A 114,138-nucleotide genomic window follows, 5' to 3' on the forward strand; every position below is an offset into this window, starting at 1 on the left:
CGAGCCCGGACATGAGGGTCTCCAGGGAGATCGTCACGACGACCTTCGCCTTCGTCCCCGACCCCGGCACATCCCGATCGGCCTCCGTCGCCGCGGCGACCATGTCGAGCAGCGCGTCCGCGCGGCGGGCGCCGGTCGAGCGGGGGTCGAGGTTGCCGTGTTCGTCGGTGATCGGCGCGGACAGGGCGTTGATCGCCGCCGTGAAGACGGCTTCCGAGGCGGGGTCGAGCCGCAACGTCGCGACCAGCATCCCGTTGCGGTCGCGGTGGAACCCGGATAGTTCTCGCCGGTCCCGGAGGCGCTCGTGCTGGTCGTCGAGCCGGCCCGGGATCCCGTACTGCCCGATGAGCAGGTCCTCGATCGCCGCGAAGTCCTTCACGGGCGCGCCCTCGGCCGCGTGGTCGATGAGGATCTGCAGCAGCGCGTCCCAGTTCGGGTACTCGATGTCCCGCTTCAACCGGCGGAACGACTTCGCCACCACCCCCGGCCAGGTCGATGCCGACCCGCCCCTGCGTCACCGCGGCCCGCAACGCCTCGACGTCGTACCCGACGCACGTCTGCGCGACCTCGTGCAGGTTCCGAGCCTGGGCCTTCGCGACCGGCACCCCCGCGTCACGGCACGACTGCTCCACCCAGGCCCGCGTCCGGGGGTGATCGGACTCCGCGATCACCCCGCGCGTCGACGCCTCCAACACGATCGCCGCCTGCACCGCCGACGCTGTGGCCACCAGCTCAGCGGCCGACGCCGCGAGCCCCGCCAGCTCCGCATTCGCTACCGAGGACAAACCCCCGGAAATCCCGAGAATCGCGTCGATCTGCGCCCGCAACCCATCCCCGGCCGGCACGGCCGGCGACTCGGGAAAGGTGGTCGACGTCATGCCCCATTCTATCGAACACGCATCCGACAAACCGCTTGTCCACAGGTGGATCAGTAACTGCCGCAACGGGATTCGCCATGACTTGGCCGGGCCGGATTCGCCTGCGGGAGAGGGGGTCTCAGTACCTGCCCCATGTGTGATCTGCATCACAATTGCGGGTTGTGGTGGCGTCGTGGAGGTTCGGCTGAGGTCGGAGACTTGACGTAGCACGTCTGAGCCAGGTGTGCTGCCCCGCTCGCCCGCTCGCCCGCTCGCCCGCTCGCCCGCTCGCCCGCTCGCCCGCTCGCCCGCTCGCCCGCTCGCCGAGGTCGTCTGCACCCCGGCGTCGTCTGCTCATCGCGATGCTCGCCCGCTCGCCCCCACCGCGACGGCGGCCCTACCAGCGGATGTCGCCGACGTCGGTGAGCGGCTCCGGGACCGACTCGCGCACGTCCTCCGGCAGGCCGGTGCCGAGCGCGTCGGGGAAGAGGATGCCGGTGCGGTCGCTCAGGTCCGTGAGCGAGACCTGGTAGGTCCGGAACTCGTCGAGGTCGATGCTCTCGAGCCGGTCGAGACGCTGGGTGAGCAGGAAGGCGCGGGCGCGCAGCTCCTCTCCCTCGACGTATGCGATGACCTTCCAGTACTCCCGCGGCAGAGCCACGCCGCGGTAGACCGGGTCGTCGGCACCGAAGACCGGGCCGCCGAGGACGCTGATGCGCAGATCGGCCACCTCCACCTGCTCGTACACGGCGTCCTCGAGTCGGCCCCACACGCCCTCGCGGCGCGACTGGTTGAAGTCGTCCACCTGCGGGGCGATGTTCGTGAAGAAGAACGAGTCGGCGTTGGCGCGCTGGGCCTCGGCGGGTGCGCCCCACGTGAGGTCGGCGCGCCGGGCGAGGTGGCCGCGGTCGATGCGGTTGCCCGCGTACAGCTCGTCCCCGACCTGCGCGTCGGTGGGCACGCGCGGGTCGCGGCGGAACTTCTCGCGGGCGCGCGGCAGCTTGAGCAGGGCCGCGCCGTCGACGGTCCACGCCACCCACCGGGCGAAGCGCCGGCTCGCGCTCATCGTCAGCGAGAAGTGCGTGTACGGGACGACCGTCGAGCCGTCGACCTCGACGGCGTCGCTCTCGGCGGCCCGCTCCAGCGTGGGCAGGGGGATCTCGTGCGCGAGGAAGCCCGGGTCGTATCCGGCGGCGGCGGCCGCGTCGGCCCTGGCCTGCGCGGCCCCCTGTGCCGCCCGGGCCGCGGCGCCCGCGTCGAGGGTGACCCCGAGGCGGTCGAACACCGACCGCGGCAGGCACGCGAGCGCGTGTTCGCCCGAGTCGCCCGGCGTCTCCCCGCCGAAGTGCAGGCCGGCGAACACGGTCGACGTGCGGCCGTTGCGCGCCCGGAACACCCACGCGGACCCGGAGTCGCCGCCCGCGCTGATCTCGCCGGCCGTGGCGGGGTGACCCGCGTCGGGGCCGATCTCGAAGCCGCCGATCTCGCGCTGCCCGGCGGCCCCGTAGTCGAGCTTGCTCAGCACGTCGACGCGCGTGACGACGCCGTAGGTCACCCCGGTGGTGCGGCCGCTCTTGACGACCTTGTCGCCGAGCTCGGGGTCGCCGATCTCGTCCGGTGCGACCCCCAACTCGAGGATCTCGGGGTCGAGCCCGCGGCCCTCGACCGTCGCGATGGCGCAGTCCCCGGCCGCCCCCAGATGGGAGCGGACGAGGACGCCGAGCCGGTTCCGGCCGACGCGGTTGTCGTCGTGGGGCCCGGGCTGGAGGACCTCGTCGCCGATGCGGCCCTGGTCGCCCTGCAGGACGTGCCAGTTGCTCAGCACGTACGGGGTGCCGTCCTCGCGGTCGTGGACGACGAGCCCGATCGTGCCGGCCGAGACGGTCGGGTGGGCGACGCTGATGCCCGGGACGACGGGGTCGGCGCGGACCTTGCGCGCGTCGGAGTCCGCCTCGGGGACGACCGCGTACGCGGGAGCGAAGGTCCGCTCGACGACGTCGGTCGCCACCGCGTGCTCGCCCACCTCGACCTGTTCGGGCAGCAACGACGTCGGCAGCGCCGACAGCCGCTCCGCGGGGACTTTGACGCGGACCGTGAACTGCAGGCAGACCTCGTCGGTGACGCGGCCGGCGACCATCTTGTGTCCCACCCCGACGGAGGTGACGTTCGGGTCGGCGAGGAACGCCGACCCGTGGGCGCGGACGTACTCCCGCAACGCGTGAGCCTCGGGCAGCGATCCACGGGTAGCCATGAGCGGCAGTCTGTCTCACACCACTGACACGTTGGGGGAAACGAGATGGTCGGACGGTGACGCGCCTACGTCCGCGGCCGGCCCGAGCCCGGACGGGCCGGCCGTCGGACGGTGTCCCGACGCGGGCGGTCAGGACGGGACGGACTGCTTCGCCGTGCGGAAGTCGTAGCAGCGCCCGGAGGTGACGTCGTCCTCGAGGTCCTCCAGGCCGATCCCCCGGGTCTCGGGTACCTGGGTGATGACGAAGAAGAGGGCCGCCGCACCGACCGCGGCGAAGAGGAAGAACACCCCGGTGATGCCGATGGAATCGACGAGGGTGGGGAAGAAGAGGGCGAGGACGGCGTTCGTGGACCAGCCGAAGAAGACGGCGATACCGATGCCCAGACCGCGCATGAAGAGCGGGAAGACCTCGGCCAACCACACCCAGACCGCGACGTTGAGGAACGACTGCATCGAGAACACGAAGGCGACGACGAGGAAGAGCAGGACGTAGGGCCGCAGCGGGTTTCCGACGGGCAGCAGCATCGACGCGAAGCCGATGAGCACGTGGCACGTCGTCGTCAGCGACAGCCCGATGGCGAACGTCTTGCGCCGGTCGAGGCGGTCCATGTTGTACAGCGCGATGATGCCACCGATGACCGAGAAGACGCCCGCCGCGATGTTGGCGATGAGAGCGGCGCCCTCGGTGAAGCCGGCCTCGATGAGCACCCGCTGGCCGTAGTACATGATCGAGTTGATCCCGGTGAGCTGCTGCGCCATCGCGACCCCGATCCCGACGAGCAGGATCCGCACGAGCCACTTGTTGGCGAGGATCGCGCGCACCCCGACCTGCTTCTCCTCCTGCTCCTCCTCGGCGACGTGCTCGACCTGGGCCACCTCGGCGGCGGCCCGCTCGGGCGAGCGAACGGTCTTGAGCACGGCGAGGGCGTCCTCGTGGCGGCCCTTCTCCACGAGCCAGCGGGGGGACTCGGGCATCCGGAGCATTCCGACGAAGAGGGCGACCGCGGGGATCGCGCACATGGCGAACATGATCCGCCACACACCGTCGACGTGGCCGAACACGTTGCCCACGATGGCGTTGATGGTGAAGGCCAGGAGCTGGCCGGTGACGATGGCCAGTTCGTTACGGCCGGTGATCGACCCGCGAATCTCGAAGGGGGCGAGCTCGGCGAGATAGACGGGCACCACGGTCGAGGCGCCCCCCACGGCCAACCCCAGGCAGACGCGGCCGGCGACGAGGACGCCGTAGTTGGGGGAGAAGACCACGAGCAGGGTTCCGCAGAAGAACAGGACCGACAAGATGATGATCGTCGTTCGGCGGCCGATGATGTCCGACAGTTTTCCGCCGATGAGTGCGCCGACGGCGGCCGCGAAGATCAGGGAGCTGATGACGACGCCGAGTGCGAGATCGGTCAGTCCCAGCTCCAGTTGCATGGGCCGCTCGGCGCCGTTGCTGACGCCGGTGTCGTAACCGAAGAGGAGTCCCCCGAAGCAGGCGACGACCGAGACGAGGCCGATGCGCTTGAGGTGGGGTCCAGGAGTGAGCGGTGGAAGCGTATTCTCCTGCGCGCTTGTCGAATGGGTCATGACGGCCTGCCCTTCGTGAGTCTCTCTCATGACGGCGTTGTGATGAGGTACGCACGCTTCCGGCGGCGCGGGAGGACTCGGACACTGCCCGGCCAAGGACAGTGTGCGGTCACAGATTCGGACGATCTCCGGAACGAGTGGAGGATGGCCAGGGCGCCGGGCCCGGCGTCTGCACCGACCCTCTGCCGTCAGACCCTAACCGCCGGAGGGTGGCCGTGGACCGTTGAGCGGAGGCTGCCTTCGATTTCCCGGGAGGGCCCGGCCGAGTTGCACGCCAGGCTCACTCGGTCGTCGCCGGGCCCTCCGTTACGGCGATACGGGCGGCCGAGGCGACGAAGGAGCCGACCGCCAGGAACGCGAGGATCCCGGCGAGGACGGCGACGGTGGCCACGCCGGCGGAAGCCGCCACGGCGAGCAGCACGAGGGACAGGACGGCGAGGCCGACCGTCATCGGGGTGAAGGCGCCGTCCACGGCGCCGCGAAGACCGGTGGGGTTGCCCGCCACGTAGATGTTCAGCATGGTGCTCTCCTGTTCTGGCGTGCCAGGAGAGACGACGGCCCCTCCTGCACGGCCGTCGTGCGCCCCGTAGGGCGATCTGCTGTCGTCGAACCGATTCGATTCGCTGTCACCATGGTAAAGCGACGCACGCCGGCCGTTCATCCCCGTGTTTGGGCAAGACCTGCCCCCGGCCGGGTGTCGCCGCCCGCGCACCGGCCCCCGGCCGTCGGCCGGCTCGGCCCGGGCGGCACAGTGGAGGGATGACGACGACCACCCGCATCGTGCTCGCCCAGCGCCCCCACGGGGAGCCCACCGACGACGACCTCGTCGAGGAGCAGGCGACCCTGTCCGACCCCGAGCCGGGGCAGGCGCTCCTACAGACCCTGTACCTGTCGCTCGACCCGTACATGCGCGGCCGCATGAGCGACGCGAAGTCCTACGCCGAGCCGGTCGCCGTCGGCGACCCCATGGTCGGCGGCACGGTGTCGCGCGTGATCGACTGCCCGGGCGGGGAGTTCGCGGCCGGCGACATCGTCCTCGGCTACGGCGGGTGGCAGACGTACTCGCTCGAGGCCGTCTCGTACCTCCGCCGGCTCGACCCGGACGCCGCCCCCGTCTCGACGGCGCTCGGCGTCCTCGGCATGCCCGGCTTCACCGCCTACGCCGGGCTGCGCGAGATCGGGCGGCCCGAGCCGGGCGAGACCGTGGCGGTCGCCGCCGCCACCGGGCCCGTCGGCTCCGCGGTCGGGCAGATCGCGAAGGCGTGGGGCGCCCGGACCGTCGGCATCGCCGGCGGCGAGAAGAAAGTCGCCCACCTGCGCGAGCTCGGCTTCGACGAGGCGATCGACCACCGCGCCGACGACTTCGCCGACCGGCTCGCCGCCGCCACCCCCGACGGCATCGACGTCTACTTCGAGAACGTCGGCGGCAAGGTCTTCGAGGCCGTCCTGCCCCGGATGAACACCTACGGCCGCATCCCCGTCTGCGGCCTCGTGTCGGGGTACAACTCGACGTCGTTGCCGGAGGGCCCCGACCGCAGCGGCCTCCTCCTCGGCGCGATCCTCACGAGCAGCCTCACCCTGCGGGGGTTCATCCAGACCGAGTTCGTCGACACCGTCATGGACGACTTCGTGCGCGACATGACGGCCTGGGTCGCCCACGGCACCGTGCAGTACACCGAGGACGTCGTCGACGGGTTCGAGAACGTCCGCGACGCCTTCCGCGGCCTGCTCGTCGGGAAGAACTTCGGCAAGCTGGTCGTCAAGGTCGCCGACTGAGCACGACGCACCGACGCCGGAGGCGCTCAGCGTGAGTAGCACTTGTGTCACATGGGGGCGCTATGGTGGAGCGATGGACACCAGCGTCGGACTTCGTGAACTGCGTCAAGACGCGTCCGAACTCATACGTCGGGTCGAAAAGGGCGAACGCTTCGTCATCACGGTCGCGGGACGTGCGAGCGCCCGACTCGTCCCGACGCGCCCCGCCCAGTGGCGTGAGTGGTCCGACCTCGACGAACTCTTCCGTGGACCGGCCGACCCCGAGTGGGAAAGGGACCGCGACCTGGTCGACGACGGGCTCCGGGACCCGTGGAGCGAGAGATGACCGACCGGCCGGTCGACAGAGCGATCCTCGACACCAGCGTTCTCGTCGGCCCCGCAATGACACCCGCAGCCGGCCTCGTGGCGATCAGTAGCGCGAGCCTCGCGGAGTTGCACTTCGGGGTGTTGGCGGCGCAGGACGAGGGAATCCGCGGCGAGCGACTACGAAGGTTGAGCGTCATCCAGCGCCGCTTCGACGCGCTTCCGATCGACGACTCCGTCGCGGCCAGCTACGGCCGGCTCGCGTCGGCCGTGGTCGCCGCCGGACGTCAGCCCCGTCGACGCACGATGGATCTGCTCATCGCGGCGACCGCGCACGCGTATGACGCCACGCTGTACACGCGCAACCTGGACGACTTCATGGGCCTCGACGGCCTGGTGTCGGTGGTCGGCGTCTGAGTGCCCTCAGTGCATCGGTAACCGGGCTCGGACGTCGCCGAGGCCGCGGGCGACGAGCAACGTGCCGCCCCCGAGCGTCGTCCAGGCGCCGGCCCGGACGTCCCAGCGCCGCCACATCCGCGGGTCGCACGTGACCTCGACCGTCGCCGTGTCGCCGGCCGGCACGACCGCGTCCGCCCAGCCCACGAGCCGCGTCGGCTGGTCGGCCTCGCTCGGCTCCCAGTAGACCTGCACGACCTCGCGCGAGTCACGCTCGGAGGAGTTCGTCACCGGCACCCGGACCCGCGGACCCGCGACGCCGGCGTCACTCTCGCCACGACCCTCCGCGAGCTCCGCCTCGCCGTCGCTCCCTGCGAGCTTTGCCTCGCGATCACCCTCTGCGAGCTCAGCCTCGCCATGGCCCTCTGCGAGCTCAGCCTCGCCGTACTCCCAGGAGCCGTACCCCAACCCCTCCCCGAACCAGAACGCCGGCGGGTCGGCGCGGCCGGCGGCGTAGCCGCGGTAGCCGACGAACGGGCCCTCGGCGTAGACGAGGCGGCCGTCGGTGGGCTCGACGTCCCAGGCGGGGGAGGCGCCGTCGGCGGCGGGGAAGCTCGTCACCAGGCGCCCGGCCGGCTCGATCTCGCCGGTGAGGGCGGCCGCCACCGCGTCGCCGCCCTCCTGGCCGGGCAGCCCGGCGACGACGATCGCGTCGACCTCGTCGCGCCACGGCATGAGCACCGGGGTCGCCGCGTTGACGACGACCACCGTCCGCGCCGCGGCCGCGGCCACCTCGCGGACCAGCCGCCCCTGCTCACCCGGGAGCGCGAGGGTCGACTTGTCGGACCCCTCGGCCTCCTGCTCGGGCGTCAGGCCGACGACGACGACAGCGGTGCGGTCGCGCGCCGCCTCGGCCGCCTCCGCGACGATGTCGTCCACCAAACGTGGGCTCGGGGAGGCGACGAGCGCCTTGAGTCCGTTCCCGGCGTCGAGCAGGAAGTCGGTGCCCTCGGGGGCGTCACCCTCGCGCGGGGCGTAGTTGGGCGGCGTGAGCCACGCGCTCGCCTCGAGCAGCACGTCGGTGCCCGCCTCCACGTCCTCGGTCCACGACGGCGGGTTGAGCAGGGCCTCGCCGGGGTCGTCGCCGTCCACCCGCAGGACGACGTCGTGCAGGGGGCCACCCGCCCGGACGGTCCACGCGCCGGTCCCGATGACGCCGATCCGCAGGCGCCCCGACAACCGCACCCGGGCGGTGAGGACGATCCGGGCCGCCGGCCGGGGGAGCTCCTCGTCGAAGCCGACGACGTACTCGGTGCCGTCGAGATGACCGGCGAAGATCTCCTCCCCGTCGGCGTCCTCGAGCCGCACGTGCATGCCCGGCTCGCCCGTGTGCGGATCGTCGAGGACGCCCGCCGGCGCCGGTACGGGGCGCGCCCGGACGTCGACCCCGTCGGCCACGACGAGGTCGGCGACCCGGGACCGCAGCCCCTCGACGACGCTCACCTCGTGCGGCGGTTCGACGTGCGCGGAGCCGCCACCCATGCACACGGTCTCGGACGCGTGCCGCCCCACGAGCGTCACGGGCGCGTCGGCGGGCAGGGGGAGGACGCCGTCGTTGCGGAGCACCGTCATGCCGCCGGCGGCGAGGCGCCGCAACGCCTCCCGCCGCTGCGGGGCGTCCGGCGCAAGCTGGTCGGAGCGGTCGATGCCGGCCCGATCGCCGAGCGCACCGACCCGGTCGGCGAGCAGCAGCAGTCGCCGGACGTGGTCGTCGACGACCGACTCCTCGACCTCGCCGGCGCGGACCGCCGCGACGAGCCGCTCGCCCCACGGCCCCTCGGGGCCGGGCATGACGAGGTCCAGCCCGCCGTTGGCGGTGGGCGCCGTCGTCCTGGCCGCGAACCAGTCGCTCATGACGAGCCCGTCGAAGCCCCACTCCCCGCGGAGGACGTCGTTCTGCACCCACCCGTTCTCCGTCGACGGGGCGCCGTTGACGTCGTTGTACGCCGCCATCACGGTCCAGGCACCGCGCTCACCGAGCGCGATCTCGAACGGCAGGAGGTACACCTCGCGCAGCGTGGCCTCGTCGATGACCGAGTCGACGAAGTTGCGTTCGGTCTCGGACTCGTTCCCCACGAGGTGCTTGAGGCACGCGCCGACGCCTTCGCCCTGCAGCCCCTCGACGTACGCGGCCGCCAACCGACCGGTCAGCAGCGGGTCCTCCGAGTACGCCTCGAAGAGCCGGCCGCCCAGCGGCGTGCGGTGCAGGTTGATCGTCGGGCCGAGCACGACGTGGATGTGCCGGCGCATCGCCTCCGCCGCGAGGATGCGCCCGACCTCCCGGGCGACGTCCTCGCTCCAGTGCGCGGCGAGCAGGGTCGCGTTCGGGAGCAGGGCGGCCGCCCCGCCGCCGGAGAACTTCAACCCGCGCACGCCGGTCGGCCCGTCGGAGAAGGCCATCTCGGCCAGGCCGATCGACGGCTCGCCGTGCAGCGTGAACATGGACGCTCCGGTGAGCAGTCGGACCTTCGTGTCCAGGTCGAGACGGCCGACGAGGGAGTCGAGGTCCGGCTGGTGCGCGGGCGGCGCGGAAGTCATGAACTCACCTTCGTCGAGCTGGCGGGGTGGCTGAGGCCATCCTCGATATCGTCTCGCACCCCCGCAAGCCCCTGTCCGCCGGGGCGCCCGTCACGGCACCGTCACGGCACCGTCCGGGCGGCGCCCCGGCGCGCGGAATGGCGTCGACCCGCCGACCGCCGGGGTGTGAGGATGACCGTATGACCGACACGAACCTCAAGGCGACCCTGCAGCACGACCTCACCGAGGCGATCCGCGCGCGCGACCAGGTCCGCTCGGCCACGCTGCGCATGGCGCTCGCCGCGGTGATGAACGCCGAGGTCGCCGGCAAGCAGGCCGTCGTGCTGTCCGACGACGAGGTCTCCAAGGTGCTCGCCAAGGAGGCGAAGAAGCGCAAGGAGTCGGCGACGGCGTACACCGACGCCGGCCGCCCCGAGCTCGCCGAGCGCGAGACCGCCGAGCTCGCCGTGCTGGAGGAGTACCTGCCCGCACAGCTCGACGACGCCGAGCTCGAGGCCATCGTCGCCCGGGCGATCGCCGCGACCGGCGCCACGGGAATGCCCCAGATGGGGCAGGTCATGAAGGCGGCCCAGGCGGAGGTCGCCGGGCGCGCCGACGGAGGCCGCGTCGCCGCCGCCGTCAAGGCGGGGCTCGCGTCGTGAGGCTCAGGCGCTGCGGATGAGCAGCGCCACCCGCCGGCGCCGGCCCCGGGCGACGACCGTCTCGATCGCCATGAAGATCCGGAACTCCCACCCGTAGGCCGCGGCGACGGCCGACCCCACGCGCGCGACCGCGGCGGGGTCGTCGGCGACGGTCGCGACGCCCCCCACCGTGGGGGCGCCCGGCCGGATCCGGCCCCGCCGGTCGCACGGCGTCAGCGTCACGCGCGGGTCGTTGCGGAGACGTTGAGCTTGCCCGTCCCCTCCGGCGTGATGACGGCGAGGGCGTCGCCCTCGCGGGTGATCCACACCGGCGTGGCGACCGGCTCGCCGCTGCGGCGGAAGGTGACGAGCGAGACGAACGACTCGTCGGCCAGGGCGGCGAGGTCGGGGTCGAGGGTCATGGGTGCTCCTGGGTCGAGGGGGCGGGCCCGCGCCGCAGGAGCACGAGGACCTCGGCGTGGTCGGTCTGGGGGAACATGTCGAACAGGCGGGCCCGCACGGGGCGCAGCGACGGCATCGCGTCGAGGTCGCGGGCGAGCGTCACCGGGTTGCAGCTCGAGTACACGACGGTGGGGGCGTCCGCGGCCTCCAGCCACGCCGACAGCCTCGGGCCGAGGCCGCGCCGGGGCGGATTGACGACGACGAGGTCGGGCGCGCCCGGGGGCGCGTAGGTCGTCGCGTCGCCGACCTCGAACCGGGCGGGGATCGCCGCCTCGGCGGCGCTGCGTCGGGCGCTCGAGACCGCCTCGGGGGAGACCTCGACGCCCGTGACCGCCCGCCCGGGTGCGGCGGCGTGCAGCGCGAATCCGCCGATGCCGCAGTAAAGGTCGAGTACGTGGGCGGGGTCGGCCTCGTCGATCCACGCCCGGGCCTGGGCGTAGAGCCCGGCGGCGACGGCCGTGTTCGTCTGCACGAAGGCCCCCGGACCGGCGTGCAGGGTGACGTGCGGCAGCCGCAGCGGGAGGGTCGTGTGCTCGGTCAGGGGGATCTCGACGTCGCCCTCGACCGCCGCCTTGTGCTCGGGCAGCAGGTTGACGGTGACGACCCGCAGGTTCGGCAGCGCCTCGGTCAACGCGGGCAACCCCCGGCGGATCCGGCCGACCTGGCCCTCCGAGCGCAGCACGAAGCGGACCATGAGCTCGCCGTCGGGCGACTCGGTCACGTGGATCGCCTTGAGCTCCCCGGTGCGGCGCGGCACGTCGTAGGGCCGTAGCCCGACGTCGGCGACGAACGCGGCGAGGGTCGGCAGCGCCGCCGACGCGTGGGGGCCGATGATGCCGCAGGCGCGCAGGTCGACGCCCGTCCCGTCGGGGGCGAGGATGCCGAGGGTGGGCGCCTCGGTCGTCCCCGCGACGACCATCTTCGCCTTGGCCCGGAACGCCGACTCCGGCGACGCGAACGGCGGCGACCACGCCAGGCCCGGCCGATCGCCGACGATCTCGCGCACCCGTGCGTCGTTGGCCGCGAGCTGGGCGGCGTACGGATCGCCCATGAGGGTGCACGAACGGCACGCCCCCGCGTCGAAGTAGTCGCACTGCATCGGGTCAGTCTCGCGTACGGGCGGGGCGAGGTCCTCGCGACGTCGATCGGGGCGGCGGCTCCGGCCGGGCCGATGATGAGGGGATGACCGACGCCACCCCGCCGCCCGGACCCCACGACCCCGTCGCGGACTCGCCCACCCCCGCAGATGTGCCGCCCGTCGAGCTCGTGAGCGTGCCCGCCTGGGGCGGGTTCGCGGTCGCGGTCCACGCGGGGGCGGGGCCGCGCCCCCGGCCGCTGACCGCCGACGAACGCGCCGAGCGCGAGGCCGCGTTGACCGACGCCCTCCGCGCGGGGGAGCGGGAGCTCGCAGCCGGGGCCTCGGCGCAGGACGCCGTGGTGGCCGCCGTCGTCGTGCTCGAGGACTGCGCGTTCTTCAACGCCGGGCGCGGCGCCGCGCTGACGACCGAGGGGGTGGCCGAGCTCGACGCCGCCGTGATGCGGGGCGACCGGGCTGCGGGCGCCGTGGCGGCGGCCACCGGCGCGGCGAACCCCGTCCGCGCGGCGCGCGCCGTGCTCGCGCAGACCCCCCACGTGCTCATCGTCGACCCGAGCGCCGCGCAGCTCGCGGCGTGGGGCTGCGAGGCGGCGGACCAGGAGCGGTTCGTCGTCGAGCGCCAGCGCCGCGCCCTGGCCCGGCTGCTGGAGGAACGGGCCCACGGCACGCACGGCACGGTGGGCGCCGTGGCGCGGGACGCGCGTGGCCGGGTCGCGGCGGCGACGTCGACGGGCGGCATCACCGGCCAGTTGCCCGGCCGGGTCGGCGACACCCCGCTCGTGGGGGCGGGCACCTTCGCCGACGACGCGACCGTCGCCGTCTCCGGGACGGGCACGGGCGAGTTCTTCGTCCGCGGTGTCCTCGCCCACGACCTGCACGCTCGGATGCGCTACGCCGGTGCCGATCTCGCCGACGCGTGCACGCAGGTGCTCGACGAGCACCTCGGCGCGCGCGGCGCCGACGGCGGCGTCATCACCGTCGACCCCGCCGGGAACGTCGTGGTCGCCTGGAACTCGAGCGCCATGTACCGCGGCTGGCTCACCGCGGACGGCCCGGTCGCGCGCACCTGACGCAGGCCTCGCCGGCCCGGGTGCGGCGGGCTCGCGGATCGAAGAACCGTCCCGACGACATCGATGGCCCGCCTTCCGGGTCGAGACCGCATCGACGCAGGTCAGCGGGCCGCCGATCCGGTGCGTCCGGCCTCGATGTCGTCGGCACGGTTCTTCGATCCCGGAGACTCCGGTGGCGTCACCGTGGCGTCACCGTGGCGGCGGGCCGGTGCGGGGTGTCAGCGGGCGTCGAGGCCCGCGCGCAGGGCCGCGACGAGGTCGACCCCGACCCGGCAGCAGCCGCCCACGAGGGCGGCGCCGGAGCCCGCCCAGGAGCGGGCGGCCTCGGCGTCGAGGGTCGGCGTGCCCGTCCACCCCCGCGCGGCGGCGTCCCACGTCTCGCCGCTGTTCGGGTAGAACACGAGCGGCAGCCGGCCCCGCGCGGCGGCCAGGTGCGCGATATCGTCGGGGTCGCAGCAGTTGGCGCCGACGGCGACGACGTGGGGCGCCGACTCCGCGAGCGCGACGACGTCGGCGAACGGCTCCCCGCGGCGGGTGCGTCCGCCCGCGGTGGTCACGGACACCCAGACCGGCAGGCCGAGGTCGCTCGTCTCCTCCAGCACCGCCTCGACCTCGGCGAGTCGCGGCATCGTCTCGACGGCGAGGACGTCTGGCCCCGCGTCGGCGAGCGCCTCGAGCCGGGGCCGGTGCCAGGCCCGCAACTGCGCGGTCGTGAGGCCGTCGTCGCCCCGGTACTCCGAGCCGTCGGCGAGCGTGGCCCCGTAGGGCCCGACCGACGCCGCGACCCAACGATCCGACTCGCCCGCCGCGGCCTCCCGGGCCAGGGTGATGCTGCGGCGCAGGGCGGTCGTCGCGTCGGCCGGCTCGAGGCCGGCCCGGGCGAAGCCGGACGCGCTCACCTGGTACGACGCGGTCGTCGCGACCTGCGCCCCGGCCGCGAAGAAGTCGGCGTGGGCGGCGCGCACCTCGTCGGGGTCCGACAGGAGCAGCCGCGCCGACCACAGCGAGTCGGACAGGTCGTGCCCCCGGGCCTCCAGCCGGGTCGCCAGGCCTCCGTCGAGCTGGATCGGACCCCTCGTGACGGCGTCGGCGAACGTGCTCACGCCGAGGGCTCCGCGAACGTCTCGCCGATCTGGGCGCGGGCGGCGTCCATGATCGCGAGCGTCGCGATCGTCGCGTCGAGGGTGCGCAGCGGCGACGACGTCTCACCGGCCGCGATGCGGCGCGCCATCTCGCACGCCTGGAAGTGCAGGCCGCCGGTGTGGGCGACCTCCTCCTCGTCGTAGCGCAGGCGATGTCCCTCGTGGTCGGTGAGGGTGAAGCCGCCGGGCACGTAGAAGTCGCCGTCAATCTCGAGCAGGGCCGCGTCCCCGCAGATCGCGCCGGTCGTCGGGGTCCGGGACAGCACGCTGCTGTGCAGGAGGGCCTGCGCCTCGTCGGCCGTCGTGTACGTGATCGCCGTCTGACCCGTCACCCCCGAGGGAGCCCACGTCGTGCGTGCCACGACGTCGACGGGGTCGCCGATCACCCACTTCGCGAACGACGCCGGGTAGGTCATGAGGTCGAGCATCGGCCCGCCCGCGAGGGCGGGGTCCATGATGCGGTGGTCGGCGTCGAAGTGCTGGCCGTGGTCGGCGAGGACGGTCCGGATCCGGCCGAACACCCCCGACTCGATCAACTGGCGGATGACGTCGAACTTCGGCAGGAACAGCGTCCAGAGTGCCTCCATCGCGAAGAGGCCGCGCTCGTCCGCCTCCCGGGCGATCTCGCGGGCCTGGTCCGCGTCGACGGTCATCGGCTTCTCGACGAGCACGTGCTTGCCCGCGCGCAGCGCGAGCAGCGCGTCGCGGTGATGGTGGTTGTGCGGCGTGGCGACGTAGATCACGTCGACCTCCGGGTCCGCGACGAGGTCGGCGTAGGAGGCGTGGCGGCCCTCGACGCCGAACCGCTCGCCGAACCGGTCGGCCCCCTCCTGAGAGCGCGACCCGACGGCGGTGACGCGCTGCGTCGTATTCTGCTGCAAGGCCGTCGTGAACTGCTGCGCGATCCAGCCGGTCCCGAGGATGCCCCAGCGCAGCGGCGGCGCCTGGCGGGGGTCGGGGGTGCGAGGAGACGGGAGCGACGCGGGGAAGGTCATGCCCCCATCCTGGCAGCCGGGCGCGCAGAGGGGACCGATCAGTCCTCGCGCACGCTGATGGCCCCCGACGGACACATCGCGGCGGCGTCGCGCACCGCCGCCTCCTGCTCGGAGCCGGGGTCGCCCGCGCGCAGGACGGCGACGCCGTCGTCCTCCCGCTGGTCGAAGACCTCGGGAGCGGACATGACGCACTGACCGGCGCCGATGCAGGTGTCCTCGTGGATCTCGATGCGCATCAAGGGGATTCCTCCTCCGCCACGTCAGGCACGTGACTTAACGACAGCGTACGGTCGAGAGGACGACGCCGCACCCGAGGAGGACCCATGACGACGACCCCCGACGCCTGCCCCGCCCACGACGAGCGCCTCGCCTACCCCTTCGAGCACCCCACCGCGCTGGCGCCGCCGCGGGAGTGGGACCGGCTGCGCCGCGAGTGCCCGGTCGCGCAGGTCCGGGCCGCCAACGGCGTCGACGGCGTGCTTCTGACCCGGCACGCCGACGTCAAGGCGATGCTCGCCGACCCCCGCTTCCAGCGAGGCTCTCTCACCGGCGAACCCGGCGGTCTCGGCGACACCTCCGGCCCGGGCACGGGCGACGGGGGCGGCATGGTCGGCCTCGACTCGATGATGGCCGGCGAGGGCCACGTCCGGTGGCGGCGCCTGCTCGGGCGCACGTTCACCGTCCGCCGCGTGCGCGCCATGCAACCCGCGATGGAGCGGCTCGCGAACGGCCTCCTCGACGAGATGGTCGCCTCGGGCGCCCCGGCCGATCTGCGCGAGGCGTTCGGTTTCCCGCTGCCGGTCTTCGTCATCTGTGACCTGCTCGGAGTGCCCGCGCAGGACCGGGACCGCTTCTCGGCCTGGTCGGACCGCCTGCTCAACCTCACGACCTACACCCAGGAGGAGTCGCTCGAGGCGGGGATCGAGCTGTACACCTACATGCTCTCCCTCGTCCAGGGCAAGCGGGCGGAGCCGGGCGAGGACCTGCTCTCGGAGCTCACCGCCATCTCCGACGAGGACTCGACCCGGCTGACCGAGGAGGAGCTCGTCATGACGGGCATCGCCCTTCTCGTGGCCGGGCACGAGACGACGGCCAACATGATCGGCAAGATGGTCGCGATGCTCCTCGCGGATCGGGAGCGTTGGGAGGCGCTGCTCGCGGACCGATCGCTCGTGCGCACCGCCGTCGAGGAGTGCCTGCGCTTCGACGCCAACCTCGGCTTCGCGATGTCGCGCCACGTCGACGAGGACATCGAGGTGGCCGGGTCGACGATCCCCGCCGGGAGCACGGTGTGGTCGGCGATGGCGGCGGCGAACCGCGACGAGGCGGTGTTCGAGAAGGCGGGCGACATGGACCTGTCCCGTCACCCGAACCCGCACCTGACGTTCGGGGTGGGGGCGCACTCCTGCCTGGGGCAGACGCTCGCGCGGGTCGAGCTGCAGACGGCGCTGGAGGTGCTGCTCGGGCGGCTCCCGACCCTCGATCTCGCCGTGTCCGAGGGGGAGCTGCGCCGCCGCGAGGGGTTGCTCGTCGGCGGGTTGGAAGAGGTCCCGGTGCGGTGGTGAGCGTCGCGGCCGTCCGGGACACCCGGACGTTGCTGCTCGACACCGCGATGCGCCTGTACGCCGAGGGTGGCCTGTCGCTGGTCTCCAACCGGCAGGTGGCGCAGGCCGCCGGGCAGGCGAACAACTCGGCGGTCGCGTACCACGTGGGCACGAAGGCCGACCTCGTGGCGGCGATCTGTGAGCGCCTGGCGGAGCCGGTCCTCGCCCGGACGGCCGCGATGGTGGCGGACTGCCGCGGGTCGGTGCGGCCGCGGGACCACGTCGCGAGCCTCGTCGCGCCCTACGTCGGCCACCTCGCGACCCTAGGGCAGCCGAGCTGGGCCGCCCGGTTCGCGGCGCAGGTCAGCGCCGACCCGGTGTACGGCCCCGACCTGTTGTGGCGCGGCTCGACGGCGGCCCACGCCGAGGCGTTCGTCGCGATGTGGGCACAGGCCCCGGTCCTGCCCCCCGAGGTCGTCGAGCTCCGCCTGCAGATGATGCGCCTCGTCGTCGTCCACACGTGCGCGGAACGCGAGGCCACCGCGGCGCGGACCGGCCGACCCGCCGACTGGGCGGCCGTCGAGAGCGCCCTCGTCGACGCCGTGACCGGCCTGCTCACGGCTCCGATCGGCTGAGCGCGCCCGGCGCTCTCAGTCGGCCCGACCGCCGCCGGGATCGCGCAGGCCGCGCCCGGCGGCGCCGGAGTCGCGGGCGTCGAGGTAGGAGCCGACGACGGCGGCCCCGAGGTCGTCGAGGTCGGGGGCGACGACCCGACCGTCGACGCGGCGGGCGAGCTGGTCGACGAGCCGGGCGAGCCCGTAGTCGTCGCCGAGGCGGAAGATCGTCGTCTGCGCGCCGAGGCGGCCGACGTCGTCGAGGGCCCGGACGGTGAGCGCGAGGGTGACCGGGTGCGGGGGGTAGGCGAACTCGGCGCCGCCCGAGCGATCGAGGTGCGCGGTCGGCTCACCGTCGGTGACGACGAGCAGCACGGGCTGTGCGTTCGGGTGCTTGCGGAAGAAGCGGTGTGCGAGCTGCAGGGCGTGGTGGAGGTTCGTGCCCTGCTCGTACTGCGCCTCGAGCGCGGTGAGCTCCTCGATCCGGGTCGTGCGGGCGTGCCGGCCGAAGGCGATGAGCTGGAGGTCGTCGCCGCGGAAGCGGCTGGTCACGAGCTGGTGCAGGGCGAGGGCGGTGCGCTTCATCGCAACCCAGCGGCCCTCCATCGCCATGGAGAAGGACGTGTCGACGAGCAGGGCCACCGCCGCCTGCGTGCGGGCCTCGGTCCGGTCGACCTCGACGTCCTCCATGCTCAGGCGCAGCCCCGACCGGGCGTCGCCGCCCTCGGCCGCGACCCGCTGGACGGCGTTGGTCACGGTGCGGGTCACGTTCCACGGCTCGGTGTCGCCGAACTCCCACGGCCGCGTGGAGCCGTCGAGCTCCCCGGCGGCGCCGGCGCGGCGCAGGTCGCGCTGGCCCGTGCGGCCCGACAGCCGCTCGGCGATGTCGCGCAGCAGTGACTTCCCGAGCTGTCGCATGGCGGCGGGCGAGAGCCGGAGCGCGCCGTCGGCCCCCCGGTCCAGGTAGCCCGACTCGCGCAGGGCTCGCTCGAGCTCGGCGAGGGTGCGGGCGTCGACGGCGGCCTGGTCCCCGAGCTGCCGGGCGAGCGCGTCGAGGTCGACGTCGTCCATCTGCGCGCCCGAGTACTGCTGCGAGAGCTGGTCGGAGAGCTCGTCGAGCTGAGCGAGGTCCTGCAGGACGCCGGTGCCGTCGCCCAGGCCGAGACCCTGCTCCCCCTCGAACGACTCCGACCCGCCCCAGTCCTGGCCCGGGCGCAGCGCCTGGAGGTTGTCGTCGAGGCGGTCGAGCGCCTGCGCCAGCTCGGGCGACCCGAACGCCTGCTGCGACAGCTCCGCGAGCTCGGCCCGCTGCTCGGGGGTCATCGAGTTGAGCATCCGGCGGGCCGCCGCGGCCCGCTCGGCCAGGGCGTCGAGCAGCTCGTCGAGGTCCTGCGGATCGCCGGGGACGGAGTCGCCGTGCTTGTCCATGAACTCGGCGAAGTCCTCGGGGGTGTCCTCGCCGAGCCGGCGCTTCTCGAGCAGCTCGTTGAGGTCGGTCATCATCTCGCCGACGCGGGCGCGGTCCTGCTCGGTCGCGCCCTCGAGGGCCTGCTTCATGCCGGCGAACCGCTGGTCGAGCGCCTCCCGCCCGAGCAGGTCCTTGATCTGCTCGTACGACTCGCGCGCCTCGCTGCTGCGCCACGGGTAGTCGCCGAGCTCGCTGACGGCGGCCGCGGTGGAGGAGGGCAGGTTCACGATGCGCATCTCGGCGAAACGGGCGTCGTCGTCGAGGTCGCGGGCGAGCTGCTTGCGTTCGGCGAGCACCGCCTGGTCGAGGAGCTCGCGCACCTCGTCCAGGGTGCCGCCGAGGCTGTGCCGGGCGAGCAGGTCCCGCCGGCGCTGCGCCACCTGACCCGCCAGGTCGTCGAGGCCGCGCAGCTCGTTGCCGCCGCGGCGCAGGAACTCCTGCATCGCGCGCTGCGGGGACGTGCCGGCCATGACGTCCTCGCCGATCGCGGCGAGCGCCTCGCCGAGGTCGACCGGCGGGGCGAGCGGGTCGCCGCCGGTGTACCGGCCGTAGCGGGAGCGGCCGCGGCCGCGTCGGGTGCTCACGCCCGCCGCCGGGCGCGCGTCGACTCAGCCATAGATCGTCTCCCGGCCATCGGTGTCCTTGCTGATGCGGCGCGCGAGGAAGAGCCCCTCGAGGGCCAGTTCGGCGGCCCCGGCGCGGCCGGCGTCGTCGGTCGCGCCGAGCCGGGCGGCGAGGTCGTCGTACAGCGTGGACCCGGGCAGGTCGGGCAGCCCGTCGAGCACCTCCTGGGCGCTGACCTGCTCGCCCGTCGTCACCGAGGCGCCCGCCTCGATGGCGTCGACGAGCGGCGACAGGTCGAGGCCCGCGAGGCGGGCGCGGATGGCGCCGGCCGTGGCCGTGCGCAGCAGGTGGGTGAGGATCTCGTCCTCGCGCCCCTCCTGTCCGGTCTCGAACTCGACCTTGCCGCCGAGCACGTCGACCGCGGTGACGAGGTCGACGACCCGCGCCAGGGCGCGCGGCTCGCCCCGCCGGGTCGCCCGGTGCAGCGCGGCCGCCGCCATGGTCTCGGCGCCGGCGATGGCGAACCGCGCCGAGACGCCCGAGCGCTGGTCGACGGCCGGCGAGTCGCGCAGCTCGCGGGTGAACCGCGCGAGGATCTCGACGATGACGTCGGGCACCTCGGCCACGAGGTGCGCCTCCTGGCGCACGACCGCGACCTCGTCGGCCAGCTCCAGCGGGTAGTGGGTGCGGATCTCGGCGCCGAAGCGATCCTTGAGCGGCGTGATGATGCGCCCGCGGTTCGTGTAGTCCTCGGGGTTGGCGGACGCGACGACGAACACGTCGAGCGGGAGCCGCAGGACGTACCCGCGGATCTGGACGTCGCGCTCCTCCATGACGTTGAGCATGGCGACCTGGATGCGCTCGGCGAGGTCGGGCAGCTCGTTGACGGCGACGATGCCGCGGTGGCTGCGGGGGACGAGCCCGAAGTGGATCGTCTCGGGGTCGCCGAGGCTGCGGCCCTCCGCGACCTTGACGGGGTCGACGTCGCCGATGAGGTCGCCCACGCTCGTGTCGGGGGTGGCGAGCTTCTCGGCGTAGCGCTCGTCGCGGTGGCGCCACGCGACGGGCAGCGCGTCGCCGAGCTCGGCCGCGCGGCGCTGCGACGCGTGCGTGATCGGCCGGTAGGGGTGCTCCCCGAGCTCGGACCCCTCGATGACGGGGGTCCACTCGTCGAGCAGGCCGACGAGGGTGCGCAGCAGGCGCGTCTTGCCCTGGCCCCGCTCGCCGAGGAGCACGATGTCGTGGCCCGCCAGGATCGCCCGTTCCACCTGCGGGATGACCGTGTCCTGCAGGCCGTGCAGGCCCGGCCACGGGTCCTCGTGCGCGCCGAGCTTGGCCAACAGGTTGTCGCGCAGCTCGGTGCGCAGGTCCTTCTCGACGTGCCCCGACGCGCGCAGTTCGCCGACGGTACCGATGGTGGGGTGCTCGCTCACGAGACCAACGGTAGGACCGCCCACCGACAGGGTCGCGGGCGCACCCACCCCGACGCGGTCGCGCGGGCGCTTCTCCGGGCGCCGACCGGCCCCCCGCCGCTAGGGTGCAGCGATGGCGAGCGACACGGTCGAGGCCGACCCCCGCACCCTCATCGAGCTGTGGCGGGAGGCGGTCGAGCACACGTCCGCGTTCCTGCGGTCCCTCGATCCGGACGACTGGGACCGGCCCACCGACCTGCCCGGCTGGCGGGTCCGCGACGTCGTGGCCCACCTCGCCCATTTCGAGTCCGTCCTCGCCGGGCACCCGCAGGTGCAGGTCGAGGTCGGCGACGCGCCGCACGTGCACGGGGAGTTCGGCCGCTACATCGAGGCGGGGGTCCTGGCCCGGGCCGGGCGCCCGCCCGCCCAGCTCGTCGGCGAGTTCGTCGAGGCGGCCGACGCGCGCTACGGGCACCTCGTCCAGCACCCGATCGACGACCCGTCCGGGACGTCCGACGGGTTCGGCGCCCGCCTCGGCTGGACCTGGGTCACGCTGCTGCGCAACCGCGTCGTCGACGTGTGGACCCACGAGCAGGACGTCCGCCGCGCCGTCGGCCGCCCCGGCTCGCTCGACACCCCCGCCGCGCGGCACACCGCGGCGATGATGGCGACCTCGCTCCCGTTCGTCCTCGCCAAGCGGGCGCGGGCCGCGGCCGGGTCGTCGCTCGTCCTCGACGCCGTCGGTGAACCCGGCGGCCGCCACGTCGTCCTCGTCGGCGACGACGGGCGGGCCCGTCTCGTCGATCAGGCGCCCGACGATCCCACGCTCACCCTCCGGCTCGCCGCCGCCGACTGGCTCGCCCTCGCGGCCGGCCGCCGGGCCCCGCAGGACGTCGAGGTGCGGGTCGAGGGCGACGCCGATCTGGGGCGTCGCGTGCTGGCGGGCCTGAGCGTCATGCCCTGACCTCCCTCCGGGTGAGCGTCGCCGGCCCCCGGCGTAGCGTCGCGGACATGGACTTCCGATACCTCGGCAACAGCGGGCTCAAGATCTCCGAGATCACCTACGGCAACTGGCTCACGCACGGCTCCCAGGTGGAGAACGAGCAGGCGGTGCGCTGCGTGCGCGCCGCCCTCGACGCCGGCGTGAGCACCTTCGACACCGCCGACGTCTACGCGAACACCGCCGCGGAGACCGTCCTCGGCGGGGCGCTCGCGAGCGAGCGGCGGGAGTCGCTCGAGATCTTCACGAAGGTCTACTTCCCGACCGGCCCCAAGGGGCACAACGACACCGGCCTGTCCCGCAAGCACATCCGCGAGTCGATCGACGCGTCCCTGACGCGGCTGCGCACCGACTACGTCGACCTCTACCAGGCGCACCGCTACGACCACGAGACGCCGCTCGAGGAGACGATGCAGGCGTTCGCCGACGTGGTCCGCGCCGGCAAGGCCCTCTACATCGGCGTGAGCGAGTGGGACGCCGACCAGCTGCGCGCCGGGCACGCCCTCGCGACCGACCTCGGGATCCAGCTCATCTCCAACCAGCCGCAGTACTCGATGCTGTGGCGGGTCATCGAGGAGAAGGTCGTGCCGGCGAGCGAGGAGCTCGGCATCTCCCAGATCGTCTGGTCGCCGGTGGCGCAGGGCATCCTCACCGGCAAGTACAAGCCGGGTCAGCAGCCCCCGGAGGGCAGCCGCGCCACCGACGAGAAGGGGGGCGCCGACATGATCAAGCGGTTCATGAACGACGAGACCCTCACCGCCGTGGCGAAGCTCGAGCCGGTCGCGAAGGACCTCGGCCTGAGCATGGCGCAGCTCGCCATCGCGTGGGTCCTCGCCAACGACAACGTCGCCTCCGCGATCATCGGCGCCTCCCGCCCGGAGCAGGTCACCGACAACGTCAAGGCCGCCGGCGTGCGCCTCGACGCCGACGTCCTCGCGACCATCGACGACGCCCTCGGCGGCATCGTCGAGCGCGACCCCGGCAAGACCGTGTCTCCGGAGACGCGGATCGTCTGACCGGCGGCTCCGCGTCTCGCGCACCCCAAGACGCGTCTCGTCTGCTGGATCATGCCGTTCGCGCTCACCCATGCCGTCCTCGCGGCATGGGTGAGCGGCTTAGCGGTGAGGGCCGAACCTCACGTTCCTCACCGGTTGAGCGGCGGGCGGGGGTCCCAGGAGACGCCGCGGTCGTGCAGGAAGGTGGCCTCGGGGTCGGGGGTGAGCACGACGTCCTGGCCGGCGCCGACGAGGTGCAGCCCGTCGCCGGCGCGCGTGAAGGACAGGGTGAGGGTCTGGGCCGTCGCGCCCTTCGCGGACGACGGCTCGTCGCGGTGGAGCGGCGCGCCGCGGGTGATCTCGATGGTCCCGGGCTTCGGGATCCGGTAGCCGCCCAGGTAGAGGCGGCCGTCGGCGAGGCGGATGCTCACGGTGGCCCGACCCTGGAAGCCGTCCCGCGCGAAGGACACCTGCGACCACCGGGCGTCGCGGCTCAGTTGCGCGGACGGCCGGGCCGCGTCCTGCGTGACGCGGTACACGCCGGGGACGCCGTGCCCCATCGGCACCGGGGTGGTCACGGTGCCCACCACCCCGGCTCCCGCCAGGGCGACGAGGGCCAGGCCCGCGAGGGGTCCGGCGAACCGGGTGAACCGGCGGACCCGCGGGAACGGCACCGCCTCCGCCGACGGCCCGGCGGGCACCGGACCGCTGCCGAGCAGGGCGCGGGCGAAGCGCGTCGCGTACGGCGCCAGGACGAGCAGGCAGCCGACCGTCAGTGCGAGGGACAACTGTTTGACGGGCACGTCATAGGCGAGGTTGAGGACGAAGACGACACCCATGTCGGCGGCGCCGATGAGCGCGCCGAGGCCCGCCGTCCTCCGCCACACGAGCAGCACCGCGGCGAGCACCTCGGCCAGGCCCGCGAGGCACTGGACGAGCGGCGAGAATCCCATGAGGCGCCACAGCAGGCCCATCGGGCTCATCTCGCCGAACTGCACGAGCGCGTCGCCGACGTCGGCCCGGCCCATCTGCAGGAGGAACACCTTGCTCCAGCCGTAGACCGCGATGATCCCCGCCAGTCCGATGCGCAGGAGCCAGTGGCCCATCCACCCGGCCGCGACGAGGCGGGAGCGCCACGGCGCGTTGCGCGTCGCGGGCGCCGTCGCAGGGTCGACGCCCGGCGGGGGTGCGATGTCGGGCGTGGTGGAGGTCCTGGTCGGCATGGTCCGACCGTCCTTTCCGCTCGGGGACGTGCAACCTGACGACCTCCTGTCTACGAGTGAGGCGCCGCGGCGGGCGTCGAACCGTGGGACCGACCTGGTGCCCTCGCATCAGACCGAGGTCGTACGCGACCGAGCGGCCGGCCGCGTCGTCGGGCCGGAAGCTCGTCGAGGAGAACGACGCTCAGATGCGACGTGTCGATGGCGGCTCCGGAGACGCGGCGGCCCGCCGCCGGGCGTCGGGGCGGCACGACGACGGCCGCGGCCGCGGGATGCCCTCTCGGGTCCCGCGACCGCGGCCGCGATCGACGTGCGTGGCGCCGTTCTACAGCGGCGTCTCCAGCCGCAGGAACGCGAGGTGGCGCTCGTGCTGGTCGAGCACGTCGTGGATGATCTGCGCCTGCGTGTACCCCATGACGTCGTAGCCCTGGCCGCCGGCGTCCGTGTGCACCTCGAGGCGCGAGGTGGAGTCGCCCTGTCGGACCATGCGGCCGCCGAAGGCGGGCACGGGGATCTGGTCGATCTCGACGCGGTAGACGAACGGTGAGCCCTTCTCGGGGGCGCTGCGCAGCTCGGCCCAGGCGGGCAGCCCGCCGTCGAGGTGGGACACCTCGGCGGGCACCCCCATGGACTGCAGCTCGGTCGCGACCTCCACGAGGGCCGGCGCGACCACGCCGTTGAGGTGGCGCTGCGCGTCGGCCGTCGACACCGCCTGCACCTGACGCTGCAGGCGACTGCGCCACGTGCGGGCGAGGTGGCGGTCGCCGTCCGCCCCCAGCGTCGCCGCCGGGATGCGGTGGTGCGAGCTCTGCACCCGGTACTCCTCGGTGCGCAGCGCCCGCCACAGCCCGAACATGACGAGCGCCATGACGAACGCGAACGGCAACCCCATGATGACCGTCGCGTTCTGCAGAGCGGTGATCCCGCCGACGAGGAGCATCGCCACGGTGAGCAGGCCCGTCGCGGCGGCCCAGACGATGCGCAGCCACGGCTTGCCGTCGTCCTCCGGTGACGCGAGGCGGGACGAGAGGTTGGCCATGACGAGCGCACCGGAGTCGGCGGACGTCACGTAGAACAGGAGGCCCACGAAGGTCGCCAGCCCGATGAGCAGCCCGGCGCCCGGGTACTGCTGGAGCAGGGTGTAGAACCCCTCCTCCGGCTTGAGCTCGCCGAACGCGGTGTCCCCGTTCCGGATCCGTTCGATGGCGGAGTTCCCGAAGATCGACACCCACATGACGATGTAGCTGAACGGCAGGATCATCGTGCCCGCGACGAACTGCCGGATCGTGCGGCCCTGGCTGATCCGGGCGAGGAACAGCCCGACGAAGCTCGCCCACGCGATCCACCACGCCCAGAAGAACAGGGTCCACGCGGCCATCCAGTCGGTGGGCTGGTCGTACGCGAACGTCGACGCCGTCATCTGGGGGAACAGGCGCACGAAGTCGCCGATGTTCTGCACGAGCGCGTTGAGCAGGAACTGCGTGTTGCCCGTGAGCAGCACCCACAGGGCGATGCCGATGGCGAGCAGCACGTTGAGCTGCGACAGGAACCGGATGCCCTTGTCGACACCCGTCGTCGCCGACACGGCCGCCATGACGACGGCGATGACGACGAGCGCGATCTGAACGGTGATCGCCTGGTCCTCGGGGAAACCGAAGAGCATGTCGAGGCCCACCGACAGCGACACGACGCCGATGCCGAGCGACGTCGCGACGCCGAAGATCGTGCCGAGGATCGCGGCGATGTCGACGACGTACCCCAGCGGCCCGTCGAGGCGCTTGGCCCCGAAGACCGGCACGAGCGCCGACCGGACCGCGAGCGGCTGGTGGCGCCGGTAGGCGAAGTACGCGAGGGCCATCCCCATGAGCGAGTACATGGCCCACCCGCTGATGCCGTAGTGGAACAGCGTCCAGACGGGCGCCTCGTCGGCGGCCTGCAGCGACTGGGCCTGCACCCGCGGCGGGGTGAGGAACTGCGCGACGGGCTCGGCCACCGAGAAGAACATGAGGTCGGTGCCGATGCCGGCCGCGAAGAGCATCGCCGCCCACGAGAACGTCGTGTACTGCGGCGTGCTGTGGTCCGGCCCGAGCTTGACCTTGCCGTAGCGCGAGAACCCGAGACCGATGACGAAGATGACGACACACGTGGCCAGGAGGATGTAGAACCACCCGAACCACCCCGCCGTCCACCCGACGGCAAGTCCGAGAACGTTCTCGGCTTGCTTCGGAGCCACCATCGCCCACCCCGCCACGACGAGGATCCCGGCGAGCGAGCCGAGGAAGACGACGAGGTTGACCGGGTTCCGGCCCCGCTTCCGGTCCTGGATGCGGTCCGCCGGTGGCGTGCCGGGCCCGTCGGGTGCGGCGGTCGCGCTCACGCGGTCACGTCCCGGTCGAGCCCGGCGTCCCGGGCGCGCAGCCGCGCGGGCGAGAGCGTGGCGCCGGCGGCGCTCGGCGGGTCGGCGAGGGCGTCCCACGCGTCGTTGCGCGGGTCGCCGGGCGGGAACAGCGGCATCCCGGCGCCGTGCCGGTAGAACGGCACCTCGGTGAGGGGCGGCAGCGGGGTGTTGCCGGCGATGAGGTCGGCCGCCTTCTCGGCGACCATCATCACGGGCGCGTAGATGTTGCCGTTGGTCACGTACGGGAACACGGACGCGTCGACGACGCGCAGGCCCTCGACGCCGTGGACCTTCATCGAGGCCGGGTCGACGACGGAGGTCTCGTCGGTGCCCATCTTCGCCGTGCACGACGGGTGCAGCGCCGTCTCGGCGTCCTTCGCGACCCAGTCGAGGATCTCCTGGTCGGTCTCGACGGCCGACCCGGGAGAGATCTCGCCGCCGCTGAACGCCGCGAACGCCGGCTGCTCGAGGATGTTGCGGGCGGCGCGGATCATCTCGATCCACTCGCGCCGGTCGTTCTCGGTGGACAGGTAGTTGAACTGCACGGCCGGGTGGGCGAGCGGGTCGCGGCTCTTGAGCTTCACCGTGCCGCGGCAGTCGGAGTACATCGGGCCGATGTGCACCTGGTAGCCGTGCTCGCTCGCCGGCTTGCTGCCGTCGTAGCGGATGGCGATGGGCAGGAAGTGGAACATCTCGTTCGGGTAGGGCACCTCGTCGTTGCTGCGGATGAACCCGCCGCCCTCGAAGTGGTTGCTCGATCCCACGCCCGTGCGGCCGAAGAGCCACTGGGCGCCGATCATCGGCTTGTACTTGTGCGCGAGGTACGGCGCGATCGACACCGGCTGGGTGCACGCGTGCTGGATGTACACCTCGAGGTGGTCCTGGAGGTTGGCCCCGACGCCGGGCAGGTCGGCGACGACGTCGATGCCGAGGGCCCGCAGGTCGTCGGCCGCGCCGATCCCCGAGAGCTGCAGCAGCTGCGGGGAGTTGAACGCGCCGCCGCAGAGGATGACCTCACCGGCGCTGACCGTGTGCTGCTGCTTGCCGAACCGGACGTAGTCGACGCCGGTGACGCGCGTGCCCTGGGTGCGCAGGCCGGTGACCTGGGCGAGGGTCTCGACCTTGAGGTTCTTGCGGCTCATGACCGGGTGCAGGTAGGCGCGGGCGGCGGACAGGCGGCGGCCGCGGTACACGTTGCGGTCGAACGGCGCGAAGCCCTCCTGGCGGTACCCGTTGACGTCGTCCGTGAGGGGGTAGCCGGCCTGCTGGACGGCCTCGAAGAACGCGCCGAACAGCGGGCTCGTGGCCGGGCCGCGCTCGAGCTTGAGGGGACCGGACCCGCCGCGCCACGCGTCGGCGCCGGCGAGGCACGTCTCCATGCGCTTGAAGTAGGGCAGGCAGTGCGCGTAGTCCCACTCGGACATGCCCTGGTCGGCGGCCCACCGCTCGTAGTCGAGGGGGTTGCCGCGCTGGAAGATCATGCCGTTGATGGAGCTCGACCCGCCGAGGACCTTGCCGCGGGCGTGGTAGACGCGCCGCCCACCCATGAACGGCTCGGGCTCCGACTCGTACTTCCAGTCGTAGAACCGGGAGCCGATGGGGAACGGCAGCGCCGCGGGCATGTGGATGAACGGGTCGATGCGGAAGTCGCTGCGGCCGGCCTCGAGGAGAAGGACCGACGTGGACTCGTCGGCGCTGAGGCGGTTGGCGAGGGCCGAGCCTGCCGACCCCCCTCCGACGATGACGTAGTCGTAGCGTGTGGACTCGCTCATGGCACTCCTTGTCGAGGAAGACGCCGCCCGGGGTGGGCGCCGCCGTCGGGTGGGGCCGGGACCGCACCGTCCTTGAACGGGGACGCTATCGGAGGGGGCCGACGCCGCGCGAGGACCTGCCACCCCGGCGCCCCGACCGGGGCGAAAGGTCCCTTTCCCCACCCCCACATCGGTGATAAGTTTCGTCAGAACCGAATGACATGTAATTAAGTTCTGCCCGTCGGTGCCCGAGCGGCGCCGGTCGACGACGACGCGGCGGGGCGAGACGGCGGAGGAGTGCTCATGCGGAAGTCGATGGCGGGCATGGCGGCGGGGATCCTCGTGGTGTCGCTGGCGTCCTGCGGGGACGCGGGCGGGTCGGGGGGCTCCGGGGGCTCCACGGACGGGGGCGGCAAGAAGCTCACCGTATGGATCATGGAGGGCACCAACCCAGACGCGAGCGCGTACTTCGAGACGGTGACGTCGACCTTCAAGGCGAAGACGGGGGCCGACCTCGACGTGCAGATGGTCCCCTGGTCCGGGGCCAAGGACAAGTTCACGACCGCGATCGCCGGCGGCACCACGCCCGACGTCGCGGAGGTGGGCGCGACGTGGACGCCCGAGTTCGCGGAAGCGGGTGCGATCGCCGACCTCGGCGACAAGGTGAGCGCCGCCGGGCTCGACTCGGACCTCGTCGGCAGCCTCAAGGAGGCCGGCACCTACGACGGCCGCCTGTACGGGATGCCCTGGTACGCGGGCGTGCGCTCGATGCTCTACAACAAGGACGTGTTCGCGAAGGCCGGCATCACCACTCCGCCGAAGACGTGGGCCGAGCTCACGACCGCCGTCGAGAAGATCAAGAAGACCCAGCCGAAGGTCACGCCGTTCCCCGTGCCCGGCAGCAGCGAGTTCACGGCCACCCCGTTCGTCTGGGGCGGCGGGGGCGAGCTCGCGACGCAGTCGGGCGGCCGGTGGAAGAGCGGGCTGGCCGACCCCAAGGCCGTCGAGGGCATCACCTTCCTCACCGACCTCGCGCTCGAGCACGGCTCGAGCACGCCCGCGGCGGCCACGTGGACGGAGAAGGACGCGCTCACCGCGTACGCCAAGGGCGACGTGGGCATGGTGGTCGCCGGGTCGTGGACACCCGCGACGCTCGCGCAGGACGCCCCGGAGGTGGCGAAGAAGACGGGCGCCTTCGTCATGCCGGGCAAGAGCGGCATGGCGCCCTCGGCCGTCGGCGGGTCGCACCTGTCGGTGTTCGAGACGGCGAAGGACAAGGATCTCGCCTGGCAGTTCGTGCAGCTCATGACGACGGGCGACCTCGCGAAGAAGTGGGGCGAGGAGTCGAACTACTTCTCCGGGCAGAAGTCGGCGCTCGACGCGCAGCTCGCGTCCGCGAGCGACGCGCAGAAGGTGTTCGCGACGCAGATGACCCAGGGCGGCCGCACCGTCCCCGTCACGCCGCAGTGGGGCAAGGTGCAGGGCAAGAAGGTGATCCCGACGATGATGCAGTCCGTCCTCTCGAGCAAGGCCGACGCGAAGACCGCCACCGACCAGGCCGCGAAGGACATGGACGCCGCCTTCGCGGGAAACTGACCGCATGGGGTCCCACCGGATGCGCACGCTCCGGCCGTGGCTGCTGCTCGCGCCGACGCTCGCGCTCATGGCGGTGCTCCTCGCGTGGCCGCTCGGCCGGGTGGTGTGGCTGTCGTTGCAGAACTACGGCCTGCGAGAGCTCAACCGGGGCACGACGAACTTCGTCGGGTTCGACAACTACGTCTCCGTCCTCACCCAGCCCTACCTGTGGACGATCGTGCTGCCCAACACGATCGGCTTCGCCGTGGTCACCGTCGTCGGGACGGTCGCGCTCGGGACGCTCGTCGCGCTGTTCCTCGCGACGCTGCCCGTCGCGTGGCGCTACCTCGCCTCGAGCGCGGTCATGGTGGCGTGGGCGGTGCCGGCCATCACCGGCACCTACGTGTGGGTGTTCCTCTTCGACGCCGCCGACGGCCTCGTCACGCACGCCCTCGGCGGGCTCGGCGTCATCGAGACGGGCAGCGTCAACTGGTTCCTCGAGCGGTGGAGCTTCTTCGGCATCGCCGCGCTCAACGTCGTCCACCACGGGTTCCCGTTCGTCGCGGTGACGGTGCTGGCCGGCCTGCTCACGGTGCCGACGGAGCTGTACGAGGCGGCGGTCATCGACGGGGCGGGGGCGTGGCGGCGGTTCTGGAGCGTCACCGTTCCCGTGCTCAAGCCGATCTTCGCCGTCGTCACAATCCTGTCGACGATCTGGGACTTCAAGGTGTTCGCCCAGATCTTCCTCATGCCGGGCGGGTCGGGCACGAACCGCGAGGTGTTCAACCTGGGCGTGTGGAGCTACATCCAGAGCTTCGCCCAGGGCCGGTACGGGCTCGGCGCGGCCATCGCCGTGCTGCTCACCCTCCTGCTGCTCGGCATCACCGTCGTCTACCTGCGCACCCTGTTCGTCGAGGAGGACCTGTGAGCACCACGCCCGCCCCGGTGATCGCGCCGGTCGCGCCGGAGGAGTCGCGGGACGGCGCCGCCCCCCTGCGGGCCGACCGCACGTCGCTGCGCCCCTGGCAGGTCGCCACGCTCGTCGCCCTCCTCGGCTTCGCGCTGTTCCCCGCCTACTGGATGGTCTCGACCGCCCTCGACCCGCGGGCGTCCACCCGGGGCGGGTCGCTGCTGCCGTCGGGGCTGACGCCGCGGCACTTCTCGTTCGTCCTCGGCGACGGCGGGTTCGGCGCCTTTCTGCTCAACTCCGCGCTCGTCGCCGTCGTCACGGTGCTCATCTCCTCGGCGGTCGCCCTCCTCGCGGCCGTGGCGGTCGCGCGGTTCCGGTTCCCGCTGCGGCGCCAGATCCTCGTCATGATCCTCGTCGCGCAGATGGTGCCGCTCGAGGCGCTCGTCATTCCCTTGTTCCTGCAGGCCCGCACCCTGCACATGCTCAACAGCCTGCTCGGCCTGGCCGTCGTCTACCTCGCGTTCAGCCTGCCGTTCGCGGTGTGGCAGCTGCGCGGGTTCGTGGCCGCCGTGCCCGTGGAGGTCGAGGAGGCCGCGTACGTCGACGGGTGCGGCTGGGGGCAGATGTTCCTGCGGGTGCTCCTCCCGCTCGTGGCCCCCGGCCTCGTCGCGACGAGCGTCTTCAGTTTCATCACGGCGTGGAACGAGTTCATCTTCGCGCTGACGTTCCTCCAGGACGACGACAAGTACACGGTCGCGGTCGGGCTGCAGAAGTTCTTCGGCGAGCACACCGCCGACTGGGGTCCGATCATGGCGGCCTCGACGCTCATCACCGTGCCCGTCGTCGTGTTCTTCCTCCTCGTGCAGCGCAACCTCGTCTCGGGCCTCGCGGCGGGCGCGGTCAAGGGATGAGCGGGCGGCTCGCGGCCCGGGTCCTCCTCGCCGGGTTCCCGGGGTCGGCGGGCGTGCCGCCCTGGCTGGCCGACGCGATCGCGGACGGCCTCGGCGGCGTCGTCCTCTTCGCCGAGAACACGCCCGACGTCGCCTCCACCCGCGCCCTCGTCGACGCGCTGCGGGCCCGGCGCCCCGACGGCCCCGGCCTCGTCGTCGCCGTGGACGAGGAGGGCGGCGACGTCTCCCGGCTCGAGGCGGCCACGGGATCCTCCCTGCCCGGGGCGGCCGCGCTGGGCGCGGTGGACGACCCGGACCTCACGCGCGCGTGCGGCGCGGCCCTCGGCGCGGTGCTCGCCGCGGCCGGGGTCGACCTCGACCTCGCGCCGTGCCTCGACGTCGCCTCCGAGCCGCGCAATCCCGTCATCGGGGTGCGCGCGTTCGGCGCCGACCCCGGCCTCGTCGCGCGGCACGGCTCCGCCTTCGCCGCCGGCCTCGCGGCGGCGGGGATCGCCTCGTGCGCCAAGCACTTCCCCGGGCACGGCGACACGCGGGTGGACTCCCACGTGGACCTGCCGGTGCTCGGCGCGCCCCTGGCCACCGTGCTCGCCCGCGACGTCGCCCCCTTCGACGCCCTCGCGGGGGACGTCGACGCCGTGATGACCGCCCACGTCGTCGTGCCCGAGGCCGGGCCGGAGCCGGCCAGCCTGTCGCGGTGGGCCACGCGGCGCCTGCGGGAGGCGGGGTTCGCGGGTGCGATCGTCACCGACGCCCTCGGCATGCGCGCGGTCACCGGCGAGGCCGGCCTCGGCGAGACGTGCGTGCGGGCCCTGGAGGCCGGGGCCGACCTGTTGTGCCTCGACGCCCCCCACCAGCGCGATCCCCGGGCCGCGTACGACGAGGCGACCGCGGCGATCGAGGCCGCGCTCGCCACCGGCCGCCTCGACGCGGGGGAGCTCGAGGCCTCCGCCGCCCGCGTCGCCCGCCTCGTGCGGCGCGGCCCGGAGAAGGCCCGGGCCGGCTCCGGCGCCGAACGGGAGCGCCGCGGGACCGGCGGCGTGCTCCTCCCGTCGGGGTCTCGCGCGTCGCTCGAGGCGTTGCGGACGCTCGGCCGGGCGGCGGCGCGGCGGGCGCTGGGGGTCGCGGGCGACGTCCGCCTCCGCGGGGCGCCCCTGCTCGTCGACGTGCGAGGGGAGGCGTCGTACGCGGCGGGCCGGCACGGCGCCGCCTTCGCCGTGGCCCTCTCCGCGGCGGGCGCACCCGTCGAGGTGCTGCGGCCCGATTCGCCCGCGTCGGAGGTGATCGCGCGGGTCCGCGGAGCGGCGGAGGTCGTGTTCCTCACCCGCCGCGCGCTCGGCGAGCCCGCCGAGCGGGAGCTGCTCGACGCGTTCACGGCCGCCCGCCCCGACGCCGTCGTCGTGCACACCGGTACCGCCGACAGCGCCCCGGCCGCGGCCCGCCTCGTGCTCGCTCTCGGCAACGGCCGCGCCAACGCGGAGGCCGTGGCCGCCGCCCTGACCGGGGCGACGACGTGAGGGTCCTCGGCCTCATGTCGGGCACGTCGCTCGACGGGATCGACGCCGCGCTGGGCGAGTTCACGGCCGCCGGCGACACCCTCGAGCTCACCCCGCTCGGCCTGGTCTCGACGCCGTGGCCGCCCGACCTGCGCCGCGACCTGCTCGCCGCGCTGCCACCCGCGCAGACGGGCACCGAGCGATGGTGTCGGCTGCACGCGCAGGCCGGCCGGGCGTTCGGCGCGGCCGCCCGGCGCGCCCTCGACGCCCTCGGGCCCGCCGACCTCGTCGTGTCACGGCCAGACCCTGCACCACCTCGTGGAGGACGGCGTCGTCGTCGGCACGCTGCAGGTCGGCGACGCGGCCTTCGTCCACGCGGCCACCGGCCTGCCCGTCCTCGACCGGCTCCGGTCGGCGGACATCGCCGCCGGCGGCCAGGGCGCGCCGCTCGCGAGCACGCTCGACGCGCTGTGGCTCGCCGACGCGCCGACCGCGGCCCTCAACCTCGGTGGCATCGCCAACGTGACCATCGTCGGGACGCCCGGCGGCCTCGTCACCGGAGACACCGGCCCCGCGAACTGCCTTCTCGACGCGGCCGCGGCGCAGCTCGGGCGCGACCGCGACGACGACGGCGCCCTCTCCGCGGCGGGCCGCGTCGACGAGGCCGCGCTGGCGCGCCTGCTCGCCGACCCCTACCTGGCGCGTCCGCTGCCGAAGAGCACCGGACGGGAGCACTTCCACGCCGGGTACGTGGCCGAACGCCTCGCCGGCGAGGTCGGTGTGCCGACCGGCCCGGACCTGTTCGCGACGCTCGCGGAGTTCACGGCGCGCAGCGTGGCCGACGTCGTCGCGGCGCACGGCCCGGTCGACCGGCTCGTCGTCTCCGGCGGCGGGGTCGCCAATCCCGACCTGCTGCGGAGGATCGCCCGGGCCACCGGCGTGGACCCCGTGACCAGCGACGCCCTCGGCCTCCCGGCGCAGGCCAAGGAGGGTTACCTCATGGGGCTGCTCGGGTGGTTGTCGTGGCACGGCCTCCCGGGGGTGGCGTGCGCGCCGGGCGGGCCGGTGACGGGGGCGAGCCGGCCGGCCGTGCTCGGCTCCCTCACGCCGCCGGTGCCCGCCGGGGTCGGGGGTGGGATCGCCGGCGCGCCGGTGGCGCCGCGACGCCTGGTCGTCCTCCCCGTCCCGGGCTGAGGGCCGATCAGCGGGTCGAGGCGGTCGGCGGGTCGAGGAGCGCGGGGCGGGCCATCTCGACGCTGCGCCACGTGACGCCGCCCACCGGCCAGGTCAGCACCGTGCCGGTGGGGGTGAAGCCGAGCCGGTCGTAGTGGCGGCGGGCGGCCGCGTTGCCCTCGACGACGCCGAGGGTGAGGCGTTCGACACCGGGCCGGGCGGAAGCCCGTCCGACGATCCCGTCGACGAGCGCGTGCCCCAGCCCGCTCCCCCGACGCGCGGGGTCGAGCAGGATCCGGCCCACGCGGACGGTCGCGCCGTCGTCGACGACGGCGAGACCGGCGTGCCCGACGACCACACCCCGGGCGCCGGGCGTGAGCGCGACCCACGATGTCCGACCCAACGCCTCGCCCTCGGCGAGCATCGCCTCCAGCGCGGTGAGGCGGAGCGGCCAGGCCAACGTGGGCCCCGCCCACGTGGCGAGCGCCGCCTCGTCGGGGGTCCAGGCGAGCAGGTGCGGGAGGTCGGAGCGTCGGGCGGGGCGCCAGGTGAGGGCGGGCGGCCCGCCCGAGGTGCCGCGCGGGTCGGTCACCGGTCCGCGAACCACCCGGCGGGCGCGGGGCGCGTGTTGTGCCAGATGTGCTTGGTCTCGCGGTACTCCTCGAGGCCGGCGAGGCCGAGCTCGCGGCCGATGCCGGACTGCTTGTAGCCGCCCCACTCGGCGCCGGGCACGTACGGGTGGTAGTCGTTGATCCAGATCGTGCCGTGGCGCAGGCGGCCGGCGACGCGCTCGGCGCGGCCCGCGTGCTGGGTCCACACCGCGCCGGCCAGGCCGTAGATCGTGTCGTTCGCGATGGCGACCGCCGCGTCCTCCGCCTCGTCGGGCGTCGCGCCCGAGAACGTCTCGACGGTGAGCACCGGGCCGAACGACTCGTCGTGCACGCACCGCATCTCGCCGGTGCAGCCGTCGAGGATCGTCGGCGGGTAGAACCAGCCCCGCGCGAGGTCGCCGCCGGTCGGGATCGCCCCGCCGGTGAGCAGCCGGGCGCCGTCGGCCACGGCCTCGTCGACGTAGCGCTGCACCTTCTCGCGGTGCGCCTCGCTGATGAGGGGGCCGGTCTCGGCCTCCTCGTCGAAGGGCCCGCCGAGGCGGATGAGCTCCGCGCGGCGGACGAGCTCGGCGACGACCTCGTCGTGGATCGACTCCTCGACGACGAGGCGCGCGCCGCCGGAGCAGACCTGGCCGGAGTCGAGGAAGACCGCGGTGAGGGCGTTGTCGATGGCGGCAGACCGGTCGGCGTCGGCGAACACGACGTTCGGGTTCTTGCCGCCGAGCTCGAGCGCGACGCGCTTCACCGTCGGGGCCGCGGCCGCCATGATCCGCTTGCCCGTCTCGAGGCCGCCGGTGAACGAGACGAGGTCGACCTCGGGGGCCTCGGTCATCGCGGCGCCGACCGTCGCGCCCGGGCCGAGGACGAGGTTGGCCACGCCGGCCGGCAGGCCCAGCTCGTCGAGCGCCCGCGCGAGCCAGATCGACGTCGACGGGGTGAGCTCGCTCGGCTTGAGCACGAACGTGTTTCCCGCGGCGAGCGCCGGCGCGACCTTCCAGCTCGTCTGCAGCAGCGGGTAGTTCCACGGCGTGATGAGCGCGCAGACCCCGACGGGCTCGTGGACGACGCGGCTGCGCACGTCGGGCATCCCGGTGTCGACGACGCGGCCCGCGTCGGCGTTCGCGAGCCGGGCGAAGTGACGGAAGACGGCGATGATGTCGTCCATGTCGATGCGCGCCTCGACCATCCGTTTGCCCGTGTCGAGGGCCTCCAGGCGCGCGACCTGCTCCTTCTCGGCCTCGAGCTTGTCGGCGAGCCGGCCCAGGAGCGCCCCGCGCTCGGGGGAGGGCGTGTTCGGCCACTCACCGGAGTCGAAGGCCCGCCGGGCCGCGCGCACCGCCGCGACCGCGTCGTCCGCGCCCGCCTCCGAGACGACCGCGACCTCGCTGCCGTCGGCCGGGCAGGTGATGGTGCGGGTGCCGCCGGCGGCCGGGGCGACCCAGCTCCCGTCGATGAAGAGCTCGGGCATGGGGGTGGCCTCCTGGACGGGACGACGGCTGGTCGTTCAGCACGCTATCGACCCTGGCGAGCGAGCGTCCATTCGCGGCCCACGCCCCGAGGGCCCGTGAGAGACCTACGGGCCGTCGGGCGACCGGAGGACCCGCGCGACGAGCCTGTCGACGGTGGGCCGATCGCGATACGAGCCGCTCGCGTGCCAGGCGGTGGCGACGTCGTGGGCAGGGCCGCCCCATGTGGAGAGCGCGACTGTGGCACGCCGGTGGCGACCGTCGCGCCCGGGACTTTCCGCGCCTCGTCGACACCACGAGCTAACAGTGTTAGCCTGGCTCTGTTCGCAAGCTGACGGCGTTACCCGGAGGTTCCTCCATGCGACTCGTCCCGACTCTCACCCACGGCCCGTCCACCCTCGTCGCGGTGCTCCTCGGTCTGCTGGCCCTCGTGCCGCTCACCGGCCTCGCGGCCTACGCGTGGACCGCCACCCACCCGCACGTCATCACGACGACGACCCGGATCCGGGCCGCGCCCGCCCAGGTGTGGTCCGTCCTCGCCGACCGCGCGGCCTACCCGGAGTGGAACCCGTCGATCATCCTCAGCGAGGGCGACCTCGTCGTCGGGGGTCGGCTGCACAACGAGGTCCGCAGCGGGGACGGGACGATGACGTTCGACCCCGTCGTCCTCGCCGCCGACCCCGGTCGCGAGCTGCGCTGGATCGGTCGTCTGTGGGTGCCCGGCCTCGCCGACGGTGAGCACTCCTTCGTCATCCGCGATCTCGGTGACGGGAGCGTCGAGTTCACTCAGGAGGAGACGTTCGTCGGTGCGCTCGTCCCGTTCGCCGGGGCGACTCTCGACCTGCAGGACGACGTCGACGCCGTCAACGCCGCGCTCAAGGAGCGCGTCGAGGCCCGGGTAGCGTCGGCGCCGTGACCGATAGTGCCGCTCGCGCGAGCCGCGACGAACCGCCGCAAGGGCCCCCCGCCACGGCCCGCGTGCAGCAGATCGTCGCGGCCGCGCGCGTGCTGCTCGAGGAGCACGGGTGGGAGGCGATCAGCATGCGTACCGTGGCCGACCGCCTCGGCATCCGCGCGCCGTCGCTGTACAAGCACATCGCCGGCAAGGAGGAGCTGCAGGCCGCTCTCGTCGCCGACGGTCTGCGCGAGATGGGCGCCGCCCTCCACGGGTGCGTGGCCGACGCCGGCGTACTCGACAGCTCCGACGCGGCGGACCGGGCCGCCCGGGTGCGGGCGCTCCTCGGGACGTACCGGCGGCACGCGCTCGCCAACGGGGCGATGTACCGCCTGGCCACCTCGGGCCCCCTGCGGCGCGAGGTGCTGCCCGACGGCCTCGAGGAGTGGGCGGGTCGACCGTTCTGGCTCGTCACCGGTGACCCGATCCGGGCGCAGGCGCTGTGGGCGGCGACCCACGGCCTGGCCGTCCTCGAGCTCGACGGCCGCTTCCCACCGGGCTCGCCGGTGGACAAGGCGTGGGCGGCCACCGCGTGGGCCTTCGCCTGACCGAAGACGTCGTCGCTGTCCCGATCGCGGCCCGGGTCGGGCGGCCCCGAGTCCGACGGCCGCGGACGTGGGCTCAGCCCCGGTCGCGCTTGCGCCGCACGTAGAGCTGCTTGCGCACGCGGGCGACGAGGGTGCCGTCGGCGGCGCGCACCTCGGTCTCGCACCAGCGCAGCACCTTCGAGCCGTCGGCGGCGGCCTCGCGCAGCTCGTCGAGCAGCGCGTCGGTGACCTCGAAGTCGCAGTGCAGGGTCGACCGGCCGGGCGCGACGAACTCGATCTCCGCCGCCTTGTCCCACACGACGTAGTCGGGCCCGAGACCGTGCAGGACGAGGATCATCCAGAACGGATCGGTCATCGCGAAGATCGACCCCCCAACTGCGTCCCCACGTAGTTGCGGGTCAGGGGCCGGTACCGCAGCTCCACGCGGGCGCGGCGGAAGTCGGGCGACACGCTCGTGACGCGGATCCCGGCGAAGAGAAAAGGAGGCCACGCGTTCATCCCGTGGCGCAGGACCCGCGCGTCCCGCACGAGCGACTTCCACGAGGGCAGCGAGCGGGCAGTGGGCACGGGGACTCCTCGGGTCGGTCGGCGGCGGACGCCGCCGAGTTACTCGACGGTAACCCAAGGGAGTGCGGCGCGCTCACCTATGCCGCCCGGGTTCGCCTATGCCGACCCGGCGGCATAGGCGAGCCGGATCGGCATAGTCCACGATGCGGAAGCCTGCCCCATCCTGGACCACCGCCCCATGACAGCGACATCCCGTGCAACCGACCGGAGCGGCCGGGTGCACGGGATGTCGGGTGCGCAGTCAGCGGGGGCCGAGTTGCTCCAGGACGGCGGGGAGCACCTCGTGCATGTCGCCGACGACCGCGTAGTTCGCCTTGGTCACCATGGGCGCCTCGGCGTCGGTGTTGACCGCGATGATCGTCTTGCTCGAGCTCATGCCCGCCCAGTGCTGGATCGAGCCGCTGATCCCGCAGGCGATGTACACGTCGGGCGAGACCCGGCTGCCGGTCTGCCCCACCTGCTCGTGGTGCGGCCGCCAGCCGAGGCTGGTCACGACGCGTGAGACCCCGACCGCGCCGCCGAGGCGGGCGGCGAGGGCGTCGACGCTCTCGAAACCGTCGGGGCCGCCGGCCCCGCGGCCGGCGCCGACGATGATCCGGGCGCTCGTCAGCCCCGACGTGTCGCCGCCGTCGCGGGTCTGGGACCGCACGACGCGCGCGCGCAGGTCCTTCTCCTCGATCGGGGCGCTGAACGGCAGCACGGCCGCCCCGCCCGGGGTCGGCGCCGGCTCCGGGTCGACCGCGTGACCGGCCACCGAGACGACGGGCGTGCCCCCGGCGAGGAGGGTCCGCTCGATCGCCGACCCGCCGACGACCTGACGCTCCACCTCGAAGGGCTCCGAGCCGACGAGGCCCACGACGTTCGCGGCCATGGGCAGGTCGCGACGGGCCGCGAGGTGTGCGAGTACCTCGTTGCCGTGGGCCGTGCCGCCAGCGACGACCGCGGCCACGTCACCGGCCGCGTCGACCACCGCGCCGAGCGCGACGGCCCACGCCGCCCCGCTGTACGCGGACAGCTCCTCGTCGGGGCACTCGAAGATCGCGGCGACGCCCTGCTCGCGGCAGTCCTCCACGACCCCGGGCGAGGTCGGGCCGAGCACCAACGCGTAGACCGGGTCGCCCAGTCCCCGCGCGAACGTAAGGGCCTCGCGCGAGACGAGCGACACCCGCGAGGCGTCCCCGTCGTGCTCGATCTCGATCAGGACGACGACGGCGCTCATCGGCCGGCTCCCAACTGGGTCAGCACCTCGACGAGGCGCGGGGCGGCGGCCGGACCCTCGCCGAGGATCTCGACCTGGGTGGGCGGCGGCGGAGGCACCCGCAGGGCCTGGCGGCCGCTGCCCGCCGGGGCCGCGGACGGCTCGACCGTCTCCAGCGGCGCCTTCTTCGCCTTGATCTTGCCCGTGATCGACGGGTACCGGGGCGACACCCCGCCCTCGAGGACGGTGGCCACGGCGGGCAGGGCGACCTCGTAGATCTCGGTGCCCTCCGGGTTGTCGACCTGCATCGTCGCGGTGCCCTCGGACACCTCGAGGCGCTGCACGCCGGTGACGACGGGCCGGTCGAGGGCGTACGCGAGCCGGATGCCGACCTGGAAGTCGCCCGTGTCGGCGGCGTCGTTGCCGAGGAGCACGAGGTCGTAGTCCTTCCCGGCCCCGGCGCGGGTGGTGACGACGGCCGCGATCTCGCGGGCGACGTCGGCCGGCCCGTAGGCGTCGGCGTCGGCGTCGACCCGGACCGCCTCGGCCGCCCCGACGGACAACGCCGCGCGGAGCTGCTCGACGCTGTCCTCGTCGCCGAGGGTGAGGACGGTGACGGCGCCCCCGGTCGCCTCGGCGACCTTCACGCCGATCTCGACCGCGCACTCCTCGTGGGCGCTCATCGTGTAGCCGGCGTACCGCCCGTCGACGCGGGAGCCGTCGGGGGTGAGCACGACCTCACCCGACGCGTCGGGGACGCGCTTCACGCAGACGAGAACGTCCGTCATGTCGGGCCCCTCACTTTCCCTTGATGCGGTCGTTGTCGGGGTCGAACGGCGCGGTCGCGTCGGCGGACACGACGGTCACCGGGTAGAGCTCCTCCATGAAGGAGACGGCCAGCTCGGTGCCGACGCGGGCCTGCTCCGGCGGCAGGAACGCCATGAGCATGTGCTTGCCCAGGCTCGGGGCGGAGCCCGCGGACGTCACGTACGGGTGGTGGCCGTGCCCGTCGGTGAGCTGCGTGCCGTCGCGCGTGAACAGCGGCTCGCCGCCGAGCATGTACCGCTTCACGCCCGAGGCGGACGTGTGGTCGTCGACGGTGAGAGAGCACAGGACGGCCTTCGGCTCCTCGCCCTCCTGAGCGAGGATCGCGTCCTTGCCGATGAAGTCGGCGTCCTTGTACTTCTTGCGACGCATGCCCGTCTCCGACAGGGTGCGCTCGGCGTCGAGCTCGGCCCCGAAGGCGCGGTAGGCCTTCTCGATGCGGCCCGTCGTCGCGTACACGCCGATGCCGGCGGGGATGACGCCGTGCTCCTTGCCGGCCTTCAGCAGGCGCTCCCACAGGGCCGCGCCCGCCTCCATCGGCACGTACAGCTCCCAGCCGTACTCGCCGACGTAGGAGATGCGCGAGGCGAGGACGCCGAGGTCGCCGACCTCGATCTCGCGGCAGGTGCCGAACGGGAAGCCCTGCGGCGAGACGTCGGCGCGGGTCAGCGACTCGAGGACCGTGCGGGCCTTCGGGCCCCACAGGCCGATGGTCGTGTAGGCCGAGGTGACGTCGACGAGGGCCGCGCCCTGCGGCAGGTGGTCGGCGAACCACTTCTTGTCGACCATGCCGTGCGCGCCGCCGGTGACGACCCGGAACTGGTCGTGGGCCAGGCGCATGACCGTGAGGTCGGAGCGGAACCCGCCGCGGGAGTCGAGCACCGGGGTGTAGACGACGCGGCCGACCTTGACGTCCATCTGCGCGACGCAGATCTGCTGGACCGCCTCGAGGGCCTTCGGGCCGACGATGTCGAAGATCGCGAAAGCGGACAGGTCGATGACGGCGCCGGCCTCACGCATCTGCAGGTGCTCGGCGTTGATGATCGGGCTCCACCAGCGGGCGTCCCACTCGTGCTCGCGCCGCATGAGCTGGTCGTCGGAGAACTTCTCGAGGAGGTTCTCGTTCGAGGCGTACCAGTGCGGGCGCTCCCAGCCGGCGGCCTCGTAGAAGACGGCGCCGAGGTCGCGCTGCGACGCGTGCATCGGGGCGAGGCGGACGCCGCGCACCGACTCGGACTGCTCACCCGGGTGCACGATGCCGTACGTCTTGTTGAACGCCTCGCTCGTGCGGGCCCGGACGTGGTCGCGGGTGCGCTGGTGGGGGTAGAACCGGCAGATGTCGGAGTGGGAGATGTCGATGCTCGGGTTGCCGTGCGTCATCCACTCCGCGACGAGCTTGGCGGTCCCCGGGCCCTCCTTGATCCAGATGGCCGCGGCCGACCACAGGCCCTTGACCTCAGGGGTCTCGCCGAGGATCGGGAACCCGTCGGCCGTCTGCGAGAGCAGGCCGTTGATCGCGTAGCGGACCGTGCCGCGTTCGTCGCCGAGCAGCTCCGGCATGAGCTCGAGGGCCTGCTCGAGCTGGAGCTCGAAGTCCTCCTCGGTGAACGGCATCTCGGTGGGGGAGAGCTTGGCCTGCTCGTTGGAGGGGATCTCCTCCGGGTCGTGCAGGATCGGGCGGTGCGCGTAGGAGCCGACCTCCATGTCGGAGCCGTGCTGCCGCTCGTAGCAGAGGGTGTCCATGTCGCGGACGATCGGGAAGCTGATCTCGCCCGGCCGGTCGGCGAGGACCTCGTACGGGCCGGCGGAGATCATCTGGTGCACGGCGGGCGTGAGCGGGATGCGGGCGCCGGCCATGCGGGCGATCTTCGGGCTCCACACGCCGCAGCAGACGACGACGGTCTCGGCCTCGATGCGTCCCGCGTCGGTGACGACGGCGGCGATGCGCCCGTCGACCACCTCGAGGTCGGTGACCTCGACGTTCGAGACGACCGTGAGGGCGCCCTTCTCCTGGGCGCGCTCGCGCATGATCGTGCCGGCGCGCAGGGAGTCCACGACACCGACGCTGGGCGTCCAGAAGGCGCCGACGATGACGTCCTTGTCGAGGAAGGGCACCTTCTCGACGACGAAGTCGGGGTCGACGAGCTCGGCCTCGATGCCCCACGCCTTGGCCGACGACATGCGGCGGCGCAGCTCCTCCATCCGCTCCTCGGTGCGCGCGACCTCGAAGCCACCGGACTCGGTGAACACCCCGAGCTCCTTGTACTGGCGCATCGACTCGAGCGTGATGTCGGTCATCTCGCGGGAGTGGTCGACGGGGAAGATGAAGTTGCTCGCGTGGCCGGTCGAGCCGCCCGGGTTGGGCAGCGGGCCCTTGTCGAGCTGGACGATGTCCGTCCAGCCGAGCTCGGCGAGGTGGTAGGCGAGGGAGTTACCGACGATGCCGGCGCCGATGATGACGCAGCGGGCCTTCTCCGGGACGGAGGCCATGACCAAGTCCTTTCTGGTGCGCCAGGCGCAACGAGTAGCGCTATACGCAACTGACGCCGCCTAGCTTGCTCCGCACGACCGCTCGTGTCAACGCCCCGTCCGAGGGGTGGCGCAGTGGTGCGGACCGGGGAACGACGACGGGGCCCGACCCGCCGGGACGGCGGATCGGGCCCCGAGGCATCGGGTCGGGCCTACTGGTCGTCCTCGGGCCGTTCGGTGCCCCGGCGCCGGCGGTGCGGCAGCCCGGGCAGGCCACGGCCGCCGAAGTCGCGGTGCTCCGAGGCGATGGGGATCGAGCCGGTGTTGGCCTGTTCCACGACCTCCTCGATGTGCTGCGCCATGTGGCGGCGCAGCGTCGGCTGGAGGGTCGAGTTGAACGGCTCGCGGCGCAGCGACTTCCACAGCGAGACGCACATCGCGATGAGGATGAGCAGGAAGGGCGTCGCGATGATGATGACGCCCGTCTGCAGGGCCGACAGCCCGGCCGACGGCTTGTCGCCGCCCGAGAGCAGCAGCACCGCGGCGACGGCGCCGGTCGCGACACCCCAGAAGACGATGAGCCAGCGCTTGGGCTCCTCCTCGCCGTTCTGGCTGAGCATCCCCATGACGATCGAGGCCGAGTCGGCGCCGGTGATGAAGAAGATCGCGACGAGGAAGATCGCGAGCGCGACCGTGACCGTCGCGAGCGGGAAGTCGGAGAGCGTGTTGAACAGCGCCGCCTCGACCCCTTCCTCGAGCCGGCCGGCCATGTCGACGCCCTTGTTGAGCTGGAGGTCGAAGGCCGCGCCACCGAGGATCGAGAACCACACAAAGCTCACGAGGCTCGGGATGACGATGACGAAGACGACGAACTGCCGGATCGTGCGGCCCTTCGAGATGCGGGCGATGAACATGCCGACGAAGGGGGTCCAGCTGATCCACCAGGCCCAGTAGAAGATCGTCCACGCCGACAGCCAGTCGGCGCCGCCGAGCGAGCCGATGCGGAAGCTCATCGCCGGCAGGTGGGTGAGGTAGCCGCCCAGCGACTCCGTGAACAGGCCGAGGATGAACACGGTCGGGCCGACGACGAAGAGGAAGAGCACGAGCACCGCTGCCGCGATCGCGTTGGCGTTGGAGAGCCACTGGATGCCGCGCTCGATGCCGCTGACGGCCGAGAGGACGAAGCAGACGGTGAGCACCGCGATGACGAGGACCGCGAGCGTGGTGTTGCCGCCGGTGTCGATGCCGAAGACGTGGGCGAGGCCGCCCGTGATCTGCAGCGCGCCGAGGCCGAGGGAGGTCGCGGAGCCGAAGAGGGTCGCCAGCAGGGCGACCGTGTCGATCGTCTTGCCGGCCGGGCCCCTGGACGCCCGTCGGCCGATGAGCGGCACGAGGGTGCCGCTGATGAGGTTGCCGTTGCCCTTGCGGTAGGCGAAGTAGGCGATCGTCAGGCCGATGACGGCGTACATGGCCCAGGGGTGGAAGCCCCAGTGGAAGAACGTGTACTCCATGGCCGAGTGCGCGGCGGCCTCGGTCGCCGGCTGGGTCATGCCCATCGGCGGGGTGTTGAGGTGGGTCAGCGGCTCGGCGACGCCCCAGAACATGAGGCCGATGCCCATGCCGGTGGCGAACATCATCGAGACCCACGAGAAGGTCGAGAACTCCGGCTTGGAGTCGTCGAGGCCGAGCTTGATGTTGCCGTAGCGCGTGCAGGCCAGGACGGCCGAGAAGAGGACGAAGAAGGCGCTGGCCAGCACGAAGAGCCAGCTGAAGTTCGTCGTGATCCACGTGAGCGCGGCGGTGCCGGTCTTGTTGAACGACTCGGCCGCGACGGCCCCGTAGATGAGGACGGCGACCGAGACGACGGCGGCGACGCCGAAGACGACGGGGTCGATGGGTGCTTTACGAGTCGGTTCGAGCGCCGGGTCGTGGCGTTCCGCCACGTCCGCGGATTCGGTGCTGGCCATTCGGCCTCCTGGTGGAGAGAGTGGGTCGGTGCGGGGGCGTCGCACGCGGTCGGGTCTCGCATCGTTGCGTATCGCGTAACGCTCATCACATCGCGCACCTGTGATGGGCGTCACCCTGGCCCGCCCACGGGGTGATTGGCAAGCCCCCGGACCGACTCGTGACCGAATCGGGACGGGCCGGACGGGAGTGGCCGACGTTCGCGACGGCGGTCCGTCGGCCCTGGGTCAGTCCGCGCCGCGCCAGCCGAGCCGGGCCGACACGTCGTCGGCGGCGGCGCGCAGGAGGGGGACGATCTCGTTCCGCCGCTCCGGCCCGAATCGGAACGTCGGGCCCGAGACGCTGAGGGACGCGGCGATGTGGCCGTGGATGTCGCGCACCGGGGCCGCGAGCGCGGTGAGGCCGATGTCGAGCTCGTCGACGGCGAGGGCCCAGCCGTCGCGGCGGGCGGCGGCGAGCTCCTTTCCGAGGGTGGCGCGGTCGGTCACGGTGGCGGGCGTGTACCCCACGAGCTCCTCGACGAGGGCCGCGAGGTCGGGCTCGTCCAGCTCGGACAGCAGGATCTTGCCGTTCGACGTCGCGTGCAGGGGGATGCGCTGCCCGACCCAGTTGTAGCCCGACAGGTTGTGCCCGGCGCCCGCCTGGTCGACGTAGAGCGCGGCGCCGGCCGACAGTGTCGCCAGGTTGACGGTCTCGCCCGTCTCGGCCGCGAGGCGCCGGCACACGGGCCGGGCCGCCGTGACGAGGTCGAGGCGGGCGTCGGTCGCACCGGCCAACCGGACGATGCCGGGGCCGAGCCGGTACCCGCCCCGCTCCTCGACCTGCTCGACGAGACCGCGCTGCTCCAGGGCCGACACGAGCCGGCTCGCCGTGCTCTTGTGGACGTCGAGCTCGCGCGACAGGGCCGTCACCCCGAGGGTGCCGTCCCGCGCGAGGAGTTCGAGGATCGTCACGGCCCGGTCGACGGACTGGACCGTGGCCTCGGCGTTGTTCCGCATCACGCAACGATACGACGCATTCCCAACGGTGAGGGAGACGAGTACGCTGCGAGTGTTGCGTATCTCGCATGGTGTTGCTCATGTCGCACCGACTGGGCGCCCATCCCTGACGGGAGACCCCGATGACGATCCCCCCGGCCGGCCCGGCCCCCCTGTCCACCAGCACCGCGCCGCAGGAGTACGTGCTCATCCTTCGCTGCCCCGACGGCCCCGGCATCGTCGCGGCGGTGACGGCGATGCTCGCCGAGCACGGCGCGAACATCCTCGAGAGTCAGCAGTTCGACGACCGCCGCACCGACCGGTTCTTCATGCGGATCCGGTTCGTCGAGACGGGCTCGCCCGAGCCCGTCGACACGTGGATGGAGCGCATGGCCCCCATCGGGGACCGTCTCGAGATGCACTGGGAGCTCTTCTCGGCCACCGCGCCGTTCCGCACCGTCATCATGGTCAGCAAGTTCGGGCACTGCCTCAACGACCTGCTCTTCCGGTGGAAGAACGGGCAGCTCAACATGGACATTGCGGCGATCGTGTCGAACCACCCCGACCTCGAGCATCTCGCGCGTCTCTACGACATCCCGTTCCACCACATCCCCGTCACGCCGGCCACCAAGGCGGAGGCCGAGGAGCGCCTGCGTCAGGTCGTCGCCGACCTCGACGTCCACCTCGTCGTCCTCGCCCGGTACATGCAGGTGCTCTCCGACGCGATGTGCCGCGACTTCTCCGGGCGGATCATCAACATCCACCACTCGTTCCTGCCGAGCTTCAAGGGCGCGAAGCCCTACCACCAGGCGTTCGACCGCGGGGTCAAGCTCGTCGGCGCGACCGCGCACTACGTCACGGCCGACCTCGACGAGGGCCCGATCATCGAGCAGGACGTCACCCGCGTCGACCACCGCATGGCCGCCGCCGACCTAGTCCGCGCCGGCGAGGAGTGCGAGACCCGGGTCCTGTCCCGCGCCGTGAAGTGGCACTGCGAGTCCCGCGTCATCCTCGACTCCGACCGGACCGTCGTCTTCAGCTGAGGGGCGTCGTCGGGCGGCCGCCGGATCAGGCTCGAGATCGCCCTCGGTGGGCAGCGGGTCCCGGTCGGTGTCGAGGCGCCGGCCGGCGCGTCACAGCCGGCCCGTGACGACGAGCCCGACGAGCGCGACGTCCATCGTCACGATGAGCGCGGTCAGCGTGACGGCCGCGGCCCGCAGCGGGAGCCGGGGTCGCAGCGGCCCCATCACCCTCGCCGACAGGGCGAGGCGCAGGAGCGGCACGAGTGTGACGGGCAGGGCGAGCGCGAGCACCGCCTGACTCGCGACGAGGGCCGCCGTCGGGTCCACGCCGAGCGCCAGGAGGACCAGCGGCGGGACGACGGCGACGAGCCGACGGATCCACAGGCCGACCGGGCGGTGCAGGTACCCCTCCATGACGACCTGGCCGGTGAACACCCCGACCACCGTCGACGCCAGCCCGGAGGCGAGGAGCCCGATGCCGAGCAGCGTCGCGATCACGGGTCCGGCGTGCGCGGCGAGCGCCGCGTGGGCCGACTCGATGCCCGCCGGCACCCCGTCCGGAAGGTTCGCCCCGAGCAGGACCAGGGCGCTGTTCACGCTCCCGGCCACGACCATCGCGCCGACGACGGCCCACCCGAGTCGGCGGCGCGGGTCGCGCCCCCGCAGCCGGCCCCCCGAGACCGCCGCCACGCGCCCGCCCGCGTCCGCGCTCACGGCGGAGTGGAAGTGGAGCGCGTGCGGCATGACCGTCGCGCCGACGACGGCCGTGACGAGGAGCAGACCCGGGGCGTCGAGGGCGCCCGGGAGCAGTCCGTCCGCGACCCCGGGGCGGACCCCCCTGCTCGCGGTCACGGTCACGACGGCCACGGCGACGATCGCCAACAACCCCAACGTCACCCAGATCCACGCGGCACCCGCTCTGCGCCCCACCGCGAGGATCGCGATGCTCAGGGCGCCGACGATGCACGCGCCCACCGGCAACGGCACCCCGAACAGGAGGTACAGCCCGAGGGCGCCACCGATGAGCTCGGCGAGATCGGTCATGACGACGACGAGTTCCGCCTGCACGAGCGACAGGTGCCGCGCGATCGGGGACCGGCCCTCCGCGCCGAGCTTGGCCAGGGTGCCACCGGTCGCGAGGCCCAGCAGGGCCGCGAGGTACTGGATGACCGCGGCGGCCACGGACGCGAGCAGCACGACCCACAGGAGGCCGTAGCCGTGGGTCGAGCCGGCCTCGAGGTTGGTCCCGAAGTTGCCCGGGTCGACGTAGGCGACGGCCGTGAGCAGCGCGGGGACGAGGAACACCCGCCACCGCACGGGTCGCTGCTGGTACACGTTCCACCTCCGCACGCGGCCGCCGGGGCGCGGACAGGGGGAGAGCGGCCGCGCCTACCCCCACGTTAGGCGTCCGTGGGGCCGGCGCCGTCTCGTCCTGAGATGCCGGGGCGCGACCACGGCGGGTCGGCGCGCGCCGATAGCCTGCTGTGCGTGGCACGTCAGGACGGGAACGGACGCAGTGGGTCGGTCGAGCGGGAGGCCGGAGCGGACGTCGTGCTCGGCCCGGCCGAGGACGGCGCGTCGTCGTCCGCCCTCGACGTGCTGCGCCGGGTGTGGGGGTACGAGCACTTCCGCGGGGACCAGGCGCGCATCGTCGACACCCTCGTCGGCGGCGGCGACGCGCTCGTGCTCATGCCCACCGGCGGCGGCAAGTCGCTGTGCTACCAGGTGCCCTCGCTCGTGCGGGAGGGCACGGGCGTCGTCGTCTCACCGCTCATCGCGCTCATGGCCGACCAGGTCGACGCGCTCGAGGCCCTCGGCGTACGCGCGGGGTTCCTCAACTCCACCCAGAGCCCGGCGCAACGCCGCGAGACCGAGGCGGCCTACCTCTCGGGCGAGCTCGACCTGCTCTACCTGGCCCCCGAGCGGCTGAAGGTGCCCGACACCGCCCGCCTCCTCGACGGGGGGACGATCGCCCTCTTCGCCATCGACGAGGCGCACTGCGTCTCGCAGTGGGGCCACGACTTCCGGCCCGACTACCTCGCCCTGTCCGTGCTGTCGGAGCGGTGGCCGGGGGTGCCGCGCGTCGCGCTGACGGCCACGGCGACCGCCGAGACCCGCACGGAGATCGCGGACCGCCTGCAGCTGAACGAGGCCCTGCACGTCGTCGCCGACTTCGACCGGCCCAACATCACGTACCGGATCGTCGCCAAGGACAACCCGCGCGCCCAGCTCCTCGCGTTCCTGCGCGGCGAGCACGCCGGCGACGCCGGGATCGTCTACTGCCTGAGCCGGGCGAGCGTCGAGCAGACCGCCGCGTACCTCACCGACCAGGGCATCCCGGCGCTGCCGTACCACGCGGGCCTCGACCGCGAGGTGCGCGCGCGGAACCAGGCGCGGTTCCTGCGCGAGGACGGGCTCGTCATGGTCGCGACCATCGCCTTCGGCATGGGCATCGACAAGCCCGACGTTCGTTTCGTCGCCCACCTCGACCTGCCCAAGTCCATCGAGGGCTACTACCAGGAGACCGGCCGCGCCGGCCGCGACGGGCAACCGTCCACCGCGTGGCTCGCCTACGGCCTCGCCGACGTCGTCCAGCAGCGGCGCATGATCGAGTCCTCCGACGGCGACGCCGCCCACCGCCGCCGTGCGGCCCAGCACCTCGACGCGCTCCTCGCCCTCTGCGAGACCGTGACCTGCCGCCGCGAGCAGCTCCTCGCCTACTTCGGCCAGCCCGGCACGGGCGCCTGCGGCAACTGCGACACGTGCCTCGACCCTCCGGAGTCGTGGGACGGGACGGTCCCCGCGCAGAAGCTGCTGTCCACCCTCGTCCGCCTCGAACGGCGCGGGCAGCGCTACGGCGCCGGCCACCACATCGACATCCTGCGCGGCAACGCCTCCCAGCGCGTCACGCGGCTCGGGCACACCGACGTGAGCACCTTCGGCATCGGCACCGACCTGTCCGAGACCGAATGGCGGGGCGTGATCCGGCAACTCCTCGCCACCGGCCTGCTCACCGTGCAGGGCGAGTACGGCACCCTGTGCCTCACGGAGACCAGCGGTGAGGTGCTGCGCGGGGAACGAACGGTCCGGCTGCGGCGGGAGGCGCCCCGCGCGGCCCGGGCCGGGGGGCGCGGCGGGCGCGCCGCGAAGGCCCCCGCCGCCGAACTCCCCGCGCCCGCGGCCGACCTGTTCGAACGGCTCCGCGCGTGGCGGGCGGCCACCGCCAAGGAGGCCGGCGTGCCCGCCTACGTCGTCTTCCACGACGCGACCCTGCGCGCCGTCGCCCTCGCCTCCCCCACCACCACCGCGGACCTCGGCGGCATCAGCGGCGTCGGCGCCGCCAAGCTCGAGCGCTACGGCGACGGCATCCTCGCCGCCGTCGCCGCGCACTCGGGCTGACGGCCGGGACGTCCTCGCCGCCGACCGACCCTCGCGGGGACACCTGGTGAGATGGCACGTTGTGCCGTCGTCGGCGACCGAGGGACGGGCGAACGTGCCATCTCACGATGTGGCTCGGGGGCGCCCGGTGCGGGGCGCGCCCGCCGCGGGCGTCAGTCGCCCAGTTCCGCCCGGCGCCGGACCACGTACTCCTCCAGCTGCGCGCGGACGGCGTCGTCGAGCGGCGGCTGCTCGTACTCCTCGAGCTTCTTCTTCCAGATGTTGCTCGCGCGGGCGCTCGAGTCGAGGGCGCCGCCGCGCATCCAGCGCTCGTAGTTCTCGGAGCTCGACAGGAAGGGACGGTAGAAGCACGTGCGGAAGCGCTCCATCGTGTGCATCGCGCCGAGGAAGTGGCCGCCGTGGCCGACCTCGGCGTGGGCGTCGAACGCCATTGAGCCCTCGTCGATCTCGAGCGGCGTGAACTCGTGCTGGAGCATCTCGACGATCTGGGCGTCGACGACGAACTTCTCGAACGACGACACCAGGCCGCCCTCCAGCCAGCCGGCCGTGTGCATGACCCAGTTTGTGCCCGCGAGGAACGTCGGCATGAGCGTCATCAACGACTCGTAACCGGCCTGTGCGTCCGCGACCTGCGACGACGTGAGCCCGCCGCCCGCGCGGAACGGGAGACCGAAGTGGCGCGCGATCTGGCCCGTGCACAGCAGGCCGATGCCCGACTCGGGCGTGCCGAACGTGGGCGACCCGCTCTGCATGTCGATGTTGGACAGGAACGACCCGAAGATGACCGGGCAGCCGGGGCGGATGAGCTGCGCGAGCGCGATCCCCGACAGCGCCTCTGCCATCTGCTGGGTGAGCGCCGCGGGGATCGTCACCGGCGACATCGCGCCCATGAGGATGAACGGCGTGAGTACGACGGGCTGCGCCGCCGCGCAGTACTCGAAGAGGGCGTCGAGCATGCGGTCGTCCCAGCGCAGGGGCGAGTTGCAGTTGATGAGCGAGATCGAGACCGGCGTCGTCTCGATGGCCTCCCGGCCGCCGAAGAGGATCTCGCCCATCGCGATGGTGTCGCGGGCGTTCTCGCCGGAGACGACGTTGCCCATGTAGATCTTGTCGGTCAGCGTCATGAGCGCGAGGTTCATGTCGAGGTGCCGGCTGTCGAGCGGGGTGTCGTTCGGCTCGCAGATGACGCCACCGGCGGAGTCGAGCACCGAAAAGCTCTGCGCGAGCCGCAGGAAGTTGCGGTAGTCGTCGAACGAGCCGTCGCGGCGCACCGCGCCCTCGCGGACGAACGGCGGCCCGTAGACGGCGCCGAACGCCATCGAGTCGCCGCCGATGTGGACGGTGTTGGCGGGGTTGCGGGCCTGGACGTCGAACTCGCGCGGGGCCTTCTTCACCTGCTCGAGCACGAACTCGGAGTCGAGGAAGACGGTGTTGTCCTCGACGCGCTGGCCCGCCTCGCGAAAGAGGTCGAGCGCGCGCTCGGACATGAACTCGACGCCGATCTCGCTGACGAGGCGGCGCCACCCCTGGTCGAGGGTGGCGAGCGCCTGCTCCGACAGGATCTCGTAGCGGGGCATCCGGTTGACGAACATGCGACTCCTAAACCTGACGGAGGAGCTCGGGCGCCTCGTGGCCCGTGCGAGAGGTCGACGGGTGCGCAACGTGGGCGGCGGCGAGTCATTGACGAAGGTGTGATCCGGCTCATAGCCTCATCACGTGGAACTACAGTTCCACATGATGAGGTCACCTTTCCACCCCCGGGACCGCGCGTCCAGGGCCCGTCCGCCGCTCGGTCGGCGGCGCGGGGTCGGGAGGGCCGACCGCGAGGCATCGGAGGACGCGAGTGACCGCCCACGGCACCCAGTCGATCGACCGTGCGGCCGATCTGCTGGCGCGGGTGGTGCGGGCCGGCACGCCGCCCACCTTCACCGAGCTGTGCGCCGAGACCGGGTACGCCCGCTCGACGACGTCCCGCCTGCTCGCGGCCCTCGAACGCAACCACCTGCTCCGCCGCGACGCCGACGGCGCGTGGGAGCCGGGTGGGCTCTTCGAGCAGTACGCGGCCGGCGCCGACACCCAGGCGCAGCTCGCGCGCGCGGCCGAACCGGTGATGGCGCAGCTCGGCCGCCTGACCGGGGAGACGATCAACCTCGGTGTCGCCCTCGGCCGAGCGGTCGTGCAGATCGCCCAGGTCGACTCGGCCTACTTCCTCGGCAGCCGCGACTGGGTGGGGGTCGACCTCCCCGCCCACACGTCGGCGCTCGGCAAGGTGCTCTACGCCCACGCGGTGATCCCGCTCGGCGACGGCCCCCTCGAACGACGCACGCCCCACACCCTGCCCACCGTGGGCCGCCTGCGCGCCCAGTGCTCCGCCATCCGGGCGGACGGGTACGCCTCGACGGTCGACGAGCTCGAGGTCGGCCTCACCGGGGTCGCCGCGCCCGTCCTCCGCCACGGCTCCGTCGTGGCGGCCCTCGGGCTGTCCGGCCCGTCCACCCGCCTCGCCGACCGCGTCCCCGAGGTCGGCCGACTCGTCGCCCGCCAGGCGGCGATCCTCACGTCACGGCTCGGCCGTCTCCCCGAAGAAGGTGCTGCATGACTCCCGACGAGATCCTCAAGGGTCTGTACGACGAAACGCTCGCGGGCAACGGCCCGGCCGTCCTCAGCCTGACCAACCAGGCGCTCGAGATGAAGATGGAGCCCGGAACGCTCCTCTTCGAGGCGCTCATCCCCGCGCTCGAGGAGGTGGGCGCCCGCTTCGAGCGCGGCGACTACTTCGTCCCCGAGATGCTCATCGCCGGCAAGGCGATGGCGGGCTCGATGGAGGTGCTCCGCCCGCTGCTCGCCGACACCGGCGTCCAGACGATCGGGACCTTCCTCATGGGCACGGTCAAGGGCGACGTCCACGACATCGGCAAGAACCTCGTCAACATCATGTTGGAGGGGGCCGGCTTCGAGGTCATCGACCTCGGCGTCCAGGTCGCGCCCGAGAAGTTCGTCGCCGCGATCAACGAGCACCAGCCCGACATCGTCGGCTTCTCGGCGTTCCTCACGACGACGATGCCGATGTTCAAGGCCAACCTCAACGCCCTCGAGAAGGCCGGGATCCGCGACCAGGTCATCGTCATGGTCGGCGGCGCGCCCGTCACCCAGGAGTACGCCGACGTCGTCGGCGCCGACGGCTACGCGGCCGACGCCTCGGCCACGGTCAAGCGCGCCAAGGCCCTCCTCGCCGAGCGCCGGGCCACGGTGAACGCCTGATGTCCGAGCCCCGCGAACCCCTGCACACCGTTCTCCGGTCGCCCTCCAAGGAGGTCGTCATGGGGGCGGACAAGCCGTTCGTCGTCATCGGCGAGCGCATCAACCCCACCGGGCGCAGGATCTTCCAGCAGCAGCTGCGTGACGGCGACCTCTCGGCCATCGAGCGGGACGTCAAGGCGCAGGTCGAGGGCGGCGCCGACGTGCTCGACATCAACATGGGCGTCCCGTTGACTGACGAGCCCGAGCTGCTCGTCAAGGCGATCAAGCTCGCCCAGTCGCTCACCGACCTGCCGATCTGCATCGACTCCTCCGTCGTCGAGGCGCTCGAGGCGGGTCTGGAGGCGTACGAGGGGCGCGCGCTCGTCAACTCGATCACCGCCGAGGACGAGCGGATGGAGCAGGTGCTCCCCCTCGTCAAGAAGTACGACGCCGCGATCATCGCGCTGCCCAACGACGCCGACGAGATCCCGATGGAGGCCGACAAGCGCGTCGTCCTCACCGAGAAGATCGTCCGCGTCGCGACGCAGGAGTACGGCATCGCCATCGAGGACATCGTCATCGACCCGCTCGCGATGCCGATCGGCGCCGACCCCACGGTCGGGCGCACCGCGCTCGACACGATGCTCGCGATCTCGCAGCGGTGGGGTCTGAACATGACGTGCGGCGCGTCGAACGTGTCGTTCGGGATGCCCGGTCGCCACGCCATCAACGCGACGTGGCTGCCGATGGCCATGACGGTCGGCATGACGAGCGCCATCATGGACGCGCGCACGCCGCAGATCGTCGAGGCCGTCCGCGCGGCGGACCTCCTGCTCGGCAACGACGAGTGGGGCATGAACTGGATCGCGGCGCACCGGGCCAGGCAGGCGGCGGCCGCGGCCGCGGGGTCCACCACGTGACCGACGGAACCACCGGCCCCACGGGCGACGGGCGCGAGCCCGGCGACCTCCCGCCCGAGATGTCCACCCTGCACCGAGAGGGTCTGATGGCGACCCTCCCGGCGCAGGGCCCGCCCGACGTCGGCGGGCGGGTCAAGCTCGCGTTCGCCCCCTCGAACCGGGACGTCCGGGTGCCCACGGGAGTCAGCGTCTTCGACGCGGCGAGCTGGAACGGCATCGCGATCGACTCCACGTGCGGCGGCCACGGCACGTGCCGCAAGTGCAAGATCCGCATCACCGAGGGCGGCGCCCCCATCACCCGGCACGACGCGCGCACGTTCTCGGAGGCCGAGCTGGCCGACGGGTGGCGCCTCGCGTGCCTCGTGCGCACGAGCATGGACCTCGCGATCGACGTGCCCCCGCTGGTCACGCGCCCGAAGGCGTCCACGGTCGGGGTCGGTCGGCAGGTCATCCTGCGGCCGGGGGTGCAGAAGCGCTACCTCGAGCTGGAGGAGCCGAGCCTGGGTGACCAGCGCACGGACCTCGTGCGGGTCCTCGACGCCATCGAGGACCTCGAGCTCGTCGCCGACCTGCATGCGGTGCGCCGACTCGCGACCGTCCTGCGGCAGTCCGACTTCAAGGTCACCGCGGTGGTCGTCGACGAGACCCTCGTCGACGTCGAACCCGGCGACACCACGGAGCGCCGCTTCGGCATCGCGTTCGACCTCGGGACGACGACGGTCGTCGCGACCCTGCTCGACCTGGGCACCGGGACCCCGGTCGCGGTGGCCTCGATGCTCAACCGGCAGCAGCCGTTCGGCGGCGACGTCATCACCCGCATCAGCGCGACGATGATGGACCCCGAGGCCGCCGGCCGCCTCCGCGAGGCCGCGCAGGCGACGCTCGCGGAGCTGGCCGCCGAGGTGTGCGAGCAGGGCGAGGTCGCCCCGGGTGAGGTCTACGAGGTGGCCCTCGCCGGCAACGCGACGATGACGGCCCTCGTGCTCGGGGTCGACCCCGAGCCCCTCGGCGTCGCCCCGTTCGTCCAGTCGACCGCCGACTGGCCCGTGCTGCCCACCGCCGAACTCGGGCTGTCGCTGCACGCCGGCGCGCGTGCCTATGTGTTCCCGTCGCTCGGCGCGTACGTCGGCGGCGACATCGTCGCGGGCATGCTCGCGTCGGGGATGGACCGCGACAAGCGGGTGCGCCTCTTCATCGACGTGGGCACGAACTGCGAGATCGTCGCCTCCGACGGCGATCGCGTCGTCTCGACGGCCGCGCCCGCCGGGCCCGCGTTCGAGGGCGGCGCGATCCGGTGCGGCATGCGGGCGGCCGACGGCGCGATCGAGACCGTGCGGATCGACCCGACCGCCACCGACGGCGACGAGGCGGTGGTGCTCGGCGTCATCGGCGACACGACGCCCCGCGGGCTGTGCGGCTCGGGCCTCGTCGACGCGGTCGCCGAGCTCGCCCGGGTCGGTCTGCTCGACCCGAGCGGCCGGTTCATCCCCGACGAGACCGCCGCGGAGACGCTGCCCGGTCTCGCCGACCGGCTCACGGCCATCGAGAAGGAGCGCGTGTTCGTGCTCCACCGGCCGACCCCCGACACCGACGTGGCCGAGTGCGTCTACCTCTCCCAGCGCGACGTGCGCGAGCTGCAGTTCGCGAAGGCCGCGATCTCGACGGGCTGGACGCTGCTCCTGGAGGAGCTGGGCGTGGAGCCGGGCGACATCCAGCAGGTGCTGCTCGCGGGGTCGTTCGGCAGTTACCTCTCGCCGGCGGCCGCCGTGCGCATCGGCCTCGTGCCGAAGCTGCCGGTCCTGCGGATCGTCTCGGCCGGCAACGTCGCCGGCGAGGGCGCGAAGATGGTGCTGCTGAGTTCGCGCGAGCGCGCGGGCGCTGAGGCGTTGCTCCGGGAGGTGAGTTATGTCGAGCTTTCCGACCGGGCCGACTTCAACGACCGGTTCGTCGACCTCCTCGCCTTCCCCGTCTGAGCCGACCCTCGTGCCGTTTCCCGTGCCGAGCCCGGCGTCGGGCCCCGTGCCGAGCCCCGCGGCGCGGCCGGGGCGGATCGCCCTCGTCGCCTGCGGGGCGATCGCGAGACCGGCGGCGCAGGCGGCGGCGCGTCACGGATGGCCCATCGACGTCCACCCGCTGCCGCCGCTGCTGCACAACCACCCCGAGCGGATCGCCGGGGAGGCCGAGCACCTCCTCGACGAGCTCGCCGGGCGCTACGACCGGTTCGCGATCGGGTACGCCGACTGCGGCACGTACGGGGCGATCGACGAGCTGTGCGAGCGCCGCGGCGTGCGCCGCCTCGCGGGCCTGCACTGCTACGACCTCCTCGCGGGGGCGCCGCAGATGGAGGCGACCTTCGAGGCGGAGCCCGGCACGTACGTCTTCACGGACTTCCTCGTGGAGTCCTTCGAGCGCACGGTGGTGCGCGAGCTGGGCCTGGACCGCTACCCGGAGCTGCGCGACGACTACTTCGGGCACTACACGCGCGTCGTCTGGCTCGCCCAGGAACCGACGCCCGCCCGCCGCGAGGCCGCGCAGCGCGCCGCCGACCGCATGGGCCTGCCCCTGCAGGTCGTGGTCACGGGCACGAGCCGCCTGGACGAGGCCATGGCAGACCTCCTGGACCCCGACGACCCCCGACCCCCCGCCGCCGCATCGTGAGATGACACGAGGGACCGCCACTCCTCGAGCGGGGGCGGTACGACGTGACATCTCACGATGCGGGCCCGACCCGGGGGGTGGGGACGAGACCGTCCGTCAGGCGGCGGTCGCCTTCGCGATCGCGGCGATGTGGGCCGGGGAGGAGCCGCAGCAGGCGCCGACGACGTCGACGCCGCGTCCGTGCAGGTCGGCGGCGTGGGCGGCGAGCTCGTCGGGGCCGACGGTGTAGACGAAGTCGGCGCCCTCGAGCTCGGGCAGGCCCGCGTTGGACTGGGTGAGCACGAGGACCCCCTCGGGGCGCGCGGCGAGGAGCTGGTCGGCGATGGTCGACATCTCGTCGGGGCCGCGGCCGCAGTTGGCGCCCACGACGTCGGCGCCGGCCGCGGCGAGGCGGGTGGCCGCGGCCGCGGGGGTGACGCCCATCATCGTGCGGAGGTTCGTGTCGAAGCTCATCGTCGCGACGACGGGCAGCTCGGGGGCCACCGTCTGGGCGGCGCGGATCGCGGCGCAGGTCTCGTCGAGGTCGCTCATGGTCTCGATGAGCACGAGGTCGATCCCGCCGGCGACGAGGCCGCGCAGCTGGGCCTCGAACAGGTCCTGGGCGCCCTGCGGGGTGAGCGTGCCCATCGGCTCGAGCAGCTCGCCGCTCGGGCCGATGTCGCCGGCGACGAGGATGCCGTGCGCGTCGGCCACCCGTCGGGCGATCTGCGCCCCGGCGCGGTTGGCCTCCTCGACGCGGTCCTCGAGGCCGTGCATCGCCAGGCGGGGGGCGGTGCCGCCGAAGGTGTTCGTCGTCAGGACGGTCGCGCCGGCGGCCGCGTACTCCTCGTGCAGCGCGCCGATCTCGTCGGGCCGGTCGAGGTTCCAGCCCTCCGCGCAGTCGCCCGCCGGGAGCCCGCGCTCCTGCAGGAGCCAGCCGTAGCCCCCGTCGAAGACGGGCGGGCGGCCGTCGAGAAGGGTGGCGAAGCGGTTGGGGCGGGCGTCGGTCACGGGGGAGTCCTCAGGTCGTCAGGGTGGAGAGCTCGTCCAGCGTACGGCGCCGCCAGGACTCGACGACGTCGACCTGGTTGAAGGTGTAGAGGTGCAGCCCGGCGACGGCCAGGGAGTCGTTGGCCGAGAGGGCCGCCACGCGGGCCACGAACTTGTCGGTCGTGAAGCCGGGCGTCGCGATGCGGGCGAAGACCTTGCGCTGCTTCTTGAGGAAGCGGATCGATTCGCCGACGCCGATCTTCGTCGCCATGCCGAGCAGCTTCGTCGGCTCGACGGGGCCGGGCACGCCCACGAGGACGGGCAGGTTCATGCCGCGTCGGCGCATGCGCTCGATCCACAGGGCGACTGCCTCGGCGTCGAACGTCATGTTCGAGACGACGTGGGTGGCGTGGCGCCGCTTCTCCCACATCGCCTGGATGGTGACGTCGTCGTCGATCGTCGGGTGCGACTCGGGGTAGCCGGTGATCCCCACGTGCTCGAAGGGCCGGCCCATCGCCGTGAGCGCCTCGAGCAGGTCGATGGAGGCGTGGAACTCGCCCGCGGGCTCGGGGGCGTCGCCCGCCGGCACGAACACCTTGCGGATGCCCACCTCGCTCACCCGCGCGACGATGTCGCGCAGCTCGTCGGGCCCCGAGATCATCCGGGCCGCGAGGTGGGGCACGACGTCGTATCCCTCGCGCGCGAGCTGCTCGGCGAGGTCGAGGGTCCCGCTCAGTCCCTTCGCCGGCGAGGCGGTGACCGTGAGCGTGATGTCCTTCGGCACCGCGGCGTAGATCTTGTCGGCGATGGTCGCCGTGGGCAGCACCTCGTAGCGGGCACCTTCGAGGAGACGACGCGTGGCGGTCGTCGGCAGAGCGTTGCTCATCACGCAACTCGATTCACTATGCGCACCAGACCCGTTCAGCTTAGGGCCGGTGAAGCGGCGCGGACAAGGGGTCGAGGCCGCCGTGTTCGGCGCCGTCGCGACCCGCCGCAGCCCTGCGCCCGGCACCGCCCGGCGCGGGGCACGACGCACCCTCAGGCGCCCACCTCGACGCTGGGCCCGCCGGTGAGGGCGAGCAGCTCGTCGTGGGTCGTGTGGAACATCGCGTGCTTGACGCCGCCGCCGGCCCAGACCTTCGCATGGGCGGCGAGGTCGGCGTCGACGAGGGTGCGGATCGGCGCGGGATGGCCGACGGGCGCGCAGCCCCCGACGACCTGACCGGTCGCCGCAAGGACGAAGTCGGGGTCGGCTCGCGAGAGCTTCCGGACGCCGAGGTGAGCCGCCGCCGCGCGGACGTCGACCCGGTGCGCGCCGCTCGCAATGACGAGGACGGGCTCGTCACCGGCCCGGAAGACGAGGCTGTTGGCGATGGCGCCCACGTCGCAGCCCAGCTCGCGCGCCGCATCGGCGGCGGTGGGGACGTCGCCCGGCAACTCGACGAGGCGGTCGCACAGTCCGTGGGCGGCGAGGGCGGTGCGCACGCGGTCGAGGGCGTCGGGGAGGGGCTCACGCGTCATGCCGGAAGCCTCGGCGCCGTGACGTCGGACGTCAAGCATGCGAGAACATCTAGATATATCGTTGACATGTCGTCGATAGTCGACGATGCTGGAGTGGCAGCGAGGGGGCCGATCTCCCGGCCTCACCACGGAGGCGCCGGCGGACCCGGCGTCCCAGAGTCAGGAGAACGACATGACGTACGCAGCAGACATGAGTGGCTGGGACCGCGGACCTCGCGACGGCGGGCCCGGACCGGGGCGCGGCCGAGGGGTCGAGCGGGCCATCGAGGAGGTCCTCGACCAGGTCTTCGACCGGACCGGGGGGCGCGGCGCGGGCCGCGGGTGCGGTCCCAAGGGTGAGGCCGGGCGCGGCACGGCCCACGAGCGCGGCCGGGAGCACGGGCGCGGTCGGGGCCGGTGGGCCGACGAGACAGACCCGGCGGACGGTCGTGAGGGCCGTGAGGGCCACCGGGGTCACGGCGGTCGAGGTGGGCCGGGTGGCCACGGAGGGCGCGGCTTCGACGGCCCGTTCGGCCCGAACGGGGTGTTCGGTCCGAACGGCCCCTTCGGTCCCGGTGGACCGTTCGGACCCGAGGGTCCCTTCGGTCCGGGTGGGCCGTTCGGTGGGGGCCCGGGCCGGGGCCGGCGCGGTGGACGGGCCCGGCGCGGCGAGGTGCGCCTGGCGGCGCTCCACCTCATCGCGGAGGGGCCGATGAACGGCTATCAGATCATCCAGGCGCTCGACGAGCGCACCGGCGGGGCCTGGAAGCCGAGCCCCGGCGCCATCTACCCGGCCCTCGCGCAGCTCGAGGACGAGGGGCTCGTCGAGCCGGTCGAGGAGGGCGGTCGCAAGGCGTTCCGCCTCACCGACGCCGGCCGCGCGGAGGTCGAGGCCGCGACCGGCCCGAAGCCGTGGGAGTTCGAGGAGCAGGACACCGCCGACGACGGCCGCCGCGCCCCGGTCAAGGAGCTGTGGGGCGCCTTCGCCCAGGTGGCCACCGCGAACCAGGCCGTGACGCAGACCGGCGACCCGGAGCTCGTCCGCGCGGCGACCGAGCTGCTCGTCGAGACCCGGCGATCGCTCTATCGGCTGCTCGCCGACGGTGCCCCCGCCGAGCGCGGCGCGTCCGACGAGCCGCGCGGGGGCGGCGACGGCCCGCAGGACCGGGTCGACCCGCGGGCGGACGAGCGGGACGACCCGGACGGGGACGCCACCCGCTGACACCCCCGCACCACAACGCGCCCCGCGGTCGATCCGACCGCGGGGCGCGCGTGCGCGTGACCGCCGCCGACGAGGTCGACGACGCCGGGCCCCCGGGGCCGGGACGCGTCAGGGCACGAAGAGGCACAAGGGGTGGCCGGCGGGGTCGGCGACGACGTACACCGGCTCCTCCGGGTCGTCGCTGCGGTCGAGCAGGAGGCGGGCGCCGAGGGCCAGGGCGCGGTCGCGCTGGCGCTCGAGGGCCTCGACGTCCGGCACCGCGGCGTCGAGGTGGAATTGCTGCGGCACGTCACCCTCCGGCCACGTCGTGGCGCGTAGGTCCTCGTCGCGCTGGAACGCGAGCTGCGGGCCGTGCTCCGAGCGCAGGACGAGCCAGTCCTTCTCGCCGTGCTCGGGCTCGTCGCCGGGGCGGTAGGTCATCCCCAGCAGTTCGCGATAGAACTCGGCGAGCTCGCGCGGGTCGCGGGCGTCGAGCACGGTCTGGACCAGGGTGGGATGGGCTGTCACGAGTCGTCCCTTCGGTGCTGCTCTGCTCGGTGTCTTCTCGGCGGTGCATCCACGGTCGGTGGGCCCACGGCTGCGGCCGGGCGGGTGGCGCCCCGAGGCCGGGAAGTGTCAGCCGGTGACGCGTTCGCCGGCGGGGACCGGCCCGGGCGGGGTGCCGTCGCCGAAGGGTCGACCCCCGAGACGCTCGCGGCCGTGGGGGGTCTTCAGGCCCGCCAGGTCGGGGCCGTCGGGGACGATCCCGCGCGGGTTCAGCTCGTGGTGCACGACGTAGTAGTGCTCCTTGATCTGCGAGACGTCGGTCGTGTCGCCGAACCCGGGGGTCTGGTACAGGTCCCTGAGGTACCCCCACAGGGCCGGCATCTCGGAGAGCTTGCTCCGGTTGCACTTGAAGTGGCCGTGGTAGACGGGGTCGAACCGGACGAGGGTCGGGTACAGGCGCACGTCGGCCTCGGTGATCGTGTCGCCGACGAGGTAGCGGCGGTCGGTGAGCCGCTCCTCGAGCCGGTCCAGGGCGGCCCACAGCCGCTCGTACGCCGCGTCGTACGACTCCTGGTCCCCGGCGAAGCCGCACCGGTAGACCCCGTTGTTGATCTCGGTGTAGACCTCGCGGTTCACGGCGTCGATCTCCGCGCGCAGCGCCTCGGGGTAGAGGTCGGGGGCGCCGTCGCGGTGGAACTCGCGCCACTCGCTGCCGAGGTCGAGGGTGATCTGCGCGAAGTCGTTGGTGACGACCTGGCCCGTGGGCACGTCGACGATCGCGGGGACGGTGATGCCGCGCGGGTAGTCGGGCACGCGGGCGAAGTACGCCTGCTGCAGCCGCTCGATGCCCAGGACGGGGTCGGTGCCGCCGGGGTCGAGGCCGAAGTTCCACGAGCGCACGTCGTGGGTGGGGGCCGCGAGGCCGAGCGAGATCGCGTCCTCGAGGCCGAGGAGGCGCCGGACGATGACGGTGCGGTGCGCCCACGGACACGCCCGGGCGGCCACGAGGCGGTACCGGCCGGCCTCGACGGGCCACGTCATCTCGCCCACGCGCGGCCCGGTCGGGTCACCCGGGGCGGCGTCGGCCGTGATGCGGTCGGTGATGTAACGGGTGTCGCGCTCGAACGCCCCCTTGTCGGGTGCGTTGTGCGCCCTCTCGTCCGTGTCCCCGGGGGTCTTTTCTGACGTCGTCGGCATGCCCTCTCCTTTCCCGATCGGGTCGACCCTCATGCGCGGCCCGTACGAAGCCCGGATCCGTGTGATTGCGACCCGTTCCCAGCTGAGACCCAATCGATGCGGGGAGTGCGTCCAGTTTTGCGCGGCCATGGGGCAGGATGTGCCGACGAGGCGTGCACCCGAACGGCTCCGGCCGTACTCCGCACGGGACCTCGGAGTGCACGCGTGACGGACCACCCAGCCCAAAGGAGGGCCGATGGCAGCAAGAGAGACGGCGGCCGCATCACACGACCGTTCGACCCGAAGGCGGCGCCGCGCGCGTTGGGGGGTGGCCTGCGCCGTCTCGGCGGCGCTCGTCGGCGGCCTGTCCGCCTGCGCGTCCGGCCCCGAGGGAACAGTGATCAACCTCTACGGAGGGGCGAGTCAGTCCGGCTTCGAGAAGATCATCGCCGAGTGCAACGCGGCGGCCGGCGGCAAGTACACGATCGTCGGCAACCTCACGCCGAGCGACGCCGACGGGCAGCGAGAGCAGCTCGTACGCCGCCTCGCGGCGAAGGACGCCGGAATGGACCTCCTCGGCATGGACGTCACGTGGACCGCCGAGTTCGCCGAGGCGAAGTGGATCCGAGAGCTCGATCAGCAGCAGACCCAGGCGGCGACCGCCGGTGTCCTGAAGCCCGCCGTCGAGACGGCGATGTGGCAGGACAAGATGTACGCGATCCCGAAGCACACCAACGTGCAGCTTCTGTGGTACCGCAAGTCGCTCGTCCCCACGCCACCGAAGACGTGGGACGAGATGATCCAGATGGCGCAGAAGCTCAAGGCCGACGGTCAGAAGACCTACCAGATCGGCATCACCGGTGGTCAGTACGAGGGCTACGTCGTCAACATCAACAACTTCCTCAACATGTACGGCGCGACCGTCGTCAACGAGGACTCGACTCAGGCCACGGTCGGCGATAAGACGGTCGAGGCCCTGGCCATGATGAAGAAGGTCGCTTCGTCGGGCGTCACGAGCGCGTCGCTGTCGAACAACCAGGAGCCCGAGATCTTCGCCGAGCTGCAGAACGGGCAGTCGGCCTTCTCGGTCAACTGGCCGTACGTGTATGCGGCCATGGGTGAGGCCAGCCCGGAAGTGCAGAAGGACCTGGGCTTTGCGCCGATGCCGACCATCAAGGCGGGTGAAGAGCCCAAGGTCACCCTGGGTGGCATGAACTTCGCGATCAGTCAGTACAGCAAGCATCCGCAGGAGGCCTACGAGGCTGCCATGTGCATGCGAGACGAGAAGCACCAGCTCATGCATTCGACCGCGTCGGGTGAGCCGGCCGTGCTCGAGGCGCTCTACAAGACGCCGGAGATGCAGAAGGTGTACCCCATGGCCGACGAGATGCTCAAGGAGTTGCAGAACGCATCTCCGCGTCCCGTGACCCCGCTCTACCAGAACATCTCGACCATCATCTCCTCCACGCTGTCCCCGCCCGGGTCGATCAACCCGCAGGCCGACGCGCAGGAGCTGCAGGAGAAGATCCAGCAGGCCATCGACGGAAAGGGGATCCTGCCGTGAGCACCCAAGCGGATCTGAGCAGGCCCGCCGGCGGCGGGCACGACGCCGACGAAGAAGCGGTCGCCATCGCTCGCAAGCGGGCCAGCGAGGGCAAGAAAGCCGAGGCCAAGCTCGGCATGATGCTCTGCGCGCCGGCGGCCCTCGTCATGGTCGCCGTCATGGCCTACCCGATCGCCTACGCGTTCTGGCTGAGCCTGTTCCGGGCCGACCTGCGTACGCCGGACCAGAACGAGTTCGTCGGCCTGTCGAACTACGTCACCGTGCTGAGCAGCCCCATCTGGTGGACCGCCTTCGGGGTGACGGCCTTCATCACCGTCGTCAGCGTGATCCTCGAGCTGGTTCTCGGCATGCTCCTCGCGATCGTCATGCACCGCACGATCATCGGGCGCGGCCTCGTCCGGACGTCCGCGCTCGTGCCCTATGCCATCGTCACGGTGGTCGCAGCGTTCTCCTGGCGATTCGCCTGGTCGCAGGACCTGGGCTGGCTCGCCGGCAGTTCGGCCCCGTTGACGGATCGGTGGTCGTCGATCGCGATCATCATTCTCGCCGAGGTGTGGAAGACGGTGCCGTTCATGGCCCTGCTCCTCATGGCCGGCCTGGCCCTCGTCCCCGAGGATCTGCACAAGGCCGCCGCGATGGACGGCGGGTCGGCCTGGCAGCGGTTCTGGATGATCACCGTCCCGCTCGTCATGCCGTCGATCCTCGTCGCGGTTCTCTTCCGAACCCTCGACGCCTTCCGCGTCTTCGACAACATCTTCGTGCTCACGTCCGGGGCCAACGAGACGTCGTCGGTGTCGATGGTGGCGTACAACAACCTCATCCGAGGGCTCAACCTCGGGATCGGCTCGACGATGTCGGTGCTGATCTTCATCACCATCGCGATCATCGCGGTCGTGTTCACCAAGCTGTTCGGGGCTGCGGCGCCGGGGTCCGACGAGGGTGGAAGGCGGTAAGACATGCAGAACGAGACCGGCAAGTCCAAGTTGATGTGGTTGGTCATCGACCTCATCGTCCTGCTGTACGCCTTCATCCCCGTCTTCTGGATCATCTCGTTGTCACTCAAGGACTCCGCGACCCTCAACGACGGCAACTACTTCCCGCGGTCGATCACCTTCGAGTCGTACCAGCAGATCTTCGCGAACAACGACTTCACGCGGGCGCTCATCAACTCGATCGGCATCTGTCTCATCGCGACGTTCATCGCGCTCCTGCTCGGCACGTTCGCGGCCTACGCCGTGGCGCGGCTGCAGTTCCCGGGCAAGAAGATCATCGTCGGCATGTCGCTGATGGTGTCGATGTTCCCCCAGATCGCCCTCGTCACGCCGCTGTTCCGGATCGAGACGGCGGTCGGCATCTTCGACACGTGGCTCGGCCTCATCATCCCGTACATCACGTTCGCGATGCCGCTGGCCATCTACACCCTGTCGGCGTTCTTCCGCGAGATCCCGTGGGAGCTTGAGAAGGCGGCCAAGATGGACGGTGCCACCCCGTTCCAGGCGTTCCGTCAGGTCATCGCTCCGCTCGCGATGCCCGGCGTGTTCACGACGGCGATCCTCGTCTTCATCTCCTGCTGGAACGACTTCCTCTTCGCCCTGTCGCTCACGTCGACGTCGGCGGCCCGGACCGTGCCCGCGGCGATGTCGTACTTCCAGGGTGCGACGACGTTCGAGAAGCCGACCGGCCCCATCGCGGCGGCCGCGGTCGTCATCACCATCCCCATCGTCATCTTCGTGCTGCTCTTCCAGCGGCGCATCGTGGCCGGCCTCACGTCCGGCGCCGTCAAGGGCTGAGCCCACCACCACTGGATTTAGGAGCACACAATGGCCGAGATCGTTCTCGACAACGTGGTCAAGCGCTACCCCGACGGTGCCTTGGCCGTGGACAACTTCAACCTCGAGATCGCCGACGGCGAGTTCATCATCCTGGTGGGCCCGTCCGGTTGCGGTAAGTCGACGACCCTGAACATGGTCGCCGGGCTCGAGGACATCACGCAGGGCGAACTGCGCATCGACGGGCAGGTCGTCAACGACAAGGCGCCCAAGGACCGCGACATCGCGATGGTGTTCCAGTCCTACGCGCTGTACCCGCACATGACCGTCGGCGAGAACATGGGCTTCCCGCTCAAGCTCGCCAAGGTCGACAAGTCGACGATCCAGAAGAAGGTGCACGAGGCCGCAGAGATGCTGGAGCTCACCCAGCACCTCGACCGCAAGCCGAGCAACCTCTCGGGTGGGCAGCGTCAGCGGGTCGCCATGGGCCGTGCCATCGTGCGTCAGCCGAAGGCGTTCCTCATGGACGAGCCGCTGTCCAACCTCGACGCGAAGCTGCGGGTGCAGATGCGCACGCAGGTGTCCCGGATCCAGAAGACGCTGGGCACGACGACCCTGTACGTGACGCACGACCAGACCGAGGCCATGACGCTCGGCGACCGCGTCGTCGTCATGCGGGGCGGCATCGTCCAGCAGATCGGCTCGCCGCAGCACCTGTACGACCACCCTGCGAACCTGTTCGTGGCCGGGTTCATCGGCAGCCCGTCGATGAACTTCGTCCCGGGGCGCCTCGAGGGCGACGGCATCGTCAGCGCCCTCGGCGAGGCCCGCCTGCCCGACCGCATCCGGCAGGCCCTCGAGCGCGGCAACGGCTCTCGTGACGTCATCCTCGGCGTCCGTCCGGAGGACTTCGAGGACGCCCGGATCAACGGCGACAAGCCCGGCGGGCGGTTCAGCGCCCCGATCGACGTCGTCGAGTCGATGGGCTCGGATCTGTACGCCTACTTCACCCTCCGGGGCGACGTGGCGAGCTCCGCCGAGTTGGACGATCTCGCGAAGGACACGGGCAACGACCTGCACACCGACGGCACGGCCATGACGGCGCGCCTCGACCCCACCGCGCGGATTCGGCAGGGTGACAACGTCGAGCTCTGGTACAACACCGACAAGCTGCACATCTTCGACGCCGAGTCGGGCCGCAACCTCGTCGGCGGCGACTCCCAGAGCGCCGCGAACGCCGGCACGGGTCGCTGACCCTCCGGCCCCCTCGTCGCCCACGCGAACGGCCCGGCACCGTCCCCTCAGGGGTGGCGGTGCCGGGCCGTTCGGCGTCGGTCGGTGGTCGCTGGGCGGACAGGGCCGTGCGCGGCCGCGGGGCTGGGCGCCGGGCTCAGGCCCGGGGGCGCTCGATCGGCGTGGTCGAGGGCCGCGCGCGGTGGACCTCCTTGAGCTGGTCGAACACCTCGTCGGTCCAGATGTGCGCGCGGACGAGGGAGTAGCGGTCGTGGGCGATCCGCAGGTAGGCGTCGGCGGGCGTCTCGCCCGGCACGGCGAGGTCGGCGCCGAGGATCATCTCGGTGACGGGCGTGAACTCCTCCGCGTACCAGCGGGTCGAGGCCTCCGCGGCCGAGAGCGCGGCGCGGTCGCGGAACATGAGGCGGGCGGCCCACGCCTCGACCATCTCCGCCAGGGCGGGGTAGGTCCACGGGTCGGTGCACTCGACCTCGCGCTGGGCGAGCCGGTCGAGCGGGATGCGTTCGAGGAAGATGCGGCGCAGCTCGCGGGCCCGCAGGTCGGCGCGGTCGACGACGTCGCCGGGGTCGATCTTCGTGAGGATCTTCGTGACGTCGGCCTCGATGAGGGTGTCGCCGAGCGCCCGTTTCACCGACACGCGGTGGTGGCCGTCGCGGACGAAGTAGCGCTCGCCCACCTGGTAGACGTCGATCGGCGGCAGGTCGGCCCCGCGCCGCACGCCCTCCGCGAGGCGCTCCCATCGGCTGCGGCTGCGGCCCGAGGTGGGCAGGAAGTCGGGGTCGAAGTCGCGGGCCCGGTCCACGCTGCCGACGATCTTCTCGAGCGGGATCATCTGCAGGCCCAGCGAGCGCTCGCCGCGCGTGCCGACGGCGGCGATGACCTCGTCGAGGGCGAGCGTCTCGCGATCGCGCCCGCGCAGTCGACCGCCCAGCGTGGCGAGGCGCTGCTTGCGCCGGGCCCGCAGGAAGTCGGCCTCGGCGTCGGCGCGGGGTGACCCGGTGTCGGTGGGCATGTCGCGTCCTTCTCGTGCGGTCGTCGGTGTCGTCGTCCTCGTTCGTCGCGGGTGCGCTCGGGCGTCGTCGGTCGTCGTCCTTGCCTTCCAGGGTAGGTCGGCGGGACTCCGGGCCGGCCGAGCCCGTTGCGCGAGACGGGCCGGGCAGGACGTGCCCCCGACGAAGCGGGCCGAACGCCCGGGGCGCGTCATCGCGCCCGCCCGCTTCGATCGACCCTGACGGCAGCCGGCGATCGAAGAACCGTTCGGACGACATGGGGCGGAGGCCCCGATCCATCTGCGCAGGTCACCGCCTCGGGGGTGGCGGCGACGGCCCCTCGATGTCGTCCGTGCGGTTCTTCGTCCCGGGTGACGCTCGAGCAGGAGCCTCGCGAGGCCGGATCCGGGGACCTGATCGCGCTCAGACGTCGATGACCCGGTAGGGGATGACATTGCGGACGGTCGTCGTCCCGAGGGTCCGGTCGGGCATGGCCTGCCCGTACGGGTGGATGTGCCCGTGCAGGAGCAGGCGGGGGGACAGGGCGCCGGCGACGTCGTGCAGCGCCTCGATGCCCTCGTGGGGACGGTCGTCGCCGTCGCCGCAGCCCTTCGGCGGGGCGTGCGTGAGCAGGATGTCGATGCCTCCCGGGGCCTTCCGCGCCACCTGGCGTGCGCGGCGGACGAGCCTGCGGCCGCGCGCGGCGTACTCGCGCTGGCTGTACTGGTTCGGGCCGGGGCGATACCGCACGCAGCCGCCGAGGCCGGCGATCCGCAGACCGGCCGCCTCGACGACGTCGAGGTCGACGTTGCGGGCGCCGTGGGGGCGAGGGTCGGCGGTCGGGCGACCGTCGGAGGAGAGCCAGTCCCGCCACGACCGCTGCGCCGCCGGGACCTGCGGGTCGTGGTTGCCGGGCACGAAGAGGAACGGGGCGTCGACGCTGGAGGCAATGAACTCGAGGTACCCCCAGCTCAGGTCGCCCGCCCCGAGCACGACGTCGGGCCGGATCCGCTCGAGCCGGCGCCCGTAGAAGGACTGCTCCACCTCATCGGCGACGACGAGGACCCGGACCATCCCGCCAGGCTAGGTGCTGACGGGAACCGCGTGGGCAGGGGCGTCCGCGGCGGTCACCCGCCCGTCCACGAGTCGCACGACGCGGTCGAGACGGGGGAGGTGCTGGAGGTCGTGCGTGACGAGGATCGTCGCTGTCCGCAGCTCGCGGGTCAGGCGCACGACGAGGTCGACGACCTCCGCGCCACGCTCCGAGTCGAGGGCGCTGGTCGGCTCGTCGACGAGCAGGGCGCTCGGGTCGTTCATCAGCGCCCGCGCGACGCCCACGCGTTGCCGCTGCCCGCCCGACAGTTCGTGCGGGCGCCGGTGCCGCAGGTCGGCCAGTCCCACGGCGCCGAGCAGCTCGTCCGCCCGCGTGGGGGCCGCCGCCCGGGCCGAGCGGGAGGCGGGCCCGGCCAGTTCGGCCATGACCTGGAGCTGCTCGCGCGCGGTCAGGGACGGCAGGAGGTTGGCCTGCTGGAAGACGATGCCGATGCGCTCGCGGCGCAGGGCGGCCGCGTCGTCGGCCGACAGAGCGGTGGCGTCGACGCCGCCCACGACGACGCGCCCGGAGTCGGGCCGGACGAGGGTGGCGGCCAGCGCGAGCAGGCTCGACTTGCCGGACCCGCTCGGCCCGGTGACGCCGACGACGACGCCGGGCTCGACGGACAGCGACACGTGGTCGACGGCCGTGAGGCGTCGGTCGCCGTCGGGGTAGGTGAGGACGAGGTCGTGCAGGGTGATCATCGGTGGCTCCCGAGGGCGGTGAGGGGGTCGACGGTGGTGACGGTGCGGACGGCGGCGGCCGCGCCGCCCAGGCCGAGCAGCACGAGGAGCGCGCCCGGCAGGAGGGTCGTCGCGGGGGAGAGGACGAACGGCAACGCGGTGCCCGCGGCCGCGCCCGCGGCGACGACGACGAGCAGACCGAGGCCGACCCCGCCGAGCAGGACGACGCACGCCTGGCCGAGGGCGTCGCGCACGAGCGCCCGACGGGACGCCCCGAGGGCCGCGAGGACGGCGACGTCGCCGCGCCGCTGCATCGTCCACACGGTGAAGAACGCGCCGACGACGAGCGCGGACACCCCGAAGAGGAGCGCGACGATGAGCGCGAGTGAGCCGATCTCGGAGCGGAACGTGGGCAGGAAGCGCAGGCTGCCCAGCGGCGAGGCGGACGCTGTGCCGGCGGCGGCGTCGGCGGCGTCGGCGGCGGTGTCGCCGCGCACGAGCAGACCTGTCACGGCGTCGGGGGTGGGGGCGAGGGCGCGCCAGTCGGCGAGCGTGGCGCGCACGACCGGGGTGTGGCTGTACCAGGACGGTCCGGTGACGGCGTCGACGCGGAGGTCGCGGCCGGCGATCCGCACGGTCGCGCCGGCGGTGGCGCCCAACGCCGTCGCGGCGTCCTCGGACAGGGTGACCCGCCCGTCCCGGGCCGGCCCGTCGGGGTCGACACCGGGGTCGGTGGCGAGGACGGCGACGGCACTCGAGACGTCGCCGTGGGTCGCGCGGCCCTGGGTCAGCCCGAGCGGGTGCAGGGCGGTGACGCCGGCGGCGTCCCGCCAGACGCGGGTCTGGGCCGGTGTGAGCACCGACTCGCCGAACGTCGCGGCGCCCCCGCCGGTCGGCGGTGCCAGCACGACGCGGTCCGCGGGCAGCGCGAGTACCGCGGAGACGTTCTGGGCCGCGAGCCCGCCCGACAGGCCCGACAGGAACCCGACGAGCAGGGTGACGAGGGCGACGACGGCTGCCACGAGGGCGAACCGCCCTCGGGCGAAGCGCAGGTCGCGCCAGGCGACGAACATGATGATCCTTTCGTGGAACGGTCTTTCGGCGGGCGTCGAAGGGGTGTCGACGCCTCGGGAGGTCGGTGCGAGGGCCGTCCGACCCGCGCGCCCGACGGGTCCGCGGGAGCCCCGATTCCCCCGCGGACCCGCGCGTCGGGCGACGCGTCGGCCCACGCCGCGCGGCCGGTGACCCCCGGGCATTCGCCGAGGCCGGCCGGCTCCCTGTGAGCCCGCCACGGTGCCCGGTTCACACGAGAATGGGCCGGGCTCGACCCCCGTCCACCGTCTTGCGAGGTCCGCGCCGACACCGTCCACGATCCTGCGGACACCCCGGTCGCCGCGTCGTGCCGGGGAGTGAACCTCGCGGCACCTCCGACGCAACCGGCGTTGCGTCCTTCGATGGATCCCGTCGGCGGGCCCGGCCGCCTACCGTGGGGAATCGTGGCCCACTCCCCGCTCACCCCCGTCTTCACCGCCCTGCGGTGGGGGCTGCACGCGCTGCTCGTGGGCCTGCTGGCGCTCGTCGTCCGCGCCGCGCTGCAGGACGGCGACCGCGGGCTCGCCGTGGGAGCCCTCGCGCTCGCCTTCGCCGGGCTCTACGCCCAGGGCGGGCGGGTCGCCGCTCTTCCCGACCCGCGCCGTCGGCGCCGCGCCGCTGCCCTCTGGCTCGCGGGGCTCGTGCTCGGCTGGGTGGTCCTCACGCTCGCTCAGGCCGACGGGGTCTACCTCGTCTTCCCGCTGTTCTTCCTCGTGTTGCACCTGCTCCCCGGCGCGGGCGGGCCGGTGCTCGTCGCCGCGCTGACGGCGGTCGCCGTCGCGGCGATCGGCCTGCGGTCCGGATGGAGCACCGGCGGCGTCGTCGGCCCGGTCGTCGGAGCGAGCGTGGCCGTCCTCGTCGGGCTCGGCTACCGGGCGCTCGCGGTGGAGTCCGCCGAGCGCGAACGACTTCTTGCCGAACTCACCTCGACCCGGGACGCGCTCGTCGCCGCCGAGCGGGAGCAGGCGGTGCTCGCCGAGCGGTCGCGGCTCGCGCGCGACATCCACGACACGGTCGCGCAGTCCCTGTCGAGCATCCAACTCCTCCTCCACGCCGCCGAGCGGGCCGACCCGGCCCGCCCCGGCGTCGAGCACGTGCGCCTCGCCCGCGAGACGGCCGCCGCGAGCCTGCTCGACACCCGCGGCCTCATCCGCGAGCTCGCCCCGCCCGACCTCGCCGGGGAGCGGGGGCTCGCGGGGGCCCTCGATCGGCTGGCGCGGACCCAGTGGCGGCCCGCGGGCCTCGCGGTGACGATCGACGTGCCCGACCCGCTGGAGGAGACGATGGAGGTGAGCGCGGCGCTGCTGCGGATCGCGCAGGGGGCGATGAGCAACGTCGTACGGCACGCCGACGCCCGGGAGGCGTCCGTGATCGTCCGCCGCGGCCCCGACCGGCTGTCGCTCGTCGTCACCGACGACGGCCGCGGCTTCGACCCCCTCGACCCCGCCCCGGCCCCCGGCTCCTCGGCCCGCGAGTCGTTCGGGTTGCGGGCGATCCGCGAGCGTGCCGAGGGGCTCGGCGGCACGCTGACGGTCACCTCCGCCCCCGGGCAGGGCTGCGAACTGCGGGTCGACGTGGTCCGGTCGGTGCTCGGGCAGGCGCCCGAGCCCGGCGCTCCCGATCGTCGGCGCCGCCCGGGCCCCGCGGAGACGACGACGGCGCTCACCCCGGCCCGCCCGCCCGCCGTCACGAAAGAGGCGCCGTGATCCGGATCGTCGTCGCGGACGACCACCCCGTCGTCCGCGCGGGGCTCGTCGCGCTGCTCGCGGGCGAGGCCGACCTCGCGGTGGTCGGGCAGGCGTCGAGCGCGGAGGAAGCCGTGACCGCCGCCGCCGACCTCGCGCCCGACGTCGTCCTCATGGACCTGCAGTTCGGAGCGGGCCCGACCGGGGCGGAGGCGACGCGCCGCATCCGGGCGGAACCCGCCGCCCCCGCCGTGCTCGTCCTCACGAACTACGACACCGACGCCGACATCCTCGGCGCCGTCGAGGCCGGGGCCAGCGGGTACCTCCTCAAGGACGCGCCGCCGGAGGTGCTCGTGGCGGCCGTGCGCGCGGCCGCGGCCGGCGAGAGCGCGCTCGCCCCCGCGGTGGCCGCCCGACTGCTCGGCCGGATGCAGCGTCCGCAGGTGACGCTGACCCCCCGCGAGACGGAGGTCGTCGGTCTCGTCTCCGATGGGCTGTCGAACGCCGACATCGCGACGCGGCTGTTCCTCACCGAGGCCACCGTGAAGTCGCACCTCGTGCGGGTGTTCACGAAGCTCGACGTCACCTCGCGCACGCAGGCGGTGGCGGCGGCGCGGCGCCTCGGCCTCGTGCGCGACCGCAGCTGACCGGCGCGCTCAACGTCCGAGGGCCTCGAGGGCCTCGAGGGCGCGGCGGGCGGAATCCACCTCGGCCTGGGCGGCCTGCGCGGCCGCGCGGGCCTCGTCCAGCCGCGACTGCGCCTCGTCGGCCTCCGCCCGGGCCCGGTCGAGGAGCGCGGCGAGCTCGTCGACCCGCGTGCGCTGCCGGTCCGCGTCGCGCTCGGCCTCGGCGACGGCGAGCTGGGCCTGCGACGAGCCGCGGTCGGCGTCGGTGAGCGCCTGCTGGGCCGCGTCGATCCGGCGGCGGTCGGCGGCGTCGCGATCGGCGTTCCGCCGCGCCGCGGCGTCGAGGGCCTCGGAGTCGGCCTCGTCGGGAACGGGGGCCGTCTCGTCGTCGCCGACGGCCCGGATCCCGCGCCGGCGCAGCGGGCCGCGGTCCTCACCCCGACAACCCTCGTCCGGATCCGCGTCCGCGGCGCCTCGCTCGACGGCCTCGACGGGCTCGATGGCCACGGCCTCGGCGAGGTCGACCTCGCCGAACCCGGCGTAGGCGATGGCGCGGGTGAGGTGGCCGGACGCGACCGCGTCCTGGGCTGCGGCGTCGGCGAGGGAGGCGACGAGCGTGGCGCGGACCTCGTCGAGCGTCGCCGCCGACGCGGCCCGACCGCCGGCCCGCGCCGCCTGGGCGGCCGCGTCGAGCATGCGGGCGAACAGCTCGTCCCGGCGGGGCCGGAGCTGCGCCAACGACGCCGCCTCGAGGTTGGCCTGCGCCGTGCGCATCGCGTCGCCGAGGTCGGCGAGCTCTCCGACCAGGTCGGGATGCTCGCGCACGAGGCCGTTGACGAGCGCGGCGGACACGCTGGGCTTCGCCAGCTTACCGACCGCCGCGGCGAGGTCCTTGTGGCCGCCCTCCCGGGCACGGCGGGCGAGCGCGGTCCGGGTCGCCACGAACTCCGACGCCGGCGCGGCGTACAGCTCGTCGGCGCAGATCCGCAGGTCGCTGGGCTCCACCGGCCCATCGTCCCACCCGCCGGCCGGGCGGGCCCGCGCCCCGGACACGGCCGCGCCCGGCCCCGTCGTGGGAGGGGGCCGGGCCCGGGGCGGGGGAGTTTTCACGCGAACTGCACTGGCAATGGTGAGCCCGTTCGCGTCGATGCAGGTCAGAGGGTCGGGGTGCGCGGGCCGGGTCCATTGGCAGTGCAGTTGTCGTGAAAACTCACGCGGACCCCGCCGGCGTCACCCGGCGAGGGTCACGACAGCGAACCCGTCGCTCCCGCGCCGGCCGTCTCCTCCTCCGCGTGCCGCGGCGAGTCGGGCGACAGGCGGGAGTGCTTGCGCCCGTAGAAGAAGTACACCGCCAGGCCGAGGACGAGCCAGACGAGGAAGCGCAGCCACGTGTCCACGGCGAGGCTCGCCATGAGCGCGAGGCAGGCCGCGGTCGAGACGATGGGCAGTAGCGGCACCGACGGGGTGCGGAAGGGCCGCTTCATCTTCGGCTTGGTCCGGCGCAGGACGATGACGGCGACGGACACGACGACGAACGCGAACAGCGTGCCGATGCTCACCATCTCGGCCAGCGTGGCGAGCGGGACGAAGGCGGCGAGGACGCAGACCACGGCGGTCGTGCCGATGGTGATGCGCAGGGGCGTGTGGAAGCGGGGGCTGATGCGCCCGATCGACTCCGGCAGCAGCCCGTCCCGGCACAGCGCGAACCCGATCCGCCCCATCGCGACGATGTCGACGAGGATGACCGAGCTCAGCCCGGCGATGGCGGCGATGCCGATGAGGATCGACGCCCAGCCCAGCCCGACCTGCGCGAACGCGTCGGAGATGGGGGCGCCCTCCGAGAGGGCGGTGTACTTGACCATGCCGGTGAGGACGATGCAGACGCCGACGTACAGCACGGTGCAGACGACGAGGGTGCCGATGAGGCCGCGCGGCATGTCCTTGCCCGGGTTCTTCGTCTCCTCGCCGAGGTTGGCGACCGCCTCGAACCCGCTGTAGGCGAAGAAGACGACGCCCGCCGCGACGAGGACGCCGCTGATGCCGAACGCGGCCGGGTCGACGCCCGTGAGGAACTGCCACAGCGGCTGCGCCAGCGTGCTCGGCGTGTTCTCGGCCGCGATGGGCTGCGAGGGCGGGACGAAGGGGGCGAGGTTGGCGGCCTTGACGAAGAACGCGCCGACGGCGATGACGAAGAGGCAGATGCTCACCTTGATGACGACGAGCACGTTCGTCACCCACTTCGACTCCCGGATGCCGACGGCGGCGACGACACCGAGGACGGCGGCGATGGCGACGGCCCCGACGTTGACCGGGGCCTCCTCCCCGAAGAACTGGGTGGGCAGCCCGAACGCCTCCTGGAGATAGCCCGACCAGCCGCGGGCGACGACGGCGGCGCCGAGCGCGAACTCGAGCACGAGGTCCCAGGCGATGATCCAGGCGAAGATCTCGCCGATCGTCGTGTAGGCGTACGTGTAGGAGCTGCCGGCGGTGGGGACCGCGGCCGCGAGCTCGGCGTAGCAGAGTGCCGCGAGCATCGCCACGAGCCCGGCGAGCAGGAACGACACGACGATCGCCGGCCCGGCGTGGTTCTTGGCCTCCACGCCGGTGAGGGTGAAGATCCCGGTGCCGATGACGATGCCGATGCCGAACCCCATGAGGTCCGTGGCGGAGAGCCGTTTCGTGAGGCGGGGGCCGTGGCCCTCGTCGTTCTGGTGGATGACGGTGTCGACGTCCTTGGTCCGTGTGATGGAGTGGGAGCGCCCCGTTCGTACGGTCATCGCGGCAGGCTACGCCCGGAGGGGCCGCGGCCGGGCCCGACCGGACGCCACGTTCGCGCAACGGTTCCCGCGCAGAGAGGAGGCCGGGTGACGACGCCGAACTCGCACGTCCCGCGGGTGGTCGCGACAGATCTCGACGGCACCCTCCTCGACCCCGCCGGCGCGGTCACGCCCCGGACGCGCGCGGCCCTCGAGGCCGCGTGGGAGGCGGGGATCGTCACCGTCTTCGTCACGGCGCGCCCGCCGCGCTGGCTCGACGCCCTCGCCGACGTCGTCGGCGGCCACGGCGTCGCGATCTGCGCGAACGGCGCGTTCCGCTACGACGTCGCGGCGCGGCGGGTCACCCACGTCGACGGGTTCGCGCCGGGCGCGGTCGCGGCCCTGGCGCGCGACCTGCGGGCCGCGCTGCCGGGCGTCGGGTTCGCCGCCGAGCGGGCCGACGGCTTCCACGTCGAGCCGGGGTACGCCGAGGTCCACCCGCCTCCCGCCGACACCGTCCGCGCCCCGATCGCGCAGGTGGGGCCCGACGTCGGCAAGCTCCTCGCCCGGTGCCCGGAGGTCTCCGACGCGCGGTTCCTCGACCGGGTGACCCGCGTCGTCGGCGACCGCGGGATCGTCGCGTTCTCCGGCGCGATCGGGCTCGCCGAGATCGGCCCGCCCGGCGTGACCAAGGCCGCCACCCTCGCGCGGTGGTGCACCGAGCTCGGGGTCGAGCCGGGGGAGGTGTGGGCCTTCGGGGACATGCCCAACGACATCCCCATGCTGGCGTGGGCCGGCCGCTCCTTCGCCGTCGCGAACGCCCATCCGGAGGCGGTGGCCGCGGCCGACGCCCGCTGCGGCGGCAACGACGAGGACGGCGTGGCCCGAGTGCTCGAGGACCTCGTCGCGGGCCGGGCGACCGACGCCGGCGGGCCCGCATGAGCGCGCGGTTCGTGTTCCGGCACACGTGGGCCGTGGCGGCGCCGCCGGCGGCGGTGTTCGACGTCCTCGCCGACGTCGGCGGCTACCCGACGTGGTGGCCCCAGGTGCGCGCCGTGCACCCGGGGGCCGACCCCGAGCGGGTGGCGGTGACGATCCGCAGCGCCTTGCCGTACTCGCTGCGCCTCGTCCTGGTCCGGCAGGTCGAGCGCGCCCCGGCCGGCCGGCTGCGCGTGGGCCTGGAGGGCGACCTCGACGGGTTCGCCGAGTTCGAGGTGCAGGCCGGTGGGCCCGGGACGGTCGTGGACTACCGGCAGGAGGTGGAGCTGACGACGCCGCTCCTGCGGCGCCTCGCGCCCGTCGTGGGGCCGGCGTTACGGGCCAACCACGCCCACATGATGCGCGGCGGCGGGCGTGGCCTCGCCGCACACCCCGACCTGCGGTAGTGCCCCGCGTCAGCGGCGGGCGAGCCGGGCGAGGGCGAGCGCGAACACCGCGCCGTAGCCGAGGGTGACGCCGCCCATGCCCAGGCCCACGATCCCGCGCACGAGGGCCGGGTCGGTGCCGGCGGCGGCGAGCGCCAGCCCCGCGAGCGCGACGACGACGCCGATCGCCGTCATGACGAGGTGCAGGCGGGCGCCGTCGGCGCGGTAGAAGACGAAGAAGTGCAGGGCGACGACGAGCGCGACCGCCGGCATGACGAACTCGGGGCGGGTCCGCCCGAAGGCGACGACCACCGCGACGATGCCGGCCACCTCCAGGGCGCCGGCGAGCGCGAACGTCCGTCCGATCGAGGGGCGGCGATCGGTCGTCGTCGGGCCGCCCGCCGGGCCGGGGGTCGGCGCGGCGGGCGGCGAGGTCGCGAGCGCGGAGGCGATGCGACGCTCGCGGACCGCGACGAACGCGGCGCCGAGCAGGAGCGCGGCCCCGGCAAGGAGACCGAGACCGCCGAACGCCGACAGGAGCGCGTGCGGCGCGGCCGCCGCGTTCATCATCCACCCGAGCGTGAAGATTCCCATGAGGAGTAGGCCACCGCGCAGCGACGCGGGCAGCGGGGCCGGCGCGCGGTCGATGTGATGGGACGAGCGCCCGGTGTCGACCGACGCGGCTGTCTCGAGGGCGTCGGTGGCGATGGCCGTGATGCCGGGGATGGTGGAGGCGGCGGGAGCGCTGGTGGAGGTCATATCCACGACGTTACGAACGCCCAGGTGAGCGCGCCTGGGCCGCGTGTCACGTCAGCCCCCTGACATCCGTCACGGGTGCATGCCGCGGGCCGCGCCGACGGCGGGTCGGAAGCGCCCTTCTACCATCGACGTCATGTCGATCCGCAGCGCCGAAACCGTCCAGACCGCCCCCCTCGTCGTCGTGGGCCTCGTCGGTGGGTACGTCACCGCCCGGGAGACCGGGATCCGCCCGCTCGGGGGCGTCGTCCTCGCCGCCGCCGGGCTGTGGGCCGGGCGCACGTGGCTCGCGAAGAGCGGCCCCGGCGTCGCGGGCGCGCTCGGCGCGACGTACCTGCTCGGCTTCGGGGCGTCGCACCCGCTGGCGAAGAAGATCGGGGCGTGGCCGGCGGTGCTGTCCGTCGCCGCGCTGAGCGCGGGCGCGAGCTACGCGCTGTGCGACCGGGTCGAGCCCGGTCAGCGGCTCGGCGCCTGACCCGCGGCCCCCGCCCGTGGATCTGCGGCGCCACGTCGCCGACACGCGCCCGCTGTCGGAGCCGCACTTCCGGCGGCTGTGGATCGCGAACATCGTCACCGTCATCGGGGCGCAGCTGACGATCGTCGCCGTCCCGGCGCAGATCTACGCGGACACCGGTTCGTCGGCGTACGTGGGGCTGACGGGCGTGTTCGGGCTCGTGCCGCTCGTCGTGTTCGGGCTGTGGGGCGGATCGCTCGCCGACGCGATGGACCGGCGGCTCATCCTCGTCGCGACGACGGTCGGGCTCATCGTCACGAGCGCGCTGTTCTGGGTGCAGGCCGCGCTCGACCTGCGCAACGTGTGGCTCCTGCTCGGGCTGTTCGCCGTGCAGCAGGCGTTCTTCGCCGTCAACCAGCCGGTGCGCAGCGCGATCCTGCCGAAGCTCCTGCCCGCCGATCAGCTCCCCGCCGGCAACTCGCTCAACATGACGGTCATGCAGGCGGGCGGCATCGCCGGGCCGCTCGTCGCGGGCGCGCTCATCCCCGTCCTCGGCCTGTCGTGGCTCTACCTCGTCGACACGATCACGCTGCTCGCGACACTGTGGGCCGTGCTCGCCCTCCCGTCGCTGCCCGTCGAGGGGGCCACGTCGTCGCCGGGGCTGCGGTCCGTGGTCGACGGGCTCGCCTACCTGCGCGGCCACCCCGTGCTGCTCATGAGCTTCCTCGTCGACATCATCGCCATGGTCTTCGGGATGCCGCGGGCCCTGTTCCCGCAGATCGCGCACGAGAGCTTCGCGGGTCCGCCCGAGGGCGGCCTCGCCTTCGCGGTCCTCTTCGCCGCCATCCCGGCGGGCGCCGTCCTCGGCGGCGTCTTCTCGGGGTGGGTGTCGCGGGTGCAGCGGCAGGGGCTTGCGGTCATCGCGTCCATCGTCGTGTGGGGCGTCGCCATGATCGGCTTCGGTGTGGCGGTCGGGTTCGCCGCGGGGGCGGGGAGCGGGGCGATGACGGCGTGGCTCGTCGTCGCGGCCGCGATGCTCATGCTCGGCGGCGCCGCCGACATGGCCTCCGCCGCGTTCCGCGTGAGCATGCTGCAGACGGCGGCCACGGACGCGGTCCGCGGCCGGTTGCAAGGCGTGTTCATCGTCGTCGTCGCGGGCGGCCCGCGGATCGCGGACGTCGCACACGGGGCCGCGGCCGTCGCGGTCGGGACCGCCGCCGCCTCGGCCGGTGGCGGCGTCCTCGTCGTCGTCGGCACGCTGATCGCGGCCCTGGCGGTGCCGGCGTTCGTCCGGTACCGGATCACTCATGGGTGATCACTCAGAGCGATCACTCTGAGCGGTGAACGGAGGTGAGCGTGCGAGCCGGAGTGAACGCGACAGAGAGCTTTGAGCGGTGAACGGAGGTGAGCGTGCGAGCCGGAGTGAACGCGACGGACAGCTCATAGCGGTGAACGGAGGTGAGCGCGAGCCGCGGTGAACGCGCTCGTGGGCTCGCGTCGGGCGCCCTACCCTGACGGCGTGGCCCACCCGATCATGTTCGACGACGCCGACCCCGTGCTGGGCCGCCTGCGCGACATCGCGCTCGCCCTGCCCGGGGCGGCCGAGAAGATCAGCCACGGGCATCCGGCGTTCTTCACCGCGAAGGTGTTCGCCTATTACGGCGGGTCGATCAAGGTGGGCGGGGAGTACGAGCGTCACGACCGTTCCGTCGTGGTCAGGCCGGATCCCGCCGAGCGGCTCGCGCTCCTCGAGGACCCCCGGTGCTATGTCCCCGCCTACCTCGGCCCGAGCGGCTGGGTGGGGCTGGACCTGGGCGCTGTCGGTGTCGACGAGACCTGGCGCGAGGTCGCCGAGCTCGTCGAGGCGTCGTTCCGCGAGACCGCGGGGCGGCGGCTCGTCGCCCGTCTCGACGCGCGGGGCGGAGGCTGAGTCCGCCGGGGCCTCACGCGTCGGCGCGGAGCAGGGCGTCGATCCGATAGGGGATGACCTCGCGCAGGAACATCGACGTCGACGTGCGCAGGATGCCGGGGCAGAGGCGGATCTCCTCGCTCACGCGGTAGAGGTCCTCGGGGTCGCGGGCGACGACGCGGCACAGGAGGTCGGTCATGCCGGCCGGCGCGAAGCACTCGAGCACCTCGGGGATGCGCCGCACCCCGGCGATGGCCTCGTCGAGCAGGTGCTGGTCGAGCTCGGCGGCGACGCTGGCGGCGAGACCCCGGCCGAGCAGCGCCGGGGGGATGCGGGTGCTGGCGAGGCGGAGCATCCCGTTCGCGCGGTAACGCTCGAGCCGCGACTGGACCGTGCCGCGCGCGAGCCCCGTCTTCTGCGCCAGGAGAAGGACGGTGGCGCGGGGGTCGTCGTCGAGGGCGAGGAGCAGGGTGCGGTCGATGGCATCGAGGCGCAGATCACGATCGGGCATGGCCCGTCCTTTCACCGGAGGCGGTCGTCGTGACCATCCTCGCCTCCTCGGACCACTCTGCGTGGTCATTCCGACCAACGTCGCGGATGGTGATTGCGCACTCCGACGGTCGTGCTCTTCACTGGTGATCACACGGACGACGTTCCCGATCGGGGGCGTCGGACTGGGCCCGCCGCCCGCCCCTACCCGGGGTGGCCCGGCGGCCCGCCGCCCATCACCGCGGTCCTGCCCACCACGACGCGCGCCGCGCCACCCGGTCCTCGGGTCGCGCGGCGCGGTCGTAGGTTCGGGGGGTGGCGCGGGCCGGCGTCCGAGGCGGGTGCGCGGTCGCCGCCGATCAGGACCCGGGGATCGCGCTCGCCCCGCCGCGTCGGGGCGCGGTCCGCGCCGACTCCCGCCCCGGCTCCGCGGCACGCGTCTCGGACGCGTCGGCCGTCGCCGGGGTCCCCTGGGCGTGCGGGTCGACGCCGGCAGACGGCCCGGGGACGGTGGCCGGCGCGCCGAGCGGCATGTGGGCCGCCCGGACGGTCGCGTTGAGGAAGGCGACGAGCGGCACCGCGAAGAGGGCGCCCGCGATCCCGCCGATGGCGGTGCCGGCGAGCACGGAGATCGCGACGCCCAGCGGGTGCACCTCGACGTTGCGGGCCATGATGAGCGGCTGCAGCAGGTGCGCCTCGAGCTGGACGAGCACGACGATCGTGATGCCGACGACGAGGGCGGCGCCCGGGCCGTGCTCGATGAGGCTGACGACGATGCAGAAGGCGCCGGTCACCGTCATGCCGAGCAGCGGGACGTACGAGCCGACGAAGATGAGCACCGAGAGGGCGACCGCCATCGGCACGTCGAGCAGGAAGAGGACGACGAAGATCGTGCTCGCGTGCAGCGCCGCGATGATCGTCTGGCCGCGCATGTAGCCGCCGAGGGTGTGCCAGCCGTAGCGGCCGACCTGGTCGAGGCGGGCCCGCGATCGTGCCGGCAGCAGCGAGAGGATCCACCCCCAGATGACGTTGCCGTCGCGGAGCAGGAAGAACGTCGACAGCAGCAGGAGCAGGGCCCCCGCGATCGCGTGCGAGAGCGCCGAGAGCGTGGACAGCGCGCCGGTGACCAGCGACTCCTGGTTGCGGCTGATGGCGGCGGTGATCTCGTCGCCGTACGTCTTCACCTGCTCGTCGCTGACCTGCAGAGGCCCGTTGCGCAGCCAGTGGCTCGCCGTGTCGATGAACTGGATGAACCGGGTCGCCATCCGCGGCGCGTTCGCCGAGATCTGCGCGCCGACGAAGGTGCCGATGACCCCGATGACCGCCACGCCCACGAGGAGCGCGACGAACGCGGCGAGCGAGTGCGGGATGTGCACCGAGCGGTGCAGCCACTTCTGCACGGGCCCGAGCACGGCGGTGAGCAGGAGCGCGACGACGAACGGGACGGTGACGATCGGCACCGAGGCGAGGACGCGCACTGCGAGGTAGACCGTGGCCGCGATGAGCAGCAGCCGCCAGCACCAGGCCGCGGCTTCCTTGATGCCGCCCGGCACGGAACGGCCCGTCGGGTCCTCGGCGCGCAGGTCGAGGACGGGCAGGACGCCGTCCTGACCCTCCGCCGGGTCCCAGCGCTCGTGCCGCTCGTGGTCCTGGAGGCGCGCGCGGGCCTGCTGTGTCATCGACGAGAGGCGCGTCTTGGCGCGGCCGGCGATCCGGGCGGGCGCGAACCCTCCGTCGTGCGCGCCGGCGTGCGCGGCCTCCCCCTCGGGGGCGCCCGCCCGCCCCGACGTGGGACCGGGCGCGTCGGGCTGGTGCGACGGGGGGCCGTGACCGCTGCCGGGCGTCACGTCGTCGTGGTCGTCGTTCAGGGGAACGCTCCTTGCCGTGAGGTGAGCGGGGCGCTGCGCCTCGGGTGCCCGTCCATTCTGCCTGGCCCTGGCAACCCCCTGGCGGTCACGGTGTGCAACCGGGCGGGTCGGGTGGGGTCATCTCGGCGCGGACGCCGAGCAGACGGATCGGCCGGTCGGGCTCGATGCGGTCGTCGGCGAGGGCGCGGGCCACGGCGGCGAGGTCGTCGGGGCTCGCGAGCGGCGCGGGCAGGGTGCGGCTGCGGGTCACGGTGAAAAAGGGGGCGTACCGGATCTTGAGGAAGAGCCGGAAGCTGGGCCGACCCTCGGCCGCGTTGTCGGCGGCCACGGCCCGGGCGAGGGTCTCGACGGCGTCGAGGACCGCCGCGCGGTCGACGAGGTCCTCCTGGAAGGTCGTCTCGCGGGAATGCGCGCGGGGCACCCACGGGGTGGGGTCGACGACGTCGGGCCCGACACCGCGCCCGAGGGCGAGGTACCAGGCGCCGGTCTTGGGTCCGAACTCGCCCTGGAGGGTGGGCAGGTCGGTCGCCGCGAGCTCGGCCACCGTGTCGATCCCGAGGGCGGCGAGGCGCGCGCTGACGCGGGGTCCGACGCCCCACAGGTCGCGGGTGGGGCGGTGGCCCATGACCTCGAGCCACGTGTCGGCGGTGAGCGTGAAGACGCCGCGCGGCTTGCCGAAGCCGGTGGCGTTCTTGGCGCGCACCGTGCTGTCGCCGACGCCGATGGAGCAGTGCAGGTCGGTGGCGGCCAGGACCGCGACCTGGAGGCGGCGGGCGAACGCCCGGGCGCTGTCGGCGTCGGTGGGCTCGACGCCGACGAACGCCTCGTCCCACCCGAGCACCTGCACGGGCGCGTGCTCGGCCAGCGTCGCCATGACGCGCTCCGAGGCCGCGGTGTAGGCGGCGCCGTCGACGGGCAGCAGTACGGCCTCGGGGCACGTGCGGGCCGCGATCCGCAGGGGCATCCCGGAGCGGACCCCGAACGCGCGGGCCTCGTACGACGCGGTCGAGACGACGGCCCGCTGCGTCGGGTCGCCGCGCCCGCCCACGATGACGGGGCGCCCGGCGAGCTCGGGGCGGCGCAGCACCTCCACGGCGGCGACGAACTGGTCGAGGTCGACGTGCAGCACCCAGCGGTGCATCGACGGGCTCACCTCGCCAGTGTGCGCGCCGGCGCGCGGGCGGGACGTGTCGTGGGCGCAGGCCCGGCCCTCGGGCCGGGCCTGCGCCCGCGGCGTCGTCCGGTCAGCAGGCGGCGCCGGAGGTCGTCACGCGCTCGGCTGGCGACGACCAGCTCCCCGCTCGTGCGACGACGGTGTACGTCGCCTCGCCGGCACCGAGGGGGGCGGGGTCGCGCCAGGTGGTCGTCGTCCGACCGGTCACCGTGGACACGGCCGCCCCGTCACGCAGGATGGTGTAGCCCGTCACCCGGTCGGCGGCAGAGGGGGTCCACGTGAGGGTCGCGTAGGGCGTGCTGCGGATGAACAGCGACAGGCCCGAGTGCCGCCCGGTGACCGGCACCCCGGTCGCCCCGTCGGTCATCGTCGTCGACCTCGCCCCCGTCGGGCCGTCGGCCGTGACCTTCTGCTCGTGGGCGGCCATGGAGATCGCGTGTCGGAACGCCGTCTTCGCGACCTCCGTCATGCCGGTCGGCGTCGAGTACGTGGTGTCGTTGCGCTCGATGCCCCAGAAGGTGAGGAGCAGGCCGCCGACCTTGCCGTCGACCGACGGGGCGATCGCCGGTCCGGGGGCCGTCGGCCCCTCCACGACCCGGCCTGCGAGGCTGCTGTCGGAGACGACACCCCCGCGCGCGACAAGGAGCACGTCGGCATAGTCGGGTTCGTGCGGCATGAGGGTGCCCGCGTCGCCCGCAACGGCCGCCCGCCGGTACACGGCGTGGAAGCGTTCGGCCCCGCCGGTGGCGATCCCGAGCTGCGTCCAGCCGGCCGGAACCGGTGGGTCCTCGTGCGCCGAGGTGGTCGCATTCCACGGCCGTATCCCACCGCGCGACAGGATGAGGTGGTCGCCGACGCGTACGTCGTCGGGCAGGGCCGGCGCGGCCGTCGTGGGTCCCGCGGTCACCGCGTCGACGACGGCCGGCGTCGTCGTGCACCGCGCCGTGAGCGCACCGGCCGGGAGCACGGTGGTGGCCCCGAGGGTGCGCGCAGAGCTCGTCCGGGCCGACAGGGCGGACGCCGACGTGCCGGCACCCCCGACGAGGGCGACGACGAGGAGGGCGGCGAGGACCGCCACTGCTGGAGCGAGCAGAACGCCTCGCCCCGCCGGCGACACCGGCTCGGGGCGCTCGGCACTCACCGGCTCCGGTGACGAGACGCGCCCCCCCGGCTCCGAGGGCGCGGGTCCCGCAGGCGCCGACGGCTCGGGAGTCGTGGGCTTTACCGCCGCCTGCGCGGCGCGCCGGCGCGCGGCCAGCCACGGGTCGTACCGATCGAGCCAGCCGTACCGGGCCAGCGCGACGAGCGCCGCGAGTCCGGCTGCGGCGGCGGCCACCGCTCCGGCGTCGCGCTCGGCGACCCGGAGCGCGATCCACCCGGCTCCAGGGACCACGAGCCGCCCCACGCCCAGCACCTGCGCGGGGGCGACGCGCTCACCGTCGACGCTCTCGTTCGCGTCGCCCTTCGTGCGGTAGGTCCGGCCGTCGTCGTCGACCACGCGGTGCAGCAGCGGCAAGAGTCCCGGCCGATCGACCAGCACGACCGACGGCGGCCCCAGCATTCCGCGTTCGGTCGGCCACGCCTCGACGGCGACCGCGTCGCCGACGGCGAGCGCCGGGGCCATCGACCCTGAGGCGACGACCGTGGTCCGCCAGCCTGGCGTGATCTGCGGGAGGGCGGCGAGCAGGGCCAGACCGGTGCCCGCGACGAGCGCGGCGGAGGCGAGCAAGCCGAGCACGAAGCGGACGAGGTCGCCCGCCGCCGGCCGCGTCCTCGTGCCGTCCGCCGCGGACGCGCTCACCGGCTCGTACCGGGTCGGGTGCGGATCTCCCACGTGAACATCGGCTTCGCCGCCGTGCCCTGCGCCTCGTTCGGCGTCGACGAATCGAGAGTGACCGTGAAACGGAAGGGGCGCTTGGCGCCCGCCGCGGCCGGGGTCCAGCCCGTGTTCGCCGCCGTGCCGTACGTCGACTGCGCACCGAGGACGGCGTTCAGCTTGCCCGACATCGCCGTCGACCACGTCCCCGTGCTCGCGCACGTCGTACCGTCGGCGCCGGCCTCGACGACGAGGCCGAGGTACTGGCCGAGGGCGCCGCCCGAGGGGTCCGCGCCGTAGAGGCGGAGCGAGTCGAGCTGGTCGGCCGTGGCGGTGCCGTCGTACGTGACGTCGACGCAGCGGACGATCGTGTCGCCCGGCACGAGGTCGGAGACGTCGAGCGGCCGGTCCGCCTTCGACCCGAGCGAGACTCGGGCAGCCCCCACGCTGCCGGAATCCCCGTACGTCGTCGTCCCCGAGAACGCGCTCTGCGACCGCTGCAACGTCATCGCGCTCACGGCCAGCATGGCGAGGACGACGACCAGAACCCGGATCAGCGTCGCCGGACTGGTGGTGCGGATCCTCGTGATGTTCCTCATGTGACTCTCCCCAACTGCCATCGGACGTCCCCCGTCCGCGTCGGACCGTGTGTCCGTCGCCTCCCCTTACGGCTCGCCAGGGGCGGACCTGAGTCTTCTGGAAGAGCGTCTTGGTCGATCGTCAACAACGGGTGTTCGAGACGCGCGTCCTGTACGGCCGTCCCACCGCGAAAGTCTCGGCGCGTCAAGGCCGCTCTCCCCGGGCGTCAATGGGTGTGACGTCACCCACCTCGGGTGGAGCGGCCGCCCTCAGCCGAGGTGCCGCAGGGGCGGCCAGGCCGCGGCCCAGCCCCCGCGCGGGTCCCGGCAGACCGCGAGCGGGGCGCCGTTCTCCTCCCCGCCCGGCACCGGGTGGGCGAGCGTGCCGGCCGGTTCGCAGCGGGCGAACACGTCGCGGCGGACGTCGCCGACGACGACGGCGACGGTCCGCTCCGCCGGAGGCGGGCCGAGCTCGCCGAGGCCGTTGTGGCCGCTGTACGCGCGCGGGAGCCCGAGGGCGGGCCCGTACCGGTCGACGGCCCCCGCCTCCCCGTAGTTCGCGGTGAGCACGACTGCGCGGGCGCGGTCCTCCGGCGGCAGGGTGTCGTGGACGGCGGCGATCTGCCCCACGTACGCCGGCCAGCCGATGCTCTCGCGGGCCACGGGGTTGATCGCCGCGACGGGCACGACCCGCTGCCACGCCTCGGGCAGCACGGGTAGGCCCACGAGCGCGGCGGCGAGCGCGTTGACCCCGACCCACCCCGCCACCCACGCGCGGACCGGCCCGTCGAGGGCCACCCCGGGCAGCGTGCCCCGGCGTTCCGCGACCGGCACGCACCCGATCGCGTAGACGGCCGCGAGCAGCCCGAGCGGGTAGTAGAGCTGCGACCCCATCGCGAACACGAGGCCCAGGAGGATCGGGAGGGCGACGGCGATCCCGCGGATCGGCCGCCACGCCGGGCGGCGCAGCAGCTCGCGCAGGCCGGCCCACCAGACGATGACGAGCGGCGGCCCGAGCAGGACGAGGAGGAAGGGCCACATGAGGAGGCGCACGTGACCGGCGTTCCCCTCGGCGAGGCCGGCGCCGACGGCGAGCTGCGGCCAGCCGTTCGCCCACTGGTAGACGGCGTTCGGGGCGGCGATCGCGGCGGCGAGCAGCGCCCCCGCCCACAGCCACGGCGAGCGCAGCGGGCGGCGGGGTCCGATCAGGAGCAGACCCGCGAGCAGCGAGACCGCGAGGAGCGCGACGAGGAGCTTGAGCCACGTCGCGAGCCCGAGGAGGGCGCCCACCGCGAGCCACCAGCGCGGCTCGCGCCGCAGGAGCGCCCGCATCGCGCACAGGACGATCGCCGGCCACAGCGGCAGGTCGAACGCCGGCGTCACCGCGACGTGCCCGAACGACAGCGGCATGACCGCGAACCCGTACCCCCACGCCGCGAGCGACTGGGCCGCGCGTCCGCCCCCGGCCTCCCGGGTGATCGCCGCGACGACGATCACGGACAGCGCGGCGCACAGCGTGGCGGGGAGGCGGATCGCCCAGGTCTCGTCGGCGAGCAGCGTGAACGTGCGCACGAGGAACGGCGCCAGGGGCGGTTGGTCGACGTACCCCCAGGCGGGCGGCAGCATCCGGAAGTACAGCTCGTCGCGGTGGTAGCCGTACCCCGCGCTCAGGGCGGTGAGGAGCGCGGCCTGCGCGGCCGCCGCCCCGAGCACCGGCCCCCGCGCGAACGGCGGGCGGCGCACCGGCGGGGCGCTGGGCCCCGCGATGCTTGACACCCCTCGACGCTAGCCGACGACCGACGCCGGGGCGGGGGTCGGGCGGACGGCCGGGTCGTCGGCTCGGGTCGGTCGGGTCAGGAGATCAGGCGGGCACGCGCTCGCGCTCGGCCTCCTCGCGCAGCCGGCGCGTCGGCGCGATGGCCAGCGACAGGCCCGCGCCGACCGCGCACAGGGCGGCACCGCCGTACCAGGCGAGGTCGTAGGACGAGAAGACGTCGCGGACGAAGCCCGCGCCCCACGAGGCCGCCGCCGCGCCGAGCTGGTGCGACGCGAACACCCAGCCGAAGACGATGGGTCCGGCGAGGCCGAACCGCCCCCGGCAGATGGCGACGGTCGGGGGCACGGTCGCCACCCAGTCGAGGCCGTAGACGAGGATGAACGCCCACATGCTCGGCTCGACCCCGGGCGCGAGAAGGTGCGGCAGCAGGACGAGCGCCACCCCGCGGCCGGCGTAGTACAGCCCGAGCAGCAGGCGGGGGTCGAACCGGTCGGTGAGCCAGCCCGACGCGATCGTCCCGAGGACGTCGAAGATGCCGACGACGGCGAGGAGGCCGGCCGCGGTCGTCGCGGGCATGCCGTGGTCGTGAGCGGCGGGCACGAAGTGGGTGCCGATGAGCCCGTTCGTCGTCGCGCCGCAGATCGCGAACCCGCCCGCGAGCAGCCAGAACGTCCGCGTCCGGGCGGCGCCGGCGAGCGCGGCGAGGGCGCGGCCGGCGCTCGAGCCGCCGCCGCGCGCGCGGGCCGGCCCCGGGTCGTCGGCGGTCGCGCCGTAGGCGTGCAGGCCCAGGTCGTGGGGGTGGTCGCGCAGCAGGAGGAGGACGACGGGCACGGTCAGCAGCGACACCGCCGCGACGACGAGCGACGCCGTCCGCCACCCGTGGTGCCCGGCGAGCGCGGCGATGAGGGGGAGGAAGACGAGCTGGCCGGTCGCGTTGCCGGCGGTGAGGATGCCCGACACGAGGCCGCGGCGCCGCACGTACCAGCGGCTGCTCATCGTCGCGACGAACGTCATCGACATCGACCCCGTGCCGATGCCGACGACGGCGCCCCAGAGCGCCATGAGCTGCCACGGCTCGCGCATGAAGATCGTCAGCCCGGTGCCGGCCGCCACCAGCGTCAGCGCGATCGACACGACCCGCCGCACCCCGAACCGGTCCATGAGGGCCGCCGCGAACGGCGACATGAGGCCGAAGAGGACGAGGTTGACCGAGACGGCGGCCCCGATCGTGCCGTGGCTCCAGCCGAACTCCTCGTGCAGCGGCTGCATGAGCACGCCCGGGACCGACCGGAACCCGGCGGCGCCGATGAGGGTGACGAAGGAGACGACGCCGATGACGACCGCCCAGCGCCGGTGGCGCCGGTCCGTGGACGTCTGCAGGGGTGGGAGCGTGCTCATGCGGACCTCATGGTGACCACTGTGCGGCGCGGCCCGCGTCGTGCCAAGACGACGCACGCCGGCCCCGGTCCGCGCGGCGGATCCGGGGCCGGGTGCACGGCGACCGGCGGCTCAGAGCGCCGCCTCGTCGGACTGCTTGAGGCCGAGGAGGCAGATGGCGCCGATGAGCGAGCCGAGGCCCATCGCGATCGCGACCCCGAGGAGGCCGAGGCCGGCCTCGAAGAGGAAGCCCGCGACGACCGGGCCGAGGGCGGCGCCGCCGCGGCCGACGCCGATGACGAACCCGGTGCCGCCCGCGCGGACGGCGGAGGGGAACCCGTGGGCGATGAGCGCGTAGAGCCCGACGACGCCCGCGTTCGTGAAGAACCCGGCGAGGGCCGACATGAGGCTGAGCATCGTCAGGCCGTCGGCGCCGGTGCCGAAGATGATGACCGCGACCGTCGAGAGGACCATCGAGCCGAGCACGAGGGTCCGCGTGGGGATCCGCAGGCTGAGCAGGCTCAGCACGACCGAGCCGATGAGCCCGCCGACGTTGGCCCAGACGAGCACGCCGCCCGCGGCCGACGGGGCGTAGCCCATGTCGACGACGATCTTCGGCACCCACTTGAGGATGAAGTAGAACGTCATGATGTGCGCGAAGTAGGCGAGCGTCAGCAGGATCGTGATCCGCGCGAGGCGCCCGCTGAAGAGCTGCTTGACCGACGTCTTCGGCTCGTCCGCGGAGGCCGGGGGCAGGTTCGGCACCGTGCGGTGGCCGAGCTTGCGCATCGTGTCGTTGATCTTCTCGAGGGCGCCGTGCGGGCGGGCCTGCACGAGGTAGCCGACCGACTCCGGCAGGAGGAACCAGACGACCGGCAGCATGAGGGCGGAGGCGACGATGCCGAAGTAGAACACCGACCGCCAGTCGCCCGTCGAGGCGAGCAGCGCCGAGGCGATCGACCCGCCGACGATCGCGCCGACCGGGTACCCGGCCGCCATGATCGCCACCGACATGCTCTTGAGCCGCGCGTTCGAGAACTCGGCCACGACGGCGTTCGTCGCGGCGAGCATGCCGCCGATGCCGAGGCCGGTGAAGAGGCGGTAGATCGACAGGGTCGTCAGGTCCGTGGACAGCGTGGCGAGGAACATGCCGACGCCCATGACGACGAGGGCGCCGAGGATCGTCTTGCGGCGACCGATCCGGTCGGCCACGTTGCCGAGCACGACGGAGCCGACGGCCATGCCGATCAGCTCCATCGACAGGACGATGCCGAGCGCGCCGCGCCCGATGCCCCACTCCGCGGCGATGCCGGGGGAAGCGAAGCTGATCGAGAGGACGTCGAAGCCGTCGAGCGCGTTGAGGATCGTGCACAACGCGACCGCGAGGATCTGGCGCCCGCCCATCTTTCCGGCGGCGAGGATCGCGCGCGGATCCTCGTGGGTGGGGGCGGAACTGGGCACGTGGACCTCCGGACGACTTTGACAGGATTCCTGACACTGAGGACAGCAGGGTGACAGACCCACCGGTCCGTGGCAAGGGTCCGTCGCGGCTACTGCGACAGCGCGAGGGCGTGGCGGGCGCGACGGAGCAGGTCGCGGAAGACGTCGCGCTCGTCGGCGGTGAAGTCGGCGAGCATCTCCGCCTCCAGGTCGGCGACGAGCGGGTCGTACGTCGCGAGCAGGTCGCGGCCGGCGTCGGTGAGGTCGATGAGGAGCCGGCGGCGGTTCGCCGGATCGGGGGTCCGGGAGATGAGGCCCTGCCTCGCGAGGTTCGACACGAGGTCGGCCGTCGACTGGGCCCGCACGAACGAGAGGCGCGCGAGGTCGGCACTGCTCATCCGCGGCGACCGGGAGAGCACGGTGAGGGCCGTGTACTGCAGCGTCGTCACCCCGGTGGGGCGCAGGACGTCGTCGAGGCGGCCCCGGCTGATGAGCTCGAGCTGCTTGACGACGTACAGCAGCCGCGCAGGTGGGGCGTCGGAGTCGCTCGGGGTCACCGGTCCATTCAAGCAAAGCGCCACGTCCGCGACGTCGTCGCGCCCGATCGGCCCGCCCGATCGACCGCCGCGGTCGGGACCGTGGGGCGGCGGGTGAGGCCCCGGTCGGCGGGGCGGACCCTTGCGCGGCGCGGCCCCGATGCGCCAGTATCAGGATTCCTGACATGCGGGTGGTCGGCCCGGGGCGGGCGACGTGCGACCGTCCCGACCGACCGGCCCGCCGTTCTCGATGACGCGACGTGAGAGGTGTCGAATGACGACGACCGCCGAAGGGCTCGGGATCGACCTGCCGCCCTCGCTACGCGCCACCCGCCGGGGGGCCGTCGCGATCCTCACCCTCGATCGGCCGGAGAAGCGGAACGCGCTCGGCGACGCGAGCATCCTCGGCCTCGAGCGGTTCCTCGACGAGCTGCCGACCGACGTCCGCGCGATCGTCCTCGACGCCGCGGGCGACCACTTCTGCGCCGGGCTCGACCTCGCCGAGATGGCCGAGCGCGACACGATGGCCGGCATCGCGCACTCGCGCATGTGGCACCGCGTCTTCGACCGGCTCGAGAAGGGCTCGGTGCCGGTCGTCTCCGTGCTCAAGGGGGCCGTCGTCGGCGGCGGCCTCGAGCTCGCGACGGCCACGCACATCCGGGTCGCGGAGGCGTCGACGTTCTACGCGCTGCCCGAGGGGCAGCGCGGGCTGTTCGTCGGCGGCGGCGGCTCGGTGCGGGTGCCGCGGCTCGTCGGGGTCGCGAGGATGGCCGACATGATGCTCACCGGTCGCCGCTACGACGCCGCGGAGGGCCACGCCGTCGGGTTCAGCCAGTACGTCGTCGCCGACGGCGCCGGTCTGGAGACGGCGCTCGGCCTGGCGCAGAAGATCGCCGGCAACGCCGTCCAGACGAACTTCGCCGTCCTGCAGGCCCTCCCGCGCATCGCCGAGCTGGGCCCGAGCGAGGGCCTGTTCGTCGAGTCGCTCATGGCCGCCATCGCCCAGGGCACCGACGACGCGAAGGGTCGCATGGCCGACTTCCTCGCCGGCCGCGCGAAGAAGGCGACCGATGACTGAGCGCGGGGGCACCGCCGTGCAGCGCGGCGACGTCGTGTGGACGCCGCCCGCCGACGTGCTCGAGACGTCGCAGGTCGGGGCCTTCCTGCGCTGGGTCGCCGAGCACCGCGGGCGTCGGATGAGCACGCACGACGAGCTGTGGGAGTGGTCGGTCACCGACCTCGAGGGGTTCTGGTCGGCGGTCTGGGAGTTCTTCGGCGTCCGCGCCCACGCCCCGCACGAGGCCGTGCTGACCGACCGGCGCATGCCCGGCGCCACGTGGTTCCCCGGCGCCACGCTCAACTACGCCGAGCACGCCCTCGGCGACCTCGAGGGCGGGTCCGACGCCGACGAGCTCGCCGTGCTCGGCCGCTCGCAGACCCGCGCCGACGTCGACCTCACGTGGGGCGAGCTGCGCGAGCAGGTGGCGCGCGCCCGCCGCGTGCTGGCCGACCTCGGCGTGCGCCGCGGCGACCGGGTCGCCGGGTACGTGCCGAACGTGCCCGAGGCACTCGTCGCGTTCCTCGCGACGGCGAGCCTCGGCGCGACGTGGGCGAGCTGCGCTACCGAGTTCGGGCCCCGCAGCGTCATCGACCGCTTCGCCCAGATCGAGCCGACCGTGCTGTTCGTCGTCGGCGGCTACCGCTACGGCGCCAAGGACGTCGACCGCGGCGCCGAGGTGGCCGCGGTCCGGGCCGGGCTGCCCGGCGTGCGTCACGTCGTCGACCTCGCCTACGGGGACTTCGCCGTCGAGGACGCCCTGTCCTGGCCCGACCTGCTCGCGGCGGCCGACCCGCAGGCGGCGCCGCCCGTCGAGGCCGTGCCCTTCGACCACCCGCTCGTCGTCCTCTTCTCCTCGGGCACGACCGGGCAGCCGAAGGCGATCGTCCACGGCCACGGCGGCATCCTGCTCGAGCACCTGAAGAACCACGCCCTGTCCTGGGACATGCGCCCCGGCGACCGGATGCTCTGGTTCAGCACGACCGCCTGGATGATGTGGAACGCCCTCGTCTCCTCGCTGCTCGTGCGCGCCTCGATCGTCATGATCGACGGCAACCCCCTGTACCCCGACGTGGCCCGGCAGTGGGATCTGGCCGAGGCGACGGGCGCGACGATCATGGGCGCGAGCCCGGGCTGGATCATGGCGTGCCGCAAGGAGGGCGTCGACCTGCACGGGCGCGACCTGCGCATCCGCATCGTCGGGTCGGCCGGCTCGCCGCTGCCGCCCGAGGGGTACGCGTGGGTCGCGGAGCAGCTCGGCCCGCGCGTGCAGCTCAACGTCGGCTCCGGCGGCACCGACGTGTGCTCGGGCCTCGTGCAGAACAACCCCCTCGTGCCCGTGTGGGCCGGCGAGATCTCGGCCCGCTGCCTCGGCGCCGACGTCCACGCCGTCGACTCCGAGGGCCGCGAGGTGGTCGGTGAGCTGGGCGAGCTCGTCATCACCTCGCCGATGCCGTCGATGCCGGTGGGGTTCTGGGGCGACACCGACGGATCCCGGTACCGCGCGGCGTACTTCGACCACTTCCCGGGCGTGTGGCGGCACGGCGACTGGATCGTCTTCGCGCCGAACGGGAGCTGTCACGTGGCCGGCCGCTCCGACGCGACCCTCAACCGCGGCGGGGTGCGCCTCGGCACGGCCGAGTTCTACCGCGTCGTCGAGGAGATCCCCGGCGTGGCCGACTCCCTCGTCGTCCACCTCGAGGACCCGGCAGGCGGCAACGGCGAACTGCTGTGCTTCGTCGCGACCGAGCCGGGGCGCGCGCTCGACGACGACCTGCGCCGCGCGATCGGGACCGCCCTGCGCACGTCGCTGTCGCCCCGCCACATCCCCGACGAGATCGCCGAGCTGCCGGTCATCCCGCGCAACCTCACCGGCAAGAAGCTCGAGCTACCGGTCAAGCGGATCCTGCAGGGCACGCCGATCGAGCAGGTCGCCAGCCCCGACGCGCTCGCCGTGCCCACGAGCCTCGACGCGGTCGTCGACCTCGCGCGGACCCGGTCGGCCGGTGCGGCCGGTCCGGCACGGGAGGCGCGATGAGCACCGGATTCGTCGAACCGGCCGACCTCGCGACGATCGCCGTGGTCGGCACCGGGGCCCTCGGCGCGAGCTGGGTGAGCCTCGCGCTCGGCCGCGGCCACGACGTCGTCGCCGCCGACCCCGGGGAGGGGGCCGCGGAGCGCCTCACCGCGACGGTGCGGGCCCAGACCGGGGTGGCCCCGCCCGCGGACCGGTTCCGGTTCACCGCCGACGCGGGCGAGGCCGCGGCCGCCGCCGACCTCGTGCTCGAGGCCGGCCCCGAGCGCCTCGACGTCAAGCGCGAGCTCTTCGCCGTCCTCGACGCGGCGGCGCGCCCCGACGTCCTCCTCGCGAGCAGCACGTCGGGACTGCTGCCCAGCTCGTTCCAGGACGCGTGCGCGCACCACCCCGAGCGGATGCTCGTCGCGCACCCGTTCAACCCGCCGCACCTCATGCCGCTCGTCGAGATCGTCGGCGGAGCGGCCACCTCGGCGGAGGCGATCGCGGCCGCGATGGCGACGTTCACCCACCTCGGGAAGCGGCCGATCCACCTGCACCGCGAGCTGCCCGGCCACGTCGCCAACCGCCTCCAGGCGGCGCTGTGGCGCGAGGCGTACCACCTCGTGGGCGAGGGCGCGGTGAGCGCCGCCGACCTCGACACGGCGATCGCCGCCGGACCCGGTCTGCGGTGGGCCCTGCTCGGGCCGTTCGCCACCCAGCACCTCTCCGGCGGGCCGGGCGGGTTCGCGCACATCCTCGAGCACCTCGGTCCGCCCACGGAGAAGTGGTGGGACGACCTCGGCGACCCCCGGCTGACCCCGCAGCTCACCGCGGACCTCGTCGCCTCCGTCGACGCCGAGTTCGCCGGCGTCGACGAGGCCGACCTGCTCGCGCGGCGCGACGCCGCCCTCGCCGAGCTGCTCGCCCTCAAGGACCGCGCCGGGTTGACGGCCGGCGTCCGGGAGGACGCGACCCCCGAGCAGCCCCGCTGACCGCCTCGTCCGGCCGACCTCGACAGGGAGCACGACATGCACGACATGGGACTGGGGTCGTGGCCGACGCGCCGCGCCCGGATGACGCCCGACGCGGTGGCCCTGACCCAGCACGGGCAGGACTGGACCTTCCGCGAGGTGGAGGAGCGGGCCACGCGGCTGGCCCACGCGCTGCGCGACCGCGGCGTCGGGCCCGGCGACCGGGTCGCCTACCTCGGGCTCAACTCGGTCCACTTCGTCGCGGTGATGTTCGCGGTCGCCAAGCTCGGCGCGATCACCGTGCCCCTCAACACGCGCCTCGCGCCGCCGGAGACGGCGTTCATCCTGCGCGACGCCGGCCCCCGCATCCTCGTCTGGGACGCGCCGTTCGCCTCGGTCGTCGCCTCCGCCGACGTGGCCGACCTCGGCCTCGACCTCGTCGCGGTGCACGACGACGGGCCCGCGCCGCGCCTGGCGGAGCTGTACGCGGCGGGTTCGACGGAGCCCGTCGACGAGCCGGCCGGCCTCGACGACGTGTTCATGATCCAGTACACCTCCGGCACGAGCGGGCGCCCCAAGGGCGTGCTGCTCACGCACGGCAACATCCACTGGAACGTGTACAACCTGCTCGTCGACCTCGACCTGACCAGCGCGGAGGTCGCCCTCGTCACCGCGCCGCTGTTCCACACCGCGGCCCTCAACCAGCTCTTCTTCCCGACGTTCCTCAAGGGCGGGCGCTCCCTCGTCGAGGAGAAGTGGAACCCCGCGCGGGCCCTCGAGCTCATCGAGTCCGAGCGCGTGACCTTCCTGTTCGGGGTGACGTCGATGTACCTCTCGCTCATGCAGGCGCCCGGCTGGGCGGAGGCGGACCTCTCGTCGATCAACGTGACGATGAGCGGGGGCGCTCCGATCCCCGAGAGCCTGCTGCGCGCGTGGCTCGACCGGGGGCAGATGATCGTCCAGGGGTACGGTCTCACCGAGGCCTCGCCCGGGCTGACGATGCTGCGCAAGGCCGAGGGCGTCGCCAAGGTGGGCTCGGCCGGGACGCCGTGCTTCTTCGCCGACGTGCGGGTCGTCTCGCCGCTGCTCGAGGACGTCGGCGTCGGCGAGCCCGGCGAGGTGCTCGGCCAGGGACCCAACGTGTCGCCCGGGTACTGGCAGAACGAGTCGGCGACGGCGGCGGCGTTCGTCGAGCCGGGCTGGCTGCGCACCGGCGACCTCGCGCGCCTCGACGACGACGGGTTCCTCACCATCGTCGACCGGGTCAAGGACATGATCATCAGCGGCGGCGAGAACATCTATCCCGCCGAGGTCGAGGCGGCCATCCACACCCACCCCGCCGTCGCCGAGGCGGCCGTCATCGGGGTGCCCGACGTGCGCTGGGGCGAGGTGGGGCGCGCGATCGTCTCCGTCCGCGAGGGCGCCTCGCTCAGCGAGGCCGAGCTGCTGGCCCACCTCGACGGGCGCATCGCCCGGTACAAGATCCCCGCCTCCGTGATCGTCCTCGCCGAGCTGCCGCACAACGCCTCCGGCAAGCTCGTCAAGGGCCCCCTGCGGGCCGCGTACGGCACGACCCCGTCCGACGCCGGACCCTCGACCGGACCCTCCACCTCGAAGGAGCCGTCATGACCCGCTACGAGCCCGCCGTCGACCTCGACGCGATCGACGCCATCGACGTGCACGTCCACGTCGAGACCGACGAGCACGGGCACCTGTCCCTCGACGACGAGCTCATGGCCGCCTCGGCCGCCTACTTCGCCTCGAGCGACAACCGCACGCCGACCGTGGAGTTCCTCGCCCAGCGCTACCGCGACGCGCGGATGGCCGCCGTCGTCTTCACCATCGACGCGCGCACGAGCATGGGCCGCGACCCGATCTCGAGCGAGGACATCGCCACCCGTTGCGCCGACCACGCCGACGTGCTCATCCCGTTCGGCTCGGTCGACCCGTGGCGCGGCCGGGCGGCGATCGAGCAGGCGCGCTCGCTCGTCACCGAGTACGGCGTCCGCGGCTTCAAGTTCCACCCGAGCGTGCAGGCGTTCGCGCCGAACGAGGAGCGCTTCGAGCCGCTGTGGGCGGCGATCGAGGAGCTCGGGGTGCCGGCGCTGTTCCACACCGGCCAGAACGGCATCGGCGCGGGCCTGCCCGGCGGGCGCGGCATCAAGCTGCGCTACTCCGACCCGCTGCTGCTCGACGACGTCGCCGCCGACCATCCCGGGCTGACCGTCATCCTCGCCCACCCCTCGGTGCCGTGGCAGGCGCAGGCGATTTCGATGGCCACGCACAAGGCCAACGTGTTCATCGACCTGTCGGGCTGGTCGCCGAAGTACTTCCCGCCGGAGCTCGTCCGGGCCGCCGGCGGCCGGCTGCGCGACAAGGTGCTCTTCGGCTCCGACTACCCGCTCATCACCCCCGAGCGGTGGATGGCCGACTTCGCGACCCTCGGCATCACGGAGGACCGCGTGCCCGGGATCGTCAAGGGCAACGCCGCCCGCGTGCTCGGCCTGGGGAGCGGGAACGGGTCATGAGCCTCTTCCGGCTCGACGAGGACCACGAGGCGCTGCGCGGGCTCGCTCGCGAGGTCGCCGCGGGCCGGCTCGCGCCGCGCGCCGCCCAGGTCGACGAGCTGGGCGAGTTCCCCGAGGCCTCGCTTGCGGCGCTCACCGCGGTCGGGCTGCACGCCATCGGCATCCCGGAGACCTACGGCGGCCAGGGCGGCGACCTGCTCGCCTCCGTCGTCGTCGCCGAGGAGGTGGCCCGCGCCTGCATGACGACCCAGCAGGTCAGCGGCGGCAACGAGCTGTTCGCCTGGCCGTTGCTGCTCGCCGCCTCGCCCGAGCTCGCGCGGCGCTACCTGCCGCGCATCGCGAGCGGGCAGGCCCTCGGGGCCTTCGCGTTGTCCGAGCCCGAGGCCGGCAGCGACGTCGCGGCGATGACGACGCGGGCGACCCGGTGCGACGAGGGCTGGCGGCTCAAGGGCACGAAGCGATGGGTCACCAACGCCGGCCGCGCCGACCTCTACGTCGTCTTCGCGGTGACCGACCCCGACGCGGGCGGGCGCGGCATCTCGGCGTTCGTCGTCGAATCCGGTGACGCCGGGCTGTCCTTCGGCGCGCCGGAGAAGAAGATGGGGCTCAAGGGATCGCCGACCGCGGAGGTCTACCTCGAGGACGTGACGATCCCCGCCGACCGAATCATCGGGGAGCCGGGTCAGGGGCTCAAGCTCGCGCTGGGCACCCTCGACCGCACCCGCGCCGTCGTCGCCGGCCAGGCCGTCGGCGTCGCGCAGGCCGCGCTCGACCACGCCGTGGCCTACGCCAAGGAGCGGCGCCAGTTCGGCCGCCCGATCGCCGACTTCCAGGGCGTGCAGTTCATGCTCGCCGACATGGAGGTCAAGATCCGCGCGGCGCGGTTGCTCGCCTACGCGGCGGCGGAGGAGGCCGAGTCCGCCGGCCCCGACATGAGCCTGGCCGGAGCGGCGGCCAAGTGCTTCGCCTCCGACACGGCGATGGCCGTGACGACCGACGCCGTGCAGATCCTCGGCGGTGCCGGCTACACCCGGGACTTCCCCGTCGAGCGCCTCATGCGCGACGCCAAGATCACGCAGATCTACGAGGGCACGAACCAGATCCAGCGCGTGGTGATCGCGCGGGCGCTGCTGGCCCGCTGAGGCCCGATCCGCGTCAGACGAGGGCGTAGAACCGGATGAGCACCGCCGCGCGGTCGGGACGCAGCGAGGTGAGCGTGCCGACGAAGCGGCGCCGGTTGATCCAGTCGTGCGGGCCGGTGGGGGCGGTCATCTCGATGGTCGAGCGGGCGTAGCGATCCGGGCCGTCGCCGTGGATGAGCACGTTGTTCAGCACCGAGATGTAGGCGCCGTCGTCGGTGCGCAGTTCGTACTGCGCGGACAGGAGGCGCACGCCGTCGGCGCGGACGAGCTGGCGGTCGGCGCCGCCCGGGACGACGGTGCCGGCGATGCGCGGCCCCGCGAAGCGGCCGCCGAGGATCGGCACGATCCGACGTTCTCCGAGAGGGCCGACCCCCATCGACTCCGCCTCGGCGACGTCGACGACAGCCGCGAACGCGAACTCCACCGCCGGGGCCGCGGCGGGGTGGGTGCGGACGAGGGCGTCGAACTCGGCCGGCGTCGGCGCGGGCGGGTGCCGCCGCGCGGCGTCGGTGGCTCCGGAGGCCGGGCGCGCGGCGCCTGCGCGTCCCGCGCCGGTGGCGACGGTCCCGAGGGCGGCGACGGCGGCGAGGCCACCGGTGAGTGCGGTGCGACGTTCCATGCCGGTCTCCTTCGTCGGCCCGTCCCGCGGATCGCAGGATTCCTGAAACTACTGTGAGGGGGCCTGGCGCACAAGGGCTTCCCGCAGTCCGGGCGGCGTTTACACGGGTCGGGGCGGCGGCCAGGATAAGGATTCCTGTCATCACCCCCGCCCCGATCCACTCCGCCTCACCGTCGAGGAGACCCCATGGCCCCCGCGCTCCGCACCGCCGTCATCGGCGCCGCCGTCACCGCCCTCGTCGCGGCGACCGCCGCGCTGCCTGCCCACGCCGCGACGGGGGGTGGCGGCGATGTGCGTGCCGCCGCCGCCGGGGAGCCGCGCCACCTTCAGGGCCGGCTCGCGAACGGCGCGGCGTGGGCGATCGACGTCCCCGCGGACTGGAACGGCGACCTCGTCCTGTTCAGCCACGGGTACCGCGGCGGCCCGGACAACCCGGTGCGGGACGTGAACTTCACGCCGACCTCGCAGGCCATGCAGGACCGCGGCTACGCGGTCGCGCAGTCGTCCTACGCCCGGCTCGGGTGGGCGTTGGGGACCGCGGTCGAGGACCAGCTCGGCACCTTGGCCGCGTTCCGGGACGAGGTCGGCGCGCCGCGACGCACCATCGCCCTGGGCCGGTCCATGGGCGGGCTCGTGAGCAGCCTCATCGCGGAGCGGCCCGGGTCGGGGGTCGACGCCGCGGTCTCGACGTGCGGCCTGCTCGGCGGGGGGCTCAACCTCAACAACTACCAGCTCGACGGCGCCCAGGCGGTGGCGTCGCTGCTGCTCCCCGGTGAGGACGTCCGGCTGACCAAATTCTCCTCCACACAGGAGGCCGCGGCGAACGCCGACCGTCTCGTCGCCGCCGTGAAGCGGGCGCAGACCAGCCCGCAGGGGCGGGCCCGGATCTCGCTCGCCGCCGCCCTCATGAACATGCCGACGTGGTCGACCGACGTCTCGGCGAAGCCGCCCACCGACCCGGCGACGATCGAGCGCGCCGAGTACGACTACCTCGTGGGGACGCTCACGCTCGTCATGACCCGGCGGGTCGACATCCAGAACGTCGCGGGCGGAGACAGCAGTTGGAACGCGGGCGTCGACTGCGCCGCGATGTTCGCCCGCAGTGCCCGGCGCGACGACGTGGCGTCGCTGTACCGCGAGGCGGGCCTCGACCTGCGCGGCGACCTCGCCACCATCACCCGCGACGCCCGCGTCACCGCCGACCCGCAGGCGGTGGCCTGGCTGGCGCGCACCTCGCACCCCACGGGCGCCCTGCGCATCCCGGTGCTGACGATGCACACCCTCGCCGACCCGGCCGCCCCCGTGGAGTACGTCGCGAACTACCGGAACAAGGTGCGCGCCGCCGGCGCCGGTGCGCTGCTGCGCGAGGCGTACGTCGAGCGCACGGGCCACTGCACGTTCACGGTCGCCGAGAACATCGCCGCGCTCGGGGCCGTGCAGCACCGCCTCGACACGGGCCGCTGGGGCAAGGCCGCCCAGCCCCGCGTGCTCCGGCGGGCGGCCGAGCGCACCGGCCTCGGGGAGGCGGCCTTCGTCGCGCACCGCCCGGCCCCGTTCGTCAACGACCGCATCGACCGCCGCGCCCGCCCCGTCGTCCCCTGAGTGGGGTCATCCGGCAGCGGCCTACATACGCCGGCCTCCCCGTGCCGGCCCGGGACGGCGCGCCCACCGGGAAGGTCACCGGTCGGCCCGGGAGCCTCGCGATCTCGACGCGCGGCCAGGACGCTCGGCGATCGCGCTCACACGTCACTCGATGAGTTCGACGATGTCGTGTGCCGCGTGGCCCCGGCGCAACCGAGGGTGAGGCTCTGCCCGGTCGCCCACTCGGAGAGCCGCGGGCTCACGTCACCTCGATCGTCACCACGGCGGGCTCGGAGGGTGGGGTCGGCGGGGCGTCGACGTCGCCGATCCGCGGGGTGTCGGCGGCGACGGCGCGGGAGACGCAGGCGCACAGGCGGGAGTCCTGCGCCTTCTCGTCGGCGGAGAGGAAGACGTCCCGGTGGTCGAGGCGGCCGTCGAGGTCGAGCACCGCTACCTGGCACAGGCCGCACTCGCCCTTGCGGCAGTCGAACATCATCTCGACGCCGGCGGCCTCGAGGGCCTCGAGCATCGTCGAGTTCGCGTCGACGCGGGTCTGCACCCCCAGGCGCGGGATGCGCACGATGAAGTCCTGCGGGGCCCAGGCCCCCGAGTTGCCGAACGTCTCGAAGCGCAGGTTCGTCGCCGGCAGGCCACGGTTCTCCCAGCCGCGACGCACCGCGTCCATGAGGCGGATCGGCCCGCACAGGTACAGCTCGGTCGCCGCGGCCCGCGGGTCGGCGGCGATCGAGTCGAGCAGGGCGTCGACGTCGAGGCCGGTGCCCTCGTCGTCGACGTGCGCGCTCAGCCGGTCGCCGTGCGCGAGCGCGAGGGCGTCGAGGTAGGCCATCGCCGGACGGGTCCGGCCGACGTAGACGAGCTCGTAGTCGGCCCGCCGAGCGGCCAGGGTGCGTGCCATCCCCGCCACCGCGGTGATGCCGATGCCGCCCGCGAGCAGCACGTACCGCGCCGCGCCGACGCCGAGCGGGAAGTTCTGCAGCGGCTGGGTCGCCCGCAGGACCGCCCCCGGCGCGAGCGCGTGCATCGCGGCCGACCCGCCCCGGCTCGTCGCGGACAGGTGCACCGACAGGGCGAGCTCCCGCCCGTCGTCGGAGGCGTCGACCACGGAGTAGGAGCGGGTGAGCACCCCCTCGCCCGACGGGATCTCGACGTCGACGTGCGCGCCGGCCCGCGCCGGTTGCGGCGCGTCGTACCGCAGCACGACCCGGCGGATGCGGTCGGCGACGTCGCGGGTGTCGACGACGGTGACGTCCTGCCAGCGCGGGGTGTGGTCCGCCGCCATGTCAGGCGCGCCCCTCGGCCGCCATCATCCGCTCGAGGATGCGCCGGGCCCACATGCCGCCCATGTCGATGTTGAGGCTGTAGAACTCGTGCCCCGGGTTGGCGTCGATCGCCTCCTGCTGGGCGATGAGCATCTCCTCGTCCTCGCCGAAGACGCCGTGCACACCCTCGCGGAGCTGGGTCGTGATGAGCTGGGAATCGAGCCGGTAGTTGCGCATGAACGCCCAGAAGTAGTGGCTCGTGCGGTCGGTCTCCGGGGTCATCGTGTTCATGACGTACCCGTTGACACCCTGGCTGCGGTCGCCTTCCGGGGCGCCGGTGCCGGCCTTGGCGACGCCCACGTCGATGCAGATCGTCGACGGCGCCTCGAAGTGGATGATCTGCCAGCGGTCGACCTTGCCCGAGAAGCCGGGGAACTTGTCGCGCATGTTCTTCAGCCAGAACGGCGGCGGGTCGATGTCGCGCATCCACCGCGTGACGGTGACGGTGCGCTCGTCGTGGATCGTCTCGAAGCTCGCCTCGCTCAGCTCCTCCTGCCCGATGGAGCTGGAGTGGACGAACTCCTCGTGGGTCAGGTCCATGAGGTTGTCGATGATGAGCTGGTAGTTGCACCCGGCGTCGATCGTCCGGCCGTCGCCGGCCCACTCGGGGCTGCTCATCTGGTGCATGTCGGGGATCGTCGCGGGGTCGGCGAGGTCGGGGTCGCCGAGCCACACCCAGACGTAGCGGTACCGCTCGACGGCCGGGTAGGCCGGGACGGTCGCGCTCGGGTTGAGGGTCTGCTGCGCCGGCATGTGCGTGCATCGCCCGGCCGCGTTGTAGCGCATGCCGTGGTACGGGCACTGGATCTCCTCGTCGCCGACGAGCCGGCCCTTGCTCAGCGGCGCGAGGCGGTGCCAGCACGCGTCGGCGAGGGCGGCGATCCGGCCGTCGCCCGTGCGGTAGAGCGCGAGCGGCCGGTCGCAGACGCGGCGGGCGAGGATGCCCCGCGAGGTGACCTCGTGGTCCCAGGCCGCCACGTACCAGGCGTTGAGCGGGTAACCGAAGATCTTCGCGGTCGTGCGCGGGCCGGGAGCGGGCGCCGGGGCGCTCGCCTGTGCCGGGCGCGGTGCGGTCATCGTCATGGGGGACTCCTTCGTCGCCGGATGCCTGGACGCGGCGGGTCGCCTGCCGGCGTCGCCACTATCTATGGAGATAGGTATTTCGTCCTCCGTCAGACTAGCGACGCCCGCCCTGATCCGACAAGACCCGACAAGACCCACGAAGGAGGCGCCGATGAGCCTGCGGTACGCCCTCATCGCCCTGCTCACGGGGGCGCCGATGACGGGATACGAGGTCTCGAAGCGGTTCGGCGCGTCCGTCGGCCACGTCTGGCACGCCCCCGACAGCCAGATCTACCCGGAGCTGCGCCGGATGGAGGCCGACGGCCTCCTGCGGGGCACGCCCGTGCCGTGGGGGGCCAGCGGGACGAAGACCCGCTACGACGTGACCCCCGCCGGGACCGAGGCCTTCGCGGAGTGGATCGAGGCGCCGCACCGCCCGGCGCCGATCCGCGACCCCGCCTACCTGCGCGCGGCCTACCTCGACCGCGCCGCCCCGGAGGCGGCCCGGGCGCAGCTGCGCGAGCTGCGCGCCTTCCACGCCGAGCAGCTCGCCGTGCTCGAGGCGACGCGGGCCTCACTGCTCGACCTGACCCACCCCGTCCTCGCGGCGCGCCTGTCCCGCCTGCCGGAGGAGAGCTGGGGGCGCGTCGTCGCGTTCCGCGTCTACGCCTACGACGGGATGATCGCCCGCGAGCGCGCGATGCTCGACTGGGTCGAGGCGGGGTTCGACGTCGTCGCCGCCCACGACCCGGCCGCAGCGACGTAGCCGCCCCGGCTGCGCCGACGCTCACCGGGTGGCGTCGGCGGCGGTGAGGTCGCGGACGGCGGCCGCGATCGCCTCGGAGTACTCGCCGTTGACGGCGTGCGTGCCGTCGGGAAGGACGACGACGCGGGCCGCGGGCAGGACGCGCCGGGCCGTGGCCGACGCCTCCTGCGCATCGTGCATCGGTGAGCGCCCGCCGAGGACGACGAGGGCCGGCACGCGGATCGCGGCGAGGGCCGCCTCGTCGAGCCGCGCCGGCGGGGGCGTCGCGATCTGGTATCCCTGCATGCCGGCCTCGATCATCTGCGCGACGGGGTCGTCCTGTAACGGGGCGCCGCCCGCCGTCCACGAGGCGAAGTCGTCGCGCCACGCCTTGGGCAGCCACGGCACCGACGCGGGGATCGACCGCGCGATCACCTCGAGCCGGAGGTCCGCGAAGACGAGGACGGGCTCGAGCAGGGTGAGGCTCGCCACGCGGGCCGGGCGACGGGTCGTGAGGTTCGCCGCGGTCCATCCTCCGAACGACATGCCCACGAGGTGCACGCGCGGTGCGACGGCGGCGATGGCCTCGTCGAGCCACGCGGCCTGGTCGGCGGCGTCGCGGATCGGCCGGTCCTGGATCGACCGGCCCGGCTCGCCGAGCAGATCGAGGGTCCACACGTCGCGGTCCGCCAGGAACGACGGCACGTCGTCCCCCCAGACCGGCGACCCCGACGCGCTGCCCGGCAACAGGAGCAGGGGGACGCCGCCGGGACGCGCGCCGGCGTACCGGTACAGGCGGACGACGCCGTAGGCGGTGCGCACGTCGCGGATCTCGGCCGGATCGGGGAGCCGGGCCAGGGCGCGGTCGTAGGCCGCCAGGTACCGGTCGCGGCCCTGGGCCGACCGGAAGTGCCCGACCGGCGCCGCCGTCACGTGAGTGGCGGCGAGCCAGAGCGCCAACGCGCCGGCCAGGGCGGCGACGAGCGCGAGGCGTGGGCGGCGACGCAGAGGGTGCCGCGCCGCGGCGACCGCGCCGGCCCGGGGTGGCGACGGCGCAACGGCCGCGCCGGCGGGCCTCGAGTGCGTGGGCGGGCGTCGTCGCGGTGTTCGGGTCATTGTTCCTCCCTGCGTTGCAATACGATCGAACCGTAAACGCCTCCGCCGGGAAATGCAATGTCGTCGGGCCGCGCTCACTGCGGCTCGCGAGCTCGCCTCCGTTCGCCGCTCTGCGGTCGAATGGCAACATGGAGTGACGCGGAGGGCGGTGCGGCCGCCCAGGACGAGGGGAGCGCCGTGCCACGCCAGGTCGACCACGCGCAGCGCCGGAGCGAGATCAGCCACGCCGTCTGGGCCGTCGTGGCCCGCAACGGCCTCGACGCCGTCAGCCTGCGCACGGTCGCGGCGGAGGCGGGGATCTCCGCGGGGCGGGTCCAGCACTACTTCGCCACCAAGGACGAGATGGTCCTCGAGGCCGCCCGCGAGATGGCTCGTGCCGCCGAGCTCGCCGCCCGCGGGCGCACCGGGCACGGACTCGGCGCGGACGGGCATGTCGGCCGACAGGATCCCGGTGAACGGGGAATCGAGCCCCTGCCCGGTGCCGACGCGGATGCCGGCCGGCGGCGGGATGTCGCGGGGGCCGGGCGAGGCGATCGCGCCGCGTCCGAGGGGGTGCGGGCGGCCGTGCGACGCGTCCTCACCGTCGGCATCCCCTGCGACGACGGGTCGCGGCTCGGGGCGTCGGTGTGGTTCGCGTTCGTCGCGAAGGCGGCGGTGTGGCCGGAGCTGGCGCGCGTCGTGGCGGGCGAGGTGGCCGGTGGCCGGGACTGGCTGCGCGTGGCCCTCGCCGACGCCCGGGCGGCCGGGGAGCTGACCGCGAACGACGTCGACGCCGACGCCGAGGCCGAGGCGCTGGCCGCCCTCGCCGACGGGCTCGTCGGCCGCGTCCTCGTCGGCGCGATCACCCCCGAGCGGGCGTTCGCGCTCCTCGACGCCCGCCTCGACGCGCTCTTCGGGCCGGGCGCCCCCGGTGGCGTGGCCTGACCCGTGCGGCCGTGGGCGTCACTCCGGGCGTGGGTGGGGCGCCGCGCCCTCCGGGTGGCGGACGCCCGCCTCGGCACGCTCTTCGGGCCCGACCCCCCGGACGGCGACGCCTGATCCACCGGCGGGTGGCCGAGCGCCTCCCCACCGGTCCCCGCTGTCGAGCCCTGTCGGCCGGCCCCGCGATCGCCCTGAAGATCCCGTGGATCCGGCGTCTCGTGGCAACCGACGGGTCAGACGGCCAGCCCGAGGACGTCGAGCGTGTCGCGGTGGCGGCGCAGCCCCGCCTCGACCACCTGGGGGTGCTCGCCGTACCAGGCGAGTTGGGTCGCGGCGATCTCCGCCGCGGAGTGCGTGCGGCCCTCGTGGGTCCAGTCCTCACGCGGGGTGCCCGCGTAGTCGAGCGCGTCGAGGGTGGAGGCGGCCAGCGGGGCGGTCGTCGTCGCCAGGAGCACCCGGCCCGGGTCGGTCACCGCCGCCGGCACCCCGAGGCGCTCGAGTGCGAGCCGGGCCACCCCGATGAGGACGGGGTTGCCGGGGTGGTTGATCGTCCAGGCGCCCTCGCCCTGCGCGTCCTCGAAGAGCGGAAGGGCGTCGACCGTGCCGTGATGCTCCTGGCGGACGGCGAGTTGCTCCCGGGTGATGCGATGCACCTCGCGCACCGCCGACCGGCTCGGCTCGGACAGGTCGGCCTCGCGCTCACCGCGCGCGGCCGCGGCCAGGACGCGCAGGTCGTGGTAGGGCACCCCGGGCGGGTCGCCGACCCCCGCTGCGCGCACGATCGCGTGCGTCGGCATGAGCGCGGACCAACGCAGGACCGGCACCCGCGCCACGTGGGCCGAACCGGGCAGCAGCGCCTCGATCTGCGCGGTGCCGAGGGGTAGGTCCCGGTAGTCGTCGACGATCGGCTGCGTGACGAGGAACGACGTGCGCGCCACGAGGGCGTGGAAGGTGTCGACCTGCTCGGCCGTCAGCTCGAACACGGGCGGCACGCGGACGGAGCGCACCTGGTCACCGAGCGCGCCCTGGCACAGGACGCGCAACGACTCGGCCTGGCAGTTGCCGTGCACGAGGAGCAGGGGACGGTCGTCGGGGCGGGCCTCGCGGGTCGCGACCTGCTCCCACCGCTCCGGGTCGGGCAGGCCGTTGTCCTCGATGGCGGGCACCGACCCGTCCGGGGCCGTCTCGGGGGTCTCGCGTGTCGACGTCATCGCGCCTCCTCCTGGGTCGTCCACCAGTGTGTCGTCGCGGCGCCGCCGACGCCCGTCGGCGGCAGGGGGGAGCGGATCTTCCAGGTCACCGTCGGCCTCGGTCGCCAGGCCGTCAACGCCGAGACCTCAGGCCCCTAAAGGAGGCCCGGGCGAGCGGCCGGAGGCCGGGGTGATGGGGAGGTGACGCAGTTGCGACGATGCCGGGGGTGGGCCTGGCGGTGGCCCGACCTGCTGACCTGCGCGGATGCGAGAGACGCGGCCGGGTGACGCGCTCTGCTGGGCCGCGCTGCCGTCCCTCCGTGCACCGACCCGGCCGGCTGACCCCGATCCGGGCCCGGCCGACCCGGGAAGCAAGCGAGCCCCCCCGTGTGTTCATCGACTGTGCGCAACGCGCTGCCGCCGCGCGGCGCACCGGCCGACGAGAATGGTGGAGAGCCTTGTCGGCGGATTCGAGCCGTCCCGGACCGGGAGCGACCTTCTCCGCGACGACGACGACACCACCGGACGCCCGCGGCGTCCGCGCAGGCCGGGACCCGGCCGGAACCAGGAGCACCATGACCGAGCCCCGTGCCATGACCGCCCGCGACCGTACGACCATCCGCGTGCTCACCGCCGCGGCGTTCGTCGTCATCCTCAACGAGACGATCATGACGAACGCGATCCCCGTGCTCATCACGGTGCTCGACATCGACGCCCGGGCCGCGCAGTGGCTGTCCACCGGCTTCATGCTGACGATGGCCGTCGTCATCCCGACGACCGGCTGGCTGCTCGAGCGCCTCGGCGTGCGCCGCGCGTTCGCCCTCGCCATGGGTCTGTTCTGCGCGGGAACCCTGTTCGCGGCGCTCGCGCCGACCTTCCCGTTCCTGCTCGCGGCCCGCGTCGTCCAGGCGAGCGGCACGGCGATCATGATGCCGCTGCTCATGTCGACCGTCCTCACCCTCGTCCCGCCGAGCGAGCGCGGCCGCATGATGGGCAACGTGTCGCTGGCGATCTCGGTCGCGCCGGCCCTCGGCCCGGCGCTGTCGGGCGTCATCCTGCAGTTCGCCTCGTGGCGCTGGCTGTTCGGGATCGTCCTGCCGATCGCGGCGGGTATCGCGATCGTCGGCCTGCGCCTGCTCACCCTGAGCGAGCGCGGCCGGGTGGAGCGGCTCGACGCGATCTCGGTCGTGCTCACCGCCGTCGGCTTCGGCGGACTCGTCTACGGCCTCTCCCTGTTCGGTGAGGGCGCCGGCCACGGCCCCTCGCCGCTGCTCGTGTTCGGGATCGGCGTCGTGGGGGTCGCCCTGTTCGTCCTGCGTCAGCTGCGCCTCGTGCGGATCGGCGGCGACCCGCTGCTCGACCTGCGCGTGCTGCGCGACCGCGGGTACGTCGTCGCCGTCTCCCTCATGGCGGTCGCGTTCATGGCGCTCATGGGAGTCATGATCCTGCTGCCCATGTACCTGCAGGGCGTGCGCGGCGAGAGCACGCTGCAGGCCGGCCTCGTGCTCATGCCGGGTGCGCTGCTCATGGGCTTCCTCGGCCCGCGCGTGGGCCGTCTCTACGACCGGCTCGGCGCGCGTCGACTCGTGCTCCCCGGGGCGCTGGTCCTGTGCGCCGCCCTGTGGGGGATGACCGCGGCGACGATCGGGGCGCCCTGGTGGGCGTTCCTCGCGCTGCACGTCGTCGCGAGCGTGGGCCTGGCGTTCATCTTCACGCCCGTCTTCACCAGCGGCCTCGCGAGCCTGCCGTCGCACCTGTACGGCCACGGCTCGGCGCTGCTCGGCACGCTGCAGCAGGTGGCCGCCGGTGCCGGGACGGCCCTCGTCATCACCGTCATGTCCTCGCGCGCCGCGTCGCTCGAGGCCGCGGGTCAGGCGACCGTCCCCGCGCTCGCCGTGGGCGTGCAGTGGGGCTTCGCCGTGGGCGCGCTCCTCACCGTGATCGTCGTCGCGCTCGCCCCGTTCATGCGCACGCCCGCGGTCTCCGAGACGCGGGAGCCCATCGCGGTCCACTGACCCCTCCGGCCCGCTCGGCGGCGGCCCCGTGCCCACCCGGGCCGGGGCAGTCCGGCATGTGGACATCCACCGGTGTTGTGGCGGGCGCCGGTTCGGTTCCCCGGTGGACGACCGTGCAGGTGACCGGCGGGTAGCGGGTAGTTTTCCGGCGTGGGGGACGAACGGGAGGAACGGGTGGGTGGCGCGCGCGTCATCGCGTTCCCGAGCGGGCGGCGGCGCGGCGCATCGGCCGGCGTCGCGACACCCGTCGGCGCCGGGGAGCGTCGCCGGGCGGCACGCGGGGGACGCGGGGGCGCCGTGCACGAGCTCGACGCGCATCGAGATGAGCGGGCCGCGGCGCGCTCGGAGGACCACCGGGCCGGGGCATCGGAACCGGATCCGACGACGCCGGCGCAGGCCTCCACCGCCGGCGGGCCGGCACCGGCCCCCCGCGAGCCGGTGCCCGTGCCCTTCGACCGACGGGCCGAGGCCGCCACGTACCGGCTCCACGTCGCGCTGATGGGGTCCGACCCCGAGATCTGGCGCACCCTCGACGTCGCCCACGACCTCACGCTCGGCCCCGTCTTCGAGGCCACCCGCACGGCCATGGGCTGGAGCGGTTTCCTCCTGCACTTCTTCCGCGTCGAGGGTCGGGTGCGTGACGCGGTGCGCGGGCCGGCGGAACGGACGGAACTGACGTACTCGCCCGCCTACGGCACGTGGCAGCGCGCCGGCCTCGACGAGAGCGGCGTGCGCCTCGACGAGGTGCTCGGGCGCGTCGGCGATCGCATCCGGCTCGCCGTCGTCGACGACTTCGGCGACGAGTGGTGGCACGAGCTGCGGCTCGACGCCGTCCTGCCCGCCGACCCGACGCGCCGTGCCCGCTGCGTCGCGGGGGCCCGCGCGTGCCCGCCGGGCGACTCCGAGGGGATCGAGGACTACAACGAGGTCGTCGCCGTGTGGCGGCACGGGTGGCCCGGGCGCCGCTCCGCCACGGCGGCCCCGCCGGGGGTGGGATGGCCGCGTTCCCACGACCCCGACGCCTTCGACCTGGCCGGTGTCGACGAGGTGCTCCGCCACGTCGTGTCGGTACCGCAGACGCCCGTGCCGATGCGCGCCGACGTCTGCGACCGGCTCCGCGATCTGTGGTGGCGGTGCACCGACGACGGCCGCGCCGCCCTCGACGTCCTCGCGCACGACGCGGGCGCCCAGCGCACACCCGGGGAGGCCGACGTGCCGGGCGACGTCGCGGATCGCCTCGCCGACTGGATCGACGTCGTCCGCGCGGTGAACGACGGGTTCGCCCCCGCCACGTCCGATCCGGACCGCGAGCTCGCGCGGGCCGTCGAGGCGCGGCGGGGCGGGCGTCCCCACCCGCCGGGCGGGGGGCCCGAACGGCTCGTCGCGCTCGCGTTCGCCGCCGGGTTGTTGCGGCGTCATCGCGGCCGCATCGTCACGACCGTCGCCGGCCGGCACGGCCTGACCCGCCCCGATCTGCTCTGGCGCCACCTCGCGACCCGCCCGTTGCGCCCGGCCACCCTCGCCGGCGACGCCGCCCTCGTGGGGGCGCTGCACGTCGCGGCCGGCCGGAGCCGGTCGGCGCTCCTGCCGCACCGCATCCTCACCTCGGCCGGGCACACTGACGCCGAGGATCCGCTCTCGGTGGAGACGACCGAACGCGTCCTCTCCTCGCTGCGGGCCCCGCTCGCCTACTGCGGGGGCGTCTCCGGGCCCGAACCCGGCGCGCCGCTCACCGACTCCGGGCGCCGGCTCTGCCGCCTCGTCGTGGGGGCGCCCCCGACCCGGTGAGGGCGTCGCGTTGACGGCTCACCGTCGAGGGGGCGTCCCCGACCCCGATGGAGGCGCCGCGCGGACGCCTCGGGCCTCTCGCCGTGGGGGGGCGACCGACCGGGTGTGGGCCGCACCCGATCTGGCCGGGACCGACCGCGAGGGGGCGGGCGAGGAGGGCGTGCGTCGGTGACGAAGACCTCCCCGTGTCGCCCCTCGGGGCCGCGAGTCCCGTTCGGGGCGCGACGCGCCCGGTCGAGACGCCGGACGGCGGTGGTCAGCGCAGGCGTTCGGAGGCGACGCCCATGACGACGACGTCGCCCGGGCGGCTCGCCCGGATCGTCGACGTGACGTACGAGCGGGGCACCGAGACGCAGCCGGCGGTCGGGCCGCCGGTGCTCGCGTGGAGGAAGATCGCCGACCCTCGGCCCTGCCGGATCGGGTCGGTGTTGTAGCGGATGAGCATCCCCTGCGCGTAGGCGCCGCGCACGTAGGAGTACATCGATTCGTCCGCGGCGCCGCAGCGTCCGCGGAAGTAGCGGTTGTACGTGCGCGCGCCGACGGTCGAGCCCCAGCACGAGGTGCGCCCCAGTGTGAGGTAGCCGAGGCGGCTGCCCGGGTCGGCCGCCCCGAAGGCGACGCCGAGACGGAAGGCGCCCGTGGGTGAGCGGCCGTCGCCCTCCCGCTTGGCGCCGACGGGGGCGAACCCGGCGCGCCCCACGCGGCCGGGCACCGACCACGCCCGCGCGTACGTCCCGTTCGCCCGCCGCACGCACCGCGTCACCGTGGCGGTCGACCGGCGGGGCGCGGTGGCCAGCGCGAACGTCACGGCGGCCGGGCGAGTGGTCAGACCCTTGACGCGGCCCGCGGCGATGCGGGCACACCGGTCCGCCGCCGAGGCCGCGGCACGGCGTGCCGTCGAGGAGGTGGTCGTCGAGGCACGGGTGGTCGAAGCCGGTACGGTCGTGGCCGGCGTGACGGCCGAGTGCGGGGCGACGCCTGCCGCCGGCGCCGCGACGGACGGGGCGGCCGGCCCCGCCGCGAGAGCGAGCGCGGCGACCAGGGCGGCGGCCGGCAGGGCGGCTCGGGTGAGGCGTGGCATGGACGGACCCCTCTCGTCGCGGCGCCGGGACGGCGCCCGAAATCCATGGAACCTCGGTTGGCCCGAAACGGACTCACCTGAGCCCCGGCGTGTCCCGCCGGGATCGACACCTGCCGAACGTGGGAATGTCGGCCGCAGCGCGGCGCATGGTCGGCGTCGCGGCACCCCGATGACCGGCGGGCCGAGCGTTGGCGCAGGCGCGTCGGTCGGGCTCGCCGGTCACCCGACCGTGGCGGTGAGTGCCCCCACCCGGCCGAGGGCGGTGGAGGCGCTGGGCGCTGTGTGTGGGTGCGGGCGGGTGGGCGGCCCGGGGCGGGAGATCAGCATTCGCCGCCACCCCTGCCCGATCCGCCCGACCCGCCGATCCTCCGTGCTCCGGTGATCGGCCCCTGGTGACTGTCTATGCTGGACCATGCCGAAGCGAGCGCTAGTGGTCCTGGTCTCGGCCCTGACGATCCTCGTGCCCGTCGCCGGATCGCTCTCCGCGTGCCAAGTCATCGACGAAAAGCCGTGCATGCCCGATGAGTACCCGGCGCGCGCCAAGGGGGGCGGTGCGGCGTGCTTCCAGAACGGTCAGAGGCCGGACTCGCCGTACGAGACGTATCCGCCGGGGTACACGCCGACCACCATCCCCATCGACAACCCAGCGCCTGATGCCACCGACTACGACCCGCCGTCGGAGCCCGCGTCGAGCTGAGAGTGGAGTCCTGCCGAGCGGGTTCGCCCGGTACGACTGCGGCCCTCTCGAACGGCGCTGGCGTGCCATCACCTCGTAGCACGGACGCACTTCTGGCCGACTGAATCGCCCCGGGTTTCGTGGAGGCTGGGTTAGGTGGATCCGGCCTCGGTGAGGACCGGGTTCTGACGGTAGTGCTTCGCCGACTGAGATGCCCAGTAGTTGGCCTCGAGCTCGGCTGGTGGGACGAGTCCGACCTCGCCGTGAAGTCGTCGGTGGTTGAACCAGTCGACGTACTCGGCGACGGCGATCTCGACGTCGCCGACGTTCTTCCAGCCGCCGACGGGCCGCATGATCGCGTTGCGGATGCACTCGAACTTGAACAGCGAGTTGAGCGCCTCGGCCATGGCAGTGTCGTAGCTATCGCCCTTCGACCCGACGGATGCGACGGCCTCGGCCTCGGCGAGCCGTTCGGTGTATCGGATGGCTCGATACTGGACGCCTCTGTCGCTGTGGTGGATCAGGCTGTTGACGTCCTGGCCGGCGCGCTGCCGGGCCCACAGCCCCATGTCGAGGGCGTCGAGTGCGAGGTCGGTGCGTAGCGGCGTGGACACCTGCCAGCCGACGATCATCCGGCTGAACACGTCCAGGACGAACGCGACGTACGTCCAGCCCGAGTGGGTGCGTACGTAGGTCAGATCGGCCACCCACAGCTGGTTCGGCGCGGTCGCGATGAACTTCCGGTCGACGAGGTCTTCGGGCCGCTCGGTCTGGGCACCGTCGCCGATGGTGGTCTTGCGGGTCTTCTCCCGCGGGATACCGCGCAGGCCGTCGGCCTTCATCAGCCGCTCGACGGTGCAGCGGGCAACGGTGACGCCCTCACGGC

General features: G+C 73.5%; 101 protein-coding genes and 2 pseudogenes (1 of these 103 only partly in view). 48 read left to right on the forward strand and 55 right to left on the reverse strand.

The window, feature by feature from the left end; genetic code table 11:
* From ICW24_RS19770 to ICW24_RS15600, 4 genes are all read right to left on the reverse strand, one after another.
* On the reverse strand, positions 1–481 hold a 481-nt coding region (locus ICW24_RS19770), incomplete at its 3' end, for a DUF222 domain-containing protein (RefSeq protein ID WP_226346650.1).
* A gap of 773 nt (positions 482–1,254) precedes the next feature.
* The gene (locus ICW24_RS15590; RefSeq protein ID WP_226346651.1) at positions 1,255–3,108 is read right to left on the reverse strand and encodes a DNA/RNA non-specific endonuclease; all 1,854 of its coding nucleotides are present in this window, start codon (positions 3,106–3,108) and stop codon (positions 1,255–1,257) included.
* Between the two features lie 129 nt (positions 3,109–3,237).
* On the reverse strand, positions 3,238–4,725 hold the full coding sequence (locus ICW24_RS15595) for a sugar porter family MFS transporter (RefSeq protein ID WP_226346652.1): 1,488 nt from the start codon (positions 4,723–4,725) through the stop codon (positions 3,238–3,240).
* A gap of 250 nt (positions 4,726–4,975) precedes the next feature.
* Positions 4,976–5,215 (reverse strand): hypothetical protein, encoded by a 240-nt coding sequence (locus ICW24_RS15600; RefSeq protein WP_226346653.1) that lies wholly within the window; start codon positions 5,213–5,215, stop codon positions 4,976–4,978.
* 239 nt (positions 5,216–5,454) lie between these two features.
* Between ICW24_RS15600 and curA the strand changes: the two genes are divergently transcribed.
* The 3 genes from curA (at position 5,455) to ICW24_RS15615 (ending at position 7,191) form a co-directional block, all read left to right on the forward strand.
* Entirely contained in the window at positions 5,455–6,471 is a 1,017-nt protein-coding gene (gene curA / locus ICW24_RS15605) for an NADPH-dependent curcumin/dihydrocurcumin reductase (protein ID WP_226346654.1), read from the forward strand.
* A gap of 73 nt (positions 6,472–6,544) precedes the next feature.
* Complete coding sequence (locus ICW24_RS15610) at positions 6,545–6,796, forward strand: type II toxin-antitoxin system Phd/YefM family antitoxin (protein WP_226346655.1); 252 nt, start codon at positions 6,545–6,547, stop codon at positions 6,794–6,796.
* Positions 6,793–7,191 carry a type II toxin-antitoxin system VapC family toxin gene (locus ICW24_RS15615; protein ID WP_226346656.1) on the forward strand — a complete coding sequence of 133 codons (399 nt, stop codon included), beginning with the start codon at positions 6,793–6,795 and terminating at the stop codon, positions 7,189–7,191. Before ICW24_RS15610 ends, ICW24_RS15615 begins: the two co-directional genes overlap by 4 nt.
* 6 nt (positions 7,192–7,197) lie before the next feature.
* On the opposite strand, the gene ICW24_RS15620 is transcribed toward ICW24_RS15615, so the two are convergent.
* A complete protein-coding gene (locus ICW24_RS15620; RefSeq protein ID WP_226346657.1) occupies positions 7,198–9,768 on the reverse strand; it encodes a glycoside hydrolase family 3 protein in 2,571 nt (856 codons plus the stop codon).
* Between the two features lie 179 nt (positions 9,769–9,947).
* On the opposite strand from ICW24_RS15620, the gene ICW24_RS15625 reads away from it, so the two are divergent.
* The gene (locus ICW24_RS15625; protein ID WP_226346658.1) at positions 9,948–10,409 is read left to right on the forward strand and encodes a GatB/YqeY domain-containing protein; all 462 of its coding nucleotides are present in this window, start codon (positions 9,948–9,950) and stop codon (positions 10,407–10,409) included.
* Between the two features lie 3 nt (positions 10,410–10,412).
* Here ICW24_RS15625 and ICW24_RS15630 read toward each other — a convergent pair whose 3' ends face one another.
* Genes ICW24_RS15630 through ICW24_RS15640 form a run of 3 tightly spaced genes read right to left on the reverse strand, consistent with a single transcriptional unit; the run spans position 10,413 to position 11,949 of the window.
* Positions 10,413–10,631, reverse strand: coding sequence for a PNPOx family protein (locus ICW24_RS15630; RefSeq protein ID WP_226346659.1), 219 nt, complete (start codon positions 10,629–10,631; stop codon positions 10,413–10,415).
* A complete protein-coding gene (locus tag ICW24_RS15635; RefSeq protein WP_226346660.1) occupies positions 10,628–10,810 on the reverse strand; it encodes a PNPOx family protein in 183 nt (60 codons plus the stop codon). Before ICW24_RS15635 ends, ICW24_RS15630 begins: the two co-directional genes overlap by 4 nt.
* On the reverse strand, positions 10,807–11,949 hold the full coding sequence (locus ICW24_RS15640) for a methyltransferase domain-containing protein (RefSeq protein WP_226346661.1): 1,143 nt from the start codon (positions 11,947–11,949) through the stop codon (positions 10,807–10,809). Before ICW24_RS15640 ends, ICW24_RS15635 begins: the two co-directional genes overlap by 4 nt.
* Positions 11,950–12,032: 83 nt before the next feature.
* On the opposite strand from ICW24_RS15640, the gene ICW24_RS15645 reads away from it, so the two are divergent.
* Positions 12,033–13,016 carry an isoaspartyl peptidase/L-asparaginase family protein gene (locus ICW24_RS15645; protein WP_226346662.1) on the forward strand — a complete coding sequence of 328 codons (984 nt, stop codon included), beginning with the start codon at positions 12,033–12,035 and terminating at the stop codon, positions 13,014–13,016.
* A gap of 218 nt (positions 13,017–13,234) precedes the next feature.
* Here the strand turns inward: ICW24_RS15645 and mmuM are convergent, their stop codons facing one another.
* From mmuM to ICW24_RS15660, 3 genes are read right to left on the reverse strand one after another with little or no spacing between them, the layout of a single operon-like run.
* Positions 13,235–14,119 (reverse strand): homocysteine S-methyltransferase, encoded by an 885-nt coding sequence (gene mmuM / locus ICW24_RS15650; RefSeq protein WP_226346663.1) that lies wholly within the window; start codon positions 14,117–14,119, stop codon positions 13,235–13,237.
* On the reverse strand, positions 14,116–15,153 hold the full coding sequence (locus tag ICW24_RS15655) for a Gfo/Idh/MocA family protein (RefSeq protein ID WP_226346664.1): 1,038 nt from the start codon (positions 15,151–15,153) through the stop codon (positions 14,116–14,118). Before ICW24_RS15655 ends, mmuM begins: the two co-directional genes overlap by 4 nt.
* A 38-nt stretch (positions 15,154–15,191) precedes the next feature.
* Positions 15,192–15,389 (reverse strand): ferredoxin, encoded by a 198-nt coding sequence (locus tag ICW24_RS15660; RefSeq protein WP_226346665.1) that lies wholly within the window; start codon positions 15,387–15,389, stop codon positions 15,192–15,194.
* An 87-nt stretch (positions 15,390–15,476) separates the two neighbouring features.
* Here ICW24_RS15660 and ICW24_RS15665 point away from each other — a divergent pair, with 87 nt between their 5' ends.
* Both ICW24_RS15665 and ICW24_RS15670 read left to right on the forward strand, forming a co-directional pair.
* On the forward strand, positions 15,477–16,718 hold the full coding sequence (locus ICW24_RS15665; protein WP_226346666.1) for a cytochrome P450: 1,242 nt from the start codon (positions 15,477–15,479) through the stop codon (positions 16,716–16,718).
* Positions 16,715–17,332 (forward strand): TetR/AcrR family transcriptional regulator, encoded by a 618-nt coding sequence (locus ICW24_RS15670; protein WP_226346667.1) that lies wholly within the window; start codon positions 16,715–16,717, stop codon positions 17,330–17,332. The genes ICW24_RS15665 and ICW24_RS15670 overlap by 4 nt, the downstream gene beginning before the upstream one ends.
* 15 nt (positions 17,333–17,347) lie before the next feature.
* Here the strand turns inward: ICW24_RS15670 and ICW24_RS15675 are convergent, their stop codons facing one another.
* The gene (locus tag ICW24_RS15675) at positions 17,348–19,363 is read right to left on the reverse strand and encodes a vWA domain-containing protein (protein ID WP_226346668.1); all 2,016 of its coding nucleotides are present in this window, start codon (positions 19,361–19,363) and stop codon (positions 17,348–17,350) included.
* 24 nt (positions 19,364–19,387) lie between these two features.
* A complete protein-coding gene (locus tag ICW24_RS15680; protein ID WP_226346669.1) occupies positions 19,388–20,776 on the reverse strand; it encodes a MoxR family ATPase in 1,389 nt (462 codons plus the stop codon).
* Positions 20,777–20,888: 112 nt separating this feature from the next.
* Between ICW24_RS15680 and ICW24_RS15685 the strand changes: the two genes are divergently transcribed.
* Positions 20,889–21,719 (forward strand): maleylpyruvate isomerase family mycothiol-dependent enzyme, encoded by an 831-nt coding sequence (locus ICW24_RS15685; RefSeq protein ID WP_226346670.1) that lies wholly within the window; start codon positions 20,889–20,891, stop codon positions 21,717–21,719.
* Between the two features lie 47 nt (positions 21,720–21,766).
* Entirely contained in the window at positions 21,767–22,771 is a 1,005-nt protein-coding gene (locus ICW24_RS15690; protein ID WP_226346671.1) for an aldo/keto reductase family protein, read from the forward strand.
* Between the two features lie 128 nt (positions 22,772–22,899).
* Here the strand turns inward: ICW24_RS15690 and ICW24_RS15695 are convergent, their stop codons facing one another.
* From ICW24_RS15695 to betA, 3 genes are all read right to left on the reverse strand, one after another.
* Positions 22,900–23,973 (reverse strand): DoxX family protein, encoded by a 1,074-nt coding sequence (locus ICW24_RS15695; protein WP_226346672.1) that lies wholly within the window; start codon positions 23,971–23,973, stop codon positions 22,900–22,902.
* Between the two features lie 322 nt (positions 23,974–24,295).
* Positions 24,296–26,347 (reverse strand): choline BCCT transporter BetT, encoded by a 2,052-nt coding sequence (gene betT, locus ICW24_RS15700; protein WP_226346673.1) that lies wholly within the window; start codon positions 26,345–26,347, stop codon positions 24,296–24,298.
* Entirely contained in the window at positions 26,344–28,140 is a 1,797-nt protein-coding gene (gene betA / locus ICW24_RS15705; RefSeq protein WP_226346674.1) for a choline dehydrogenase, read from the reverse strand. The genes betT and betA overlap by 4 nt, the downstream gene beginning before the upstream one ends.
* A gap of 282 nt (positions 28,141–28,422) precedes the next feature.
* On the opposite strand from betA, the gene ICW24_RS15710 reads away from it, so the two are divergent.
* From ICW24_RS15710 to ICW24_RS15730, 6 genes and pseudogenes are all read left to right on the forward strand, one after another.
* Positions 28,423–29,715 (forward strand): sugar ABC transporter substrate-binding protein, encoded by a 1,293-nt coding sequence (locus ICW24_RS15710; protein WP_226346675.1) that lies wholly within the window; start codon positions 28,423–28,425, stop codon positions 29,713–29,715.
* Between the two features lie 4 nt (positions 29,716–29,719).
* Complete coding sequence (locus ICW24_RS15715; RefSeq protein ID WP_226346676.1) at positions 29,720–30,622, forward strand: carbohydrate ABC transporter permease; 903 nt, start codon at positions 29,720–29,722, stop codon at positions 30,620–30,622.
* Positions 30,623–30,687: 65 nt separating this feature from the next.
* A complete protein-coding gene (locus tag ICW24_RS15720) occupies positions 30,688–31,515 on the forward strand; it encodes a carbohydrate ABC transporter permease (RefSeq protein WP_226346774.1) in 828 nt (275 codons plus the stop codon).
* On the forward strand, positions 31,512–33,029 hold the full coding sequence (locus ICW24_RS15725) for a glycoside hydrolase family 3 N-terminal domain-containing protein (RefSeq protein ID WP_226346677.1): 1,518 nt from the start codon (positions 31,512–31,514) through the stop codon (positions 33,027–33,029). Before ICW24_RS15720 ends, ICW24_RS15725 begins: the two co-directional genes overlap by 4 nt.
* 14 nt (positions 33,030–33,043) lie before the next feature.
* Positions 33,044–33,214: pseudogene (locus ICW24_RS19960) on the forward strand (anhydro-N-acetylmuramic acid kinase); the annotation flags it as partial.
* A 112-nt stretch (positions 33,215–33,326) separates the two neighbouring features.
* Entirely contained in the window at positions 33,327–34,202 is an 876-nt protein-coding gene (locus tag ICW24_RS15730; protein WP_372360840.1) for an anhydro-N-acetylmuramic acid kinase, read from the forward strand.
* A gap of 7 nt (positions 34,203–34,209) precedes the next feature.
* Here ICW24_RS15730 and ICW24_RS15735 read toward each other — a convergent pair whose 3' ends face one another.
* Both ICW24_RS15735 and ICW24_RS15740 read right to left on the reverse strand, forming a co-directional pair.
* On the reverse strand, positions 34,210–34,773 hold the full coding sequence (locus ICW24_RS15735) for a GNAT family N-acetyltransferase (RefSeq protein ID WP_226346678.1): 564 nt from the start codon (positions 34,771–34,773) through the stop codon (positions 34,210–34,212).
* Complete coding sequence (locus ICW24_RS15740; protein WP_226346679.1) at positions 34,770–36,260, reverse strand: aldehyde dehydrogenase family protein; 1,491 nt, start codon at positions 36,258–36,260, stop codon at positions 34,770–34,772. The genes ICW24_RS15735 and ICW24_RS15740 overlap by 4 nt, the downstream gene beginning before the upstream one ends.
* A gap of 356 nt (positions 36,261–36,616) precedes the next feature.
* On the opposite strand from ICW24_RS15740, the gene ICW24_RS15745 reads away from it, so the two are divergent.
* Both ICW24_RS15745 and ICW24_RS19775 read left to right on the forward strand, forming a co-directional pair.
* Positions 36,617–37,174, forward strand: a complete 558-nt coding sequence (locus ICW24_RS15745) for an SRPBCC domain-containing protein (RefSeq protein WP_226346680.1) — start codon at positions 36,617–36,619, stop codon at positions 37,172–37,174.
* Complete coding sequence (locus ICW24_RS19775) at positions 37,171–37,761, forward strand: TetR/AcrR family transcriptional regulator (protein ID WP_226346681.1); 591 nt, start codon at positions 37,171–37,173, stop codon at positions 37,759–37,761. Before ICW24_RS15745 ends, ICW24_RS19775 begins: the two co-directional genes overlap by 4 nt.
* Positions 37,762–37,834: 73 nt before the next feature.
* On the opposite strand, the gene ICW24_RS15755 is transcribed toward ICW24_RS19775, so the two are convergent.
* The 7 genes from ICW24_RS15755 to ICW24_RS15780 form a co-directional block, all read right to left on the reverse strand.
* A complete protein-coding gene (locus ICW24_RS15755; protein ID WP_307781360.1) occupies positions 37,835–38,116 on the reverse strand; it encodes a DUF4442 domain-containing protein in 282 nt (93 codons plus the stop codon).
* Positions 38,113–38,328 carry a hotdog family protein gene (locus ICW24_RS19780; RefSeq protein WP_307781361.1) on the reverse strand — a complete coding sequence of 72 codons (216 nt, stop codon included), beginning with the start codon at positions 38,326–38,328 and terminating at the stop codon, positions 38,113–38,115. Before ICW24_RS19780 ends, ICW24_RS15755 begins: the two co-directional genes overlap by 4 nt.
* A gap of 241 nt (positions 38,329–38,569) precedes the next feature.
* Complete coding sequence (locus ICW24_RS15760; protein WP_226346682.1) at positions 38,570–39,547, reverse strand: electron transfer flavoprotein subunit alpha/FixB family protein; 978 nt, start codon at positions 39,545–39,547, stop codon at positions 38,570–38,572.
* The gene (locus ICW24_RS15765; RefSeq protein WP_226346683.1) at positions 39,544–40,314 is read right to left on the reverse strand and encodes an electron transfer flavoprotein subunit beta/FixA family protein; all 771 of its coding nucleotides are present in this window, start codon (positions 40,312–40,314) and stop codon (positions 39,544–39,546) included. The genes ICW24_RS15760 and ICW24_RS15765 overlap by 4 nt, the downstream gene beginning before the upstream one ends.
* A 10-nt stretch (positions 40,315–40,324) precedes the next feature.
* Complete coding sequence (locus ICW24_RS15770) at positions 40,325–42,841, reverse strand: GcvT family protein (protein WP_226346684.1); 2,517 nt, start codon at positions 42,839–42,841, stop codon at positions 40,325–40,327.
* 191 nt (positions 42,842–43,032) lie between these two features.
* Entirely contained in the window at positions 43,033–44,787 is a 1,755-nt protein-coding gene (locus ICW24_RS15775; RefSeq protein WP_226346685.1) for a BCCT family transporter, read from the reverse strand.
* A gap of 225 nt (positions 44,788–45,012) precedes the next feature.
* Positions 45,013–45,783, reverse strand: a complete 771-nt coding sequence (locus ICW24_RS15780) for an IclR family transcriptional regulator (RefSeq protein ID WP_226346686.1) — start codon at positions 45,781–45,783, stop codon at positions 45,013–45,015.
* 122 nt (positions 45,784–45,905) lie between these two features.
* On the opposite strand from ICW24_RS15780, the gene purU reads away from it, so the two are divergent.
* On the forward strand, positions 45,906–46,805 hold the full coding sequence (purU, locus tag ICW24_RS15785; protein WP_226346687.1) for a formyltetrahydrofolate deformylase: 900 nt from the start codon (positions 45,906–45,908) through the stop codon (positions 46,803–46,805).
* A gap of 90 nt (positions 46,806–46,895) precedes the next feature.
* On the opposite strand, the gene ICW24_RS15790 is transcribed toward purU, so the two are convergent.
* Positions 46,896–48,119 (reverse strand): Nramp family divalent metal transporter, encoded by a 1,224-nt coding sequence (locus ICW24_RS15790; protein WP_226346688.1) that lies wholly within the window; start codon positions 48,117–48,119, stop codon positions 46,896–46,898.
* A gap of 147 nt (positions 48,120–48,266) precedes the next feature.
* On the opposite strand from ICW24_RS15790, the gene recQ reads away from it, so the two are divergent.
* The gene (recQ, locus tag ICW24_RS15795; protein ID WP_372360881.1) at positions 48,267–50,183 is read left to right on the forward strand and encodes a DNA helicase RecQ; all 1,917 of its coding nucleotides are present in this window, start codon (positions 48,267–48,269) and stop codon (positions 50,181–50,183) included.
* A gap of 152 nt (positions 50,184–50,335) precedes the next feature.
* Here recQ and ICW24_RS15800 read toward each other — a convergent pair whose 3' ends face one another.
* The gene (locus ICW24_RS15800) at positions 50,336–51,775 is read right to left on the reverse strand and encodes a trimethylamine methyltransferase family protein (protein ID WP_372360847.1); all 1,440 of its coding nucleotides are present in this window, start codon (positions 51,773–51,775) and stop codon (positions 50,336–50,338) included.
* Positions 51,776–52,026: 251 nt separating this feature from the next.
* Between ICW24_RS15800 and ICW24_RS19785 the strand changes: the two genes are divergently transcribed.
* From ICW24_RS19785 to ICW24_RS15825, 5 genes are read left to right on the forward strand one after another with little or no spacing between them, the layout of a single operon-like run.
* Positions 52,027–52,782 carry an IclR family transcriptional regulator gene (locus tag ICW24_RS19785; protein WP_226346690.1) on the forward strand — a complete coding sequence of 252 codons (756 nt, stop codon included), beginning with the start codon at positions 52,027–52,029 and terminating at the stop codon, positions 52,780–52,782.
* Positions 52,779–53,444, forward strand: coding sequence for a cobalamin B12-binding domain-containing protein (locus ICW24_RS15810; RefSeq protein WP_226346691.1), 666 nt, complete (start codon positions 52,779–52,781; stop codon positions 53,442–53,444). Before ICW24_RS19785 ends, ICW24_RS15810 begins: the two co-directional genes overlap by 4 nt.
* Positions 53,444–54,343, forward strand: coding sequence for a dihydropteroate synthase (locus tag ICW24_RS15815; protein WP_226346692.1), 900 nt, complete (start codon positions 53,444–53,446; stop codon positions 54,341–54,343). Before ICW24_RS15810 ends, ICW24_RS15815 begins: the two co-directional genes overlap by 1 nt.
* Positions 54,340–56,316: an ASKHA domain-containing protein gene (locus tag ICW24_RS15820; RefSeq protein WP_226346693.1), complete on the forward strand. Its 1,977-nt coding sequence runs from the start codon at positions 54,340–54,342 to the stop codon at positions 56,314–56,316. Before ICW24_RS15815 ends, ICW24_RS15820 begins: the two co-directional genes overlap by 4 nt.
* A 46-nt stretch (positions 56,317–56,362) precedes the next feature.
* Positions 56,363–57,001 (forward strand): DUF1638 domain-containing protein, encoded by a 639-nt coding sequence (locus ICW24_RS15825; protein ID WP_226346694.1) that lies wholly within the window; start codon positions 56,363–56,365, stop codon positions 56,999–57,001.
* A 96-nt stretch (positions 57,002–57,097) separates the two neighbouring features.
* Here ICW24_RS15825 and ICW24_RS15830 read toward each other — a convergent pair whose 3' ends face one another.
* From ICW24_RS15830 to ICW24_RS15840, 3 genes are all read right to left on the reverse strand, one after another.
* Positions 57,098–57,991, reverse strand: a complete 894-nt coding sequence (locus ICW24_RS15830; RefSeq protein ID WP_226346695.1) for a homocysteine S-methyltransferase family protein — start codon at positions 57,989–57,991, stop codon at positions 57,098–57,100.
* Positions 57,992–58,001: 10 nt separating this feature from the next.
* The gene (locus tag ICW24_RS15835) at positions 58,002–58,856 is read right to left on the reverse strand and encodes a methylenetetrahydrofolate reductase (protein ID WP_226346696.1); all 855 of its coding nucleotides are present in this window, start codon (positions 58,854–58,856) and stop codon (positions 58,002–58,004) included.
* 152 nt (positions 58,857–59,008) lie between these two features.
* Positions 59,009–59,491, reverse strand: coding sequence for a YbaK/EbsC family protein (locus ICW24_RS15840; RefSeq protein WP_226346697.1), 483 nt, complete (start codon positions 59,489–59,491; stop codon positions 59,009–59,011).
* A gap of 190 nt (positions 59,492–59,681) precedes the next feature.
* On the opposite strand from ICW24_RS15840, the gene ICW24_RS15845 reads away from it, so the two are divergent.
* Positions 59,682–60,692, forward strand: coding sequence for a PadR family transcriptional regulator (locus ICW24_RS15845; protein ID WP_226346776.1), 1,011 nt, complete (start codon positions 59,682–59,684; stop codon positions 60,690–60,692).
* Between the two features lie 108 nt (positions 60,693–60,800).
* Here ICW24_RS15845 and ICW24_RS15850 read toward each other — a convergent pair whose 3' ends face one another.
* Together ICW24_RS15850 and ICW24_RS15855 are read right to left on the reverse strand one after the other, a co-directional pair.
* Positions 60,801–61,199 carry a VOC family protein gene (locus ICW24_RS15850; RefSeq protein WP_226346698.1) on the reverse strand — a complete coding sequence of 133 codons (399 nt, stop codon included), beginning with the start codon at positions 61,197–61,199 and terminating at the stop codon, positions 60,801–60,803.
* 108 nt (positions 61,200–61,307) lie between these two features.
* Complete coding sequence (locus ICW24_RS15855; protein WP_226346699.1) at positions 61,308–62,375, reverse strand: glutathione S-transferase family protein; 1,068 nt, start codon at positions 62,373–62,375, stop codon at positions 61,308–61,310.
* Positions 62,376–62,682: 307 nt separating this feature from the next.
* Between ICW24_RS15855 and ICW24_RS15860 the strand changes: the two genes are divergently transcribed.
* Genes ICW24_RS15860 through ICW24_RS15875 form a run of 4 tightly spaced genes read left to right on the forward strand, consistent with a single transcriptional unit; the run spans position 62,683 to position 66,941 of the window.
* A complete protein-coding gene (locus ICW24_RS15860; protein WP_226346700.1) occupies positions 62,683–63,918 on the forward strand; it encodes an ABC transporter substrate-binding protein in 1,236 nt (411 codons plus the stop codon).
* The gene (locus ICW24_RS15865) at positions 63,915–64,871 is read left to right on the forward strand and encodes a carbohydrate ABC transporter permease (RefSeq protein ID WP_307781362.1); all 957 of its coding nucleotides are present in this window, start codon (positions 63,915–63,917) and stop codon (positions 64,869–64,871) included. The genes ICW24_RS15860 and ICW24_RS15865 overlap by 4 nt, the downstream gene beginning before the upstream one ends.
* Positions 64,872–64,874: 3 nt before the next feature.
* On the forward strand, positions 64,875–65,708 hold the full coding sequence (locus ICW24_RS15870; RefSeq protein WP_226346701.1) for a carbohydrate ABC transporter permease: 834 nt from the start codon (positions 64,875–64,877) through the stop codon (positions 65,706–65,708).
* A 30-nt stretch (positions 65,709–65,738) separates the two neighbouring features.
* Positions 65,739–66,941, forward strand: a complete 1,203-nt coding sequence (locus ICW24_RS15875; RefSeq protein WP_226346702.1) for an ABC transporter ATP-binding protein — start codon at positions 65,739–65,741, stop codon at positions 66,939–66,941.
* Between the two features lie 136 nt (positions 66,942–67,077).
* Here ICW24_RS15875 and ICW24_RS15880 read toward each other — a convergent pair whose 3' ends face one another.
* The 4 genes from ICW24_RS15880 to ICW24_RS15895 form a co-directional block, all read right to left on the reverse strand.
* Positions 67,078–67,953, reverse strand: coding sequence for a hypothetical protein (locus ICW24_RS15880; RefSeq protein WP_226346703.1), 876 nt, complete (start codon positions 67,951–67,953; stop codon positions 67,078–67,080).
* Positions 67,954–68,353: 400 nt separating this feature from the next.
* Positions 68,354–69,004 carry a metallophosphoesterase family protein gene (locus ICW24_RS15885; RefSeq protein ID WP_226346704.1) on the reverse strand — a complete coding sequence of 217 codons (651 nt, stop codon included), beginning with the start codon at positions 69,002–69,004 and terminating at the stop codon, positions 68,354–68,356.
* A gap of 9 nt (positions 69,005–69,013) precedes the next feature.
* Positions 69,014–69,727, reverse strand: coding sequence for an ABC transporter ATP-binding protein (locus tag ICW24_RS15890; protein WP_226346705.1), 714 nt, complete (start codon positions 69,725–69,727; stop codon positions 69,014–69,016).
* Complete coding sequence (locus tag ICW24_RS15895) at positions 69,724–70,779, reverse strand: FtsX-like permease family protein (RefSeq protein WP_226346706.1); 1,056 nt, start codon at positions 70,777–70,779, stop codon at positions 69,724–69,726. The genes ICW24_RS15890 and ICW24_RS15895 overlap by 4 nt, the downstream gene beginning before the upstream one ends.
* A 423-nt stretch (positions 70,780–71,202) precedes the next feature.
* Between ICW24_RS15895 and ICW24_RS15900 the strand changes: the two genes are divergently transcribed.
* Both ICW24_RS15900 and ICW24_RS15905 read left to right on the forward strand, forming a co-directional pair.
* Entirely contained in the window at positions 71,203–72,504 is a 1,302-nt protein-coding gene (locus ICW24_RS15900) for a sensor histidine kinase (RefSeq protein WP_226346707.1), read from the forward strand.
* Positions 72,501–73,130 (forward strand): response regulator transcription factor, encoded by a 630-nt coding sequence (locus ICW24_RS15905; protein ID WP_226346708.1) that lies wholly within the window; start codon positions 72,501–72,503, stop codon positions 73,128–73,130. Before ICW24_RS15900 ends, ICW24_RS15905 begins: the two co-directional genes overlap by 4 nt.
* A 9-nt stretch (positions 73,131–73,139) precedes the next feature.
* Here ICW24_RS15905 and ICW24_RS15910 read toward each other — a convergent pair whose 3' ends face one another.
* Together ICW24_RS15910 and ICW24_RS15915 are read right to left on the reverse strand one after the other, a co-directional pair.
* Positions 73,140–74,114 carry a hypothetical protein gene (locus ICW24_RS15910; RefSeq protein ID WP_226346709.1) on the reverse strand — a complete coding sequence of 325 codons (975 nt, stop codon included), beginning with the start codon at positions 74,112–74,114 and terminating at the stop codon, positions 73,140–73,142.
* Positions 74,115–74,353: 239 nt separating this feature from the next.
* Entirely contained in the window at positions 74,354–75,886 is a 1,533-nt protein-coding gene (locus tag ICW24_RS15915) for an APC family permease (RefSeq protein WP_226346710.1), read from the reverse strand.
* An 87-nt stretch (positions 75,887–75,973) separates the two neighbouring features.
* Here ICW24_RS15915 and ICW24_RS15920 point away from each other — a divergent pair, with 87 nt between their 5' ends.
* Positions 75,974–76,807, forward strand: coding sequence for an HAD family hydrolase (locus ICW24_RS15920; protein ID WP_226346711.1), 834 nt, complete (start codon positions 75,974–75,976; stop codon positions 76,805–76,807).
* A complete protein-coding gene (locus tag ICW24_RS15925; RefSeq protein ID WP_226346712.1) occupies positions 76,804–77,250 on the forward strand; it encodes an SRPBCC family protein in 447 nt (148 codons plus the stop codon). Before ICW24_RS15920 ends, ICW24_RS15925 begins: the two co-directional genes overlap by 4 nt.
* A 9-nt stretch (positions 77,251–77,259) precedes the next feature.
* Here ICW24_RS15925 and ICW24_RS15930 read toward each other — a convergent pair whose 3' ends face one another.
* Positions 77,260–77,988, reverse strand: coding sequence for a hypothetical protein (locus ICW24_RS15930; RefSeq protein ID WP_226346713.1), 729 nt, complete (start codon positions 77,986–77,988; stop codon positions 77,260–77,262).
* Between the two features lie 133 nt (positions 77,989–78,121).
* Here ICW24_RS15930 and ICW24_RS15935 point away from each other — a divergent pair, with 133 nt between their 5' ends.
* The 3 genes from ICW24_RS15935 to ICW24_RS15945 all read left to right on the forward strand — a co-directional run bounded on the left by ICW24_RS15935 (position 78,122) and on the right by ICW24_RS15945 (position 80,369).
* The gene (locus tag ICW24_RS15935) at positions 78,122–78,460 is read left to right on the forward strand and encodes a hypothetical protein (protein ID WP_226346714.1); all 339 of its coding nucleotides are present in this window, start codon (positions 78,122–78,124) and stop codon (positions 78,458–78,460) included.
* A 16-nt stretch (positions 78,461–78,476) separates the two neighbouring features.
* Positions 78,477–79,754, forward strand: coding sequence for an MFS transporter (locus tag ICW24_RS15940; RefSeq protein WP_226346715.1), 1,278 nt, complete (start codon positions 78,477–78,479; stop codon positions 79,752–79,754).
* 204 nt (positions 79,755–79,958) lie between these two features.
* A complete protein-coding gene (locus ICW24_RS15945; protein ID WP_372360858.1) occupies positions 79,959–80,369 on the forward strand; it encodes an MmcQ/YjbR family DNA-binding protein in 411 nt (136 codons plus the stop codon).
* Positions 80,370–80,382: 13 nt separating this feature from the next.
* On the opposite strand, the gene ICW24_RS15950 is transcribed toward ICW24_RS15945, so the two are convergent.
* The 9 genes from ICW24_RS15950 to ICW24_RS15990 form a co-directional block, all read right to left on the reverse strand.
* Complete coding sequence (locus tag ICW24_RS15950) at positions 80,383–80,859, reverse strand: Lrp/AsnC family transcriptional regulator (protein WP_226346716.1); 477 nt, start codon at positions 80,857–80,859, stop codon at positions 80,383–80,385.
* A 337-nt stretch (positions 80,860–81,196) separates the two neighbouring features.
* A complete protein-coding gene (locus ICW24_RS15955; protein WP_226346717.1) occupies positions 81,197–82,684 on the reverse strand; it encodes an AI-2E family transporter in 1,488 nt (495 codons plus the stop codon).
* A 106-nt stretch (positions 82,685–82,790) separates the two neighbouring features.
* Entirely contained in the window at positions 82,791–83,846 is a 1,056-nt protein-coding gene (locus ICW24_RS15960) for a DNA polymerase IV (protein WP_226346779.1), read from the reverse strand.
* A 103-nt stretch (positions 83,847–83,949) separates the two neighbouring features.
* On the reverse strand, positions 83,950–85,713 hold the full coding sequence (locus tag ICW24_RS15965) for a S24/S26 family peptidase (RefSeq protein ID WP_226346718.1): 1,764 nt from the start codon (positions 85,711–85,713) through the stop codon (positions 83,950–83,952).
* Positions 85,677–86,294, reverse strand: a complete 618-nt coding sequence (locus ICW24_RS15970) for a hypothetical protein (protein ID WP_226346719.1) — start codon at positions 86,292–86,294, stop codon at positions 85,677–85,679. The genes ICW24_RS15965 and ICW24_RS15970 overlap by 37 nt, the downstream gene beginning before the upstream one ends.
* A 249-nt stretch (positions 86,295–86,543) precedes the next feature.
* On the reverse strand, positions 86,544–88,049 hold the full coding sequence (locus ICW24_RS15975; RefSeq protein ID WP_226346720.1) for an ArnT family glycosyltransferase: 1,506 nt from the start codon (positions 88,047–88,049) through the stop codon (positions 86,544–86,546).
* An 85-nt stretch (positions 88,050–88,134) separates the two neighbouring features.
* Positions 88,135–89,448: an MFS transporter gene (locus tag ICW24_RS15980; protein ID WP_226346721.1), complete on the reverse strand. Its 1,314-nt coding sequence runs from the start codon at positions 89,446–89,448 to the stop codon at positions 88,135–88,137.
* A gap of 111 nt (positions 89,449–89,559) precedes the next feature.
* Entirely contained in the window at positions 89,560–90,888 is a 1,329-nt protein-coding gene (locus tag ICW24_RS15985) for an MFS transporter (protein ID WP_226346722.1), read from the reverse strand.
* A gap of 89 nt (positions 90,889–90,977) precedes the next feature.
* Positions 90,978–91,424 carry a MarR family winged helix-turn-helix transcriptional regulator gene (locus ICW24_RS15990; RefSeq protein WP_226346723.1) on the reverse strand — a complete coding sequence of 149 codons (447 nt, stop codon included), beginning with the start codon at positions 91,422–91,424 and terminating at the stop codon, positions 90,978–90,980.
* Positions 91,425–91,677: 253 nt separating this feature from the next.
* Between ICW24_RS15990 and ICW24_RS15995 the strand changes: the two genes are divergently transcribed.
* The 6 genes from ICW24_RS15995 to ICW24_RS16020 are packed head-to-tail and all read left to right on the forward strand — an operon-like array spanning position 91,678 to position 99,118.
* Complete coding sequence (locus tag ICW24_RS15995) at positions 91,678–92,481, forward strand: crotonase/enoyl-CoA hydratase family protein (RefSeq protein ID WP_226346724.1); 804 nt, start codon at positions 91,678–91,680, stop codon at positions 92,479–92,481.
* Positions 92,474–94,498 carry an acetoacetate--CoA ligase gene (locus ICW24_RS16000; protein WP_226346725.1) on the forward strand — a complete coding sequence of 675 codons (2,025 nt, stop codon included), beginning with the start codon at positions 92,474–92,476 and terminating at the stop codon, positions 94,496–94,498. Before ICW24_RS15995 ends, ICW24_RS16000 begins: the two co-directional genes overlap by 8 nt.
* Positions 94,495–95,469, forward strand: coding sequence for a 3-hydroxyacyl-CoA dehydrogenase NAD-binding domain-containing protein (locus ICW24_RS16005; RefSeq protein ID WP_226346726.1), 975 nt, complete (start codon positions 94,495–94,497; stop codon positions 95,467–95,469). Before ICW24_RS16000 ends, ICW24_RS16005 begins: the two co-directional genes overlap by 4 nt.
* A gap of 36 nt (positions 95,470–95,505) precedes the next feature.
* Positions 95,506–97,077 carry an acyl-CoA synthetase gene (locus tag ICW24_RS16010; RefSeq protein WP_226346727.1) on the forward strand — a complete coding sequence of 524 codons (1,572 nt, stop codon included), beginning with the start codon at positions 95,506–95,508 and terminating at the stop codon, positions 97,075–97,077.
* Positions 97,074–97,976 carry an amidohydrolase family protein gene (locus ICW24_RS16015; RefSeq protein ID WP_226346728.1) on the forward strand — a complete coding sequence of 301 codons (903 nt, stop codon included), beginning with the start codon at positions 97,074–97,076 and terminating at the stop codon, positions 97,974–97,976. Before ICW24_RS16010 ends, ICW24_RS16015 begins: the two co-directional genes overlap by 4 nt.
* The gene (locus ICW24_RS16020) at positions 97,973–99,118 is read left to right on the forward strand and encodes an acyl-CoA dehydrogenase family protein (protein ID WP_226346729.1); all 1,146 of its coding nucleotides are present in this window, start codon (positions 97,973–97,975) and stop codon (positions 99,116–99,118) included. The genes ICW24_RS16015 and ICW24_RS16020 overlap by 4 nt, the downstream gene beginning before the upstream one ends.
* Before the next feature lie 13 nt (positions 99,119–99,131).
* On the opposite strand, the gene ICW24_RS16025 is transcribed toward ICW24_RS16020, so the two are convergent.
* Positions 99,132–99,737 carry a DUF3237 domain-containing protein gene (locus ICW24_RS16025; protein ID WP_226346730.1) on the reverse strand — a complete coding sequence of 202 codons (606 nt, stop codon included), beginning with the start codon at positions 99,735–99,737 and terminating at the stop codon, positions 99,132–99,134.
* Positions 99,738–99,923: 186 nt separating this feature from the next.
* On the opposite strand from ICW24_RS16025, the gene ICW24_RS16030 reads away from it, so the two are divergent.
* On the forward strand, positions 99,924–101,339 hold the full coding sequence (locus ICW24_RS16030; RefSeq protein ID WP_226346731.1) for an alpha/beta hydrolase family protein: 1,416 nt from the start codon (positions 99,924–99,926) through the stop codon (positions 101,337–101,339).
* Between the two features lie 238 nt (positions 101,340–101,577).
* Here ICW24_RS16030 and ICW24_RS16035 read toward each other — a convergent pair whose 3' ends face one another.
* Together ICW24_RS16035 and ICW24_RS16040 are read right to left on the reverse strand one after the other, a co-directional pair.
* Positions 101,578–102,618, reverse strand: a complete 1,041-nt coding sequence (locus tag ICW24_RS16035; RefSeq protein WP_226346732.1) for a PDR/VanB family oxidoreductase — start codon at positions 102,616–102,618, stop codon at positions 101,578–101,580.
* A 1-nt stretch (position 102,619) separates the two neighbouring features.
* Positions 102,620–103,735 carry an aromatic ring-hydroxylating dioxygenase subunit alpha gene (locus tag ICW24_RS16040; RefSeq protein ID WP_226346780.1) on the reverse strand — a complete coding sequence of 372 codons (1,116 nt, stop codon included), beginning with the start codon at positions 103,733–103,735 and terminating at the stop codon, positions 102,620–102,622.
* 157 nt (positions 103,736–103,892) lie between these two features.
* On the opposite strand from ICW24_RS16040, the gene ICW24_RS16045 reads away from it, so the two are divergent.
* Complete coding sequence (locus ICW24_RS16045; protein ID WP_226346733.1) at positions 103,893–104,486, forward strand: PadR family transcriptional regulator; 594 nt, start codon at positions 103,893–103,895, stop codon at positions 104,484–104,486.
* Positions 104,487–104,507: 21 nt separating this feature from the next.
* On the opposite strand, the gene ICW24_RS16050 is transcribed toward ICW24_RS16045, so the two are convergent.
* Positions 104,508–105,581, reverse strand: a complete 1,074-nt coding sequence (locus tag ICW24_RS16050; protein WP_226346734.1) for an alpha/beta fold hydrolase — start codon at positions 105,579–105,581, stop codon at positions 104,508–104,510.
* A gap of 177 nt (positions 105,582–105,758) precedes the next feature.
* On the opposite strand from ICW24_RS16050, the gene ICW24_RS16055 reads away from it, so the two are divergent.
* Entirely contained in the window at positions 105,759–106,505 is a 747-nt protein-coding gene (locus ICW24_RS16055) for a TetR family transcriptional regulator C-terminal domain-containing protein (protein ID WP_226346735.1), read from the forward strand.
* A gap of 230 nt (positions 106,506–106,735) precedes the next feature.
* On the opposite strand, the gene ICW24_RS16060 is transcribed toward ICW24_RS16055, so the two are convergent.
* Positions 106,736–107,713, reverse strand: coding sequence for a WcbI family polysaccharide biosynthesis putative acetyltransferase (locus ICW24_RS16060; RefSeq protein WP_226346736.1), 978 nt, complete (start codon positions 107,711–107,713; stop codon positions 106,736–106,738).
* A gap of 554 nt (positions 107,714–108,267) precedes the next feature.
* On the opposite strand from ICW24_RS16060, the gene ICW24_RS16065 reads away from it, so the two are divergent.
* Complete coding sequence (locus tag ICW24_RS16065; RefSeq protein WP_226346737.1) at positions 108,268–109,707, forward strand: MDR family MFS transporter; 1,440 nt, start codon at positions 108,268–108,270, stop codon at positions 109,705–109,707.
* Positions 109,708–110,151: 444 nt separating this feature from the next.
* On the forward strand, positions 110,152–111,495 hold the full coding sequence (locus ICW24_RS16070) for a plasmid pRiA4b ORF-3 family protein (protein WP_226346738.1): 1,344 nt from the start codon (positions 110,152–110,154) through the stop codon (positions 111,493–111,495).
* 256 nt (positions 111,496–111,751) lie between these two features.
* On the opposite strand, the gene ICW24_RS16075 is transcribed toward ICW24_RS16070, so the two are convergent.
* Positions 111,752–112,576 carry a L,D-transpeptidase family protein gene (locus tag ICW24_RS16075; protein WP_226346739.1) on the reverse strand — a complete coding sequence of 275 codons (825 nt, stop codon included), beginning with the start codon at positions 112,574–112,576 and terminating at the stop codon, positions 111,752–111,754.
* 430 nt (positions 112,577–113,006) lie between these two features.
* On the opposite strand from ICW24_RS16075, the gene ICW24_RS16080 reads away from it, so the two are divergent.
* A complete protein-coding gene (locus ICW24_RS16080; protein WP_226346740.1) occupies positions 113,007–113,273 on the forward strand; it encodes a hypothetical protein in 267 nt (88 codons plus the stop codon).
* 131 nt (positions 113,274–113,404) lie between these two features.
* Here the strand turns inward: ICW24_RS16080 and ICW24_RS16085 are convergent.
* A pseudogene (locus tag ICW24_RS16085) lies at positions 113,405–114,138 on the reverse strand (IS3 family transposase) (it continues 563 nt past the right edge of the window).

The organism is Agilicoccus flavus (assembly GCF_014857905.1).
In the GTDB taxonomy this organism is placed as follows: Bacteria; Actinomycetota; Actinomycetes; order Actinomycetales; family Dermatophilaceae; genus Agilicoccus; species Agilicoccus flavus.

Coding starts and splice junctions, on each gene's coding strand:
- ICW24_RS15765 (WP_226346683.1), bottom strand. CDS start 40,314: ATGACGGACGTTCTCGTCTGCGTGAAGCGCGTCCCCGACGCGTCGGGT.
- ICW24_RS16040 (WP_226346780.1), bottom strand. CDS start 103,735: ATGACCGCACCGCGCCCGGCACAGGCGAGCGCCCCGGCGCCCGCTCCC.
- ICW24_RS15890 (WP_226346705.1), bottom strand. CDS start 69,727: ATGATCACCCTGCACGACCTCGTCCTCACCTACCCCGACGGCGACCGA.
- ICW24_RS16010 (WP_226346727.1), top strand. CDS start 95,506: ATGCACGACATGGGACTGGGGTCGTGGCCGACGCGCCGCGCCCGGATG.
- ICW24_RS15625 (WP_226346658.1), top strand. CDS start 9,948: ATGACCGACACGAACCTCAAGGCGACCCTGCAGCACGACCTCACCGAG.
- ICW24_RS16000 (WP_226346725.1), top strand. CDS start 92,474: ATGACTGAGCGCGGGGGCACCGCCGTGCAGCGCGGCGACGTCGTGTGG.
- ICW24_RS16060 (WP_226346736.1), bottom strand. CDS start 107,713: ATGACGTCGACACGCGAGACCCCCGAGACGGCCCCGGACGGGTCGGTG.
- ICW24_RS15875 (WP_226346702.1), top strand. CDS start 65,739: ATGGCCGAGATCGTTCTCGACAACGTGGTCAAGCGCTACCCCGACGGT.
- ICW24_RS16075 (WP_226346739.1), bottom strand. CDS start 112,576: ATGCCACGCCTCACCCGAGCCGCCCTGCCGGCCGCCGCCCTGGTCGCC.
- ICW24_RS15745 (WP_226346680.1), top strand. CDS start 36,617: ATGCGACTCGTCCCGACTCTCACCCACGGCCCGTCCACCCTCGTCGCG.
- ICW24_RS16025 (WP_226346730.1), bottom strand. CDS start 99,737: ATGGAACGTCGCACCGCACTCACCGGTGGCCTCGCCGCCGTCGCCGCC.
- ICW24_RS16020 (WP_226346729.1), top strand. CDS start 97,973: ATGAGCCTCTTCCGGCTCGACGAGGACCACGAGGCGCTGCGCGGGCTC.
- ICW24_RS15840 (WP_226346697.1), bottom strand. CDS start 59,491: ATGACGCGTGAGCCCCTCCCCGACGCCCTCGACCGCGTGCGCACCGCC.
- ICW24_RS15620 (WP_226346657.1), bottom strand. CDS start 9,768: ATGACTTCCGCGCCGCCCGCGCACCAGCCGGACCTCGACTCCCTCGTC.
- ICW24_RS15835 (WP_226346696.1), bottom strand. CDS start 58,856: ATGAGCAACGCTCTGCCGACGACCGCCACGCGTCGTCTCCTCGAAGGT.
- ICW24_RS15740 (WP_226346679.1), bottom strand. CDS start 36,260: ATGCCCGAGCTCTTCATCGACGGGAGCTGGGTCGCCCCGGCCGCCGGC.
- ICW24_RS15980 (WP_226346721.1), bottom strand. CDS start 89,448: ATGAGCACGCTCCCACCCCTGCAGACGTCCACGGACCGGCGCCACCGG.
- ICW24_RS15690 (WP_226346671.1), top strand. CDS start 21,767: ATGGACTTCCGATACCTCGGCAACAGCGGGCTCAAGATCTCCGAGATC.
- ICW24_RS15880 (WP_226346703.1), bottom strand. CDS start 67,953: ATGCCCACCGACACCGGGTCACCCCGCGCCGACGCCGAGGCCGACTTC.
- ICW24_RS15855 (WP_226346699.1), bottom strand. CDS start 62,375: ATGCCGACGACGTCAGAAAAGACCCCCGGGGACACGGACGAGAGGGCG.
- ICW24_RS15935 (WP_226346714.1), top strand. CDS start 78,122: ATGTCGATCCGCAGCGCCGAAACCGTCCAGACCGCCCCCCTCGTCGTC.
- ICW24_RS15775 (WP_226346685.1), bottom strand. CDS start 44,787: ATGGCCAGCACCGAATCCGCGGACGTGGCGGAACGCCACGACCCGGCG.
- ICW24_RS15800 (WP_372360847.1), bottom strand. CDS start 51,775: ATGTTCGTCAACCGGATGCCCCGCTACGAGATCCTGTCGGAGCAGGCG.
- ICW24_RS15930 (WP_226346713.1), bottom strand. CDS start 77,988: ATGACCTCCACCAGCGCTCCCGCCGCCTCCACCATCCCCGGCATCACG.
- ICW24_RS15595 (WP_226346652.1), bottom strand. CDS start 4,725: ATGAGAGAGACTCACGAAGGGCAGGCCGTCATGACCCATTCGACAAGC.
- ICW24_RS15710 (WP_226346675.1), top strand. CDS start 28,423: ATGCGGAAGTCGATGGCGGGCATGGCGGCGGGGATCCTCGTGGTGTCG.
- purU (WP_226346687.1), top strand. CDS start 45,906: ATGACGATCCCCCCGGCCGGCCCGGCCCCCCTGTCCACCAGCACCGCG.
- ICW24_RS16015 (WP_226346728.1), top strand. CDS start 97,074: ATGACCCGCTACGAGCCCGCCGTCGACCTCGACGCGATCGACGCCATC.
- ICW24_RS15685 (WP_226346670.1), top strand. CDS start 20,889: ATGGCGAGCGACACGGTCGAGGCCGACCCCCGCACCCTCATCGAGCTG.
- ICW24_RS15645 (WP_226346662.1), top strand. CDS start 12,033: ATGACCGACGCCACCCCGCCGCCCGGACCCCACGACCCCGTCGCGGAC.
- ICW24_RS15640 (WP_226346661.1), bottom strand. CDS start 11,949: ATGCAGTGCGACTACTTCGACGCGGGGGCGTGCCGTTCGTGCACCCTC.
- ICW24_RS15870 (WP_226346701.1), top strand. CDS start 64,875: ATGCAGAACGAGACCGGCAAGTCCAAGTTGATGTGGTTGGTCATCGAC.
- ICW24_RS15715 (WP_226346676.1), top strand. CDS start 29,720: ATGGGGTCCCACCGGATGCGCACGCTCCGGCCGTGGCTGCTGCTCGCG.
- ICW24_RS15665 (WP_226346666.1), top strand. CDS start 15,477: ATGACGACGACCCCCGACGCCTGCCCCGCCCACGACGAGCGCCTCGCC.
- ICW24_RS15610 (WP_226346655.1), top strand. CDS start 6,545: ATGGACACCAGCGTCGGACTTCGTGAACTGCGTCAAGACGCGTCCGAA.
- ICW24_RS15895 (WP_226346706.1), bottom strand. CDS start 70,779: ATGTTCGTCGCCTGGCGCGACCTGCGCTTCGCCCGAGGGCGGTTCGCC.
- ICW24_RS15615 (WP_226346656.1), top strand. CDS start 6,793: ATGACCGACCGGCCGGTCGACAGAGCGATCCTCGACACCAGCGTTCTC.
- ICW24_RS15960 (WP_226346779.1), bottom strand. CDS start 83,846: ATGCACCGCTGGGTGCTGCACGTCGACCTCGACCAGTTCGTCGCCGCC.
- ICW24_RS16050 (WP_226346734.1), bottom strand. CDS start 105,581: ATGACCCGAACACCGCGACGACGCCCGCCCACGCACTCGAGGCCCGCC.
- ICW24_RS15915 (WP_226346710.1), bottom strand. CDS start 75,886: ATGACCGTACGAACGGGGCGCTCCCACTCCATCACACGGACCAAGGAC.
- ICW24_RS15970 (WP_226346719.1), bottom strand. CDS start 86,294: ATGAGGAACATCACGAGGATCCGCACCACCAGTCCGGCGACGCTGATC.
- ICW24_RS15695 (WP_226346672.1), bottom strand. CDS start 23,973: ATGCCGACCAGGACCTCCACCACGCCCGACATCGCACCCCCGCCGGGC.
- ICW24_RS15885 (WP_226346704.1), bottom strand. CDS start 69,004: ATGGTCCGGGTCCTCGTCGTCGCCGATGAGGTGGAGCAGTCCTTCTAC.
- ICW24_RS15600 (WP_226346653.1), bottom strand. CDS start 5,215: ATGCTGAACATCTACGTGGCGGGCAACCCCACCGGTCTTCGCGGCGCC.
- ICW24_RS16030 (WP_226346731.1), top strand. CDS start 99,924: ATGGCCCCCGCGCTCCGCACCGCCGTCATCGGCGCCGCCGTCACCGCC.
- ICW24_RS15725 (WP_226346677.1), top strand. CDS start 31,512: ATGAGCGGGCGGCTCGCGGCCCGGGTCCTCCTCGCCGGGTTCCCGGGG.
- ICW24_RS16035 (WP_226346732.1), bottom strand. CDS start 102,618: ATGGCGGCGGACCACACCCCGCGCTGGCAGGACGTCACCGTCGTCGAC.
- ICW24_RS15810 (WP_226346691.1), top strand. CDS start 52,779: ATGACTCCCGACGAGATCCTCAAGGGTCTGTACGACGAAACGCTCGCG.
- ICW24_RS15655 (WP_226346664.1), bottom strand. CDS start 15,153: ATGACCTTCCCCGCGTCGCTCCCGTCTCCTCGCACCCCCGACCCCCGC.
- ICW24_RS15815 (WP_226346692.1), top strand. CDS start 53,444: ATGTCCGAGCCCCGCGAACCCCTGCACACCGTTCTCCGGTCGCCCTCC.
- ICW24_RS15755 (WP_307781360.1), bottom strand. CDS start 38,116: ATGACCGATCCGTTCTGGATGATCCTCGTCCTGCACGGTCTCGGGCCC.
- ICW24_RS15845 (WP_226346776.1), top strand. CDS start 59,682: ATGAGTGGCTGGGACCGCGGACCTCGCGACGGCGGGCCCGGACCGGGG.
- ICW24_RS15995 (WP_226346724.1), top strand. CDS start 91,678: ATGACGACGACCGCCGAAGGGCTCGGGATCGACCTGCCGCCCTCGCTA.
- ICW24_RS16045 (WP_226346733.1), top strand. CDS start 103,893: ATGAGCCTGCGGTACGCCCTCATCGCCCTGCTCACGGGGGCGCCGATG.
- ICW24_RS16065 (WP_226346737.1), top strand. CDS start 108,268: ATGACCGAGCCCCGTGCCATGACCGCCCGCGACCGTACGACCATCCGC.
- ICW24_RS15950 (WP_226346716.1), bottom strand. CDS start 80,859: ATGCCCGATCGTGATCTGCGCCTCGATGCCATCGACCGCACCCTGCTC.
- ICW24_RS15635 (WP_226346660.1), bottom strand. CDS start 10,810: ATGACCCTCGACCCCGACCTCGCCGCCCTGGCCGACGAGTCGTTCGTC.
- ICW24_RS16005 (WP_226346726.1), top strand. CDS start 94,495: ATGAGCACCGGATTCGTCGAACCGGCCGACCTCGCGACGATCGCCGTG.
- ICW24_RS15925 (WP_226346712.1), top strand. CDS start 76,804: ATGAGCGCGCGGTTCGTGTTCCGGCACACGTGGGCCGTGGCGGCGCCG.
- ICW24_RS15770 (WP_226346684.1), bottom strand. CDS start 42,841: ATGGCCTCCGTCCCGGAGAAGGCCCGCTGCGTCATCATCGGCGCCGGC.
- ICW24_RS15780 (WP_226346686.1), bottom strand. CDS start 45,783: ATGCGGAACAACGCCGAGGCCACGGTCCAGTCCGTCGACCGGGCCGTG.
- ICW24_RS15590 (WP_226346651.1), bottom strand. CDS start 3,108: ATGGCTACCCGTGGATCGCTGCCCGAGGCTCACGCGTTGCGGGAGTAC.
- betA (WP_226346674.1), bottom strand. CDS start 28,140: ATGAGCGAGTCCACACGCTACGACTACGTCATCGTCGGAGGGGGGTCG.
- curA (WP_226346654.1), top strand. CDS start 5,455: ATGACGACGACCACCCGCATCGTGCTCGCCCAGCGCCCCCACGGGGAG.
- ICW24_RS15660 (WP_226346665.1), bottom strand. CDS start 15,389: ATGCGCATCGAGATCCACGAGGACACCTGCATCGGCGCCGGTCAGTGC.
- ICW24_RS15760 (WP_226346682.1), bottom strand. CDS start 39,547: ATGAGCGCCGTCGTCGTCCTGATCGAGATCGAGCACGACGGGGACGCC.